General features: G+C 65.4%; 100 protein-coding genes. 64 read left to right on the plus strand and 36 right to left on the minus strand.

Annotated features, from left to right (window positions below; all coding sequences use genetic code 11):
- From pyk to LY622_RS20115, 8 genes are all read left to right on the plus strand, one after another.
- On the plus strand, positions 1-1428 hold a 1428-nt coding region (pyk, locus tag LY622_RS20080), incomplete at its 5' end, for a pyruvate kinase (protein ID WP_234292509.1).
- 127 nt (positions 1429-1555) lie between these two features.
- A complete protein-coding gene (locus LY622_RS20085) occupies positions 1556-3205 on the plus strand; it encodes a Glu/Leu/Phe/Val dehydrogenase dimerization domain-containing protein (protein ID WP_234292510.1) in 1650 nt (549 codons plus the stop codon).
- A 42-nt stretch (positions 3206-3247) separates the two neighbouring features.
- Positions 3248-6139, plus strand: a complete 2892-nt coding sequence (locus LY622_RS20090; RefSeq protein WP_234292511.1) for a hybrid sensor histidine kinase/response regulator — start codon at positions 3248-3250, stop codon at positions 6137-6139.
- A 179-nt stretch (positions 6140-6318) separates the two neighbouring features.
- On the plus strand, positions 6319-7053 hold the full coding sequence (locus LY622_RS20095; protein ID WP_234292512.1) for a GntR family transcriptional regulator: 735 nt from the start codon (positions 6319-6321) through the stop codon (positions 7051-7053).
- 151 nt (positions 7054-7204) lie between these two features.
- The gene (modA, locus tag LY622_RS20100; protein WP_234292513.1) at positions 7205-8014 is read left to right on the plus strand and encodes a molybdate ABC transporter substrate-binding protein; all 810 of its coding nucleotides are present in this window, start codon (positions 7205-7207) and stop codon (positions 8012-8014) included.
- Entirely contained in the window at positions 8014-8682 is a 669-nt protein-coding gene (gene modB / locus LY622_RS20105) for a molybdate ABC transporter permease subunit (RefSeq protein WP_234282219.1), read from the plus strand. The genes modA and modB overlap by 1 nt, the downstream gene beginning before the upstream one ends.
- Positions 8675-9814 (plus strand): ABC transporter ATP-binding protein, encoded by a 1140-nt coding sequence (locus tag LY622_RS20110; protein WP_234292514.1) that lies wholly within the window; start codon positions 8675-8677, stop codon positions 9812-9814. The genes modB and LY622_RS20110 overlap by 8 nt, the downstream gene beginning before the upstream one ends.
- Before the next feature lie 9 nt (positions 9815-9823).
- A complete protein-coding gene (locus LY622_RS20115) occupies positions 9824-10360 on the plus strand; it encodes a DUF192 domain-containing protein (protein ID WP_234292515.1) in 537 nt (178 codons plus the stop codon).
- On the opposite strand, the gene LY622_RS20120 is transcribed toward LY622_RS20115, so the two are convergent.
- Positions 10346-11203: a DMT family transporter gene (locus LY622_RS20120; protein WP_234292516.1), complete on the minus strand. Its 858-nt coding sequence runs from the start codon at positions 11201-11203 to the stop codon at positions 10346-10348. The two genes, LY622_RS20115 and LY622_RS20120, sit on opposite strands and share 15 nt — an antisense overlap.
- Before the next feature lie 199 nt (positions 11204-11402).
- Here LY622_RS20120 and LY622_RS20125 point away from each other — a divergent pair, with 199 nt between their 5' ends.
- From LY622_RS20125 to LY622_RS20135, 3 genes are read left to right on the plus strand one after another with little or no spacing between them, the layout of a single operon-like run.
- Complete coding sequence (locus LY622_RS20125) at positions 11403-12422, plus strand: DctP family TRAP transporter solute-binding subunit (RefSeq protein ID WP_234292517.1); 1020 nt, start codon at positions 11403-11405, stop codon at positions 12420-12422.
- Between the two features lie 54 nt (positions 12423-12476).
- The gene (locus tag LY622_RS20130; protein ID WP_234282214.1) at positions 12477-12956 is read left to right on the plus strand and encodes a TRAP transporter small permease; all 480 of its coding nucleotides are present in this window, start codon (positions 12477-12479) and stop codon (positions 12954-12956) included.
- On the plus strand, positions 12946-14250 hold the full coding sequence (locus LY622_RS20135; protein WP_234292518.1) for a TRAP transporter large permease: 1305 nt from the start codon (positions 12946-12948) through the stop codon (positions 14248-14250). Before LY622_RS20130 ends, LY622_RS20135 begins: the two co-directional genes overlap by 11 nt.
- A gap of 37 nt (positions 14251-14287) precedes the next feature.
- Here the strand turns inward: LY622_RS20135 and LY622_RS20140 are convergent, their stop codons facing one another.
- A complete protein-coding gene (locus LY622_RS20140) occupies positions 14288-14815 on the minus strand; it encodes a macro domain-containing protein (protein WP_234292519.1) in 528 nt (175 codons plus the stop codon).
- Between the two features lie 326 nt (positions 14816-15141).
- Here LY622_RS20140 and LY622_RS20145 point away from each other — a divergent pair, with 326 nt between their 5' ends.
- The 4 genes from LY622_RS20145 (at position 15142) to LY622_RS20160 (ending at position 21004) form a co-directional block, all read left to right on the plus strand.
- Positions 15142-16530 carry a KamA family radical SAM protein gene (locus tag LY622_RS20145; RefSeq protein ID WP_234292520.1) on the plus strand — a complete coding sequence of 463 codons (1389 nt, stop codon included), beginning with the start codon at positions 15142-15144 and terminating at the stop codon, positions 16528-16530.
- Between the two features lie 294 nt (positions 16531-16824).
- Entirely contained in the window at positions 16825-17805 is a 981-nt protein-coding gene (locus LY622_RS20150) for a TAXI family TRAP transporter solute-binding subunit (protein WP_234292521.1), read from the plus strand.
- Between the two features lie 159 nt (positions 17806-17964).
- On the plus strand, positions 17965-20562 hold the full coding sequence (locus LY622_RS20155; RefSeq protein ID WP_234292522.1) for a TRAP transporter permease: 2598 nt from the start codon (positions 17965-17967) through the stop codon (positions 20560-20562).
- Positions 20563-20575: 13 nt separating this feature from the next.
- A complete protein-coding gene (locus LY622_RS20160; protein WP_234292523.1) occupies positions 20576-21004 on the plus strand; it encodes a universal stress protein in 429 nt (142 codons plus the stop codon).
- A 97-nt stretch (positions 21005-21101) separates the two neighbouring features.
- Here the strand turns inward: LY622_RS20160 and soxZ are convergent, their stop codons facing one another.
- The 4 genes from soxZ to LY622_RS20180 form a co-directional block, all read right to left on the minus strand.
- Positions 21102-21929, minus strand: a complete 828-nt coding sequence (gene soxZ, locus LY622_RS20165; protein WP_234292524.1) for a thiosulfate oxidation carrier complex protein SoxZ — start codon at positions 21927-21929, stop codon at positions 21102-21104.
- Positions 21930-21948: 19 nt separating this feature from the next.
- Entirely contained in the window at positions 21949-22974 is a 1026-nt protein-coding gene (locus tag LY622_RS20170) for a YeeE/YedE family protein (protein ID WP_234292525.1), read from the minus strand.
- A gap of 103 nt (positions 22975-23077) precedes the next feature.
- Positions 23078-24406, minus strand: coding sequence for an NAD(P)/FAD-dependent oxidoreductase (locus tag LY622_RS20175; RefSeq protein WP_234292526.1), 1329 nt, complete (start codon positions 24404-24406; stop codon positions 23078-23080).
- 11 nt (positions 24407-24417) lie between these two features.
- Entirely contained in the window at positions 24418-24771 is a 354-nt protein-coding gene (locus LY622_RS20180) for a c-type cytochrome (protein WP_234292527.1), read from the minus strand.
- Between the two features lie 344 nt (positions 24772-25115).
- Between LY622_RS20180 and LY622_RS20185 the strand changes: the two genes are divergently transcribed.
- The 5 genes from LY622_RS20185 (at position 25116) to LY622_RS20205 (ending at position 31460) form a co-directional block, all read left to right on the plus strand.
- A complete protein-coding gene (locus LY622_RS20185) occupies positions 25116-25931 on the plus strand; it encodes a DUF2189 domain-containing protein (protein WP_234292528.1) in 816 nt (271 codons plus the stop codon).
- Between the two features lie 168 nt (positions 25932-26099).
- The gene (locus tag LY622_RS20190) at positions 26100-26621 is read left to right on the plus strand and encodes a putative pterin-binding protein (protein ID WP_234292529.1); all 522 of its coding nucleotides are present in this window, start codon (positions 26100-26102) and stop codon (positions 26619-26621) included.
- A 44-nt stretch (positions 26622-26665) separates the two neighbouring features.
- Entirely contained in the window at positions 26666-28855 is a 2190-nt protein-coding gene (locus LY622_RS20195) for an ATP-binding protein (RefSeq protein WP_234292530.1), read from the plus strand.
- Positions 28856-28933: 78 nt separating this feature from the next.
- The gene (gene nosP / locus LY622_RS20200) at positions 28934-30121 is read left to right on the plus strand and encodes a nitric oxide-sensing protein NosP (protein ID WP_234292531.1); all 1188 of its coding nucleotides are present in this window, start codon (positions 28934-28936) and stop codon (positions 30119-30121) included.
- Positions 30099-31460, plus strand: a complete 1362-nt coding sequence (locus tag LY622_RS20205) for a hybrid sensor histidine kinase/response regulator (RefSeq protein WP_234292532.1) — start codon at positions 30099-30101, stop codon at positions 31458-31460. The genes nosP (LY622_RS20200) and LY622_RS20205 overlap by 23 nt, the downstream gene beginning before the upstream one ends.
- A gap of 147 nt (positions 31461-31607) precedes the next feature.
- On the opposite strand, the gene LY622_RS20210 is transcribed toward LY622_RS20205, so the two are convergent.
- A complete protein-coding gene (locus LY622_RS20210; RefSeq protein ID WP_234292533.1) occupies positions 31608-32021 on the minus strand; it encodes a tetratricopeptide repeat protein in 414 nt (137 codons plus the stop codon).
- A 205-nt stretch (positions 32022-32226) separates the two neighbouring features.
- Here LY622_RS20210 and pqqA (LY622_RS20215) point away from each other — a divergent pair, with 205 nt between their 5' ends.
- From pqqA (LY622_RS20215) to LY622_RS20255, 9 genes are all read left to right on the plus strand, one after another.
- On the plus strand, positions 32227-32298 hold the full coding sequence (gene pqqA / locus LY622_RS20215) for a pyrroloquinoline quinone precursor peptide PqqA (RefSeq protein WP_010627037.1): 72 nt from the start codon (positions 32227-32229) through the stop codon (positions 32296-32298).
- A gap of 59 nt (positions 32299-32357) precedes the next feature.
- Positions 32358-33287 (plus strand): pyrroloquinoline quinone biosynthesis protein PqqB, encoded by a 930-nt coding sequence (gene pqqB, locus LY622_RS20220; protein WP_234292534.1) that lies wholly within the window; start codon positions 32358-32360, stop codon positions 33285-33287.
- A gap of 55 nt (positions 33288-33342) precedes the next feature.
- Entirely contained in the window at positions 33343-34110 is a 768-nt protein-coding gene (gene pqqC, locus LY622_RS20225; RefSeq protein WP_234292535.1) for a pyrroloquinoline-quinone synthase PqqC, read from the plus strand.
- A complete protein-coding gene (pqqD, locus tag LY622_RS20230) occupies positions 34107-34382 on the plus strand; it encodes a pyrroloquinoline quinone biosynthesis peptide chaperone PqqD (RefSeq protein WP_234292536.1) in 276 nt (91 codons plus the stop codon). Before pqqC ends, pqqD (LY622_RS20230) begins: the two co-directional genes overlap by 4 nt.
- Entirely contained in the window at positions 34375-35529 is a 1155-nt protein-coding gene (pqqE, locus tag LY622_RS20235) for a pyrroloquinoline quinone biosynthesis protein PqqE (protein ID WP_234292537.1), read from the plus strand. The genes pqqD (LY622_RS20230) and pqqE (LY622_RS20235) overlap by 8 nt, the downstream gene beginning before the upstream one ends.
- Positions 35530-35673: 144 nt before the next feature.
- Positions 35674-36837, plus strand: a complete 1164-nt coding sequence (gene ercA, locus LY622_RS20240; protein WP_234292538.1) for an alcohol dehydrogenase-like regulatory protein ErcA — start codon at positions 35674-35676, stop codon at positions 36835-36837.
- Positions 36838-36856: 19 nt separating this feature from the next.
- Complete coding sequence (locus tag LY622_RS20245) at positions 36857-38593, plus strand: PAS domain-containing hybrid sensor histidine kinase/response regulator (RefSeq protein ID WP_234292539.1); 1737 nt, start codon at positions 36857-36859, stop codon at positions 38591-38593.
- Positions 38594-38712: 119 nt separating this feature from the next.
- Entirely contained in the window at positions 38713-39897 is a 1185-nt protein-coding gene (nosP, locus tag LY622_RS20250) for a nitric oxide-sensing protein NosP (protein WP_234292540.1), read from the plus strand.
- Positions 39887-42475 (plus strand): hybrid sensor histidine kinase/response regulator, encoded by a 2589-nt coding sequence (locus tag LY622_RS20255; protein WP_234292541.1) that lies wholly within the window; start codon positions 39887-39889, stop codon positions 42473-42475. The genes nosP (LY622_RS20250) and LY622_RS20255 overlap by 11 nt, the downstream gene beginning before the upstream one ends.
- Here the strand turns inward: LY622_RS20255 and LY622_RS20260 are convergent.
- Positions 42457-43137 (minus strand): response regulator, encoded by a 681-nt coding sequence (locus LY622_RS20260; protein ID WP_234292542.1) that lies wholly within the window; start codon positions 43135-43137, stop codon positions 42457-42459. The two genes, LY622_RS20255 and LY622_RS20260, sit on opposite strands and share 19 nt — an antisense overlap.
- Positions 43138-43163: 26 nt before the next feature.
- Entirely contained in the window at positions 43164-43766 is a 603-nt protein-coding gene (locus tag LY622_RS20265; protein WP_234292543.1) for a rhodanese-like domain-containing protein, read from the minus strand.
- A 131-nt stretch (positions 43767-43897) separates the two neighbouring features.
- Here LY622_RS20265 and LY622_RS20270 point away from each other — a divergent pair, with 131 nt between their 5' ends.
- Genes LY622_RS20270 through LY622_RS20280 form a run of 3 tightly spaced genes read left to right on the plus strand, consistent with a single transcriptional unit; the run spans position 43898 to position 46315 of the window.
- On the plus strand, positions 43898-44884 hold the full coding sequence (locus tag LY622_RS20270) for an ABC transporter substrate-binding protein (protein WP_234292544.1): 987 nt from the start codon (positions 43898-43900) through the stop codon (positions 44882-44884).
- An 11-nt stretch (positions 44885-44895) separates the two neighbouring features.
- Positions 44896-45642 (plus strand): ABC transporter permease, encoded by a 747-nt coding sequence (locus tag LY622_RS20275; protein ID WP_234292545.1) that lies wholly within the window; start codon positions 44896-44898, stop codon positions 45640-45642.
- Positions 45635-46315, plus strand: coding sequence for an ABC transporter ATP-binding protein (locus LY622_RS20280; protein ID WP_234292546.1), 681 nt, complete (start codon positions 45635-45637; stop codon positions 46313-46315). The genes LY622_RS20275 and LY622_RS20280 overlap by 8 nt, the downstream gene beginning before the upstream one ends.
- Positions 46316-46318: 3 nt before the next feature.
- On the opposite strand, the gene LY622_RS20285 is transcribed toward LY622_RS20280, so the two are convergent.
- From LY622_RS20285 to LY622_RS20305, 5 genes are read right to left on the minus strand one after another with little or no spacing between them, the layout of a single operon-like run.
- Entirely contained in the window at positions 46319-47125 is an 807-nt protein-coding gene (locus LY622_RS20285) for an ABC transporter permease (RefSeq protein ID WP_234292547.1), read from the minus strand.
- A complete protein-coding gene (locus LY622_RS20290; RefSeq protein WP_234292765.1) occupies positions 47122-47844 on the minus strand; it encodes an ATP-binding cassette domain-containing protein in 723 nt (240 codons plus the stop codon). The genes LY622_RS20285 and LY622_RS20290 overlap by 4 nt, the downstream gene beginning before the upstream one ends.
- 2 nt (positions 47845-47846) lie before the next feature.
- Positions 47847-48830, minus strand: a complete 984-nt coding sequence (locus tag LY622_RS20295) for a PQQ-dependent catabolism-associated beta-propeller protein (protein ID WP_234292548.1) — start codon at positions 48828-48830, stop codon at positions 47847-47849.
- Positions 48831-48865: 35 nt separating this feature from the next.
- Positions 48866-50050 carry an ABC transporter substrate-binding protein gene (locus LY622_RS20300; RefSeq protein ID WP_234292549.1) on the minus strand — a complete coding sequence of 395 codons (1185 nt, stop codon included), beginning with the start codon at positions 50048-50050 and terminating at the stop codon, positions 48866-48868.
- A gap of 36 nt (positions 50051-50086) precedes the next feature.
- On the minus strand, positions 50087-50611 hold the full coding sequence (locus tag LY622_RS20305; RefSeq protein ID WP_234292550.1) for a cupredoxin domain-containing protein: 525 nt from the start codon (positions 50609-50611) through the stop codon (positions 50087-50089).
- Between the two features lie 316 nt (positions 50612-50927).
- Here LY622_RS20305 and pedF point away from each other — a divergent pair, with 316 nt between their 5' ends.
- The 13 genes from pedF to LY622_RS20365 all read left to right on the plus strand — a co-directional run bounded on the left by pedF (position 50928) and on the right by LY622_RS20365 (position 63290).
- Positions 50928-51398 (plus strand): cytochrome c-550 PedF, encoded by a 471-nt coding sequence (gene pedF / locus LY622_RS20310; RefSeq protein WP_234292551.1) that lies wholly within the window; start codon positions 50928-50930, stop codon positions 51396-51398.
- Between the two features lie 50 nt (positions 51399-51448).
- On the plus strand, positions 51449-52432 hold the full coding sequence (locus tag LY622_RS20315) for a substrate-binding periplasmic protein (RefSeq protein ID WP_234292552.1): 984 nt from the start codon (positions 51449-51451) through the stop codon (positions 52430-52432).
- A 5-nt stretch (positions 52433-52437) separates the two neighbouring features.
- Positions 52438-53253, plus strand: a complete 816-nt coding sequence (locus LY622_RS20320) for a quinoprotein dehydrogenase-associated SoxYZ-like carrier (protein WP_234292553.1) — start codon at positions 52438-52440, stop codon at positions 53251-53253.
- A 2-nt stretch (positions 53254-53255) separates the two neighbouring features.
- Positions 53256-54200 carry a quinoprotein relay system zinc metallohydrolase 1 gene (locus LY622_RS20325; protein WP_234292554.1) on the plus strand — a complete coding sequence of 315 codons (945 nt, stop codon included), beginning with the start codon at positions 53256-53258 and terminating at the stop codon, positions 54198-54200.
- A 243-nt stretch (positions 54201-54443) separates the two neighbouring features.
- On the plus strand, positions 54444-56225 hold the full coding sequence (locus tag LY622_RS20330) for a PQQ-dependent methanol/ethanol family dehydrogenase (protein ID WP_234292555.1): 1782 nt from the start codon (positions 54444-54446) through the stop codon (positions 56223-56225).
- A 256-nt stretch (positions 56226-56481) separates the two neighbouring features.
- Complete coding sequence (gene exaC, locus LY622_RS20335; protein ID WP_234292556.1) at positions 56482-58002, plus strand: acetaldehyde dehydrogenase ExaC; 1521 nt, start codon at positions 56482-56484, stop codon at positions 58000-58002.
- A 164-nt stretch (positions 58003-58166) separates the two neighbouring features.
- Positions 58167-58790, plus strand: coding sequence for a methyltransferase domain-containing protein (locus tag LY622_RS20340; protein WP_223135959.1), 624 nt, complete (start codon positions 58167-58169; stop codon positions 58788-58790).
- A gap of 251 nt (positions 58791-59041) precedes the next feature.
- Positions 59042-59116: a pyrroloquinoline quinone precursor peptide PqqA gene (gene pqqA, locus LY622_RS22700; RefSeq protein ID WP_114477445.1), complete on the plus strand. Its 75-nt coding sequence runs from the start codon at positions 59042-59044 to the stop codon at positions 59114-59116.
- 80 nt (positions 59117-59196) lie between these two features.
- Positions 59197-59490, plus strand: coding sequence for a pyrroloquinoline quinone biosynthesis peptide chaperone PqqD (gene pqqD / locus LY622_RS20345; protein WP_223135958.1), 294 nt, complete (start codon positions 59197-59199; stop codon positions 59488-59490).
- Positions 59459-60601 (plus strand): pyrroloquinoline quinone biosynthesis protein PqqE, encoded by a 1143-nt coding sequence (gene pqqE / locus LY622_RS20350; RefSeq protein ID WP_234292557.1) that lies wholly within the window; start codon positions 59459-59461, stop codon positions 60599-60601. The genes pqqD (LY622_RS20345) and pqqE (LY622_RS20350) overlap by 32 nt, the downstream gene beginning before the upstream one ends.
- Positions 60602-60703: 102 nt before the next feature.
- Complete coding sequence (locus tag LY622_RS20355) at positions 60704-61210, plus strand: urate hydroxylase PuuD (protein ID WP_234292558.1); 507 nt, start codon at positions 60704-60706, stop codon at positions 61208-61210.
- Positions 61188-62315 (plus strand): 3-phosphoserine/phosphohydroxythreonine transaminase, encoded by a 1128-nt coding sequence (serC, locus tag LY622_RS20360; RefSeq protein WP_234292559.1) that lies wholly within the window; start codon positions 61188-61190, stop codon positions 62313-62315. The genes LY622_RS20355 and serC overlap by 23 nt, the downstream gene beginning before the upstream one ends.
- Before the next feature lie 60 nt (positions 62316-62375).
- Positions 62376-63290, plus strand: coding sequence for a dihydroorotate dehydrogenase (locus tag LY622_RS20365; protein ID WP_234292560.1), 915 nt, complete (start codon positions 62376-62378; stop codon positions 63288-63290).
- A gap of 41 nt (positions 63291-63331) precedes the next feature.
- Here the strand turns inward: LY622_RS20365 and LY622_RS20370 are convergent, their stop codons facing one another.
- The 3 genes from LY622_RS20370 to LY622_RS20380 are packed head-to-tail and all read right to left on the minus strand — an operon-like array spanning position 63332 to position 65550.
- Positions 63332-64564 (minus strand): MerC family mercury resistance protein, encoded by a 1233-nt coding sequence (locus LY622_RS20370; RefSeq protein WP_234292561.1) that lies wholly within the window; start codon positions 64562-64564, stop codon positions 63332-63334.
- A gap of 18 nt (positions 64565-64582) precedes the next feature.
- Positions 64583-64846 carry an anti-sigma factor family protein gene (locus LY622_RS20375; protein WP_234292562.1) on the minus strand — a complete coding sequence of 88 codons (264 nt, stop codon included), beginning with the start codon at positions 64844-64846 and terminating at the stop codon, positions 64583-64585.
- A complete protein-coding gene (locus LY622_RS20380) occupies positions 64843-65550 on the minus strand; it encodes an RNA polymerase sigma factor (RefSeq protein WP_234292563.1) in 708 nt (235 codons plus the stop codon). The genes LY622_RS20375 and LY622_RS20380 overlap by 4 nt, the downstream gene beginning before the upstream one ends.
- 202 nt (positions 65551-65752) lie before the next feature.
- Between LY622_RS20380 and LY622_RS20385 the strand changes: the two genes are divergently transcribed.
- From LY622_RS20385 to LY622_RS20395, 3 genes are all read left to right on the plus strand, one after another.
- Positions 65753-66544, plus strand: a complete 792-nt coding sequence (locus LY622_RS20385) for a methyltransferase domain-containing protein (RefSeq protein ID WP_234292564.1) — start codon at positions 65753-65755, stop codon at positions 66542-66544.
- 38 nt (positions 66545-66582) lie between these two features.
- The gene (locus LY622_RS20390) at positions 66583-67023 is read left to right on the plus strand and encodes a cupin domain-containing protein (protein ID WP_234292565.1); all 441 of its coding nucleotides are present in this window, start codon (positions 66583-66585) and stop codon (positions 67021-67023) included.
- A 168-nt stretch (positions 67024-67191) separates the two neighbouring features.
- Positions 67192-67611 (plus strand): secondary thiamine-phosphate synthase enzyme YjbQ, encoded by a 420-nt coding sequence (locus tag LY622_RS20395; RefSeq protein ID WP_234292566.1) that lies wholly within the window; start codon positions 67192-67194, stop codon positions 67609-67611.
- Positions 67612-67622: 11 nt separating this feature from the next.
- On the opposite strand, the gene dauA is transcribed toward LY622_RS20395, so the two are convergent.
- Positions 67623-69368 carry a C4-dicarboxylic acid transporter DauA gene (gene dauA / locus LY622_RS20400; protein WP_234292567.1) on the minus strand — a complete coding sequence of 582 codons (1746 nt, stop codon included), beginning with the start codon at positions 69366-69368 and terminating at the stop codon, positions 67623-67625.
- 138 nt (positions 69369-69506) lie between these two features.
- On the minus strand, positions 69507-71555 hold the full coding sequence (betT, locus tag LY622_RS20405) for a choline BCCT transporter BetT (RefSeq protein ID WP_234292568.1): 2049 nt from the start codon (positions 71553-71555) through the stop codon (positions 69507-69509).
- A gap of 456 nt (positions 71556-72011) precedes the next feature.
- Here betT and LY622_RS20410 point away from each other — a divergent pair, with 456 nt between their 5' ends.
- The 3 genes from LY622_RS20410 to LY622_RS20420 all read left to right on the plus strand — a co-directional run bounded on the left by LY622_RS20410 (position 72012) and on the right by LY622_RS20420 (position 75306).
- Positions 72012-73259, plus strand: coding sequence for a TRAP transporter substrate-binding protein (locus tag LY622_RS20410; protein ID WP_234292569.1), 1248 nt, complete (start codon positions 72012-72014; stop codon positions 73257-73259).
- Between the two features lie 134 nt (positions 73260-73393).
- Positions 73394-73990, plus strand: coding sequence for a TRAP transporter small permease subunit (locus LY622_RS20415; protein WP_234292570.1), 597 nt, complete (start codon positions 73394-73396; stop codon positions 73988-73990).
- Positions 73987-75306, plus strand: a complete 1320-nt coding sequence (locus LY622_RS20420; protein WP_234280619.1) for a TRAP transporter large permease — start codon at positions 73987-73989, stop codon at positions 75304-75306. Before LY622_RS20415 ends, LY622_RS20420 begins: the two co-directional genes overlap by 4 nt.
- A gap of 69 nt (positions 75307-75375) precedes the next feature.
- Here LY622_RS20420 and LY622_RS20425 read toward each other — a convergent pair whose 3' ends face one another.
- From LY622_RS20425 to ehuR, 17 genes are all read right to left on the minus strand, one after another.
- A complete protein-coding gene (locus LY622_RS20425) occupies positions 75376-76026 on the minus strand; it encodes a hypothetical protein (RefSeq protein ID WP_234292571.1) in 651 nt (216 codons plus the stop codon).
- A 91-nt stretch (positions 76027-76117) separates the two neighbouring features.
- Positions 76118-76837, minus strand: a complete 720-nt coding sequence (locus LY622_RS20430) for a response regulator (protein WP_234292572.1) — start codon at positions 76835-76837, stop codon at positions 76118-76120.
- A gap of 12 nt (positions 76838-76849) precedes the next feature.
- Positions 76850-78277: an ATP-binding protein gene (locus tag LY622_RS20435; RefSeq protein ID WP_234292573.1), complete on the minus strand. Its 1428-nt coding sequence runs from the start codon at positions 78275-78277 to the stop codon at positions 76850-76852.
- The gene (locus LY622_RS20440) at positions 78274-81381 is read right to left on the minus strand and encodes an efflux RND transporter permease subunit (RefSeq protein WP_234292574.1); all 3108 of its coding nucleotides are present in this window, start codon (positions 81379-81381) and stop codon (positions 78274-78276) included. The genes LY622_RS20435 and LY622_RS20440 overlap by 4 nt, the downstream gene beginning before the upstream one ends.
- Positions 81378-82634 (minus strand): efflux RND transporter periplasmic adaptor subunit, encoded by a 1257-nt coding sequence (locus tag LY622_RS20445; RefSeq protein ID WP_234292575.1) that lies wholly within the window; start codon positions 82632-82634, stop codon positions 81378-81380. Before LY622_RS20445 ends, LY622_RS20440 begins: the two co-directional genes overlap by 4 nt.
- 107 nt (positions 82635-82741) lie before the next feature.
- Positions 82742-83776, minus strand: coding sequence for a LacI family DNA-binding transcriptional regulator (locus LY622_RS20450; protein WP_255762679.1), 1035 nt, complete (start codon positions 83774-83776; stop codon positions 82742-82744).
- 88 nt (positions 83777-83864) lie between these two features.
- Positions 83865-84971 (minus strand): ABC transporter ATP-binding protein, encoded by a 1107-nt coding sequence (locus LY622_RS20455; protein WP_234292577.1) that lies wholly within the window; start codon positions 84969-84971, stop codon positions 83865-83867.
- Between the two features lie 94 nt (positions 84972-85065).
- Positions 85066-86685 (minus strand): alpha-glucosidase family protein, encoded by a 1620-nt coding sequence (locus LY622_RS20460; protein ID WP_234292578.1) that lies wholly within the window; start codon positions 86683-86685, stop codon positions 85066-85068.
- A 28-nt stretch (positions 86686-86713) separates the two neighbouring features.
- A complete protein-coding gene (locus tag LY622_RS20465) occupies positions 86714-87556 on the minus strand; it encodes a carbohydrate ABC transporter permease (RefSeq protein ID WP_114477116.1) in 843 nt (280 codons plus the stop codon).
- Positions 87556-88533, minus strand: a complete 978-nt coding sequence (locus LY622_RS20470; RefSeq protein ID WP_234292579.1) for a carbohydrate ABC transporter permease — start codon at positions 88531-88533, stop codon at positions 87556-87558. Before LY622_RS20470 ends, LY622_RS20465 begins: the two co-directional genes overlap by 1 nt.
- A gap of 16 nt (positions 88534-88549) precedes the next feature.
- Positions 88550-89815 (minus strand): ABC transporter substrate-binding protein, encoded by a 1266-nt coding sequence (locus tag LY622_RS20475; RefSeq protein ID WP_234292580.1) that lies wholly within the window; start codon positions 89813-89815, stop codon positions 88550-88552.
- A gap of 173 nt (positions 89816-89988) precedes the next feature.
- Entirely contained in the window at positions 89989-90915 is a 927-nt protein-coding gene (locus LY622_RS20480) for a LysO family transporter (protein ID WP_234292581.1), read from the minus strand.
- 144 nt (positions 90916-91059) lie between these two features.
- Positions 91060-91782 carry a hypothetical protein gene (locus LY622_RS20485; RefSeq protein WP_234292582.1) on the minus strand — a complete coding sequence of 241 codons (723 nt, stop codon included), beginning with the start codon at positions 91780-91782 and terminating at the stop codon, positions 91060-91062.
- Between the two features lie 114 nt (positions 91783-91896).
- The gene (locus tag LY622_RS20490) at positions 91897-93240 is read right to left on the minus strand and encodes a nicotinate phosphoribosyltransferase (protein WP_234292583.1); all 1344 of its coding nucleotides are present in this window, start codon (positions 93238-93240) and stop codon (positions 91897-91899) included.
- Positions 93237-93803, minus strand: a complete 567-nt coding sequence (locus LY622_RS20495; RefSeq protein ID WP_234292584.1) for an isochorismatase family protein — start codon at positions 93801-93803, stop codon at positions 93237-93239. Before LY622_RS20495 ends, LY622_RS20490 begins: the two co-directional genes overlap by 4 nt.
- A 90-nt stretch (positions 93804-93893) precedes the next feature.
- Complete coding sequence (locus tag LY622_RS20500; RefSeq protein ID WP_234292585.1) at positions 93894-94829, minus strand: 2-hydroxyacid dehydrogenase; 936 nt, start codon at positions 94827-94829, stop codon at positions 93894-93896.
- Positions 94830-94855: 26 nt separating this feature from the next.
- Complete coding sequence (gene ehuR / locus LY622_RS20505) at positions 94856-96262, minus strand: MocR-like ectoine utilization transcription factor EhuR (RefSeq protein WP_234292586.1); 1407 nt, start codon at positions 96260-96262, stop codon at positions 94856-94858.
- Between the two features lie 195 nt (positions 96263-96457).
- On the opposite strand from ehuR, the gene doeA reads away from it, so the two are divergent.
- From doeA to LY622_RS20570, 13 genes are all read left to right on the plus strand, one after another.
- Positions 96458-97657 (plus strand): ectoine hydrolase DoeA, encoded by a 1200-nt coding sequence (gene doeA, locus LY622_RS20510; RefSeq protein WP_234292587.1) that lies wholly within the window; start codon positions 96458-96460, stop codon positions 97655-97657.
- 174 nt (positions 97658-97831) lie between these two features.
- Entirely contained in the window at positions 97832-98860 is a 1029-nt protein-coding gene (gene doeB / locus LY622_RS20515; protein ID WP_234292588.1) for a N(2)-acetyl-L-2,4-diaminobutanoate deacetylase DoeB, read from the plus strand.
- Entirely contained in the window at positions 98860-99333 is a 474-nt protein-coding gene (locus tag LY622_RS20520; protein WP_234292766.1) for an Lrp/AsnC family transcriptional regulator, read from the plus strand. The genes doeB and LY622_RS20520 overlap by 1 nt, the downstream gene beginning before the upstream one ends.
- Before the next feature lie 187 nt (positions 99334-99520).
- Positions 99521-100390: a carbon-nitrogen hydrolase family protein gene (locus LY622_RS20525; RefSeq protein ID WP_234292589.1), complete on the plus strand. Its 870-nt coding sequence runs from the start codon at positions 99521-99523 to the stop codon at positions 100388-100390.
- Between the two features lie 152 nt (positions 100391-100542).
- The gene (locus tag LY622_RS20530) at positions 100543-102015 is read left to right on the plus strand and encodes a biotin carboxylase (RefSeq protein WP_234292590.1); all 1473 of its coding nucleotides are present in this window, start codon (positions 100543-100545) and stop codon (positions 102013-102015) included.
- 44 nt (positions 102016-102059) lie between these two features.
- Complete coding sequence (locus LY622_RS20535; protein ID WP_234292591.1) at positions 102060-103058, plus strand: C45 family autoproteolytic acyltransferase/hydrolase; 999 nt, start codon at positions 102060-102062, stop codon at positions 103056-103058.
- A gap of 64 nt (positions 103059-103122) precedes the next feature.
- Positions 103123-105927, plus strand: a complete 2805-nt coding sequence (locus LY622_RS20540; protein ID WP_234292592.1) for an aminotransferase class I/II-fold pyridoxal phosphate-dependent enzyme — start codon at positions 103123-103125, stop codon at positions 105925-105927.
- 202 nt (positions 105928-106129) lie between these two features.
- Positions 106130-107623 (plus strand): NAD-dependent succinate-semialdehyde dehydrogenase, encoded by a 1494-nt coding sequence (locus LY622_RS20545; RefSeq protein WP_234292593.1) that lies wholly within the window; start codon positions 106130-106132, stop codon positions 107621-107623.
- Positions 107624-107895: 272 nt separating this feature from the next.
- On the plus strand, positions 107896-109320 hold the full coding sequence (locus LY622_RS20550) for an aspartate aminotransferase family protein (RefSeq protein ID WP_234292594.1): 1425 nt from the start codon (positions 107896-107898) through the stop codon (positions 109318-109320).
- Between the two features lie 124 nt (positions 109321-109444).
- The gene (gene eutB / locus LY622_RS20555) at positions 109445-110440 is read left to right on the plus strand and encodes a hydroxyectoine utilization dehydratase EutB (RefSeq protein WP_234292595.1); all 996 of its coding nucleotides are present in this window, start codon (positions 109445-109447) and stop codon (positions 110438-110440) included.
- A gap of 76 nt (positions 110441-110516) precedes the next feature.
- Positions 110517-111464, plus strand: coding sequence for a cyclodeaminase (locus LY622_RS20560; RefSeq protein WP_234292596.1), 948 nt, complete (start codon positions 110517-110519; stop codon positions 111462-111464).
- A 57-nt stretch (positions 111465-111521) separates the two neighbouring features.
- Positions 111522-112205 (plus strand): haloacid dehalogenase type II, encoded by a 684-nt coding sequence (locus LY622_RS20565; protein ID WP_223135926.1) that lies wholly within the window; start codon positions 111522-111524, stop codon positions 112203-112205.
- Positions 112206-112483: 278 nt separating this feature from the next.
- On the plus strand, positions 112484-115000 hold the full coding sequence (locus LY622_RS20570; protein WP_234292597.1) for a PqqD family peptide modification chaperone: 2517 nt from the start codon (positions 112484-112486) through the stop codon (positions 114998-115000).
- The last annotated feature ends 9 nt before the right edge of the window (positions 115001-115009 follow it).

Raw genomic sequence — 115009 nt, forward strand, 5'->3', positions numbered from 1 at the left:
CGCACCAAGATCGTCGCCACCCTGGGGCCGGCCAGCGACCGCGACGGCGTGCTGGAAGCGATGATCGAGGCCGGCGTCGACGTGGTGCGCCTCAACTTCTCCCACGGTTCGCCGGACGACCACCGCCGCCGCCTCGAGCGGGTGCGCGAGATCGCCGCCCGCCTGGGTAGGGCGGTGGCCGCCCTGGGCGACCTGCAGGGCCCCAAGATCCGCATCGCCCGCTTCAAGGATGGGCCGGTGACGCTGGAGGAGGGGCAGTCCTTCCTGCTCGACATGGCGCTGGACTCCGATGCCGGTGACGTGACCCGGGTTGGCTGCGACTACAAGACCCTGGCCGACGACGTCGCCCCCGGCGATCGGCTGCTGCTCGACGACGGTCGACTGGTGCTGCATGTGAACCGGGTGGCCGACCACCTGATCCACACCAGCGTGGTGGTGGGCGGCAAGCTCTCCAACAACAAGGGCATCAACAAGGAGGGCGGTGGCCTCTCGGCCCCGGCGCTCACCGACAAGGACCGCGCCGACCTCAAGACCGCCATCGACATCGGCGTCGACTACCTGGCGGTCTCGTTCCCGCGCAGCGCCGCCGACATGCAGGAAGCGCGGGAGCTGTTGGGCGAGGCGGGCAAGGAGATCGGCCTGGTGGCCAAGCTCGAGCGCGCCGAGGCGGTGGCCGACGCGGCGACGCTCGACGGGATCATCGAGGCCTCCGAGGCGGTGATGGTGGCCCGCGGCGACCTGGGGGTGGAGATCGGCGACGCCGAGCTGATCGGCATGCAGAAGCGCATCATCAAGCGCGCCCGCACCCTGAACCGGGCGGTGATCACGGCAACCCAGATGATGGAGTCGATGATCACCTCGCCGCTGCCCACCCGGGCCGAGGTGTTCGACGTGGCCAACGCGGTGCTCGACGGCACCGACGCGGTGATGCTCTCCGCCGAGACCGCCGCCGGGGACTTCCCGGTGGAGACCATCGCGGCGATCAACCGCGTCTGCCTCGGCGCCGAGCGCGAGAGGATCGCCCAGGAGTCGGGGCATCGTATCCACGAGGGCTTCTCGCGGATCGACGAGACCATCGCCCTGTCGGCGATGTACGCCGCCAACCACCTGCAGGGCGTGGCGGCCATCGCCTGCATGACCTCCACCGGCTACACGCCGCTGATCGCCTCGCGCATCCGCTCGGGCCTGCCCATCGTCGGCCTGGCCCACAGCCCGGTGGCCCAGCGGCGCATGGCGCTCTATCGCGGCGTGGTCTCGCTGCCCTTCGACACTAGCGAGATGACGCCCACCGAACTCAATGAGCGAGCGCTGGCGCTGCTGGTCGAGCAGGGCATTGCCACTGTCGGGGACCATGTGATCCTGACCCGGGGCGATCACATGAACGCCCATGGCGGCACCAACACCCTGAAGATACTCGATGTGACGTAGCGGAGAACGGCGCCGATCGCGCGGGCTTGGCCTACGCTTAGGCTAATGGGACCCGCCCGGGGTCGTCGGACACCGGACGGGTTCAGGATGCTCTGGTCGGATTCGGCTCACCGCGAGGGCTTCGATCATGTCCGCCACCCCCATACACCTGCTGCTGATCGAGGACAATGCGCTGCATCGCCGCCTGATCCAGCAGTTGCTCAAGGCCGACACTCAGCTGCGGTGCGACGTCGAGGCGGTGGAGCGTCTCGACACCGGCCTGATGCGCCTCGCCCAGGGCAACGTGGATCTCGTGCTGCTGGACCTGGTGCTGCCGGACAGCCAGGAGCTGGAGACCCTGTGGCGAGTCCGCCTGGTGGCGCCCCAGGTGCCGGTGGTGATCCTCACCAGCCTCGATGACGTCAAGCTGGCGGCCCGGGCGGTGGAGTCGGGGGCTTACGACTACCTGGTCAAGTCGCATCTCAAGGGCGCCTCCCTGGGGCGTGCGGTTCGCTACACCCTGGCCCGGGCCCGGGCCAGGGGCGGCGAATGGGACTCGCCGATGTTTCGCCTGGCCCAGCAGCAATTCCTCAAGGCTGCCCAGTACATGAACCTGGACGACAACGTGCGCCAGCGCCTGCTGTTCCCCCAGCGCGCCCAGATGGTCTCCTTTCCCTTCCTGCGCGACGATCACAGCCAGGTGGAGACGGTGTTCGGCTACCGGGTCCAGCACGTCCTCACCATGGGGCCGACCAAGGGCGGCATCCGCTATCACCAGGATGTGACCCTGGGCGAGGTGGCGGCCCTGGCCACCTGGATGACCTGGAAGTGCGCCCTGATGCGGCTGCCCTTCGGTGGCGCCAAGGGGGGTGTGCGGGTCGACCCCACCGCGCTCAGCAGTTCGGAGCTGCAGCGCCTGACACGACGCTATACCACCGAGATCATCGAGATGATCGGCCCCGACAAGGACATCCCCGCCCCGGACCTGGGCACCGACGAACAGGTCATGGCCTGGGTGATGGATACCTACAGTCAGCAGATGGGGCATGCGGTGCCGACGGTGGTCACCGGCAAGCCGGTGGTGCTGGGGGGCTCGCTGGGACGCAAGGAGGCCACCGGGCGCGGCCTGGTCTACCTGATCGAAGCCTCGGCGGCGCACCTGGGGCTCGAGCTCGCCGGGTCGACCGCAGTGGTTCAGGGCTTCGGCAATGTGGGCAGCCATGCGGCGCGCTTTCTCGCCGAACTGGGCGTCAAGATCATTGCGGTGGGAGATGTCTCCACCGCCCTCTATCGCCACGAGGGCCTGTCGGTGGAGGCACTGGAAGCCCATGTCGCCCAGCACCGGGTGCTGGGCGGTTTTCCGGATGCCGAGCCGATCGACAACAAGGAGTTGCTGGAGCTCGACTGCGACATCCTGGTGCTGGCGGCCCTGCAGAACCAGGTCACGGTGGAGAACGCCGCCGACATCAACAGCCGGCTGCTGGCCGAGGGCGCCAACGGCCCGACCATGCTCGAGGCCGACGATATCCTCCACGAGCGGGGCATCTTCGTGCTGCCCGACATCCTCGGCAACGCTGGGGGGGTGACGGTGTCCTATTTTGAGTGGGTGCAAGGCATGCAGAACCTGACCTGGACCCTGGACGAAATCAACGGTCGGCTCCGGGCGATCCTGCTCGATGCCTTCCAGCGTACCCTCGAACGCGCCCAGCGCGACAAGCTCGACATGCGCACGGCGGCGCTGATCGAGGGCGTCTCGCGAGTGACCGAAGCCAAGCTGTTGCGCGGGGTCTTTCCCTAGCCGCGCGGCAGTCGATCGGTCTGGAATGTGGGGGGACAGCGCATGACCACAGAGTCCGAACGGCCGCGAGAGATAGCACCCTGCTGCCTGCAGCGTCAGCAACTGATCGAGGCGCTCGAGTCGATCTCCGAGGGCTTCACCCTCTACGACGCCAATGGCATCCTGGTGGCCTGCAACTCCCGGTTCCGGGAGTACTCGGGGGTGCCTGAGATGGTCGTGCCGGGCATGCGCTTCGAGGACCTGATCCGCACGGTGGTGGAACGTGGCATCATACGTGTCGGTGAGCGCGATCCGGAGGAGTGGATCGCCTGGCGCCTCAAGCAGCGCTGCAATCCGGGACCGCCCTTCACGGTTTGCGCCGGGGAGCGCAAGCTGCGTATCAGCGAGCGGCGTACCGGTGACGGCGGCGTGGCGGCCATCTATACCGATATCACCGAGCTGGAGGCCCAGCGTGAGAACCTGGAGACCCAGGTGAGGCTTACCGAGGAGGCCCAGACTCGTGCCGAGGCGGCCCGCGACCAGCTCACCGAAGCCCTCGAATCCATCGCCGAGGGATTCGCCTTGTTCGATGCCGACGACCGGCTGGTGCTCTACAACTCCCGCTTCAAGGAGCATTTCGTCACGCCGGGCGATGTGGTCGAGCTGGGGTTGAACTTCGAAGACCTGCTGCGGGCCGTGGCCGAGCGTGGCTTTACGCCCCCGAGATATGCCACGAGCGAGGCCTGGGTCGCCGAGCGTCTCGCCGCGCATCGCAACCCCACCGCTCCCTATCAGTTCGTGCGCAGCGACGGGATGTGCGTCCAGATCAGCGAGCACCGTACCGGCGATGGTGGCTATGTCGCCGTCTATTCGGACATCACCGAGCTCGAGCAGCACCGTCATCGCCTGGAGGAACTGGTTGACGAGCGCACCGCCGAGCTCCAGGCCACTGCCGTGGAGCTGCGCCGCTCTCAGGACGAGCTGCGCCGCGCCCGGGATGCGGCGGAGCAGGCCAGCCTGGCCAAGAGCGAATTCCTGGCGAACATGAGCCACGAGATCCGCACGCCCATGAACGGCGTGATCGGCGTGGCCGAACTGCTTGAGCGTACCGAGCTCACCGAGCAGCAGGCGGAGTACGTGGCGATCATCCAGAAGTCGGCGGATACCCTGCTGGGACTGATCAACGATATCCTCGACTTCTCCAAGATAGAGGCAGGGCGGCTCGAGCTCGAGATCGTGGCCTTCCACCTGCGCGACACCCTGGGCGATACCCTGCAGACCCTGGCGCTGCGTGCCGACGAGAAGGGGCTGGAGCTGGCGGTGCATATCCCACCGGAGATTCCCGACTGGTTGCTAGGTGACCCGGTGCGCCTGCGCCAGGTGGTGGTCAATCTGGTCGGTAACGCCATCAAGTTCACCGACACCGGCGAGGTGGTGGTGGACCTGGCCCTCGAGGCACTCGACGAGGGCCGTGCGCGGATCGCCTTCGAGGTGCGCGATACCGGCGTGGGTATTCCGGAGACGCAGCGGCAGCGGGTCTTCGAGGCCTTCGGCCAGGCCGACAGCTCCACTACCCGCCGCGATGGTGGCACCGGCCTGGGGCTCTCCATCGCCGCCCAGCTGGTCGAGATGATGGGGGGGCGGATCCAGCTCGCCAGCGGCCCGAGCGGGCATGGCAGCAGCTTCTCGTTCAGCGTCGACTTCCGCTTGCCGGTGGAGCGGGATGAGGCCTCCCGGCAGCCGCTGGGGCTGCATGGCCAGCGCGTGCTGGTGGTGGACGACAACCGCACCAACCGCATGATTCTGGAGGAGATCCTGGCCAGTTGGGGGATGCGGCCCACCACGGTGGCCAAGGGTGAAAAGGCTCTCGAGGTCGTCGAGCGTGCCCTGGAGTCTCCCTTTCCGCTCGCCCTGCTCGACGTGATGATGCCGGGTATGGACGGCTACGAGCTCGCCGACAGGTTGCGCCAACGGCCCGAACTGACCGCCATGCGGATCCTGATGCTCTCCTCGGGCATGCGCGGCGGCGATGCCGCGCTGCGTCGTCGGTTGGGCATTGCACGCCTGCTGATGAAGCCGGTCAAGCAGTCGGAACTGCTGAATGCCGTCGCCGAGGCGCTGGGCGTCGCCATCGCGAACGGTCAGGCGGTGCCCGTTTCCCACGAGCTTCCCGGCGACTGGATCGCCCGGCGGGTGCTGCTGGTGGAGGATGGCCTCACTAACCAGCGGGTGGCCATCGATCTGCTAACTCAGCGCGGCCACGAGGTCGAGTTGGCCCGCAACGGTGCCGAAGCCCTGGACGCCGTCGAGCGGCAAGCGTTCGATGTGGTGCTGATGGACATTCACATGCCGGTGATGGATGGCCTCGCCGCCTCGCGGGCGATCCGCGAGCGAGAGCGCGAGAGCGGGGAGCATGTGCCGATCGTGGCCATGACCGCCAGTGCCACCAAGGAGGACCGCGAGCGTTGTCTCGCCGCGGGCATGGACGACTATGTCACCAAGCCGTTCCGGGCCGCCGAACTGTTCCGGGCCGTCGAGGCGCTGGCGTCCGGCGGGGCATCGCACGAGCCTCCGGCGCCGAGGGGAGGTGCGCCGAGTGGTGATATCGAGGCGCTCCCCTGCCTGGATCGAGAGGACGCGCTGTGGCGCCTCGAGGGCAACCGCGACCTGCTGGACGAGATGGTCGAGCTGTTCCTCGAGGAGTGCCCCAGGCTGATGTTGGAGATCGATGAGGCCATCGCCCGGGAAGACGCCGCGACCCTGCGCCGGGCGGCGCATACCCTCAAGGGATCGGCCCTGGTCGTCGGTGGTCAGGCGCTCGGGGCCGCGGCGCAACGCCTCGAGGCCTTGGCGAGATCGGGTGACCTTGAGGCTGCCGGAGAGGCCTTCGGTAACCTGAAGAGCCGCGCAAGCGAGCTACGGACGGCCCTCGATGGCCTTTCAGAAGAGGAATGATGAGCGAGATGCCGATAGCGCCGACGAGCTGGCGCTGTGACAAGGGCGGTCGAGACGGCCCCCGGTCGGCGCGGTGACGAGGCTCCTGTATTGTTGTATACAATAAATTGACAGGATGTAGCCAGCCTGAAGGAAACATGCGAAGGTATTCTCATGACGCAGACGGGAGAGGTCGTATCATGAGCAGTATCTGGCAGGAGGAGATCGCGGCGGAGACGCGAGCGGGTGGGCGTATCAGCGACCGCTTCATCGTCGACAAGGTGCGTAAGGCCGTGCTGACCCAGCGTTTGCCGCCGGGTACGCGCCTGCCGGAGGTGGCCCTGGGCGATATCTTCGGCGTGAGCCGCTCGGTGGTGCGCAAGGCCCTGACACGGCTGGCCGCCGACTACGTGGTCACCCAGCAGCCCAATCAGGTGGCACGGGTCAGGGCGCCCAGCATCGAGGAGACCCGGGAGACCTTTGCCGCCCGCCGGCTGGTGGAAGGCGAGGTGGCCGCGCTGCTGGCGGGTCGGCTCGATGACGAGCAGCTGGCGACCATCGCTTCCCTGGTCGAGCGCGAGGCCGAAGCCCACGCGTGCGGCGACGAACCGGCTCGTATCGAGCACTCCCTGGCCATTCACCATCTCCTGGCTGAGCGTTCCCCCAACCGGGTGCTGGGCGCCATGCTCACCGATCTCATCCTGCGCACTTCCATCGTCATCGCGCTCTACAAGCGTGCCGGCCTGGCCAGCTGCTTCCTGGCCGAGGACCACCCGGCACTGCTGGCACACTTGCGGACCGGCGACGGCGAGGCGGCCCGGCGCTGCATACACGATCATCTCCAGGCGCTCGAGAACCTGCTCGACCTCAGCACCCGGGAGACACGGATCGACCTCATGGCCATTCTCGGTCAGCGGGAGGGAGTCACCGAATAGGATTCCTCTGGGCTCGGCGTCGGCAGTGACCGGCGCTGGCCGAGGCTCGCGCCGGATCATGCCGGCGGCAAGATGACGACCGGCCGGCTTTACCGGCCATGCCTTCCTGACTGACAATGCCGACACTCCACGGGGCAATCGGTAGCTTGCGATGCACACACTCCTGCGCTGGGGGCTGGCCGCCTGGCTGGTCCTCTTCTTCTCTCCGGCCCAGGCCGGCGTGCCTACCGTTGCCGCTGCCTCGGATCTTCAATTTGCCCTTGCCGAAGCCGCCCGGCGCTTCGAGGCCGATACCGGCCAGCAGCTGCGGCTCAACTTCGGCTCTTCGGGTAACTTCCGCCGCCAGATCGCCCAGGGGGCGCCGTTCGAGCTCTACCTGTCGGCCGATGAGGCCTACGTGCATGCGCTGCATGCGGAAGGGCATACCGAGGATGCCGGCGTGGTCTACGCCATCGGGCGGCTGGCCTGGCTACAGCGGGCCGGGCGCAATGACCTGCCGAGCGGCGACGACCCGTTGGCCGCGGTGCGCGAGGCCCTGGCGATGCACGCCCAGGGCGAGGGGCGGCCGCGCATCGCCCTGGCCAACCCCGACCACGCCCCCTATGGCGTCGCGGCCAGGCAAGCGCTGGAGCATGCCGGACTGTGGGCGGACAGTGCTGCCCTGCGGATACTCGGCGAGAACGTGTCCCAGGCGGCCCAGTTTGCCCTCTCCGACGACGCCCGTGGCGGGCTGGTGGCCTGGTCCCTGGCATTGGCCCCCGAGCTCGGCGATCGCAGCGAGTTCGTGCTGATTCCCGAAGCCTGGCATGAGCCGCTGGTACAGCGCATGGCGCTGGTCGAGGGAGCCGGCGATACCGCCCGGGCCTTCTATCACTGGCTCCAGCAGGACGAGGGGCGTGCTATTCTCGCCGACTACGGCTTTCGTCTCCCCGAGGACGATGTCGATACCGAGGCGCCCTGATGGACTGGACGGCCCTCTCTGTCTCCCTGCGCCTGGCGCTGATGACCTGCCTGCTGTTGATCCCGGTGGGGCTGTGGCTGGGCCGCACCCTGGCCCGGGCGCGATTTCGCGGCAAGTCGCTGTGCGAAGCGCTGGTGGCGCTGCCGCTGGTCATGCCGCCCACGGTGCTGGGCTTTTACCTGATGATGAGCTTCGGCCGCGACGCCCCATTCGGCGCCTTCTGGCATCGCTTGACCGGGGAGGGGCTGAACTTCACCTTCACGGGAATCCTGCTGGCCTCACTGGTGGCCAGCCTGCCCTTTGCCGTGCAGCCGATCCAGCGCGCCTTCGAGGCGATACCCGCCAACCTGAGCGAGGCGGCCTGGTGCAGCGGGCTCTCCCCCTGGCAGACCTTCCTGCGCATCGAGCTCCCGCTGGTGTGGCCCGGCGTGATCTCTGCCCTGGCGCTGACCTTCGCCCATACCCTGGGTGAGTTCGGCGTGATTCTGATGGTGGGTGGCGCCATCGACGGCGAGACCCGCACCCTCTCCATCGCCATCTACGATCGGGTCCAGGCCTTCGACGAGACCGGCGCAGGCATCATGTCGGCCATGCTGCTGCTGGTGTCGTTCCTTACCATCGGCGTGGTCTACGGGCTGGCGGGGCGGCGGAGGTGGCGTCATGCCTGATTGGCCCGGCAGGTCCCCGGCCTCGCCAGGGGCGGGGCGGCTGACGGTATCACTGCACCAGGCCGGGCCGATTCCCCTGGCCGCCGAATTCGCCTGTGAGCGAGGAGAGCTGCTGGCGCTGGTGGGCCCTTCCGGCAGCGGCAAGACGACCCTGCTGCGTGCCATTGCCGGTCTTTACCGGCCGGCAGAAGGGCGCATCGACTGCGGTGACGAGACCTGGCTGGATACCTCCCCGGGCATTGTGCGCCGGCCCCAGGCGCGTCGGGTGGGCGTCGTCTTTCAGGACTATGCGCTGTTCCCCCACCTGAGTGCCCGGGACAACGTCAAGGTGGCGCTGGGCCATCTCGAGCCCGGCCGGCGCAGCGCCTGTGCCGACGAGTGGCTGGGCCGGATGCGCCTGGAAGGGCTCTCCAGTCGCTACCCGTCACAGCTCTCCGGTGGCCAGCGCCAGCGGGTGGCGCTGGCCCGGGCGTTGGCGCGCGAGCCCCGGGCGCTGTTGTTGGACGAACCCTTCTCGGCGGTGGACCAGGTGACACGGCGTCGCCTGCAGCGCGAGCTGGCCCTGCTGCGCGAGCAGATCCACATTCCGATCCTGCTGGTGACCCATGACCTGGACGAGGCGGTGGCACTGGCGGACCGGATCTGCGTGCTTCACGGTGGCCGTACGCTGCAGACCGATGTCCCCGAGAGACTGTTTCGCCACCCGGCCAGTGCCGAGGTGGCGCGACTGCTGGATCGCCATAATATTTTCGAGGGGCGGGTCGTGAAGGTCGAGGGCGAGCGTCGGCTGCAGTGGGGGCCATGGCTTCTGCAGGTGGCCCATGGTCTGGAGTCGCTGTCCCCCGAGCAGCGAGTCGCCTGGTACCTGCCCGACTCCGACGTGGTGCTTCACCGCCGCGACCGGCCCTCACGCGGGGAAAGGGAGAACCCGGTGACGGGGCGTATCGGCGAATTAGTGGTGCTGGGTGGCATGACGTCGCTGACGCTGGTCTTCGACCATGGCCCCGAGACCCTGCGCTTCGATATCGCCACCCATGCGGCCCGTCGCAATGGGCTGGCTCGTGGTGAGTGGGTGCAGGTTTCCCTGCTTGCGGGGGGAATTCACCTGCTGCCCCACACCCAAAGGGATTGAGGAGACGATATGACACCGCTTTATCGATTGGGGCTCTCTACACGCGCAAGCCTGGCGCTGCTTCTCCTTGTGGCCGTCGTCATGCTGGTCTGGCGCTGGCCTGCCGTGGCCGAGTCGACGACGGCTCTGGAGCGCCAGCCCCTGCGGATCGATGCCGGCGGCGAGGTCTTTCGGCTCGAGGTGGAGATGGCGCGAACAGCGGACGAGCGTCGCATCGGGCTGATGGATCGCGACTCGCTGGCGCCCGACGCGGGCATGCTGTTTCTTTATGACCGGATTCAGCCCCCACAGAGCGGGTTCTGGATGTATCGCACCCGTATTCCGCTAGATATCGCCTTCATCGACGCCCACGGCCGTATCGCCACGATCCACACCATGGAACCCTGTCCATCGGACACTCCCCGGGAGTGCCCGGCGACACTGGCCGGTGCACACTATCAGGCCGCGCTGGAGGTGAATGCCGGCTATTTCGCCGAGCGCGGCATCGAGGAGGGGGCCTGCGTGGTCTGGCCCGGTCGCAAGCAGGGATGCTCAGCAGCCGACTAAGGCGCGAAAGCGAATCACGATCAGCGCCACGCCGGCGATGACCATGGCGCCACCGAAGGCGATATGGGCATTGAGCTGCTCCCCCAGCAGCACGATGCCCAGCACCACCGCCCCCGCCGGCACCAGCAGGCTCAGCGGCGCCAGCCGGCTGACCGCGTGGCGGCGTAACAGGCCGTACCACAGGCCATAGGCGACGATCGACGACATCACGGCGGTATAGAAGACCGCTCCCCAGCCGAACAGGCCGGCCTGGCCGATGGCCTCCATCTGCCCCTTCTCGAGCCACCAGGAACCCAATCCCACCTGCGGAATGGCGAATAGCGCGACCCAGCCCGCCAGGGCCATGGGGGCGATATTGGGACCTTTCTTGATCAACAGCTGCGAGATCGCCCAGCCCAGGGCGCTGAGCAGCAGCAGCGCCATGGGCAGCGGCGAGGGCAGGCTGGGGCCGCCGGCGAGTATCATCACGCCGCCGAATGACAGCGCGAGCCCCACCATGCGCTTGGCGCTCAGGCGTTCGCCCAGGAAGATCACTGCCAGCAGGGTGGCGAAGGGCGTTCCCATCTGCACCAGCAGCGCCCCGGTACCCGCCTCGGCCTGGCCCAGCCCGATGAACAGCAGGGCGAAATGGAGCGTGCCGAAGGTCACCGACAGCAGCAGCAGGAAGGGGAGCTGATGCCTGGCGACCGGGTGGAAGGGCACCAGCAGGGCGGCGACCAGGATGAAGCGCAGGGTGGTCAGCAGCAGTGGCGGGAGCTCCGCGACCCCCAGCTTGATGACGATGATGTTCAGGGCCCAGATGGTGACGATCACCAGGCCCAGCAGCAGATCGCGAAGCGGCACGAGCGGGATTCCTTGGACGGTACGGCCTGGCGAGGGTAACAGCGACGTCGGCAGTCGTCGCGTTATGCCAATGACGGTCTATCATTCAACGCGGGACTTCGTAGAATATTGAAGCGTAACATGTCCCGGATTGTACCAACCCAGAACGACAATCGCGGCCGGTCTTCTCTGAACCGGCCCTTTGCTGCAAGGACACGTCATGACATCCGCTAGTCGACTCACTCGCTTCGCCGCGGCCCTGGCTGGCGCCGCCGTGCTGACCGCATCGCTTTCGGCCTCCGCGGTTCAGGCCCGCGAACTCTCCGTCTCCACCGTGCTGTCCGATGCCTTCCCCTGGGGCCAGGCGGCAGAAAAGTGGGCCGAGCTGGTGGAGGAGCGTACCGAGGGCCGCCTGACCCTGCGCGTCTATCCCAACTCCCAACTGGTGGCCGGCGACCAGACCCGCGAATTTTCCGCCATGCGTTCAGGGTTGATCGACATGGCCGTGGGCTCGACCATCAACTGGTCGCCGCAGGTCCCTGAACTCAATCTCTTCTCCCTGCCTTTCTTCATGCCTGACGAGGCGGCGGTGGATGCCGTGACCGGCGGCGAGGCCGGCAAGATGATCTTCGAGGCCATCGAATCCCGCGGTGTGGTGCCGCTCGCCTGGGGTGAGAACGGCTTCCGCCAGGTCTCCAACTCACGCGGCCCGATCAGCGAGCCGGGCGACCTCGACGGCCTGAAGATCCGCGTGGTGGGCTCGCCCCTGTTCCAGGATACCTTCAACGCGCTCGGTGCCGATCCTACCCAGATGAGCTGGACCGACGCTCAGCCGGCGTTGACCACGGGGGCCGTGGATGGTCAGGAGAACCCCCTTTCGGTGTTCGACGTGGCGCGGATCGACCAGGTGGGCCAGGAGTACCTGACGCTGTGGAACTACATGAACGATCCGCTGATCTTTGCCGTCAACCAGCGCATCTGGGATTCGCTGGACGAAGAGGACCGGGAGATCCTGCGTGAAACCGCCATCGAGGCCGGTGAGTGGGAGATCGCCATGACCCGTGAGGAGGAGAGCGAGCGTCTTGCCGCTATCCAGGAGCGCGGGGTTCAGGTGACCGAGCTGACCGAGGAGCAGCATCGTGCCTTCGTCAATGCCACCGCCAGCGTCCACGACAAGTGGATCTCGCGGATCGGCAAGGAGCTGGTCGAAGCGGCCCGTGCCGCCATCGAGGCGCGCTGATCCCGGCCAGGACCGGCCCCGTCACGGGGCCGGTCCGCTCTTCGCGAGGCTTGCATGAAATTCTCTCCCGATGCCCGGCCGGAACGCTGGCTGGGCTCCCTGGCGTTGGCGGTCATCTCGCTGATCAGCCTGGGTAACGTTATCACGCGCTACGTCACCGGCGGTTCCCTGGCCTTCACCGAGGAGTTCTCGGTATTTCTGCTGGTGGTGCTGACCTTTGCGGGGGCCTCGGTGGCACTGCGACGAAACGGCCATATTCGTATCGGCCTGCTGGAGCGGGCTTTGCCGGCAGGTCCGCGCAAGGCGCTGATCCTCTTCCAGTGGCTATGCGGTGCCCTCGTGCTGGGGCTGATCACCTGGTTCGGCGGCAAGTTGACCTGGGAGGAGTATCAGTGGCAGTCGCTGTCGCCGGGTCTCGGCCTGCCGCAGTGGTGGTATCTGGCCTGGCTGCCGCTGCTGTCGGCGGCCATGCTGGTGCGTCTGACGCAGCAGACCCTGGATCGCCTGAGCGGGAGGCTCGCGGATGAGCCCTGACCTGTGGATGATCCTGGCCTTCGCCGGACTGCTGATCGCCGGTGTGCCGGTGGCTTTCTCGCTGGCGCTGGCCGGGGCGGTGGGCATCGTTTCGGGCCTCTCGCCCGACATGCTGGCGACCCTGGGCACCAACACCTACAACAGCATCGCCAAGTATCCGCTGATCGCCATTCCGCTGTTCATCATGACCGGCCTGATCTTCGAGCGCGCCGGTGTGGCGCTGCGGTTGGTGCGCTTCGCCCAGGCGCTGATCGGGCCCCGCCACGGTGGCCTGGCGCTGGTGGCGGTGCTGGTCTGCATGATCATGGGGGGCATGAGTGGCTCCGGCCCGGCGGACGCCGCCGCCGTGGCCATGGTGATGCTGCCGAGCATGACCAAGGCGGGCTACCCCAGGCCCTTCTCGGCGACGCTGATCGCGGCGTCGGCCTCCACGGCGATCCTGATCCCGCCCTCGGTGGCACTGATCCTCTACTCCATCGTGGTGCCGGGGGTCGACCTGCGGGCGCTGTTTGCCGCCGGCCTGTTCCCCGGCATCCTGGCCGGGCTGGCGCTGCTGGTGCCGGCCCTGCTGGTATCGAAGCGCTATGGTTGGGAGGGGGGCGCGCCGGTGGAGGGCGCCGAGCCGCCGAAGGTCGGGGAGAGTTTCAAGCAGGCGCTGCCGGCGCTGTTTGCCCCGGTGCTGATTCTCGGCGGGCTGCGCTCGGGGTTGTTCACCCCCACCGAGGCCGCCGTGGTGGCCGTGGCCTACGGTGCCCTGGTGGGGCTGTTCCTGACCCGTGAGATCAGGCTGCGCGACCTCTGGACGCTGCTCGGCGAGGCTGCGGTGATCTCGGGTGTGGTGATGCTGATCATCGCCCTGGCCGGGATCTTCGCCTGGGCCGGCACCATGCTGGGCACCTTCCGTCACCTGGCGGAGTGGATCATCGGACTTTCCGACAGCGGCGTACTGCTGCTGATCCTGATCATGCTGGCGGTGCTGGTGGCCGGCATGCTGCTCGATGCCATCTCCATCTATCTCATCATGATGCCGATCCTCATCCCGGTGATGCAGCACTTTGGCTGGAATCCGGTGTGGTTCGGCATCCTGCTGGCCATGAATATCGCCATCGGACAATTCACGCCACCGGTGGCGGTCAACCTGATGGTGACCACCGAGATCGCCAAGATCCGCCTGGAGCAGACGGTGGGCTGGGCACTGCTGTTCGTGCTGGCCATGGCCAGCGCCCTGGCCCTGGTGGCGATCTTTCCTCAGATCGCCCTGTGGTTGCCCGGTGTGCTGGGCTACAACGTCTAGGTTGCATTCCGATCGTTGTGCACCGCGCAGTAGCTATCTAGGCCTCGTTGAACGAGGCCAGCGTACACTGATACAGCTCGGTGGTTGCCGCGTCGAACAGCACGAAGCGAACGCGTTCGATCTGGGGAAACTCGGGCAGATGCTGGATCACGGTGGATAGGGCGATGCGAGCGGCTTCGGTGGTCGGATAGCGGAAGGCACCGGTCGAAATCGATGGAAAGGCGATGGAATCCACCTCCTCCCACTGAGCGAGCCGCAGCGCATTGTAGTAACAGGCGGCAAGCAGCTCATCGGCGGGAGAGTCGACGCCATAGACAGGCCCCAGGCAGTGGATCACATATTGGTTGGGCAGTTCGAAGGCGTCGGTGATCACTGCCTGGCCCGGTGCAATGGGCGCCAGCGGCCGGCACGCCTTGTCCAGCTCTGGGCCGGCGGCACGATGCAGGGCCCCGGCGACACCCCCTCCGGGGCGCAGTTCGGCATTGGCGGCGTTCACCACGATGCCAATATCCTCTTGCAGAACGATATTGCCTTGCAGGCACTCCACGCGGGCTGACGAAGTCATGATCGATCTCCTTGGCCGTAGTCCTGTCAGTCTGGAAGCTATGGCCGGAGGGCTTCAAGCCGCTCGTGTACAAGCTTTCGTCACCATCGGCAGAAGGCTGGTGTGGGCGAGCAGGCGCTGTCGGCGAGTGAAATGTTGCACATGTCGCTTTGATCCGCGACGTTCGTTGCAAAACGATGCAAAAGCTTGCAACTTGGCTTCCAAGTCAGTACCAATGTCTCCCCGAGAAAGTCCATGCATGCGCGCCGTCATTCCCTCCGGCGGTTTGGCCTTGGGCGTCGATGTCTTGACGCTTCGGCCCGCGTTGCAAGAGCAGAGGAGATGGCATGAATCAGCGAGTGAATATCGATCTCGGAGATCCGCGTGCCGAGGCGTTCGAGGCCCGGCAGTTCAAGGTCTATACCCATCGTCAGTTGGACAAGATCGAGGCGATTCAGAGTCTGCCTGAAAACCTGCGTTTCGACATGCGGGTTGTCAGCCAGGTGCTGCCGTTTCGCGTCAACGAGTACGTCATCGACGAACTGATCGACTGGACCAATGTCCCCGAGGACCCGGTCTTTCAGCTCACCTTCCCCCAGCGCGGGATGCTCAAGCCGGAACACTTCGACGAGGTGGCCGAGCTGGTTCGTCGTGGTGCCGATGCGGCAGAGCTGAAGCCGGTCATCGAGCGTGTCCGTGGCGAGCTCAATCCGCACCCGGCGGGGCAGATGGACCTCAATCTGCCGCTGCTCGACGGTGAGCCGCTGCCTGGCATGCAGCACAAGTACCGCGAGACGGTGCTCTTCTTCCCCAGCCAGGGCCAGGTGTGTCACAGCTACTGCACCTTCTGCTTCCGCTGGGCGCAGTTCGTCGGCGACAAGGAGCTCAAGTTCGCCTCCAGCGAGGCCGGTTCCCTGCATCGCTACCTGGCCGAGCACACCGAGGTCACCGACCTGCTGATGACCGGCGGCGACCCCATGGTGATGAAGGCCAAGCACCTGCGCCAGTACCTGGAGGGGCTGATGGCACCGGAGCTGGACCACGTCCAGGACATCCGCATCGGCACCAAGAGCCTGACCTTCTGGCCCTATCGCTTCGTCACCGACCCGGACGCCGAGGATATCCTCGAGCTGTTCCGTGAATTGACCACCGCCGGCAAGCACGTCGCCTTCATGGCGCACTTCAACCACTGGAAGGAGATGGACACCCCCATCTGCCGCGAGGCGATACGCCGTATCCGCGCCACCGGTGCCGAGATTCGCACCCAGGCGCCGCTTCTGAAGCACATCAACGACGATGCCGACCAGTGGGCCAGGATGTGGACCACCCAGGTGCGCCTGGGGATGATCCCCTACTACATGTTCGTCGAGCGCGACACCGGCGCCCGCCACTACTTCGAGGTGCCGCTGGTGCGTGCCTGGGAGATCTACCGCGAGGCGATGAAGCAGGTGCCGGGCCTGGCGCGTACCGCCCGCGGGCCGTCGATGTCCGCCGATCCGGGCAAGGTGGAGATCCAGGGTGTCACCGAGATCAAGGGCGAGAAGGTCTTCGTGCTGCGCTTTATCCAGGGCCGCGACAGCGACTGGGTGCAGCGGCCGTTCTTCGCCAAGTACGACGAAGAGGCGACCTGGCTCAACCACCTGGAGCCTGCACTGGGCGAGCGCGAGTTCTTCTATGAGGCCGAGTTTGCGGCCATGAAGGACGAGAAGCAGGCGCTGATCATGAAGGCGTCGTAGCGCTTCGCAGGGTGGCTGGCAGCAGTATGGCCATGCCTTCGTCGGCCGCATCGGGCAGAGGTCGCGACAGGCGGTAGCGGGGAAGGGGCGGCTTTTTCGTCGGGCAGCGTAAAAAATTAACGCACACTAAACGTTAAGGGGAGCTAACATTAGAGGTGATGAAAAAGACCCCAACAAGCTGATGTTTTTTCGCTAAAGTAGGGGGTAGCGGTAGCAACCGCCAGTCAGCCATTCGGCTGTCACGGACCTTGCTTCAGCAACGTCAGCTTGCCAATAACATCAAGAGGTGTGTTCATGAAACGCCATGCATTTTCTGCGGCTGCTTTCTCCGGGGCTCTACTGGGTGCTGCCCTGGTCTCGTCGCCGGCCGTCGCTCAGGAACGCTTCATCACCATTGGTACCGGTGGCCAGACCGGGGTCTACTATGTGGTGGGACAGTCCGTCTGCCGCATGGTCAACCGCGGCAGCGACGAGCACAACATCCGCTGTAACGCGCCGACCACCGGTGGCTCAGTGGCCAACGTCAACGGCATGAAGGCCGGCGACCTGGACATGGGTGTCGTCCAGTCCGACGTTCAGTATCGCGCCTATCATGGTGAAGCCAACTTCGAATCCGACGGTGCCTGGGAAGACATGCGCGCGGTGTTCACCATGCACGGTGAGCCGTTGACCGTGGTGGCTCGCGCCGACTCCGGCATCGAGCACTTCAGCGACTTTCCCGGCAAGCGTGTCAATATCGGCAACCCCGGTTCAGGCCAGCGCAACACCATGAACGTGGTGATGGATGTCATGGGCTGGGATACCGATACCTTCTCGCTGGCGTCCCAGCTGGATGCCGCCGAGCAGGCCGCGGCGCTCTCGGACAACAACATCGACGCCATGGTCTATGTGGTGGGCCATCCAAACGGCTCCATCCAGGAAGCCACCACCACGATCGATGCGCGCATCATCCCGGTCACCGGTGACGAGATTGATAGCCTGATCGCGGACTACCCCTACTACACCCGCTCCGTGATTCCGGGCGGGCTCTATCGGGGCAACGATGAGGATGTCGAGACCTTCGGCGTGGCGGCGACCTTCGTCAGCTCTACTGCCGTGGACGAAGATATCATCTACGAGACCGTGAAGGCGGTATTCGAGAACTTCGATCGCTTCACCCGCCTGCACCCGGCGTTTGCCAACCTCAACGAGGAGGACATGATTTCCGACGGCCTGACTGCGCCACTGCATGACGGCGCGGCTCGCTACTACCGCGAGCGTGGCTGGATCGAGTAAACGATAGGCCGAGGGTAACCACCCTCCGGTGAAGGATGCGCGGACGCCACTGGGGTCCGCGCATCTGTTTCAAGGATTGCTTTATATAGGATTACCGCGCCGTGATGACGGTTCAGAGACTGGGAACTGCACGTCAATCGACAGTGGGCAGGGCGACTTATGACTGACGAAAACAAAACCTCCCGAGCGTCTGATGTCGACCTCGATGATATGGTTGCCTCGAGTGATTCCGGCGCGCGCAAGCCGACAGGGGTGCCGGGGAAGCTGCTGGTGAGCATTGCGGCCGCCTGGTCGCTGTTTCAGCTGTGGATTGCCTCGCCGTTGCCTTTCATGTTCCGCTTCGGCGTTTTCAACGCCACCGAGGCGCGATCCATACACCTGGCGTTCGCTCTCTTTCTGGCGTTCATGGCCTACCCGGCACTGAAGCGGTCGCCACGCGATCGCATACCGATCCAGGACTGGGTGCTGGCGGCCGTTGCCGCCTTTTGCGGCGCCTACATCTTTCTCTTCTATGCCGAGCTCTCCGAGCGGCCAGGGGCGCCTATTACCCGGGACGTGATCGTCGGTGTGGTGGGTATCCTGATGCTGCTGGAGGCGACACGCCGGGCGCTGGGACCACCGCTGATGATCGTGGCCTCCGTCTTTATTCTCTATTCGCTGTTCGGCCCCTATATGCCGGGCATCCTGGGCCATCGTGGCGTTACCTTCCAGAGCCTGGTCAATCATCAGTGGCTGACCACACAGGGGGTCTTCGGTATCGCCCTGGGGGTATCGACCAGTTTCGTCTTCCTGTTCGTGCTGTTCGGTGCCCTGCTCGACAAGGCCGGCGCCGGCAACTATTTCATCAAGGTGGCCTTCTCCCTGCTCGGTCACTACAAGGGCGGGCCGGCCAAGGCCGCGGTGGTGGCATCCGGCATGACCGGGTTGATCTCCGGTTCCTCGATTGCCAATGTGGTCACCACCGGTACCTTCACCATTCCCATGATGAAGCGAGTGGGCTTTTCCCCGGAGAAGGCTGGCGCCGTCGAGGTGTCATCCTCGGTCAACGGCCAGATCATGCCGCCGGTGATGGGGGCAGCGGCCTTCCTGATGGTCGAATATGTCGGCATCTCCTATGTCGAGGTCATCAAGCATGCCTTCCTTCCGGCGCTGATCTCCTATATCGCACTGGTCTATATCGTCCATCTCGAGGCGCTGAAGGCCGACATGAAGGGTCTGCCGTCAAGCAACCCGGCACGGCCCTTTCTCAACAAGCTGATTGGCTTCTTGACCGGTCTGCTCCTGCTGATGGCGCTGTCGTTCGCGGTCTACTACGGTCTCGGCTGGCTCAAGCCGGTGCTCGGTGACGCCACACCCTGGGTCGTCGGCGTGGGGCTGGCCCTCATCTATGTGGGTCTGCTCAAGGTCGGGGCGAAGTACCCGGAGCTGGAACTCGATGACCCGACGTCGGAGGTGGTCTCTCTGCCGCAAACTCGCCCCACGGTGATGGTAGGGTTGCACTATATCCTGCCGGTGATCGTGCTGGTGTGGTGCCTGATGGTCGAGCGCCTGTCGCCGGGGCTATCGGCCTTCTGGGCCACGGTATTCATGATCTTCATCATCGTCACCCAGCGTCCGATCATTGCCGCCTTCCGCCACCGCGGGAAGCTCGTCGAGGATATCAAGGAAGGCTTCATGGATCTGTGGGACGGCCTGGTGACCGGTGCCCGCAACATGATCGGCATCGGTATCGCCACCGCGGCGGCGGGGATCATCGTGGGTGCAGTGTCCCAGACCGGGGTCGGCCTGGTGCTGGCCGATGTGGTGGAGATCCTCTCCATGGGCAACCTGATGCTGATCCTGCTGCTTACCGCGGTACTCAGCCTTATCCTCGGCATGGGCCTGCCCACCACGGCCAACTATATTGTGGTGTCTGCGCTGTTGGCGCCGGTGATCGTGACACTGGGGCAGCAGAACGGCCTTATCGTGCCGCTGATCGCCGTGCACCTGTTTGTCTTTTATTTCGGGATCATGGCAGATGTGACGCCACCGGTGGGCCTGGCGTCGTTTGCGGCAGCGGCGGTCTCGGGTGGTGATCCGTTACGCACCGGTTTTCAGGCTTTCTATTACAGCCTGCGCACCGCGGCGCTGCCGTTCCTGTTCATCTTCAATACCGACCTGTTGTTGATCGATGTCGGCTGGCTGCAGGGGGTAGTGATATTCATCATCGCGACCATTGCGATGTTGATCTTTGCCGCGGGCACCCAAGGCTTCATGATCGCCCGCAATCGCTGGTACGAGAGCATCCTGATGCTGCTGGTGGCCTTCACGCTGTTCCGCCCCGGGTTCTGGATGGACATGATTCACGACCCCTATCAGTCTGTGCCGCCAGCACAATTTGTCCAGGCACTGGGTGAGGTCGATGATGGCAGCAACCTGAGGGTGCAAATTGCCGGTGAAGACGCCTTCGGCGACCCCTTGGTCACCTATATCCTGGTGCCGGTGCCTCGCGGTGAAACGGCTGAGGAGCGCATGCAGGAACTCGGCATGGAGCTCTGGATAGAGGGGGATCAGGCCATGGTCGACTTCGTCGAATTCGGCAGCCTGGCAGCGGATCTCGGCTTTGACTTCGATCAGGAGATCATCGAGGTATCAGCCCCGGTGGATCGCTGGGCGAAAGAGTGGATGTGGATTCCAGGCTTCCTGGTGTTTGGCCTGGTGGTGCTGCTGCAGTGGCGTCGGCGTAAGGTCCAGTCGCCCAGCACGGCTGCAGCTTGAGGAGGGGATGATCATGTACAGCAAGATACTGTTGTCGGTGGACCTTAACGAGGAGAGCTCCTGGGTCAAAGCCCTGCCAACGGCGGTCACCCTGTGTCGCACCTTCGGTGCATCGCTGCATGTGGTGACGGTACTGCCGGATTACCGCATGCCCCTGGTTGGCTCCTATTTTCCCGAGGACTTCGCCAAGAAGGCCCACGAGGCCATATCGGAGGCTCAGCATAGGTTCATTCAGGAGCACGTGCCGGACGACATCAAGGTGCAGTCGATAATCGCCGATGGCTCTCCCTGGGAGGCCATCGTCAAGACGGCGAAGAAGCTCGAGGTGGACCTGATCGTCATGGCGTCCCACAACAAGCGCAAGTTCGCCGATTATGTGTTGGGCCCCAATGCCGAGCACGTGGTTCATCACTCGAAGGTGTCGGTGATGATCGTCCGCTGAGAACGAAACCGGAAAGGAGCCACACAGAATGCCCCGGCCGAGCAATCGGCCGGGGCATTCTGGCTTCTGGAAGCGGGGCTCGGCTTGTCTCTGGCGGTCAACCGGCCTTGATAGACGCTTCGTGCGTGGCGGAGGCGCCGGTATCATCCTGCCATTCGAATAGCGCTTCCCCGTCCTCTTCGGGGCTCAGGTAGAACAGCAGGTAGGGGCTGGCGGATATCGACTGGTGGAGCTCGGCCTCGAAGGCGGTTGCGCCGTTCAGGCTGACGGTGAAGCGCTCGATGATATGTCGCGGCACGGCTTCACCGTCGGCACCTTCACGCAGGCCGGTCTCCATGGGGTGGTTGATCAGCGTGCGCACCGCTTCGGGCTGGCCCGCGGTGAAACGGGAGGGAACGCTCACCCGAGGGTTGGACAGCGGCTCGGGCTGGTCGCTGCCATTGCGCATCAGGCAGCCGCTGACGGTGATACGAACCTCCCGCGCCGTCGCGAAGCGCTCGCCCTGATGGCTGGTGGCGATGGCGATCACCTGCTGGGTTTCGTTGAGCCTGACCCGCGTGGATATCTCGGGCTTGCCGCTCAGGGGGGTGAGGTGGAAGGTCGCGATCTCGGGCGAGGGGTTGGCCGTCGCGAAGAGGTCGATGCGCGTGATGTAGTCATCGTCGGCGAGTTCACCGTCGAAACCGACCGTGAGCGCAACCGAGGCGCCATCTTCCGAGACATGGGGCAGGTCGAGTACCAGCCCCTGGGTGGCGGGCTCGGCATCGCCCAGCACGCTGCGAGCGGCGTCCAGGCGCTGCCAAGGACCCTCTGCCAGGGCGGGCGTGGCCAGGCCGGCCAGGCCGATAGCGGCCACGGCAGCGGCCATGCCGCGCAGGAGGCGGCGGCGGGCGGCATCGTGATGATCGGGGCGAGCAGCGTGCATGGAGTCCTCCGGTAATCGATCAATTCTTGGACAGTGCCAATGGGCCGACGATCCCCAGTCGGGCGCCGGCCACGATGCCTGCCAGGGCGGCAAAGGCGGTCAACGCCAGTGTCGACAGCCCGGACAGGCCCTGGCCGATGGAGCAGCCCAGCGCCATGACACCACCGATGCCCATCAAGGTGCCCCCCGCCATGCTGCGCAACATCTGCCCGGGCCCGTCGAAAGCCCGCAGGGTAAAGTCACGCCGCAGCAGAGCCATGGCGAGGGCGCCCATGATGACGCCACCCACGACGCTGACGCCGAAGCCGAGTCGGGTGCCGGTGGACAGCATCAGGTACTGCAGTGATTCACCGATGGGGGCGATGAAGGTCAGGCTCGCCAGGCGTACCGGCTCGAAGTCGTCATGACCGAGCACACCGGTGGCGTACCAGCCTGCCGGAACCAGGAGGCCGATGATGAGGCCCCCGAGCCAATCCCCGGGCGAGGCACGAAACGCTGCATTGGAGAACACCCAGGCCAGCAGGGCGCCGCCGAGTACCAGCGCCATGAGCCAGGCGGGGGCACCGATTGCCCCTGGCAGGTCATGGGTGGGCAGGGCCAGTGTGGTCATGCCTTCCAGCCAGATCCGCAGCGGCGCCAGTACGCCGGAAAGCGCCATGTAGGCGGCCAGGCCGAGGCATGTCAGGACGACGAAGCTGCGCAGGTTGCCGCTGCCCAGCAGTACCAGGGCGCGGGCCCCGCAGCCGTTGGCCAGGGCCATGCCATAGCCGAACAGGGCGCCGCCCAGGGGGATGGCAAGCCAGGAAGGGGCCGGGTTTGCGTAGAGGGAGTCTTCCAGTGACACCAGCCCGGCCATAGCCAATGCCTGGCTGCCCAGCAGCGCCACCGCCATGGCCAGGGCATAGCTGCGCAGCTTGCGGCTGTCGCCGAGGGTCCAGCGATTGGCCAGGCCACGCATCAGGCAGAAGCCGGTGGCCTGGCCGGTTGCGCCGAAAACCAGGCCGATCAGTACAGCCGACCAGACCACCAGCTCGGTATGGCTCATGCAGAGAGTGTCCTTGTCGCAATGCCGTGCATGTATTCGGCCACTCTCAGGCGACCCTGCTCAGGTGACCTCCGTTCAGGTGACCTTCGTTCATGTGACCCGCTCAGGTAACCCTGCCGCCTAGGGGAGTGCCCCAGGTATCCTGGCAGATGGCGTTGTACCAGCCCACGGCGTATTCGGCTTCCAGTGCGCGCGTGGCGTCTGGCGCATCGGCCGGGCTCAGGCCGCCGGCCCCCTCCACTTCGGCAATCACACCGTCCTGGACACGATAGACACCGGCCACCGAGATGCCGTACTCCGGCCCGACCAGGCTATAGCAGGTATTGGTCCAGTAGGCCTCAGGCGCCGGACGCGACTCCAGCGACGCGGCAATGGCGGCGGCCACGACCTTGGCCTGGGCGTTGGCACAGAAGCCCGACTTGGGCATCGGCGCCGCCACCGTGGCGTCGCCCACCACATAGATGTCATCGACCTGGCGTGACTCGAAGGTCTCGGGCTTCACCGGCACCCAGCCGGAGTCGTCGGTGACGCCGGCACGCTCGGCGATCCAGCCGGCCTTCTGGGGTGGAATGACGTTGAGCACGTCGGCGCGATGCACGGTGCCGAATTCGGTCTCGACTTCGAGCCTGTCGGCATCGACGCGGGTTACCCGGCCGTCGTTCGATAGTCCCACCCACTCGATGCGGTCGCCGTAGAGTCGCTCCCAGCCGGCGGTGAACAGCCCCTGCTTGGAGAAATTGTCCTTGGCGTCGAGGATCAGGACCTTCGACTTCGGCTTGTGCTGGGCCAGGTAGTTGGCCACCAGGCTGGCGCGCTCATAGGGGCCGGGCGGGCAACGGAAGGGGTTGTCCGGTGCCACCATGACGAAGGTGCCGCCATCGTCCATGGCCTCGAGCTGGCTGCGCAGCAGTTCGGTTTGGGCACCGGCCTTCCAGGCGTGGGGAGCCTTCTCGGCGGCCTCCTCGTCGTAGCCTTCCAGCGCATTCCAGCGCATGTCGACGCCGGGGGAGAGGACCAGGCGATCGTAGTCGAGTTCGCGGCCGGTGGAGAGGGTTACCTTGTGGGCCTCGGCATCCACGTCTTCGGCCATGGCATGGATCACGCGCACGCCGTAACGCTCTTCCAGTTCATCGTAGCCATGGGCGATGGCGTCCATCTCCCGCAGCCCGCCCAGGTGCAGGTTGCTGAACGGACAGGTATAGAAGGTCTCGTTCGGCTCTACCAGGATCACGTCGATGGCCGGGTTGGCCCGCTTGAGATACTTGGCGGCCGTGGCACCCCCGAAGCCGCCGCCGACCACGATGACGCGCCCGGCGTGCTGGCCGCCGATGGCGAAGGGTGCGCTGCCCACCAGCGGCAGCAGGGATGCGGCGCCGAGGCCCTTGATCAGCTGACGACGGGTCAGGCCGTTGCGGTTGTGACGATGGTTCATGTCGCGCCCCCTCATTCTTCCCGCTCGTTATCGTTTTCCAGATCGATGCCGGCAAAGTGCCGGGCGAGTGCCTCGAGCTCGGCATCCGTGAAGCCCTTGGCGATCCGGTCCATTATCGTGGTTTCACCGACTTCCTCGTGCTTGAAGTCGAGCAGACGCGAGGTCAGGACATCGGCGGGACGGCCGGCGATCGTCGGTACGCTGCCGGCCAGCCGGCCATCGGTGCCGTGGCAGTTGGCGCAGCCGCCTGCCATCACCTCGAGCTGGGCATCGGAAAAGGTCTCTTCGGCCTGGGCGGTCAGGGGGAGGCCTACCAACAGCAGGCTCACCAGTGGCAGGGACGCAATAGGGAAAACCCGTTTCATCGTCAGGCTCCTGGTCGGAGTTCTTGTCGGAAGTCGTGCCAAACGAACATATTACTGTGGGCTGGACGCCACCAGAAGGAACGCTTTGGCATTCCATTATGCCCCTATGAACGACAGAGTTAGGATCTTATGCCTTTTTGTGATTGCTGTAAAAGTCGGGAGCTTCTTCGACAAAATGGGGCTTTACGTTGATTGGTCCGAGGCGCACTCTTGTGCTAGGTCAACTACATTAATGCCGTAGCAGGACGACATGCTGTAGCAGGACAACAAGACGCCTCCCGGTCACCCAACCGGAACGGCGCGCTCTTTCGTCACATGACTTGGCGACCATACGGGGTATGCATATGAACGCAGCAACAAGATCCACGGGTCAGTCATCGGTGCCCACGGTGAAGATCATCATCAATCCAATCGGTATGGACAGGCCCAGGGCCTGGCTGGCCGCCGGTTTCGAGGATTTTCGCAAGGCCACGGCGGTTAGCCTCGCCTATGGCATGTTCTGGGTCGGGTTGAGTATCGCAGTGACCCTGGGTGCCGTCATGCTCGACCTGTGGCACTGGTTGCTGCCCATGGCCGCTGGCTTCATGTTCCTTGGCCCACTGGTGGCGGTGGGGTCCTACGGGGTCAGCCGGGCGATCGAGGCCAACCGCACCCCCCATCTCGGAGACGCCTTCAGCGCCTGGCGGCCCCACGCCGGCCAGCTGGCGATGATGGGCGTGATGATGATGATCTTCTTCCTGGCCTGGATTCGACTGGCCACCCTGCTCTTCGCACTGTTCTACGGTTTCGAGGCGCCTGGGCCCGCGGCGCTCTATGCATCGCTGTTGACTACGCCGCAAGGGCTGGGCTTGATCCTTGTCGGCTCGGGCGTGGGTGCCGTGTTGGCGTTCGGTGCCTTCACCATCAGCGTGGTCGCCATTCCAACCTTGATGGATCAGGATCTCACCTTCATGGAAGGCATCGAGGCGAGCGTGCGTTCCGTGTCGAGGAATTTTCGCCCCATGCTGCTGTGGGCCGCGATACTGACCGGCTGTGTGCTGGTGGGGGTGCTGACCTTCTACATCGGCCTGGCCCTGATCCTGCCGGTGCTGGGACACGCCAGCTGGCACGCCTATGAGGACCTGGTGCGTTGCGAACCGGTGGAGAGTGCCGACAGCTGATACTCTGCAAGGGCAGGAGGTGCCTCCTCCTCCTGCCCGAGCCGCGCTACCGAGCCATTTCCTGTCTTGTATTTTCCCTGCTTCGCAGCGGTTCCTTTCTTGCCTGACCTTTCAGCCTATTTCGCGTAACCTTGTCCGTCACTACCCCGGTGCTTTTGGACTGCCGTGATGTTGTTGACGAGACGATGTTGTTATCTGTTCGCCTTCTGCCTGCTGCCTTTATGGGCCTTGTCACCGCTGACGCTGGCCGCGTCCTTTCCGCCTCCGGAAGGGGAGGTCCTGCTGCGGCTGTCCGGGCAGATCGAGCACACCAATGTCGGTGACGAGTTGCATCTGGATCGGGCCATGCTGATGTCTCTGGCACCAACGGTCATCGAAACCGGTACCCCCTGGACCGAGGGCGTGAGCCGTTTCAAGGGGCCGCTGGCCCGCGCGGTGCTCGAAGCGGCCGGTGTCAACGTGGAGCATGTGCGCGTGAGGGCGCTGGACGACTTCGAGGCCAAGGTGCCGGTGTCGGACTTTCACGATTACGATGTGATCCTGGCCATCGAGCGCGATGGCGAGCCCATTGCCGTTCGCGACCTCGGTCCGGTTTTCGTCCTCTACCCCTTCGATGAGCACCCTGAGCTGCTCAACGAGACCATCCGCTTTCGCTCGGTCTGGCATGTGGGAACTATCCATGCTCCCTGAGCGGCCCATGCTCCCTGAGCGGTTTTGATACGGGAGGCGAGATAATGGTGCTGCGTCATCCGCTTCGGCTGAAGCTGGGCGCCATGGCCGCGCTGCTCTTTTTCACTGCCGCCCTGGTCGTTGTGGGGCTGGCTGCCTGGCGCCAGGAAGGTCTCTACCAGAACGTGGGGGCGGATAGCTCCTGGCACGCCTACAAGCTCGACCGCGATATCGTGCAGCTGCGCAGCGACCTGGCGCGGCGCAGCGGTAGCGGGCAGAGCCTGGATGCCCTGAGACTGCGCTTCGAACTGCTCTATAGTCGCTTCAACCAGCTGCGCCGGGTCGATGCCACCGAGCTGTTCGACTACAGTCCGGCGGCGCATCGATTGCTGCCCGAGATCATCGACAGGATGGATGATTTCGATGACGTGCTGCAGCAGCTCGATCGGCTGGACGATCCCGCACACCATGCGCTGGACGCCAGGCTGGAGGCCCTCAGTGCCAATACCGAACAGCTGGTCATCGCCATCAATGGATACCTCGCCGAGGCGGCGACCCGTGACCGGGAAGCCTTGCAGGCGCTCTATGTGCTGTTGCTGGCATTGATCCTGGCCATGAGCCTGGCCGGGCTGCTGGTGATCATCTTTCTGGTGCGGGAGGCCCGCGACAATGCGGCGGCGCGGCGCTCGCTGGAGACATTGAGCCGGGAGCTTCAGGACGCGGCTCGTCAGGCTGAATCGGCCAGCCGGGCCAAGTCGGAGTTTCTTGCCACCGTAAGCCACGAGATACGCACCCCGCTCAACGGGGTCATCGGCATGAGCGACCTGCTCATGGACCAGCCGCTGGACGCTCGCTCCCGGGAGTATGTGGGCACGCTTCATGCCAGTGCCGGGCGCCTGCTGGGACTGATCAACGATATCCTGGACTTTTCCAAGATCGAGTCCGGCAAGCTTGAACTGGAGCATCGACCGGTGCGACTGGCGGCCCTGATCGACGATGCCTGCCGCCTCTTTGCGCCGCGTGCCGAGGCCAAGGGTCTCAAGCTGGAGAGTCGCCTCTCGCCAATGCTGCCCGCCCGGTTCATGGGGGATCCTGCCCGGCTGAGGCAGGTGCTGCTCAACCTGCTGGCCAATGCCATCAAGTTCACCGAGCGGGGCGGGGTGGTCATCGAGGCGAAGGAGACGGATAGCGGTCGACTCTACCTGGCGGTATGCGATACCGGGCCCGGGGTTACCGCGGACCAGCAGCAGCGGCTCTTCGAGCCGTTTCGTCAGGCGGACGCCTCCACCGCACGGCGCTACGGGGGCACCGGCCTGGGCCTGGCCATCTGTCGGCGCCTCACCGATGCCATGGGAGGGGAGATCGGCGTTGATAGTCAGCCCGGCAAGGGCAGTCGGTTCTGGATCGAGCTGCCGTTCGAACCGGCCGACGATGAAGCGGAACGTGACGAGCCGCCAGCGCTCATGTCGGCCAGCTTCGATGGCAATGTGCTGCTGGTTGAGGACAACCCGGTCAATCAGCAGGTGGCGGTAGCGATGCTCGAACGCTTCGACTGTCATGTGCAGGTGGCCGGCAGCGGCCAGGAGGCCCTGGAGGCCATCGCTACGGAGACCTTCGACCTCATCTTCATGGACGTGCAGATGCCCGACATGGATGGTCTTGAGACCGTGCGTAGAGTGCGGGCGAAAGGGGGGTGGAGCCGACGGGTGCCCATCGTGGCGATGACCGCCGGCGGCCCCGGGGCCGAGCGGGCGCGCTGCCTGGATGCCGGGATGAACGACTATCTGACCAAGCCGCTCCTTCGCACAGAGCTCGCGGCCTGCCTGCGTCGCGCGCTGCCGGAGCTGGCGCCGGTAACGGCACAGGAGGGGGCCGTTGGTTCCGCCGCTGCCGAGCTTGACGAGCAGGCCTTGGCCGATCTGCTGGACTCGCTCGGTGAGACGATGGTGGCGACGCTGGTCGCGGTACATCGCGACCAGCTGCAGTCGCAGAGCCTTGTCATGCAGGACGCTGCGGACCGGGGGGACATGCCAGCGCTGGAAGCCGTCGCCCACAGCATCAAGGGTGAATCGGCAAGCCTTGGTGCCCGCAAGCTCGCTGCCGTTGCTCAGCGCATTGAAGCGCTGGCCCATCATGAGCGTCAGGAGGACGTGGGCGAGCAGCTGAAGCTCCTCCACGCCCTGATTCCCGTGACCCTCGATGAGTTGGAAAGGTGGCTGGCGGAGCAGACGGCGCCGGGCGATATGGCCCGGTAAGCGGCTCCAGACGACGACCTGCGTTGTGGCATGCCCCCGGGGCAGCCTAAACTGCAGGAAACCCCTGCCGAGGTCGCCATGGACCTACTTGACGCCGACGTCACCGAGACAGTGCACCACTGTGGCGTTCCGCCAGTGATCACCGCCTACAGTACCCTACGCGAGCCCGGCGAGGCGGCGCGTGAGCTGGCCCGGCAGCTGCGCCATGCCGAGCTCGGGTTCGTGCTGTTCTTCTGCAGCGCGGAGTATTCGCTCGAGAGGCTGGGGCCCGCGATGAACGCGGCTTTCGAGGGCACACCCATTTCCGGCTGTACCACGGCAGGCGAGATCACACCTTCGGGTTACTGTCGCGGCTGTATCGTGGCCATCGGCTTCGATCGCCGCGTCTTCGCCGTCGCGCACACCCTGATCGACGACCTGGAGGGGTTCGGTCTGCTTCAGGCTCAGCGCCTGACCGGGGAGCTGCTCGAGGCGTGTCGGCACGCCTCGCCAACGCTGGAGGGTGGGCAGCACTTCGTGCTCACCCTGCTCGACGGTCTCTCCAGCAGTGAGGAGCAGGTGCTGGCCACGCTGGATACGGCCCTGGGCAGCATCCCCAGCTTCGGTGGCTCGGCCGGTGACGACAACCGCCTGGCCCATACCCATGTCTACAGCGATGGCCGTTTTCACAGCGAGGCGGCGGTAGTGGTGCTGATCCAGACTCGCTTGCCCTTCGAAGTCTTCACTACCCACCACCTGCGTCCGCGCCAGGAGAAGCTGGTGGTGACACGGGCGGATTGCCAACGACGTCGGGTACTGGAGCTCAACGCGGCCCCTGCGGCCGAGGAGTATGCTCGCCTGGTGGGGCTGCCGGTCACGGCGCTGGAGCCGGCGATCTTTGCCAGCCATCCCCTGGCGGTACGCATCGGTGAACAGCACTACGTGCGCTCCATCCAGGGTGCCAACGACGATGGCAGCCTCAGTTTCTACTGCGCGGTGGAGAACGGCATCGTGCTTACCGCCATGCAGCCTGCCCCGCTGCTCGATGACCTGCAGCTTACGCTTCAGGGCCTGCGTGAACGGCTGGGCGAGCCGGTACTGATCCTGGGCTGCGACTGTTTCCTCAGGCGACTCGAACTGGAAGCCCTGGGCCAGGTCGACGAGGCTTCGCGGCTACTGGGGGTGGCGGGTGTCGTCGGCTTCAACACCTATGGGGAGCAGCACCATGGCATGCACATCAACCAGACGCTGACCGGGGTCGCCATTGGATCTGTTCCAACCGCCTGAACTGCCCGACGAGTGGCATGAACGGGAGCGCGTGCTGCAGGAAGAGAATGCCCGGCTCAGGCGCATCTGCGCCTCACTGATCGAACGGGTCGAGTCCGGTGGGGTCGCCAGCGGCGCACCCTACGCCTCCTTCGAGCACTCGGTGCTGCTGGCCGAGCAGGTGCGGGAGCGCACCGACGCGCTGCAGCAGGCACTGACCGAGCTGCACCGGGCCAAGGCCGAGGCCGAGGCTGCCAATCTCTCCAAGACCAAGTTTCTGGCTGCCGTCAGCCACGACCTGTTGCAGCCGCTCAACGCCGCGCGGCTTTTCGCCAGCGCCCTGGACGAGCATGCACTGCCCGATGACTCGCGCCGGCTGGTCGGTAATATCGGTCGCTCGCTCAAGGGAGTCGAGGCCCTGCTTGGCACTCTGGTGGATATTTCCCGTCTCGATGCCGGCGTGCTGACGCCCGATATCGCCCCCTTTCCCGTTACTCAGCTACTCGATGTCCTGGCCGAGGAGTATCGACAGATGGCAGCCGCCCGTGGACTGGAGCTGCGCTACGTGCCCTGTGACGCCGTGGTCGAATCGGATTTGGCACTGCTGGCGCGGGTCGTGCGCAATTTCCTGGCCAACGCGATTCGCTATACCCCACAGGGGCGCATCCTGCTGGGCTGCCGGCATCGTGCCGATGGCCTGGAGATCGTGGTGGGCGACACGGGGCTCGGTATCGCCGAGGCCCAGCGCGAGGCAATCTTCCTGGAGTTTCGCCGCCTCGGGGTCGAGTCGAGCGACCAGGACCGAGGCCTGGGGCTGGGGCTCGCCATCGTCGATCGCATCAGCGGCATGCTGGGTCACCCGCTGCGACTCGTCTCACAGCCCGGGAAGGGCTCGCTGTTCTCGGTTCGCGTGCCCTATGGGCCACCACAGGAGCTGGCGACACGGGCATCATTGCCGATAGTGGGCGGACAGGCGCCGGATAGCCTCTCGGGAGCCATGGTCTGGGTGATCGATAATGACCCTGCCATCTGCGAGGGAATGGCGGCCCTGCTGGGGGGCTGGGGTTGTCGGGTGGTCACGGCAGCGTCGTTGGCACAGCTCGAAGCCCTTGTCGGCGATGACAGTGCCGATGTGCTGCTGGTGGACTATCACCTCGAAGAGGATGAGCCAGACGGCCTGGCCGTGGCGGCCAGGCTGCGCCGGCGTCATCCTGGGTTGCCGGTGGTGCTGATTACCGCCAACCATGATGCGGCACTGAAGGCTCGAGCCCGGCGACTGGGCCATGAGTGTCTGCTCAAGCCGCTGAAGCCGCTACGACTGAAGATGATCCTGATGCAGTACCTGGCTGGCCAGGCCTGATCAGCCGTATCAAGCTTTGGGCTCGATCCGATAGAACCCACCATCGCTTTCGCCGGTGAGCACGTAGAGCAGGCCGCCGGCTGCGAAGCTGGCGGCAAGGGTGAGGGAGAGGTGAGCTCAAGACGGCGGCATTCGAGATGGACTGGCTCAGTCCAGGGATGACGGCGACTCGGCCATGCTCCGGTAGTACCGGCTCAGGGCATGATCGGCTGCAAGGCCGTGGGCACCCTCGCCGTACAGCGCTGCAAGGCGATGCGCCGCGCGGCGGCTGCCGCCTTCACTGGCCTGGCGGTAGTAAGCGAGTGCCCGTTCCAGGTCGGGGTGCGTGCCACGGCCATCTTCCAGCATCACTGCCAGCTGAAACGCCGCGTCGGCATTTCCTTCCATCGCCAGGCGCTGCCAGATCTCGAAAGCCTGTTCATAGCGTCCCATCTTGAACTGCCCATATGCCAGATAGCTGTCGACCATGCGTCCCTGGGTCGGCGCAGCGGTCGGTTCGTCGGCCCAGGAGAGTGAGCCATGGACCAAGGTGGCTAGCAGCAGCAGACGGTAAGGTTTCATCAGAGTTCCCGGCACGAAGAGGATCTTTCGAGGCTAGCCGGCAACCCCCGGGCGCGCTAGCGCTCTCCCTCCCGTTTGCTCCCAATGAAGGGAGGCTTCTCCTTCCAAAGTACCGCCCATGAGCAGGGCGGCGGGTGCTTTACTGGACTTGTGCCGCTGCTGCGGCACGTCTGCACAAACCGACAATACCAACAGGAGAGATGCCATGTGGACCAAGCCTAGCTTTCGCGACCTTCGCCTCGGCTTCGAAGTCACCCTCTATATCGCCAACCGCTGATCACTCGTCACGCCAACGGGGCCTGCAATGGCCCCGTTCGGGCAAGAAGGAGAAGCGCCATGCAGGTGCTGATACTCGGTTCGGCTGCCGGGGGCGGGTTTCCGCAGTGGAACTGCAACTGCCCCAACTGCCGTGGGGTGCGCCTGGGAGGGAGCGGCTTGAGCCCCAGGACGCAATCCTCCATCGCCATCAGCATGGACGGTGAGCACTGGCTGCTGTGCAATGCCTCGCCCGACATTCGTGCCCAGCTCAGCGCCCATCCAGCACTCTTTCCCAGGCGTGGCCTGCGCGGCAGTGGCATTGCCGAAGTCTTGCTGGTGGATGCCCAGATCGATCATGTCAGCGGGCTGCTGTCGCTGCGCGAAGGCTGTCCGCTTGACGTCTGGTGCACCGCGAGTGTCCACGACGACCTGTCCACCGGCTTCCCGCTGTTTCCCATGCTGGAACACTGGAACGGAGGCCTGTCCTGGCGAGAGATCGCCCTGTCCGGCGAGCGCGACTGCTGCACCTTTGAGGTGCCAAGCTGCCCGGGACTTGCGATCACCGCGCTGTCGCTGCACTCCAATGCCCCTCCTTACTCTCCCCGGCGCGGTGCGCCGGCCACCGGTGACAACCTGGGGCTGCTGTTTCACGACACCCTGACGGGCGGCTCGCTCTTCTATGGGCCTGGCCTGGGGGCGCCGAGCCGCGAGGCGAGGGCGCTGATGGCCCGGGCCGACTGCGTGCTGGTGGATGGCACGCTATGGCACGACGACGAGATGTCGCGCCTCGGGATCGCCGATACCACCGGCCGCGAGATGGGGCACCTGCCCCTGGCCGGGGAGGGCGGCATGATCGAAGAGCTCGACGCCTTGCCGTCAGGCACGCGGCGCATCCTGATCCATATCAACAATACCAACCCCGTCCTGGACGAGGGGTCCGCCGAGCGCGCCGAGCTGGACCGGCACGGCATCGAGGTGGCCCATGACGGCATGCGCCTGTCACTGTAAATGCCAGGGAAACCGACGCCCTACAGCTAACAACAAACAACTAACAGGACCAGACATGAACGCCGCTCTCTCTTCGCCAGTCTCTCTCATGACCCCCGAGGCTTTTCGTCAGGCCCTGCTGGCCAAGGGGGATTACTATCATATTCACCATCCCTATCAGGTCGACATGGCAGAAGGGCGCGCCACGCCGGAGCAGATCCGCGGCTGGGTGGCCAATCGCTTCTATTATCAGGTGATGATTCCACAGAAGGACGCGGCGCTGCTGGCCAACTGCCCGGACGCCGCCACGCGGCGACGCTGGATCCAGCGGCTGCTGGACCACGACGGCCGCGACGATGATGCAGGTGGCATCGAGGCGTGGCTGACCCTGGGCGAGGCGGTCGGCCTGCCCCGGGAGGAGCTGATGTCCCAGCAGCATGTCCTCCCCGGTGTGCGCTTCGCCGTGGACGCCTACGTCAACTTCGTGCGCCGGGCCAGCTGGCAGGAGGCGGCGATCTCCTCGCTGACCGAGCTGTTCGCTCCCCTGGCGCACCAGAGCCGCCTGGACACCTGGCCGGGTCACTACCCCTGGATCGACGCGGCCGGCTACGGATACTTCCGCAAGCGCCTCAAGGAGGCGCGCCGAGATGTCGAGCATGGGCTGGAAGTGGCGCTGACGGTATGCACCACCGTGGAAGCCCAGCAGCGCGCGCTGGAGATCCTGCAGTTTAAGCTCGACGTGTTGTGGAGCATGCTGGATGCCATGACCCTGGCCTACCAGCTGGGGCGTCCGCCCTATCACAGTGTGACCGACCGAGCGGTTTTTCACCGGGGACTGGCATGAACGCCCTGGCGGTGCCCTCGCTCCGACCCGGCTGGCGGCTGCAGTGGGAGGAGGCCCAGGGGTGCCATGTGCTGCTCTACCCCGAGGGGATGGTGCAGCTCAACGACAGTGCCGGTGCGATCCTGTCGCTGGTCGATGGTGAGCGTGATGTCGCCGCGCTGATCGACGAGCTCACCCGGCGTTATCCCGATGCGTCGAGCGATGAGCTTGCCCAGGATGTCATCGAGTTCTTCGTCGACGCCTTGCAACAGGGCTGGATTCATCATGACTGACGTCGTTCGCTCCCGGACCGGCGGGGCAAGCGGCATCGGCCCGCCCCTGTGGCTGCTGGCCGAGCTGACCTATCGCTGCCCCCTGCAGTGCCCCTACTGCTCCAACCCCCTCGACTTCGCGCGCTACCGTGACGAGCTCGATACCGACGCCTGGATCGACGTGATGCGCCAGGCACGGGCCATGGGTGCCGTACAGCTCGGTTTCTCGGGGGGTGAACCGCTGGTGCGCCGCGACCTGGAAGCGCTGGTCGACGAAGCCCGGCGGCTCGGCTTCTACACCAACCTGATCACCTCCGGCGTGGGACTGACGACTGCGCGCATCGATGCGCTGCGGGACGCGGGGCTGGACCATATCCAGATCAGCCTGCAAGCGGCGGATGCCGAGGTTGCCGCCGCCGTGGCGGGTTCGGCCAAGGCCTATGCCGGCAAGCTGGCCATGGCCCGCGCGGTCAAGTCGGCCGGCTATCCCATGGTGCTCAACGTGGTGCTGCATCGCCACAACATCGATGACATCGACCGGGTGATTGCCCTGTGCGACGAACTGGGTGCCGATGCCGTGGAGCTGGCCAGCTGCCAGTACTACGGCTGGGCCAGGCTCAATCGTGCCGGCCTGCTGCCGAGCCGTGCCCAGGTCGAGCGTGCCGAGGCGGTGACCCGGGAGTGGCGTGAGCGCCTGGCTGCGCGAGGGCGCAACATGCGCTTGCTGTTCGTGGTGCCGGACTACCATGCCGAGCGTCCCAAGGCGTGCATGGGCGGTTGGGGCGCCATCTTCATGACGGTGGCTCCGGATGGCACCGTGCTGCCGTGTCACAGTGCCCGTGAGCTGCCCATGCCCTTTCCCAGCGTGCGCGACGCATCGCTGAAGGAGATCTGGTACGCCAGCGACGCCTTCAACCGCTTTCGCGGCGACGCCTGGATGCCCGAGCCCTGTCGTGGCTGCAGCGAGCGCCACCAGGATCACGGCGGCTGCCGCTGCCAGGCCTATCTGTTGACGGGCGATGCGGCGGCCACCGATCCGGTATGCAGCAAGTCGCCGCGACATGAGCTGATCGTACAGGCCTTGGACGAGTCGAGCGCCGATCACCGAGAGGTAGAGGGGCTTATATCGCGTCATGCCCGCAATTCGCGCATCCTTTGTCGCGGTTAGGCCATACGCGACCAAGGGCGAAGGGCGCCGGAACGGGATGCCCCATAACATGGGCCAGAAAATCCCGTGGTGACACGATAACAAGACGCCGCTGACCCTGGCCGGGCCCCGGTGCCGGGCAGCGTCGAGCGGGAGGTTCCCAGCATGGCTTCCAGTATCACCGACCTGCGCAAGTTCGTGGCCCCCGAGATCATCTTCGGCGACGGTGCACGCCGCGCCGTGGCCAACTACGTGGGTACCTTCGGCGCCGAGCGGGTGCTGCTGGTATCGGACCCTGGCGTCGTCCTGGCCGGCTGGGTCGAAGAGGTGGAGGCGGACCTGGCGGCCCAGGGCATCGCCTGCCAGCGCTTCGTCTCGGTCTCGCCCAACCCGCGGGTCGAGGAGGTGATGGCGGGGGCCGCGGCGTATCGCGAGATGGGCGCCCAGGCCATCGTGGCCATCGGTGGCGGCAGCCCCATGGACTGCGCCAAGGGTATCGGCATCGTCGTTGCCCATAACGGCCACATCCTGGACTTCGAGGGCGTCGACACCCTGCGTGTGCCGATCCCGCCGCTGATCTTCGTGCCCACCACCGCGGGCACCTCGGCGGACATCTCCCAGTTCGCGATCATCTCCGACCAGCAGCGGCGCATGAAATTCTCCATCGTCAGCAAGTCGGTGGTGCCGGACGTCTCGCTGATCGACCCCCAGGTCACCCTCACCATGAGCCCATTCCTGACGGCCTGCACCGGTGTCGATGCACTGGTGCATGCCATCGAGGCCTTCGTCTCTACCGGCAGTGGTCCGCTCACCGATGCCCACGCCCTGGAGGCGATGCGCCTGATCAATGGTCATCTCGTCGCGCTGGTGGCCGACCCGCAGAACCTCGAGCTGCGTGCCCAGGTGATGCTCGGCAGCATGCAGGCGGGGCTGGCGTTCTCCAACGCCATCCTCGGGGCGGTGCACGCCATGTCGCATAGCCTGGGTGGCTTCCTGGACCTGCCCCATGGGCTGTGCAACTCGCTGCTGCTCGAGCACGTGGTGGCCTACAACTTCGAGTCGGCCCCGGAGCGCTTTACCCGCATTGCCGAGACGCTGGGCATCGATTGCCGTGGGTTGACGAGTCGCCAGGTGCGGGCCCGGCTGATCGATCACCTGGTTGCGCTCAAGCGTGCCGTCGGCCTGACGGGAAGTCTCGGCCGGCTTGGCGTCAGCACCAGCGACGTGCCCTTCCTGACCCGCCATGCTCTCGAGGATCCCTGCATCCTGACCAATCCGCGCCGCTCCGGTTCGAGGGACGTGCAGGTGGTCTTCGAGGAGGCCCTGTGATGCTGCGGTCGTATGCCCGATGAAGAAGGTGAACGACCCCGACGGCTACTCGGTCAGCCAGCTGCTGGGGCTTGGCCAGCAGTCGGCGCGCAAGAGCTACTACCCCGAGCTGACGGCGCGCATGGCCGAGCTCGAGGCCGAGCGCAACCGCTACAAGTGGCTGTTCGAGAATGCCCTGCACGGCATTTTCCAGGCCTCCCTGGGCGGGCGCCTCCTGGCAGCCAATCCGGCCCTGGCTGCAATGCTGGGCGATGGCGACGTGGCGGCGACGCTGAACCGCTGCGCATCGCTGGAGGCGCTCTTTGCCGAGCCCGAGGAGGCGGAGCGGGTGGCGTCGCGGCTGCACCGGCAGGGCCACCTGCAGGGGCACACCACCTGGCTTGCCGGAAGCGACGGCCGGCGGGTGCCGGTCGCCCTGACCCTGCTGAGCAAGCCGGATCGGGGCGATGAGATCCTGGTCGAGGGCTTCGTTGCCGATATCACCGAGCGTGAGCGGGCCCGCCAGGAGCTGCTGGCGCTCAACGCACGCCTCGAGGCCCGGGTGCAGGAGCGCACCCAACTGCTGGAGCAGCTCAACGCCGATCTGGCCGGCGAGGTGGCCGAGCGGCGCCTGATGGAGGAGCAGCTGCGCGCGGCGCGGGACCTGGCCCAGGAAGCCAACCGCAGCAAGGATCGCTACCTGGCGGCGGCCAGCCACGACCTGCTGCAGCCGCTCAATGCGGCGCGCCTGCTGGTATCCACGCTGCGCGAGCGGGAGCTCGATGGCGATAGCGGCCGCCTGGTCGACAGCATTCATCTCTCCCTGGAAGGCGCCGAGGAGCTGCTCACCGACCTGCTCGACATTGCGCGGCTCGACCAGGAGCGTATTCAACCGCAGCTGGAATGCTTCCCCATCTCGCGCATGCTCGATGGCCTGGTGGCCGAGTATGCCCCGCGTGCCCAGCGCAAGGCGCTGCGCTTTCGCTGCGTGGAAAGCTCGGTCTGCGTCAACAGTGACTTCCGCCTGCTGGGCAGGGTGCTGCGTAACCTGCTCTCCAATGCCTGCCGCTACACCGAGTCCGGCAGTGTGCTGCTCGGCGTGCGTCATGTGGGGGATGTCGTCTCCCTCGAAGTGCACGACACCGGCCCCGGCATTCCCGCCGACCAGCTTCGGGCGATCTTCGAGGAGTATCACCAGCTCAACGCCGAGCAAGCGCGCAATCGGCAGGGGGTGGGCCTGGGCCTGGCCATCGTCGAGCGGATCTGCCAGCGGCTGGACGCGACGGTGAGTGTGGATTCGACGCCGGGCCACGGCTCGCGCTTTGCCGTGCGGGTGCCGATCTGTCGGCCATCTTCCTCGCAGGAGGCCGCGCCGTTGGCCTCTCTGCAGCTGAGCCCCCTGCAGGGCCGGCGCATGCTGGTGGTCGACAATGACAGCCGAATATTGATGGGCATGCAGGCGCTGCTCGAGCAGTGGGGCATGACCTGTCGCGTTGCCCACGACCTGGAAGAGGCACTGGCTCAGCCGCATGAGCCGCCAGACGTGCTGCTGGTCGACCTGCACCTGGACGGCGGCGAAACGGGCGACCTCCTGGTGGAGAAGCTCCGCCGGCACTGGCAGCAGCCTGCGCTGCCGGCGGTGGTGATCACGGCGGATCGCTCCGAGGCCTGGCGGCGAACCCTGGCCGAGGCAGGCATTCCCCTGCTGCACAAGCCGGTGCGGCCGGGCAAGCTGCGGGCCGTTCTCAGCCAGCTGCTCGGCGATGAGCGGCATTGAGAGCAGTCTACGACTTTGGTCCTGGCACCGCGGCCTCGCTTCGACACTGAAGTGCTATGTTGCTGCTTTGCATCAAGATATAGACTGAAAGCCGGACCCTGGATCGAGAGAGACCAGCCATGCCAATGCCATTAGCGGTCTCGGAAGTGGAAGCCCCGCAGGATGCGTCGCTGCGCGTGGCCCAGTCCTCCCTCCGCGATCCGGAGCGGGCGGCACAGTACCTCGCCAGCCAGCTGCTTCACCCCGACCTGGAGGGGGTGCTGTTCTTCTGCTCCGCGGAGTATGACCTGCCTGCCCTGGCCACTGCCCTGGAAGCCCACCTGGGGGGCGTTACGCTGTGTGGCTGTACCACGGCGGGGGAGCTGGGCGTCGATGGCTATTCTCGGGGTTCCATCGTGGCACTGGGTTTCGACCGCCGTGCCTTTACCCTCGACTACCGCCTGATCCATGAGCTGGATCGCTTCACGCTGATCGATGCCCAGCGTATTACCGATCAACTGTTCGATCACTGCCTGCGCCATGGCGTGGCTCCGCTGAAGGGGCACACCTTCGCCATGACCCTGCTCGACGGCCTCTCGGCCTGCGAGGAACAGGTGCTGCTGACCCTGACCTCGGTGCTGGCGGGTATTCCTCACTTCGGCGGCAGCGCCGGGGACGACAATCGCCTGACCGGAACGCATGTCTATGGCGAAGGCGCCTTTCACGCCCAGGCGGCGGTCGTGCTGATGATCAATACCGCGCTGGATTTCGAGGTGCTCTCGACCCACCACCTGCGGCCCCGCGGCGAGAAGCTGGTAGTGACGGCCGCCGACAGCGAGGGGCGCAGGGTGCTGGAGCTCAACGCCGAGCCTGCGGCGCAGGAGTATGCGCGACTGGTGGGCTGTCCCGTCGAGGCGCTGGGCCCCGAGGTGTTCGCCCGGCATCCGTTGGCCGTCAGGCTCCATGACAAGACCTATGTGCGCGCCATCCAGGGCGTCAATCGCGACCTCAGCCTGAGCTTCTACTGTGCGGTGGAGACCGGCATCGTCATGACCGCCATGCAGGGTACGGACCTGCTGGAGGATCTCGCCTGCGAGATCGAGGCCATCGTCGAGCGGCTGGGGCCGGCTGAATGCATTCTCGCCTGCGACTGCTTCCTGCGCCGCCTGGAGCTCGAGCAGTCGGGGCTGCAGCCGGCCGCCGGGGAGCTCTATCGGCGCCAGCGTATCCTCGGCTTCAACACCTACGGCGAGCACTGCAACGGCCTGCACCTGAACCAGACCTTCAGCGGCGTCTTCATCGGTCGGTCCCGCCGTGATCTCTGAACGCGAACGTGAGCTGGAGCGTCAGGTTGCCAAGCTCGAGCGCATCAACGCGGCCCTGATCGAGCGGGTCGAGTCGAGCAACCTGCCGCGCATCGCGCCCTATGCCGCCTTCGAGCATGCCGCCCTGCTCGCCGAGCAGGTCCGCGAGCGCACCCGCGCCCTCAACCAGACCCTGGATGAGCTGCGTGCCAGCAATCGACTGCTGGGCGAGGCACGCAAGCGCGCCGAGCAGGCCAACCAGTATCTGGTCGACGCCATTGAAAGCATTACCGACGCCTTCGTGCTGTTCGGTGCCGACCAGCGTATCCAGCACTTCAACAGCCGCTTCGCCGAGTTCTGGCGTCCGGCCGGTATCGAAATCAGGGCCGGCATGTCGCTGGAGGAGCTGCGGCGGCTGGCGCTCACCTCCGGGCTGGTCGTCAAGGAGCAGCTGAAACAGCGCGAGGGACGCACCGTCTACCAGCTGCACGACGGCCGCTGGGTGCAGGTCAACCAGCGGCCGATCTGCGGTGGGGGGCGCGTGTTCCTCTATGTGGACATCACCGAACTCAAGCGCCATGAGCACGCCCAGCGCGAGCATGCCCTGGCCCAGAAGTCGCGCCTCTTGCAGGCCACCCTCGACAGTCTCTCCCAGGGCGTGGCGGTGATTACCCGTGGCGGCCAGCTGGAGATGCACAACCAGCGCTTCTCGCAGCTCACCGGCCTCGATGGGCTGACGCTGCCGGTAGCGCTGGGGTCTCTGGAAGCCACCAGTGAGCTGCTCGACCCGGCGGATATGCAGGCGATACTGCCGGCCTGCGAGCGCCGGCTCAGCGATGGACGCGTGGTCGAGGTACGCGGCCATCCCATGCCTGGCGGCGGCCAGGTGCTCACCTATACCGACATCACCGAGCGCATTCGGCAGGCCGAGGCGCTGGCCGAGCGGGAACGCTGGATTCGCACCATCACCGATCAGGTGCCGGCAATGATCGCCTACCTGAATCGTGAGCTGTGTTACGTCTTCACCAACCGCGTCTACGAGGAGTGGTACGGCTGGCCCCACGACCTGCCATTGGGCTCCTCTCTGGGTGACCTGCATTCGGCGGAGCACTGTGCGCGGCTGATGCCGTATCTCCAGCGCGTACTGGCCGGAGAGCGTATCAGTTTCGAACTGCCCGAGCAGAACGTCGCCGGCGAACAGCGGGTGTTGCTTCGCGCCTACGTGCCGCACCGCGACAGCGATGGCAGCGTCATCGGCTTTTTCGTGCTCGTCCGCGACATCACCGAGCAGCGCCGTACCGCCGAGGCCTTGCACCATGCCTACCAGAACCTCGAGCAGCGTGTGCGCGAACGCACCGCGGAGCTGACCCGCGTCAATGCGCAGCTGCGCGGGGAAATCGAGGAGCGCCTGGCAGCCGAGTGCCAGCTGCGCGAGGCCAAGACCGAGGCCGAGGCGGCCAATCTCTCCAAGACCAAGTTCCTAGCGGCGGTCAGCCATGACCTGCTGCAACCGCTCAATGCGGCGCGGCTGTTCGTGGGGGCGCTGGTGGAGCAGGAGATGTCGGCGACCAACCTGGAGCTGATCCAGCAGGTGGGTCACTCGCTCAAGGATGTGGAGACACTGCTCGGCACGCTGGTGGACATCTCCAAGCTGGATGCCGGGGTGATCACTCCCGAGGTGGCTCCCTTCGCCATCCGCGATCTGCTCGACGGCCTGGCTCGCGAGTATCGCCAGGTGGCGGCCAGCGAAGGCCTGGCGTTCCATTACGTCCCGTCATCGGCGATCGTCAGAAGTGATATCTCGCTGATGGCCCGGGTGATACGCAACCTCTTGAGCAACGCCGTACGCTACACGCCAGGCGGCCATTTGCTGCTGGGCTGTCGGCGTCGCCGGGAGGGGCTGGAGATCCAGGTACTGGATACCGGTTGCGGCATTCCCGACGAGGAGCGTGAGCTGATCTTTCAGGAGTTTCGGCGACTGCAGACCGCTTCGGCTCGGGATCGTGGCCTGGGGCTCGGTCTTTCCATCGTCGACAAGATCTCGCGCATGCTGCACCAGCCGGTACGCGTGAGCTCGCAGATCGGCCGCGGCACCCTGTTCGGCGTGCTGCTGCCCTATGCGCAGCAGCTCCCGGCCGGCCAGCCCCGGCCGGTGGTCGTCAGCGGGGTGGGGCGGGAGCTGGCCGGGAGATGCCTGTGGGTGGTGGACAACGATCCGGCCATCTGCCTGGCGATGCGCCACCTGCTGGAGCGTTGGGGTTGCAAGGTCATCGTGGCCGAAAGCGAAACTCGCCTGTCACAGCTTGCCTGCCTGGCGGAAGAGGGCGCCGATGCGCTGATCGTGGACTATCACCTGGACCATGAATGCAACGGCCTCGATCTGGCGGAGCGTATCAACGCCATGCGCAAGCGCCCACTTCCGGTCCTGGTGATCACTGCCGACCATAGTCGTGAGCTGCGCCAGCAGGTGCGTGAGCTGGGCTTTCAACTACTCAACAAGCCGGTCAAGCCGTTGCGGCTGCGCACCACGCTGCAGCAGTTGGTGGCCGATGCTCCGCTCGAAGCCACCGCGGGGGAGCTTCAGGGCTTGCGCAGGTAGCGGCTGAAGTCGATGTCGCTGGCCGAGAGAATGGCCTGCACGCGGTTGCTGACCCCGAGCTTGCGCAGGATGGCCGAGACGTGGGCTTTCACCGTGGTTTCGGCGATGTTGAGATGGTAGGCGATCATCTTGTTCGACTCCCCACGGGTCATGTGCTCCAGCACCTGCAGCTGCTTGCGGGTCAGCGTTTCGAGCTGCTCCGGGGTGATGCTGCGCTCGTTCGGCTCCTGTGGGCGGGTGTTGCTGGCACGCATGATATCGGAGGGGAGATAGATGTTGCCTTCGAGTATCTGCGCGATGGCCTTGATTAATTGCTCCTTGGGGGATGACTTGGTGAGGAAGCCCACGGCACCGCAGGAGACCGCCTGCAGCATGACGTTCTTGTCCTCCTCGGCGGAAATGATCGCCACCGGAATGGTGGGCGATTCGTTGCGCAGTTGAATCAGCCCGGTCAGGCCGCTCATGCCGGGCATGTTGAGATCGAGCAGGATCAGGTCGAGATCCTCCTCGTCGGCGGTCAAGGCCAGGGTCGCCTCCAGATTCTCGGTCTCCAGCAGCTCGCTGCCGGGGAAGCCAGCGCCGACCACCCGCGCGATTGCCTCACGAAACAGCGGATGGTCGTCGGCGATCAGGATGCGATAGGCAGGAGTAGGCTCATCCATCTTGTTGTTATCCTCGTGGCAATGCTTCAGGGAGACTCGGCGTTAGCAAAGGGTGGTGGGCGGGGCGTGGCGATCTCCAGGAGGTGGCCGGCGGCTTCCCAGCTGTCGATGCCGTCACGATACCAGTAAAGTCGTTGAAATCCCGCTTCGGCAAGGCGCTTGACGGCGTTCCAGGATAGCCAGCAGTCGGAACGACACACCACCACGATCGGATGGCTCATGTCATTGCCGCTGGCGACGGTGACCTCGTCGAGCAGGTAGCCCACCCAGTCGTGGCGGCTGTAGTACCACTCGTCTCCCAGGTGGCCAAGGCCAGTGTTGGGCAGCCACAGCGCCCCCGGCAGGGAGTGGTGTGGCTCGGTTGGCAGGAAACGGCCGTGGTGGAAGGTGAGGTTGATTACATCCACCGGCAGTGCTGGCGGCGTGGCGTTCAACAGGGCCACGACCTCACCCGTGTCCACCGTGGCAGCGCCGGGTGCCGTCTCGGGGGTGGGGCTGCGGTAGCGGTCGATGCGATAGCCTTGCTCGGAGAAGAGCAAGGGATCATCCATCGCCGCCGAGGCGAGGGGGAGTGTCGAGCAGAGCGCTGGCAAGAGCAGCGTGGCCAGATGCCGCTTCGCGACCACCATGGGCATGATCCTGTGGGCTGATGCTCCTATGGGACCGTCTTTTATACTGCATCGGAATTGCACCTTTGTCGCGAGGTGACAGGCACGAAAGTACTATTCTGCCGCGGCGGGTAGCCCCCTAGGCTGACCACATGACATTACGCACACCGCTTACATCCCTTGCGCTGGTACGCACCCTGATCGTCGTACTGCTGCTGGGAGGTGCCGAATCCCTGCATGCCGAGCTGCCGACGCTGCGGCTCAGCGTGCTGCAGTTCGGCACCGCCCACTGGGAGCTCGATCACCTCAAGCGGCATGGCTTCGACCGAGAGGCGGGATTCGACCTGCAGGTACGCCTGGTGGCCAACCTGCCAGCCTCGCGAATCGCCGTCTCCAGCGGCGATGTGGACGGGGCCGTGGTCGACCTGACCTGGGCCCAGGCCCGCCATGAGGCCGGTCAGTCCTTTCGCTATCTACCCTACTCTTCCCAGCTGGGCGATGTGCTGGCGGCACCGGGGCAGGCCATCCGCGACATCGAGGATCTGCGCGACAAGCGCATCGGCGTGGCCGGCGGCCCCGACAGCAAGAGCTGGGTGCTGTTGACACGTGCGGCACAGGCCCGGGGCATCACGCTGGAGCGCGAGGCCCGGGTGCAGTTCGGCGCGCCGCCGCTGCTGAGCCAGTCGCTCAAGCGCGGCCAGCTCGATGTGCTGGTGACCTTCTGGCATTTCGCCGCCGAGCTGACGGCCGCGGGCGACGCCGAAGTGGCGCTGCCCATGGCATCGGTGCTGGCGAGCCTGGATATCCCCACGAGGCTGCCGATCCTTGGCTATGTCTTTCATGAGGCTTGGGCGCTCGAACAGGAGGCGTTGGTGGCGCAGTTTGCCCGCGCCGTAGCGCATACCAAGCGGGAACTGCGCGACGAGCCGGAGCACTGGGCGGCCCTGCGTCCGCTCATGCGTGTCAGCGACGATGAGCACTTCGAAGCGCTGCGCCAGGGTTACGTGCAGGGCATTCCCGAGCCGCTGGACGCGCCGCGTATCCAGGCGCTGCAGCGGCTGCTGGAACTGGCCGGCGTGACGCCGGGCGAGACGATGCCCGCGTCGCTGTTCGTCCAGGCGCCGAGTGACGAACGGTGAAGGCGTCGCCGTTGGCCTACTGGGTCGTCCTGCCACTGCTGGTGGTGTTCTGGTGGCTGATGGCCTGGCAGCTCGACACCTCGCTACTGCCTTCGCCGCTGGCCGTACTGCATACCCTGCAGCATGAGGCGGCCAGCGGTGAACTGCAGCGTCACCTGGCGATAACCCTGCAGCGGGTGGCGATCAGCTTCACCCTGGCCATGGCGTTGGGTGCCCTGGTGGGTATCGCCATGGGACGATTGCCGCTGGTCAATGCGCTGCTCGACCCGCTGCTGGTGCTGCTGCTCAACCTGCCGGCGCTGGTGCTGATCATCCTGCTCTACGTCTGGTTCGGCCTGGTGGAGGCCGCCGCGATACTCGCGGTTGTCATCAACAAGATACCCAACGTGGCCGTCACGCTGCGTGAGGGCGCGCGCAGCCTGGATCCGCGACTGGAACAGATGGCCCGGGTCTACGCGTTCTCGCCCGGCCAGCGGCTACTGCACGTCTGGGTGCCTCAGCTGTTTCCCTACCTGATGGCGGCCACCCGGGGCGGCCTGGCGCTGATCTGGAAGATCGTCCTGGTGGTCGAGCTGCTGGGGCGCTCCGACGGGGTCGGTTTCCAGCTGCACCTGGCCTTTCAGGTCTTCGACGTGGCCGGCCTGCTGGCCTACAGTTTGGCCTTCATTGCCATCGTGCAACTGATCGAGCTCGTCATCCTGCAACCGCTGGAGCGGCGTGCCTCGCGCTGGCGCCGTTCGGGAGCCCAGCATGCTTGATTTCGCCACGCCTCCCGACCATCCCGTCCTGTCGCCCATGACGCTGTGCATTCGCCACGGCGACCGCATCTGCCTGCTGGGCCCTTCCGGCACCGGCAAGACCACGCTGCTCAATCGTCTGGCCGGCCTGGAGACTGGCCAGCCGCGCCCTGCGCTGCGCATCGGCTACCTGTTCCAGGAGCACCGACTGCTGCCCTGGCGCACGCTGCACGACAACCTGCGGCTGGTCGGTGTACGCAGTGACCAGGTGAGTTCGCTGCTGGCGCAGGTCGGACTCGACGGCTATGGCGAACACTTTCCCGACCAGCTCTCGCTGGGCATGGCCCGGCGTGCCGCTCTGGCGCGCTGCCTGGCGGTGCGCCCCGAGCTTCTCCTGCTGGACGAGCCATTCGCCTCCCTCGATCCACACCGGGCGGCCGAGCTTCAGGCGCTGATACGCGAGCTGCTCGACCGGACGCCGCGGATGGCCATGATCTGTGTCACCCACGAAGTGCGCGATGCCGCGGCCCTGGCCAACCGCGTCTGGTACCTGACCGGGCGCCCCGCCCGCCTCGAGCATGACGAGGCGGTGGACGATCACCCCGATGCAGTTGCCGGTCTGGCCAGGCGCTTGGAGGCGCTGGGCAGAGGGGCCGCCGCCGACGCTGCGCTGGCCGGCGGAGCCCCGGTCTAGAGTCTAGCTGAGGTGTGCGCCCAGTAGCCGCGTACGCTGGGGCCGAAAGCCGCCGATGGCCAGCGCCGAAAGGGCCAGGGTCACGCCCAGGGTGATGGCCACCGCTTCACCGTTCCACTGCCCGTAGAGGGCAAAACGCACCAGCTCCACCGCATGGGTGAAGGGGTTGAGCCGGCACAGTTGGTAGATCCAGGGGCTCGCCTCCTGCATGCGCCATAGCGGATAGAGCGCCGAGGAGAGGAAGAACATGGGAAAGATCACGAAGTTCATCACCCCGGCGAAGTTCTCCAGCTGCTTGACCCAGGTGGCGATCAGCAGGCCCAGGGCACCCAGCATCAGCGCGGCCAGCAGCAGCGCCGGCAGCACCGCCAGGTAGCCTTCCAGGGGTGGGCGCACGCCGACGCCCCAGCGGGCGATCAGCAGGAAGACATAGACCTGGATGACCGAGACGCTGCCCATGGCCAGCAGCTTGGTCAAGAGCAGGAAGGGGCGAGGCAGCGGGCTGGTGAGCAAGACGCGCATGGAGCCGAGCTCACGGTCGTAGACCATGGAGAGCGCGCCCTGCATCGAGTTGAACAGGATGATCATGCCGCACAGGCCGGGCACGATATAGGTCTCGTAGGTGATGTAGGTCACATAGGGGGGAATGATCGATACGCCCAGCACCATGCGAAAGCCCGCGGCGAACACCACCAGCCACAGCAAGGGGCGCACCAGGGCGCTGGCAAACCGGGTGCGTTGCTGCCAGAAGCGCAGCCACTCCCGCTTCTGCACCCCGACGAAGCAGTACCAGTAGTCGCGCGGCGTCATGCGAGTGCCTCCCGGGTCAAGGCGTTGAAGGTGTCGGTGAGGCTGATGCCGCCGTGTCGTCGGCAAAGCGCATCGCCCGGCTCGTCGGCCAGCAGGCGCCCGCGGTGCAGCACCAGCACCTGGTCCTCCGGCGCGATCTCTTCGATGAGGTGGGTCGCCCAGAGCACGGTGACCTGGCGATCCCGGCATAGCTGGCGAACGTGGGCACCGAGGGCCGCTCGGCTGTCGAGATCGAGCCCGGCGGTGGGCTCGTCGAGCAGCAGCAGGGCAGGGCTGTGCAGCATGGCACGGGCGATCTCCACCCGCCTGCGGTGGCCGCCGTTGAGCCGGCGTACCGGCATGCGGGCATGTTCGGTCAGCTGCTGGCGCTCCAGCTCCTCGCCGCAGCGTCGCCGACCCTCACGCGGCGACATGCCGTGCAAGGCCGCATGGTAGAGCAGGTTCTGGCTCACGCTGAGGTCAAGGTCCAGGGCGTTCTGCTGAAAGACGGCTCCGATATGGCGCATCACGGCGGCGGGCTGATGCCTGAGCGACCGCTCGCCGAGGCGCAGGTCGCCCTGCTGCAGGGCGAGAAGGCGGGTCATCAGGCCGAACAGGGTCGACTTGCCGGCCCCGTTGGGCCCGAGCAGGGCGTGGAAACGGCCGGAGGCCAGCGTGAAGCTGACCTCCTGCAGGACGGGCTGGCGCCGATAGCGATAGCCGATGCCCCGGGCTTCCATGATCACGACTCGGTACCCGAGGTGATGCGCACGCCCCAGGGGAAGCGGCCCACGCTGATGGTCTTGACCACCTCGAGCTTGTCGACGTCGATCACCGAGACATCGCCGCTGACGCCGTTGGTGGTCAGCAGGGTCTTCTCGTCGGGGCTCAGCGCGACCTGCCATACCCGGGCGCCCACCAGCAGGTAGTCGAGCACCTCGAAGGTCTGGGCATCCACCACCGCGATGTGATTGGCCGGTCCAAGGGCGACGAAGGCATAGCGACCGTCGGAGGTGAGCTGTATGCCGACAGGCTGGACGCGGTCCTGGTTCACGCCGGGGATGCGGAAGTCGATGGTGTGGATCTCTTCGAGGCTCTCGACATCGATGATATGCACGGTACCGCCGATCTCCGCCGAGGCCCACAGCAGGGCATCGTCGTGGGTGAACTCCACGTGGCGCGGGCGGGCGCCGATGACGATGTTCTTCTCGATCTCGAAGGTCTCGGTGTTGATCCAGTGCAGCATGTTGGAGGTCTCGCTGGTGTTCACCGCCCAGCGGCCGTCGTAGCTGACGCCCATGCCTTCGGGCTCGATGCCCACTTCGATCTGTGCCAGCACGCGTTTGGTATCCACGTCCAGCACGGTGACCAGGGCGTCATCCTCGTTGGCAATATAGAGATGCCGGCCGTTGGGATGCAGGGCGAACTGCTCGGGATCCTCGCCGGAGGGCAGGGTGTCGATGACCTGTCGGGTTCCCAGGTCGAGGATCTCCACAGCATCGTCGTCGCTGGCGCAGATGTAGAGCAGGTCTTCGTCGGGCGACAGCAGAATGCCCCGCGGGCGCTGGCCGACGGCGATAGTGTCGATCACCTCGAGGGAGGCCATGTCGATGATCGAGATGGTGTTGTCGCGCTCGTTGGAGACATAGGCCAGGCTTTGGGCCCATAGCGGTGTGGAGAGGCCCAGGGTCAGGCAGAGGGTGGCTAGGCGGGTGGCGATTTTCATGATCGGTTCCTTCGGTGCAGGTCAGGGAGCGGGTCTCAGTCGCGCAGGTGGCAGCGGCTTTCCGGGCGGTCGTAGCCCAGGGTGTCGAGCTCGGTGTGCTGATGCAGAAAGCCTTCGAAGGGCGCCATGCCCACCAGGCTGTTGGGGTGGGCGAGGGGCACCGGCTGGCGCAGCTGACCGTTCCAGTCGCGGAAGCTGAGCGGACGACCCTTGAAGGCGGCCAGTTCGAAGTCGTCGCCGAGCAGGTAGTCGCGCAGGGTGGGCATGTCGGCGCTTTCGGTACGTGTCATTGCCTCGCCCACGGCGCGTATCGCCGCCCAGGCGGCATAGTCGGTGCCGGTCATGTGGCGTTCGGCCTGCTTGTGGAAGCGGTTCTGCAGCTGCGCCGCTCCCCAGGCTTCCACGGCGGGGTGCCAGGCATCCGCCGCCATGCCCTGGGTGCCGGCCACGGGACGTGGCAGCCAGGTATTGAAGGGCACGAAATCGCCGAAGTCGTTGCGCTCGTCGGCGACTACCACCACGTCATAGTCGGGCCCCTGGGTGAACAGTGGCAGCTCGGCGGACGCGTTGCGGCGCATGTCGGCCTCGAAGGTCCACTCCTTGTCGGCGACCACCCGCAAGGCGAATTTCTCGGCGGATCGGCGGAAGGCATCGGCCCAGGCCTGGTCGTCTTCGGTCTGGCCGCTGATCAGGAACACCGAGCGCCAGCGCCGCCAGCTGAGCCATTGGGCCAGGGCGTCGGTCAACATGGCGTGGCTGGGGGCGGTGTGCAGCAAGTAGGGTGAGCAGTCGTCGAGGCGAAGCGACACATCCCGGGCCGCCGCGTTGAACAGCAGGGCCTGGTCGCCGTTGATCTCGACGGCCTTGCGCAGGGTCTGCGCCGGCACGTTCAGCACTATCAGGCCGATATCGTCCTCGAGCATGGCCGAGAGCGCTTCCAGCAAGGCGTCCTCGCTGGCGGCAATGATGCTCTCGAGTTCATGGCTCTGGCCGAGGAAGCGGCCAGTGCTCATGTTGTCGCTGATCCCCAGGCGGGCACCCTGCAGGCCCGAATCCTCGGGCTCGGGGGTCAGCTGGGCCAGTGCCGGGCCGCGATCGGGCTGCCACTGCAGGTAGCCATATCGCAGGCTCATCTCGTCGGCATTGGCCAAGGGGGCCAGCAGCCAGCCACCCAGTGCCAGTCCGTAGACAAGGCGTCGCATTTGCTGGGAAGTGTCCATGACATCTCCTGGTCGAGAAGGGTCGAAAACGGGGCATCACTGCACGACGAAGGTGCCGGTCACGCCCCGCTCCTCCAGTCCCGCGCAGGCCCATTCGTAGGTGCCGGGGCGGATGGGCACGAAGAACAGCTCGGCCTCGCCTTCACGCTCGAACTCCAGCTCGGTCAGGGTGGGTGCCTTGATCTCCACGTTGCCCACCTCGATCTTGCGCAACCAGGCATTCTTGAAGAAGCCGGGGGCCACCCAGGCGCACTCCTGCATGCCCGTGGCTTCGACCACCAGCCGGTAGGACTGGCCGGTTTCCAGTTGATGCTCACGCACCGACACTCCGAGCATGCTCTCGCCGGTGCCGATCACCAGGCGCTCCAGGCGCTCGGGCCGGTTGGCCAGGTCGCCGGCCGCCAGGGCCGCGCCGGTGGTGAAGCTCAGGGCCAGGGCCAACAGCCCCATGGCGGCAGGGCGGCGTGCGGTGGGACGCTTGCGGGCAGGAACAGTACGGCAAGGGGAAGTACGGCAAGGGGAAGTACGGCAAGGGGAAGTACGGCAAGAGGTGGCGGACATGTTGTTGTTCTCCTTCGGGTTGCAGGACAGCCGACCGTGTGGCCATGCCGTCAAGTTCAGCACTTCGCGTCGTGCCGTCCCATGACACCATGGGGCCCTTGTTCTCCTTCCAAGGGCGTAAGACGGGAGCAGGGGGAGAAGAGAGGACTAGTACCAAGGGAGGAGGGCGAGAGGCCGGAAAGTGGCGCTGCGCACGCGGCGCTGCGCTACCTAGACTCCACTCACACCGCTGCAGACCAGCGACCTGCGGCCTTGCTCGACTGCCGAATCTCACGACTACGACGTCTCACAACAACTCACAACGACAGGTGCCCTCATGCGAACCATGACTTCACTGACTCATGCTCTAGCCCACGCCCTGGTCACTCCCGTGCGCAAGGCCGTCGCCATCTGCGGCGCCTGCCTGCTGCTGGGCGCTTCAGGCACTGCCCTGGGGCATGGCGATGTCACGCCGCAGGAAGTCGATACCAAGGGGTTGCCCGATCTGGGCGAGGCGCCGCTGATGGAGAACCCCTTCCGTCCCGGCAATCAACACGACGACTACCATGAGCTGGCCATACAGGTGGGCGAGAGTGGTTATGGCGGCAACTGTGCCGTCTGTCACGGCATCCAGGCCATGTCGGGGGGGCTGACGCCGGACCTGCGCAAGCTCGAGGAGTGGGATGACGAGTTCTACCTGGAGCGTGTCATCAAGGGCACCGAGCGGGGCATGCCCTCGTTCAAGGCGAATCTCGACCAGACCGCCATCTGGGCCATCAAGACTTACATCGAGTCGGTGACCCCGTGAGTCGGGGGTAACCACTCAGCGGTCGCCATGCCTTCGGGAGAAAGCGCGCCATGTGGAAACGAACCTTGATCTTGCTGTTGCTCATGCTGTTCCAGGCACCGGCCTGGGGGGAGGGGTTGGCACCGCAGGTGCTGCGCGTTGCCGTGGCGGAGGTGGTGGAGAGCAATCCCAGCGCCGAGCTGTTCCGGCGCCCGGCGCTGCGCAACCTCGATGAAGTGATGGCCTCCGGGTATATCAACATCGGGCTGTACGAGGATTTCCCCCCCTACTCCTATATTGACGATACGGGAGGGCCACGCGGTATCGACGTCGAGATCGGACGCGCCATCGCCGATGGGCTGGGCCTGGAATTCCGCCCCTTCTGGATCAAGCCCGGCAGCAGCCTGGGGCGAGATCTCGGCAACAATGTCTCCCGCGGACACTACCTGCGTCCGACCCAGGTGGCCGATGTCATGCTGCGGGTCCCCTACGACAAAAACTTCTCCTACCTGCGCGACTCCACCGGTGAGTACATCAACAAGAGCGTGGTGATGTTCGGCCCCTACCAGCGCGAAGAGTGGGGCATCGCCTACGATGCCGGTCAACTCGATGGAGAGGCGACGCTGGGCAGCTTCCGCCACCAGCGCATCGGCGCGGAGTACGACACCCTGCCGGCCACCTACCTGACCGCCGTGATGGGTGGGCAACTGCGCGACAACGTTCGCCACTATCGCAACGTGGGCGACGCCTTTGCCGCCATGGCCCGCGGCGAAGTGGCAGGGGTCATGGCTATCCGCGGGGAGCTCGAACATTACCTGGCACACCATCCGGCACACGACTTCCGGCTTGCCGAGCCACTGCTGCCCGGCATCTCTCGTCAGCAATGGGATATCGGCATGGCCGTTCGCCACAACCATCGCCAGTTGGGCTACGCGGTCGAGGCGATAGTGGATCGCGCGGTGCGTGATGGCAGCCTCGATGACATCTTCCAGGCCCATGCCCTCGAGTATCGTATGCCCGATTTCTACGCCGAGGTTCTCGGCCCGGCGGAGTGACCGTGATGAGCCAACAAGCGATGCTCTGGCTGGCACGCTGCGGATGGCTTGCGCTGACGGTTGGCTGCCTGGTGGCTTCAACCGTGACAGCAGCGGCATCCATCCCGGACGACCCTTTTCGCTCGCCCATGTGGCACTACAACCTCAATCGCTATCTTGGCGAAGAGGCGGTAGTCCAGCACAGCGACCAGGTGGTGCTCAAGGTGCCCCACTTCGCCGAGGACGCCACCCAGGTGCCCCTGACGGTGGATCTCCCCGGCTTCGGCTCGCCCGTCAAGCAGGTCATCACCTGGGTCGATCTCAACCCGGTACCGCATCTCTTCACCTTCCGGCCCGAAGCCACCGAGGTGCGGGGCATTGCCCTGAATTTCCGTATCCAGCAGGCTTCCACGGTGCGTGCGGCGGTGCAGGATGAGCAGGGCGTGTGGCACATCGGCAGTGCCCATGTGGATGCGGCCGGCGGTGGTTGCACCGCGCCCAGCGCCACGGCCAGCAATCCCGACTGGGCGGCCAGCCTCGGCCAGATGCGCGGTGCGCTATTCAGCCCGGTCAGTGGGCCGGCCAGCACTCGCCTGAAGCTGCAGGTCATGCATCCCATGGACACTGGGATGGTGGGCAACATTCCGCGATTCAACATCGAGGATGTGGAACTGCGAGATGCCGCGAATCAGGCGCGACTCGCCACCATGTCGCTGTCCGAATCGGCCTCGGAGAACCCGCTGTTCGTCTTTGACCTGGAGCACGAGGGGAAGGAGGCCGGGCTCACGCTATGGATGCGTGACAACGGCGGAAACGTCTTCGAAAGTCACCTGGGTAGCTGATCATGCGATACGCCATGCTGCTGTTGGGTAGCTTGATTCTTGGTGGAGGCAGTGTTTCGGCCGAGAGCTTTCGGTACGTCCTTGAACCGGTGGAAATCACCCCGGATGTCTGGGTCATCGAAGGCGTGACGGAGGATTTTTCCCGTGATAACGGGGGCAATATCGTCAACACCGCCTTTATCCTGACCGCAGAGGGTGTGGTGGTCTTCGATACCGGCCCTTCGCGGCGCTACGGCGAGCAGATGCGGGAGGCCATCGCCTCGATCACCGACCTTCCCGTTACCCATGTCTTTCTCTCCCATCATCATCCCGACCATGTGTTCGGCAACCAGGCCTTCGACCCGCAAAGGCTTCACGCGCTGGACGATACCATCGCACTGCTCAAGGCCCAGGGTGACGACTTCGCCGAAAACCTCTACAGGGCACTCGGTGACTGGATGCGGGGCACCGAGGTCGTGCTGCCCACCCGGCGCGTCACGCCCGGTCGGATGACCATTGGCGGTCGCGATATCGAGCTGATCGCCATGAGCGGCCATTCCGGGGCCGACCTGGTGCTGCTGGATCATGCCTCCGGTGTGCTGCTGGCCGCCGACATGGTGTTCTTTCAGCGCGCGCCGACCACGCCGCACACGCCTGGCATCGACGTCTGGCGTGAGGAATTGCGCGAACTGGAAGCGCTCGACTTTCGCTATCTGGTGCCCGGCCACGGTCCGGTGGTGGAGGACACGGCGCCCTTCGATCAGATGCACGATTATCTTGCCTGGCTGGATACAAGCCTCAGGGAGGCGGCCGGCCAGGGCCTGACCGCCAGCGAGGTCATGGCCATGGCCATTCCTGAGCGGTTCGATGAGATAGCGGTCGCGCGCCATGAGCTGATTCGCAGCGTGACCCACCTGTATGGCCGCTACGAGCGTGAAGCGTTGTCGCCGCTGGCCGGGGGAGGGTAAGCGCAATTCTGCCTGACGTTTCTTACCGTGCATGGCTCTTGCCACCTTGATCAGTTGCAGCGATCGGGTGGCTTTTTTTATGGATGAATCCCCGGGTCGTACGACCAAGAGAGGAGGGAATGTCGTCCCTGTTGGCCATGGCTGAGAACGCCGAGATCCACCAGATTGAAAGGCGCAGCGCCAAGACGCGCGCTGGCGTTCGAACAACAATTCCATTGAATTACTGTCCCTCCGGAGACCGTCATGACTCAATCCACCCCCCTCGGCAATCTGGCCAGGCCCCTTGCCCTGACCGCCATTGCACTGGCTGTTTCAGCCCAGGCCCAGGCCGTCAGCTTCGAGGACATGCTCAACGATCACCTGGCCACGGATCAGGTGGTGACCAACGGCATGGGCCTTCACGGGCAGCGCTTCAGCCCGCTGACGACCCTCAATACCGATAATGTGCACCAGCTGCGGCCGGTATGGGCCTTCTCCTTCGGCGGTGAGAAACAGCGTGGCCAGGAGTCCCAGCCGCTGGTGAAAGACGGTGTAATGTACGTGACCGGCTCCTACTCTCGCATGTGGGCGGTGGATGCCTACACCGGTGAGCAGATCTGGCAGTACGAGGCGCGCCTGCCCGACGGCATCATGCCCTGCTGCGACGTCATCAACCGCGGCGCGGCCATCTACGGCGACAAGGTCTATTTCGGCACCCTGGACGCGCGGCTGGTGGCACTCGACCGCGAGACCGGTCGCGTTCAGTGGATCAAGCGGGTGGCCGACTACGAGGCGGGGCATGCCATCACCGCCGCGCCGATCATCATCGATGGCAAGCTGATCACCGGTGTGGCCGGGGGCGAGTTTGGCGTGGTGGGAACCGTCTTCGCCTTCGATGCCGAGACGGGCGATGAGCTTTGGACCCGTCCCGTGGTCGAGGGGCACATGGGGTATGTCTTTGAAAATGGCGAAGCCGTCGAGAACGGCATCACCGGGGGCGAAGCGGGGCTGAGCTGGCCCGGCGACATGTGGCAGCAGGGCGGCGGTGCGCCCTGGCTGGGTGGATTCTACGATGCGGACACCCACTCCCTGCTGATCGGCACCGGCAACCCGGCGCCCTGGAACTCCCACCTGCGTCCCGGCGACAACCTCTATACGTCCTCTCGCCTGGCGATCGACCCCGACGACGGCACCATCAAGTGGCATTTCCAGGCCACGCCCAATGACGGCTGGGACTATGACGGCGTCAACGAGGTGATCTCCTTCGACTATGAGGAGAACGGCAGCCTGGTCAAGGCTGCCGCCACGGCGGATCGCAACGGCTTCTTCTACGTGCTCGATCGCGAGAACGGCGAGTTCATTCGCGGCTTCCCCTTCGCCGACAAGATCACCTGGGCCGATGGACTGGACGAAAATGGCCGGCCCATCTTCAATCCCGCCGGACGCCCGGGCAATCCGGCCGATAGCGAGGGCGAACGCGGCGAGTCGGTGGGCGCCTATCCGGCCTTCCTGGGCGCCAAGAACTGGAATCCCATGGCCTACAGCCAGGATACCGGCCTGTTCTACATCCCCTCCAACGAGTGGATGATGGACATCTGGAACGAGCCGGTTTCCTACCGCAAGGGTGCGGCGTTCCTGGGCGCCGGCTTCACGATTCGCCCCACCAACGACGACTACATCGGCGTGCTGCGTGCCGTCGACCCGCGCACCGGAGAGGAGGTATGGCGGCACGAGAACCGCGCGCCGCTCTGGGGTGGGGTGATGGCCACCGCTGGCAACCTGGTCTTCACCGGCACGCCGGAGGGGTATCTGAAGGCCTTCGACGCCACCACCGGCGAGGAACTGTGGGGCTTCAATACCGGCTCCGGGGTAGTGGCCACGCCGATAACCTGGGAGATGGACGGTGAGCAGTACGTCTCGGTGGCTTCCGGCTGGGGCGGGGCGGTGCCGCTGTGGGGAGGCGAGGTCGCCGAGGTGATCAAGGACTTCAACCAGGGCGGCATGCTGTGGACCTTCAAGCTGCCGAGTGAATACGCGCAGCAGTGATTCGTCAGGAGCCGGGCCCCGGGCGGTCCCGGCTCCTACTACTAACGACCCCGTCTCGGCCCCCCCAAGGAAGCATGGGCCACAGCAGCGGGTTAACTACACTCGAAGCAAGGCCGGCCAACCTCAATGGCACACAGCGAGAGGGCATGTCGGACGAGAAAAATAAAGGACTCGTCAAGGCACCCACCGGGTGAGTCAGCGCTATCTTTCAAATGGCCACACCAATCAACAAGAATGCACTCCAGGAGCTAGAACCATGATCTACGCCAACCCCGGTCAGTCCGGTTCCGTCATCACCTTCGAATCTCGCTACGGCAATTTCATCGGCGGTGAGTTCGTGCCCCCGGTGAAGGGCCAGTACTTCGACAACATCAGCCCGGTCAACGGCGAAGTGTTCTGTCAGATTCCGCGCTCCACCGCCGAAGACATCGAGAAGGCACTGGATGCCGCCCATGCCGCCGCGCCGGCCTGGGGCAAGACCTCCGCCGCCGAGCGCAGCAACATCCTGCTCAAGATCGCCGATCGCATCGAGCAGAACCTGGAAATGCTGGCCGTCGCCGAGACCTGGGATAACGGCAAGGCGGTGCGCGAGACCCTCAACGCCGACCTCCCGCTGGCCGTCGACCACTTCCGTTACTTCGCCGGCTGCATCCGCGCCCAGGAGGGCACCGCGGCCGACATCGACGCCAATACCGTCTCCTATCACTTCCACGAGCCGCTGGGCGTGGTGGGCCAGATCATCCCGTGGAACTTCCCGCTGCTGATGGCCGTGTGGAAGCTGGCGCCTGCGCTGGCGGCCGGCAACTGCGTGGTGCTCAAGCCCGCCGAGCAGACCCCGGCATCGATCCTCAAGCTGATGGAGCTGGTCGGCGACCTGCTGCCGGCGGGTGTGGTCAACGTGGTCAACGGTTACGGCGCCGAGGCCGGCCAGGCACTCGCCACCAGCAAGCGCATCGCCAAGATCGCCTTCACCGGCTCCACCCCGGTGGGTGCTCATATCCTCAAGTGCGCCGCCGAGAACATCATTCCCTCCACCGTGGAGCTGGGTGGCAAGTCGCCGAACATCTACTTCGCCGACATCATGGACGCCGAGCCCGAGTTCATCGACAAGGCGGTGGAAGGCCTGGTGCTGGCCTTCTTCAACCAGGGCGAAGTGTGCACCTGCCCGTCGCGTGCGCTGATCCAGGAGGACATCTACGACGCCTTCATGGCCAAGGTGATCGAGCGTACCGTGGCGATCAAGCGCGGCAACCCGCTGGATACCGACGTGCAGGTCGGCGCCCAGGCCTCCCAGGAGCAGTTCGACAAGATCATGTCCTACATGGACATCGCCCGCGAGGAAGGCGCCGAGTTCCTCACCGGCGGCGACAAGGCGAGCTTCGATCCGGCCTATGACAAGGGCTACTACATCCAGCCGACCCTGCTCAAGGGCAATAACCAGATGCGCGTCTTCCAGGAGGAGATCTTCGGTCCGGTGGTGGCGGTGACCACCTTCAAGGACGAGGCCGAGGCGCTGGCCATCGCCAACGACACCGAGTTCGGCCTTGGCGCCGGGGTGTGGAGTCGCGACATCAACGTCGCCTTCCGCATGGGCCGTGGCATCCAGGCCGGCCGCGTCTGGACCAACTGCTACCACCAGTACCCGGCACACGCCGCCTTCGGCGGCTACAAGAAGTCCGGCGTCGGCCGCGAGACTCACAAGGTGGCGCTCGAGCACTACCAGCAGACCAAGAACCTGCTGGTCAGCTACGACATCAATCCGCTCGGCTTTTTCTGAGCCTCCATGCCGCCCGGCCCAGCCGGGCGGAAAACCGAAGGTTGCTCTCTCGTCGCCCGTAGCGGCGATTTCAGGCGCGGCTATTGCCGCGCTTTTTTTTACCTTCACTACAACGATACGGCGCTATGCTTCATGCTTCTCGCTTCGAAGGAAGGAGCGTCGACATGGACCTCGAGGATCTGGACCTGCATCAGCAACGCTTGCAGCACGTCGCCGGCCAATTGCGTGCCAGCGGTGCGCGCCGGGTCCTGGATCTGGGGTGTGGCACCGGCACGCTGCTTCTGTACCTGCTGCACGAACCCCAGTTCGAGACGCTGGTGGGGCTGGAGCAATCTGGCGAGCTGCTGGCTCAGGCGCAGCTGCGACTGGGTGACTGGCCCGAGGCGGAGCAGGGGCGGCTGAGGCTGGTATGCGGCTCCTACGCCGAACCCCAGGCGTCACTGGTCGGCTTCGATGCCGCCGCGATGGTGGAAACCATCGAGCACGTGCCGCCGGAGACCCTGTCTCAGGTGGAGCGATGCGTTTTCGGGGTGCTGCGGCCTGGACTGCTGGTGCTGACCACACCCAACCACGACTACAATCCGCTGTTCGGGCTGGCTCGTGGCGAGTTTCGCGATCCCGACCACCGTTTCGAATGGACGCGTGACCGCTTTCGTGACTGGGCATGGGGTGTCGCACATCGCAATGGTTACCGGGTGCGGCTTTCCGGGATCGGCGAGTGGCATTCGGACCTGGGTCAGCCGACCCAGCTGGCACGCTTCGAGCGAAATGATTGTCAGACAGTTTGAAACCTGAAGCGGGGAAACCTGGGGGAGACCGCCATGTGGCGTGGAGCCGCCTGGCTATCTTGTCGGTTTTGATCCCGGTCAATCCAGCGTAAGCATCGTCCTGTTGATTATATCAATAGCTGAAAAACTACGACCAAGGGGGTGTGTCTTTGCTTCCAAGGTCCTATTCATGCATTTCTTTTACATCTATAGCCTCAGAGAGGCAACGTCACTGTTGCAACAATAAATATTAACGTGATCGGGAGGTTTTTATGCAATGGGTTGATCCGGCTTTCTGTGACCTTCGACTGGGCTTTGAAGTCACGGCCTATGTCTATGTGCGGTAAGTAAGTTGCCGGGAATGACTCATATGTTCATTCCCGGCTTACGCCCTTGAATTGTTGAAAACAATAATGAGGAGTGGGGCATGACAACGAATCATCAGGTTCACTTGAGTGACGCCTATGTCCTCAGTCCTACTTTTCTCTTTCGTTGGGAAGAGTCCCAGAGCGCCCATGTGCTCCTCTACCCTGAGGGGATCGTCAAGCTGAATGATACGGGTGGTGAAATCCTGAAGCTATGTGATGGCGAGTCTACCGTTGACGAGCTCATCGACAAGCTCACCGAGCGCTACGCCGCCAATCGTGTTGCCATCGCCGAAAGTGTCATCAAGTTCCTGGAGGTGTCCCGTGTCAAAGGCTGGATCCGCGTTACGTCTTGATGGGGATGGCAAGCCCATCTGGGTGCTGCTCGAGCTCACCTACCAATGCCCGCTAAAGTGCGTCTTCTGCAGCAATCCGGTGGACTTCGATCGCTATCGCGAAAACGAACTGAGCACCGAGGAGTGGAAGGGGGTAATACGCGACGCCCGCAAGATGGGAGCCATGCAGATCGGCTTTTCCGGTGGTGAGCCCACGCTGCGCAAGGATCTCGAGGAGCTGGTCGCTGAAGCCAATGACCTGGGGTATTACACCAACCTGATCACGTCCGGAATCGGGCTTACCTCAAAGCGGCTGGCGGCACTCAAGGAGGCGGGTCTAAAGCATATCCAACTGGGCTTCCAATCCAGTGACCGTGATACGGCGAATATGCTGGCGGGGGTGGAGAGTTTCGACAGGAAGCTTGCAATCGCCAAGGAGATCAAGGCCCACGGTTTTCCCATGGTGCTGAATGTTCCCATCAGCCGGCACAATATTGCCCAGGTGCCGGAGATCATCGATCTGGCTAGTGAACTGGGTATGGAGTACCTGGAACTGGCCAACGTGCAGTACTACAACTGGGCGTTACTGAATCGAGACCAGTTGCTGCCCACCCGTGAAGAGCTGGAGTGGGCGGAAGCGGAAGTGAACAAGGCCCGTCAGCGCCTGGGTGATGCCATGACCATCTTCTTCGTGATTCCCGACTATTACGAAGGGCGTCCCAAGGCGTGCATGAACGGCTGGGGTTCCATCCACTTGACCATCGCCCCGGATGGCTCGGCTCTGCCCTGTTCCCAGGCCCGCACCATCGACACCCTGGCGTTCCCCAACATCAGGGAGCACAGCCTGGAATGGCTGTGGCGGGAGTCCCCGACCTTCCAGAAATTTCGCGGCGATGGGTGGATGAAGGAACCCTGCCGCAGCTGCGACGAACGGGAGAAGGATTTCGGCGGCTGCCGCTGCCAGGCCCTGCTGTTGACGGGGGACGCCGCCAATGCCGACCCTGCCTGCAGCAAATCCCCGCATCACCATATTATCCAGCAGGCCATCGGGGAGTCGGCGATCCCGGACGGGAAGGCTGGCTCGTTGATCGCTCGCCAGGGCGGCTATCGGCTGGGGAGGGAGGCGACATGAAACTGCCACACGATTCACTCGGTGGCACCCTGGCCGCCGGCATGTCGTTGACTGCGGTGCTGTACCTGATCGTCCGGACACTGGTCTAGGAGACCAATCGCCATGACCCTTGCACTGCTCGACTTCGTGTTCCGCTGGGCGCATCTCCTCTTCGCGATCATCTGGATCGGCCACAACTACGCCAATGTCGTGAAGCATCCCACCTTCACCCCGTTCAACGGCGAGGCGAGCGAAGCGGAGCGCTCAGCCGCGCTGGAGGCTCGGATGCAGCGCGAGCATGGCACCTTTCGCTACGCCTCCATCGTGGTCTGGGTCTCCGGCATGGGGATGCTGTGGTATCGGGGCTGGCTGCCTGATGCCCTGCTGCTCGAAGGACCCCATGCGGTGATCGGCGTGGGTGCCTGGATCGGCACCCTGATGCTGCTCAACCTGTGGCTGGTGCTCTGGCCCCACCAGAAGAAGGTGCTGGGCTTCGTGCCGGCCCCATTAGAGGAACGGGTGCGCTGCTCGCGTATCACCTTCCTCTCGTCTCGCACCAATACGATCCTGTCGATCCCACTGCTCTTCTTCATGACGGCCAGCGGACATGCGCTGTATCTCTTCATCTGAGCCCGGCTACGACGTCTCTTCTCCTGACGCCGTCTACAACTTCGCCGCGGGCCCCGGCATGATGCCGCGCGAGGTTCTGCAGCAGGCCCGGGAGGAGCTGCTGGACGGGCAGAGAAGCGGGATGTCGGTCATGGAGATGCCCTTCACCGGTGAGGCATTCCAGGCTATCCAACAGCAGGCACGGCAGGACCTGCGCGAGCTGCTCGGTGTGCCCGCCGACTATCGCATCCTGTTCCTGCAGGGCGGTGCCTCGGCGCAGTTCGCACTGCTGCCCATGAACCTGCTGCCCGCGGGGGCCAAGGCGGACTACCTCGACACCGGACACTGGTCGCGAAAGGCGATCGCCGAGGGTGGCCGCTACGTGCGCATCAACGTCGCGGCCAGCGGGGAGGCGCACGACTATCGCCGGATTCCCGCCCAGGCCACCTGGCGACTGGACCCCGAGGCGGGTTACTGCCATATCACCAGTAACGAGACGGCCGATGGCCTGGCCTATCACTGGCTGCCGAATACCGGCATGGTGCCACTAGTCGCCGACATGACGTCCGATTTTCTCTCCCGTCCCCTGGCCGTTGAACGCTTCGGGGTCATCTATGCCGGGGCACAGAAGAACATCGGCCCCGCCGGGCTGACCATCGTCATTATCCGTGACGACCTGCTGCGACGGGCGCGGCCGGAGACGCCCTCCGTCTTCAATTATCGGCTTCAGGCGGAAAGCAACGGGCGCGTCAATACCCCGCTGACCCATGCGATCTACATTGCCGGCCTGGTGTTCCGCTGGCTGAAGCGCCAGGGCGGATTGGGGGTCATGGCCGAGCGCAATCGGCGCAAGAGCGCCAGGCTCTACGACGCCATCGATGGCAGCGGCTTCTACGTCTGTCATCCACGCTCAATGGACCGGTCGCCCATGAATGTCTGCTTTCATCTGGCCGATGATGCACTGACGGGAAAATTCCTGCAGTCAGCCAGCGCGCAGGGGCTGCTGAACCTTCAGGGCCACCCGGCCACCGGCGGAGTCCGGGCCAGCCTCTACAATGCCATGCCCGAAGCGGGCGTCGACGCCCTGATCGCCTTCATGCAGGCGTTCGCCTTGCGGCACGCCTGATCCAGGTGCCGGGCCGCTGGCCGGCCCTGGATGCTTTTCTTCACGCCAGGGTTTGCTCCCATGTCCCGCTACCTCATGACCGCCTTGATGCATCACCAGCCGCCTCTTGGCCGCAAGCTCGCCTTCGTCCGGGCCAGGCTGAGTGCCCGTCTCCTGGCGGGGCTGTCGCGGCTGCCCGCCACAGCCCCGGTGCGGGTCATGGGGCTGACGTTTCCGAACCCGCTCGGTATTGCCGCCGGATTCGATAGGCGGGGAGAGCTGGGGCGGCAGGCAGGCGCCCTGGGGTTCGGCGCCATCGAAATCGGCACGCTCACCCCGCGGAACGCGGCCGCCTATGTGGCCAGCAGGCCGGTGCGCGCTACCACCGGCACCCTCCTGGGTATCAACATCGGGATGAGCCCCGAGACGGAGCCATCCCAGGCCCAGCATGACTATCTCGTCGGTCTGCGGGCGGTATGGGGCCAGGCCGACTATGTCGCCATCAACCTGAGCAGCCCCCAGGCGACCGAACTGCTGCATCCGAGCCGTCGGGAGACACTGGAGGCGCTCCTGGTGGCCCTGAAACGCGAGCAGCGGGCCTTGACCGTGGTGTCCGGCCGCTACGTGCCGCTGGCGGTGAAGATCAAGCTGCCGCTCGAGAGCGTGGAGCTGCCCGAAGCCGTGACCCGGCTGGCGGCACTGCGCTTCGATGCCCTGATCGCTGCCCTCGATGTCGGCCCGCCGGCCACGCCGCAACGCTATGCCGACTGGCAGGTGTCGCAACGCCAGCGACAGGCCTGCGATCGGATCGAGCGGCTCGCGGCCATGCTGGCGGGACGGCTGCCGATCATTGCGGTAGGGGGAATCGGCTCGGCGCAGCACGTCGCCGGACGCCTGCGAGCCGGCGCCGCTCTGGTGCAGTTGCATAATGCCCTGGTCTACGAGGGCCCCCGGGTCGCCCTGGCCATTCATAAGGCGTCGTTGCCGGCCGGCTGAAGGCTGGCCTGCCCTTGGCCAGTCGATCCAGTTGGCTCGGTTTATCCCGCAGCGGGCCGCTCGAGCCCCAGCACCCTGGCCTCTTCCCGCCGTCGTCGGTGCAGGTCCCAGAGTGCCGCGCCGCCCAGCACCACGAAGCCGAGCAGTTCCACCCATGCTCGGTAGTCGATGAACAGGGCGTAGAGAACGGCCGCACTGCCCGCTGCCGCCAGCAGTATCGGGCCGATGGCGCGGTGGTACCGGTAGCCGCCGGCCAGCGCCACCAGGGTGAGCAGCACGAAGCCGGCGATGGTGCCGGCCCAGGCGCCCTCATGCAGTGCCAGGCCGATGCCGAGCAGTGGCAGCAGGCCGACCAGCGCCATGGTGCCATAGCAGCTCAGCAGGGCGAGTCCCAGTGCCGACAGGCCCAGCAGGCCGCGCCGGCGAAGTCGCAGCAGCCAGCGCCGCGGATCGAGTCGTCTCGACCATTGGCGGGGCAGGGAGGGCGCCCGCTCGCCGCGGCGCATGCCGAGTTCGATGGAGTGGGCGCCGAAGCTCTCCGCAACCTCCCGGGTCTGGGCGCTGGGGCTCAGGGCGAAATAGTCATGGCTGCCTACCGTCGCCACCTCCTCGAACCCGGCGTCTTCGAACAGCGCGATCAGGTCCTCCCTTATCGTGGCGCCCACCACGCATTCGACCCATAGCCGCGGATCGTCGTGACAGTCCACCGAGACCGGACGATGAATGACCACGTCGGCAAGCTGCAGGCGACCGTTTGAACGCAGGACGCGAAACATCTCGGCGACGGCGCGCCGCTTGTCCGGCACCAGGTTGAGGGCGCCGTTGCTGGTGATGGCGTCGATGCTGGCATCGGGCAGCGGCAGCTGTTCCGCCGAGGCCTGCACCACATCGAGATTGCCGGCGTCGCAGCGTTGGGCGGACTGCTTGAGCTTGCGTGTCATGGCGGCGGTGAGGTCAAGGGCGATCACCCGACCGGCGGGGCCGACGATGCGACTGGCAATCAGCGAGTCGTTGCCGGCACCGGCGCCGATGTCGAGCACCGTGTCGCCGGGTCGGATGGCGTCGGCCCGAAAGGGGTAGCCGACCCCGGCGAAGGAGCCCAGCAACGCTGGTGGCAGCTCGGCCGTGTACTCCGCCGGATAGCCGAGCTGTTCGCTGGCCTTGCCGCCGACAGGAAAGTGAAAGGGCGAGGCGGGCGCCTCGGCCACGGCGGTGTACATGTCCTGGACCGCCGAGACGATCTGCTGTCGTGAATACCCCAGTAGGGCCACCATGAGGGACCTCCTTCGGGCTCAGTGGGACCTGTCCGGCTCGTCATCGTCGAACCTGTCCAGCAGGCTGCCGATGCGGCGATATAGCCGAGGCGGTGCCTTGACCGTGCCGGATGCCGCCACCCTGGCCCGTAGTCGTTTTTCGAATTCGGCCCGCGTGAAGCAGTCGCGACAGCGGGACAGGTGCCGCTCGATATCGGCCGTCTGCTGGTGGTCCAGCTCCCGGTCGAGATAGTCGAAGAGCCGCTCGATGACCTCCTCGCAGCTCAAGTCTCTCGGGCTCATGGCTTCTGCCCTCCCTTGTCGGTATGGCCGGCTGCCATGCCGACTTCCTTGGCCTGTTGCCAGAGCCGTTTCTGCAGCAGCGAGCGTGCCCGGTTCAGCCGTGAGCGGACGGTACCCAGCGGGATACCGAGCAGGCCGGACACCTCTTCATACGTATAACCCTGCACCTCAACCAGCACGATCGCGACCCGGTACGGGTCGGGAAGCGCATCCAGCGCCTCCTGCAGTTCCTCCTGCAGCAGGCTGTTGAAGAACTGATCCTCCAGGCTGCCCCACCAGAGCAGGAAGGGCTGGTGCAGCTGCTGGAACAGGGTGAAGCCGTCGGCATCGAGGTCGTCCGGCGCAGCGGTGTCACTATCGGCTGCGGCCCGGGGGCGACTCTGCCGTCGGCGCCACTCGCTGATGAAGGTGTTGGTCAGGATATGGAACAGCCAGGCGTCGAAGCGCTCGGGGTCGCGCAGCTTGTCGAGCCGTGTCCAGGCCCTGACCACCGCTTCGGCGACGATATCCTCGGCATCGTCGGGGTTGCGGGTCAGGCGCAGCGCCGTTCCGTAGAGCCGATCCATCAAGGGCTCCAGGCGCTGTTCGAACCACTGCCGCCGATGGGTGGCGTCGCGGAATGTCATGACATCCCCCGGTTCGACCCGCCGAAGCGGAGCAAGCCATGCCGTCGAGCTGCGGGTGAGCTGGCTGGTGCGGGTCATTGGGCACCTCTTGAGCATGGAACGTCCCAGGGCAGCGGGCAAATCGCGTTTGTGGCAAGGACGCGGCACGGGCCGCAAAGGTTCCCGTTTCAGCTGTTTCCACAGCGGCGGTCATGCCCGGGAACAATGACGGGCGTCGGTGCGTCCTTGGGGCACACGGCGACTCGACGTCGTGTCGTATCAGCCAAAGAGGAGAGCGACCATGGCTATCAGCGCACAAGCGACACCCGCCGCGGTGAATCGAAGCGAGTTGGAGGAGCGGGTCAAGGCGATGTACCACGAGGTGGCAGAGACACCGGATCATGACTTTCATTTCGAGATGGGCCGTGCACTGGCCGAACGACTGGGCTATGACCCGGCGGCGCTCGACCGGATTCCGGCCGCGGCCATCGACTCCTTCGCCGGTGTCGGCCACTTCTTCGATCTGGTGGCGCTGCGTCCCGGCGAGACGGTGCTGGACCTCGGCAGCGGCTCCGGCATGGACAGCCTGATCGCCGCCCTGGCGGTAGGCGCCGAGGGCCGTGTCGAGGGGCTCGATATGACCGAGGCCCAGCGGGAGAAGGCAACCCGCCTGGCCCGGAAAGCGGGCTTCGCCAACGTCGAATTCCACGCCGGCTATATCGAATCGCCGCCCTTCCCCGATGGCAGTATCGATGCGGTCATCAGCAATGGCGTGATCAACCTGTCGGCGGACAAGCCAAGGGTCTTCGCCGAGGCGGCGCGGGTGCTGAAGTCCGGCGGACGCCTGGCGCTGGCCGATATCGTCACCGAAAAACCGCTTCCCGAGAGCGTCTCCTGCAACGCCACCCTGTGGGCCGCCTGCATCGGCGGTGCCCTGCAGCAGGATGCCTATCGTGCGGCCATCGAATCGGCCGGCCTGGTCATCGAGGCCTGGCGCGAGCACCCCGAGTACCGCTTCCTGACCGAGTCGGCCCAGGGGGCTAGCAGTACCTATGGGGTCAAGAGCATCTCGCTGCTGGCCGTCAAGGCCTGAGTGAAGCCGCATCACACAACGCAGAGGAGTGAAGCACCATGAACCCCATCATCAAGAAGTCAGCACTGACCCTGGGCCTGGTCGCGGCCCTGCCCTTCGCCGCGGCGCTCGCCCAGGACGATGCCCTGCCGGAAGGCTTCCAGACCGAGCCGGTGTTGAAGACGACCACTACCCGCGACGGCGATGCCATCGTCTGGCCCGAGGGGACGCCGGAGATCGTCTCCGTGATCGGCATCATCGAGCCCGGCGGGCGGACGCCGCTGCATCAGCATCCGGTGCCCGTCTTCGTCTATGTGCTCGAGGGCGAGGTCGAGCTGCGCACCGAGGGCGGCGATCCCCATACCTACGGCACAGGAGAGGCCTATATCGAAGCGCTCAACCGGGATCATCAGCTCTTCAATGTGACGGACAGCGATGCCAAGATCCTGGTGGTGTTCGCCGCGGCGGAAGGCCAGCCCACGACAGTGGCAAGCGAGTAAGCCGTGTGCTCGGTTGTTGCGGGGCCGAGGCTGCTGGATGCCCCGCGCAACCGAACCACCCGATGGATCGCAGGGGCGCTGCACGCCGGGGATGGAGTGCGGCGCTCTTGCGATAGCGGGACAAGGCGCTAGCATGGCGGAAAGATTCATCCTTTTGAGGAGTCCGCCATGTGGATGCAGCAGGAGCTGCGATTGGCGCCGCGTTCGCGGGGCTTTCACCTGATCACCGGGGAGGTAGTCGAGGGTGTGTCCGGGCTGGCCGAGGTGTCGATCGGGCTGCTGCACCTGCAGCTGCTGCACACCTCGGCGTCACTGACCCTCAACGAGAACGCCGACCCGGACGTGCGCCACGACCTGGATGCCTTCCTGCGCGAGCGCATCCCCGGGGATCTTCCCTACTTCCGCCACACCCTGGAGGGTCCGGACGACATGCCCGCCCATGTCTGCGCCAGCCTGCTGGGTACCCAGCTCACCCTGGCGGTGCGCGACGGTCGCCTGGCGCTGGGGACCTGGCAGGGCATCTGGCTCGGCGAGCATCGCGACCACGGCGGGGCGCGGCGGCTCATCGCCACCCTGCAGGGGGAGTAAGGGCACGGCGCTCAGCGCTCGCGCTCCGACAGCCAGTGCCGCGCCAGACGCTGGGCGTGGTCCAGGTGGTTCACGGCGGAGAGTCGACCGGCCTCGCGATAGAGGCCGGCGCGGCGCAGCTTCATGACCATGCGCGCCGGCATGCCGATGAAGATCAGCCCCACGTCGCGGCTGCGCAGCTCCTCGACCAGCGATTGCAGGGCGACGATGGCGGTGGTATCGAGGCTCGGGACGTCGCGCATGTCGAGCATCACCACGCGCACCTCCGGGTCGACGATGCGCAGCGAGGAGATGGCCTTCTCGGCGGCGCCGAAGAATAACGGCCCGTTGACGTCATAGAGCGCCACCTGGCGTGGCAGGCTGCGGGCCAGCTCGCTATCGCCCGAGTCGAGTCGGCGGGCGTGGGTAATCTCGGCCATGCGGCGAATGAACAGCGCGGCGGCCAGGCCGATCCCCACCGCCACCGCCAGCACCATGTCGAACACCACCGTGAGCAGGAAGCAGATCACCAGTATCGCCACATCGCTGCCCGGCGCGCTTTTCAGGGTGTGAACGAAATGGCGTGCCTCGCTCATGTTCCAGGCGATGATGAACAGCAGGGCGGCGAGTGCCGCCATGGGGACGAGCCCCAGCACACCGGCGAGCGCCACCACCGCCAGCAGCACCACCACGGAATGGACCACGGCGGCCACCGGCGAGAAGGCGCCGCTGCGAATGTTGGTGGCGGTTCGCGCCAGGGCCGCCGTGGCGGTGATGCCGCCGAAGAAGGGCACCACGATGTTGCCGAGGCCCTGGCCCACCAGCTCGGCATTGGGATCGTGGCGGGTGCGGGTCAGGCCGTCGGCCACCACGGCACAGAGCAGTGACTCGATGGCGGCCAGCATGGCGATGGCCAGTGCCGGGCCGAGCAACTCCCGGATCAGGCTGAAGTTCACCACGAGTGGCGTACCGTCCGGGCCTGGCAGCCGCCAGGGGAGCACCAGATCCGGCACAAAGGGCGGAATGCCGCTGCCGGTCCGGCCCTGGAATTCCCAGCTGAAGCGCGAGGCGATGGTATCGATCTCGATGCCCAGCGGTATCACCGCCTGCGCGGCCAGGGTGCCCACGACCAGGCCGACCAGGGGGGCCGGCACCGGCACCTTGAGCCGTGGCCAGAGGATCAGGGTGGCCAGGGTGAGCAGCCCCACGCCGATTTCGGCCGGGGCCAGGGTCGGCAATGCGTGCAGGACGAGCGCCAGGTTGTGCAGCGTACTGTCGCCCAGCGGGACCTGGTCGAGCCCCAGGAAGTCGGGAAGCTGCAGCAGGGCGATCACCACGGCGATACCGGCGGTGAAGCCCAGCACCACCGGATAGGGCACGAATTGGATCAGGCTGCCCAGCCGTGCGAGTCCCAGTGCCACCAGGATCAGCCCCGCCATCAGGGTGGCGATCAGTAGCCCTCCGACGCCATGACTGGCGACGATGGGAAACAGGATCACCACGAAGGCCGCAGTGGGGCCGGAAATATTGAAGCGTGAACCGCCGGTCAGCGCGATGATGGCACCGGCAACGATGGCGGTATAGAGCCCGTGCTGGGGCGGTACGCCGGTGGCGATGGCCAGCGCCATGGAGAGCGGAACCGCAACGATCCCGATGGTCAGCCCGGCCATCAGGTCACGACGCAGCTCGGCGAGCCCATAGCCCTCGCGCCAGGCGGCAAGCAGGGCGCTGCCGGGCATGGGCAGCTGGTAGCGAGGCTTGAGCGAGTGGCGAGACATGGCGGTTCCTGAGTGGATAACGGCGTATATTACGCTAAGCCGCAGTGAGGAAGTGGCGCAAGACGGCCAAGGTAGGGGAGGACAGACGCAAGACGGCGGCGCCCTGGGGCGCCGCCGTCGGTTCAAGCCACCGGGTTTCTAGGCCTGGCTGGCCGCTGCGGGTGGTTCACCCACCGCACCCGGCATGGCCTGTACATAACCGCCCTGGCCGGCGAGTGCCAGGAAGTGCAGGTGGCTCTCGTATTCCGACAGCACATCGGCGATGACCTGGCCACGGGTAAAGCCGTTGAGATCCTTCTCCAGGCCGCCTTCTGCCAGGTAGACGTCAAGGCGCACGTAATAGTCGTCGTCCGCCGGCAGGAAGCTCGGCGTGCGCATGCGATGCGGACACACCTGATAGACGAAGCTGGCGGCCTCGCCCAGGTCCACCTGCAGCGTCAGGCACGGCAGGGCTTCGCCCTCGAGATGCTCCTCGGTCACGTTGGCGGTCTGGCCGCGGCTCTCCAGCTCCTGGGCGAACTGGGTCAGTGCCGGGCGAATGGCGTGCTCGATGGTGACGGCGGCACCGGCACGGTTGGAGGTGTCGAGCGCTCTGTCCAGGCGCTCGCGCCAGTCGCCGCCAGGCGCTGTCCCGGTCACCTGTCGACGCGCATCGGCCTTGCTGCCCTCGAGCTTCAGCGCCTTGTACATCCCCACCATGATGGCGAAGATCACCAGCGAGAAGGGAAGGGCGGTGATCACCACCGCACTTTGCAGCGCCGCCAGGCCACCCGCCATCAGCAGAGCCACCGTCACCAGGCCGATCATCATCGACCAGAAGATGCGCAGCTTGATCGGCGCGTCGTGGTTCACGTCGGACAGGATCGAGGTGAAGTTGGCCAGTACCAGGGCCCCGGAGTCCGCCGAGGTAATGAAGAAGACGATGCCAAGCACGGTGACTACGGCGGCGGTCAGGCCGATATAGGGGTAGTGCTCGAGCAGGGTATACATGGTGGTCTGCGGTGTGTTCAGGGCCTGCTCGCCGAGCTCGACGATTCCCTGGTTGGCCACCAGTTCGATACCGCTGTTACCGAACACCGACATCCACACCATCATGAAGGCCAGCGGAATGCCCAGCGCCCCGGCGACGAACTGGCGGATGGTGCGTCCGCGCGAGATGCGGGCCAGGAAGAGGCCGACGAAAGGCGTCCAGGCGATCCACCAGCCCCAGAAGAAGATCGTCCACCACATCTTCCACTCGTTGGCCTCGTCGCCGGCAAAGGCGTAGGTATCGAAGCTCTTGGCGATGAAGGTGGAGAAGTAGTCACCGGCGTTGTTCACTGCCATGTCGAGCAACTGCAGGGTGTGGCCCTGGAACAGCACGAACAGCAGCAGCGCCAGCGCCAGCAGCATGTTGAATTCCGACAGCCGGCGGATGCCCTTCTCCACGCCGCTGACCACCGAGATGGTGGCGAGGACCACCACCAGGGCGATCAGGATGACCTGCACCGAGAGGCTTTCGGGTACGTTGAACATGTAGGCCAGCCCGTAGTTGAGCTGCATCACGCCGATGCCCAGGCTGGTGGCGATACCGAACACGGTAGAGATCACCGCGGTGATGTCCACGGCGTTGCCGATGGGGCCATGGATGCGCTTGCCGAGCAGCGGGTAGAGCGCGCTGCGTATGGCCAGCGGCAAGCGATGGCGATAGCTGAAATAGGCCAGTGCCATGCCCATCAGCACATAGAGCCCCCAGCCGGACAGCCCCCAGTGCATGAAGGTCTGGACCACGGCGGCGCGCATCGCCTCCTGGCTTTCCGGCGTCATGTCCGGTGGCGCCAGGTAGTGTGCCACCGGCTCGGCGACGCTGAAGAACAAGAGGTCGATGCCGATGCCGGCGGCGAACAGCATGGCCGCCCATGACAGCGTCGAGAACTCCGGCCGCGAATGGTCGGGGCCGAGGCGGATGCTGCCGAAGCGCGACATGCCGATGGCGACCACGAAGACGAGATAGGCCACGACCGCCAGCATGTAGTACCAGCCGAAGGTCTGGCTGACCCAGGCCAGGCCGGCATCGAAGAAGGCGCCGGCTTCCTCGGTGAAGGTCATGGTCAAGACGAGGAAGACCAGGATGCCGGCGACGGAGCCGTGGAAGACCACGGGATTCAGTCGATCGCGTCGTTCGGGAAGCGGATTATCAAGCGCCATGTGGAGCCTACTCCTGTCGGTTGGATAGTCCCCCGCCGGTTTACGACACCGAGGCGCGCTGTGGATTGTTCTCCACAATCGAAAGCACGCCTGGCTGGTGTCCAGGCAAGGCCAGTCGAATCAGCCCCAGGAGACGACTCCTTCCGTATCGCTGTAGCGGGCTGCCCCGATGGCTGAATGACGGGAAGCGTTTTTATTGAATGAACGTTCAAATAAAATACGCACATCTTGGCCAAGCTTCAACCCTGCGTTTACTGAGAGCCGGTAAACGTTAACGGAAGCCTGGAGTTCTGCTTGCAGAACGCCTTGAGACAGCTATACCTGTTGTAACCGACTGCAAGCAGGAAGCCAGGCACGCTGCGCCAGCCACGACAAGGATGCGTTCGGGACGACTGACCTGCCGGGTTGGCCGGCGGGAATGCAAGTATCAGAACAATGATAATTCCGGAGTATGCAATGGCTCATGAAAAGCAACCGGCCGACCAGCCGGACGTTAACCGCACTGCAACGGCTTCTACCTCGACAGTTTCAAGCACACCCGATTCCAGTACGCCATCCGCCACAAGCACCGATCGACAATCCCGCCGCCGCTTTCTCACCGGCTCGGCTGCTGCCGTGGGGGCCGGTGCCGTTGCCGCAGTAGGCTTTCCCAGTATCGCCGTGGCCCAGACCACGACCCTGCGTTTCCAGAGTACCTGGCCCAATCAGGATATCTTCCACGAGTTTGCCGCCGATTATGTGCGCATCGTCAATGAGATGTCCGGTGGTCGTCTGCGATTGAACCTGCTGCCTGCTGGGGCGGTGGTCGGGGCGCTGCAGATGCAGGATGCGGTGATCTCCGGTGCTCTGGACGGCGGCCATGGGGTCTCGGCCTACTGGTACGGCAAGCACAAGGCATTCTCGCTGTTCGGTACGCCGCCGCCGTTTGGCTGGGACGCGCATCAGTTCCTGGCGTGGTTCTGGAACGGCGATGGCATGGCGCTCTACAACGAGCTGCTCGAGAACATGGAGCTGCCGCTGGTTGGCTATCTCACGGGACCCATGCCGACCCAGGCCCTGGGCTGGTTCAAGGAGCCGATCCGTAGCGTAGAGGACCTGCAAGGACTCAAGTACCGCACCGTGGGGCTGGCGGCCGACCTGATGCGCGAATTCGGCGCAGCCGTCACCATCATGGGGGGTGGGGATATCGTCCCGGCCATGGACCGCGGCCTGCTCGACGGTGCCGAGTTCAACAATCCCTCTTCCGACCGCCTGCTGGGCTTTCCCGATGTCAGCAAGACCTGGATGCTGCGCAGCTATCACCAGGATTGTGAATCCTTCGAGATCATTCTCAACAAGGCGAAGCACGATAGCCTGCCCGAGGAGTTCCAGGCCATCCTGCAATATGCCGCCAAGGCTGCCTCGTCGGAGATGTACTGGAAGGCCATGGACCGCTACCCGAAGGACCTGCAGGCCATGCGCGAGCAGCAGGGCGTACAGACCTACATCACTCCCGATTCGGTCCTCGAGGCCCAGCTTACGGCCTGGGATACCGTCATCGAGAGCGAGTCGAACAACAGCGAGTTCTTCAAGCGGGTGGTCGACAGTCAGCGCGAGTACTGCGAACGGGTCGTCGGTTGGCACCTGGAGGGCAACACCCCCAAGGAACCGGCCTATCGCCATTTCTACGGCAAGGAGCCTACCGACACTTCCACCATCCTGTAACGTATTTCGGTCCTCGACCCGCTCCCGGCGGGTCGGGGCCGATGCCTGTCAGCTTGCCGATGCCAGGATGGCGTCGGAAGTCATGCTGCGGGGAGCCGATGGGTACGCGGTGACTCCCCTGGCGAGAGGTCTCCATGCGCTTCATCTTTTTTATTGATCACCTGAGCACCTGGGCGGGGAAACTCTTCGCCTGGGCGATCCTGATACTCACCTTTGTGGTGAGCTACGAAGTCTTCATGCGCTATGTCATGGGAGCGCCCACGGCCTGGGCCTACGACACCAGCTACATGCTCTATGGCACGCTGTTCATGATGAGCGGCGCCTATGCCCTGGCACACAGTGCCCACGTGCGGGCCGACGTGGTATCGCGCTATTTTCCGCCGCGGGTTCAAGCCGGGCTGGATCTTGGCCTGTACATGATTTTCTTCTATCCGGGCATTCTGGCGCTGGTGTGGTATGGCTGGGACTTCTTCGCGCTCTCCTATCGCCAGAACGAGCACAGTTCCTTTACCCCGGGCGGGCCGCCCATCTACCCCTTCAAGTTCGTCATTCCCGCGGCGGCATTCCTGCTGATGGTGCAGGGCGTTGCCGAAGTCAGCCGGTGCGTGCTGTGCCTGAAGCATGGCGAATGGCCGAGGCGACTCGGTGACGTGGAGGAGATCGCGATCCCGGTCAACAAGCAGGAAGAGATCAAGGCCGCCCAGTCCGATTCCGGGGAGACGCGTCAATGACCGAGCCACAGGTAGGTATCATGATGCTGGGCATGCTGGTCGCGCTGATCATGCTCGGTTTCCCCATCGCCTTCACCCTGATCGCCATGGGCGTGGCCTTCGGCTATTTCGCCATCGGCGACATCATCTTCTCGCTGCTGGTCCAGCGCGCCTATGGGGTCATGGCCAACGACGTCCTGATTGCCGTACCGCTCTTCCTGTTCATGGGCTATCTGGTGGAGCGAGCGAACATACTCGACCGGCTGTTCTCAAGCCTGCAACTGGCCGCCCGGGGCATGCCCGCCTCGCTGGCGGTGGCGAGCCTGATCACCTGCGCCCTGTTCGCTACCGCCACCGGCATCGTTGGTGCGGTGGTCACCCTGATGGGGCTGCTGGCCCTGCCGGCGATGCTCAATGCCGGCTACGACAAGCGCATGTCCAGCGGCGTGATCTGTGCCGGCGGTTGCCTCGGTATCCTGATCCCACCGAGCATCATGCTGATCCTCTATGGTGCCATGGCCGGGGTCTCGGTCGTCCGGTTGTATGCGGCCGCGCTGCTGCCGGGGCTGTTGCTGGCGGGGCTCTACATCGCCTATGTGATGGGGCGGGCGTTGATCAATCCCAAGGTGGCGCCGAAGCTCTCACGGGAGGAGCTCGATGTGCCGCTGGGCCAGGTCTACTGGGGGCTTCTGACCTCGTTCGTACCGCTGTTCGTACTGATCATGTCGGTGCTGGGGGCGATCCTGTTCGGCCTGGCCACACCGCATGAGGCTGCGGGAATCGGGGCGCTGGGTGCCATCCTGCTGGCGGCGGCCTATCGTCAGTTGACATTCGCACGGCTCAGGGAGGCGGTCTTTCTCACTGCGAGAACCAGTGCCATGGTCTGCTGGCTGTTCGTCGGTTCGTGGATCTTCTCGTCGGTGTTTTCGCTGCTCGACGGTCACTCGCTGATCGAACATTGGATCAGCGGCATGTCGTTGACCCCGCTGCAGTTCCTGATCCTGGCCCAGGTGATGATCTTCATTCTCGGCTGGCCCCTGGAGTGGACCGAGATCATCATCATCTTCGTGCCGATCTTCCTGCCCCTGCTGGCCATGTTCGGCATCGATCCGCTGTTCTTCGGCGTGCTCGTGGCGCTCAATATCCAGACCTCCTTCCTGACGCCCCCCATGGCCATGTCGGCCTTCTATCTCAAGGGCATCGCGCCAAAGAGCGTGCAGTTGAACGATATCTTCCTGGGTATCGCTCCCTTCCTGCTGCTGGTGATCGTGGCGATGGTGATTCTCTACAACTTCCCGGGTATCGCCATGTGGCTGCCGGGCGTGCTCTACAACTAGCGGACGAGCGCCCATGAAAAGGCCCGACACGGAGGTCGGGCCAGGGGCAACGGTGCGTCGAGCCAAGCGTCAGTCGGCGTGCTTCTCGCCACGCGGCTTGCCATGGCCCTTGTGGCCTCGCGGCTGCATCATGGCCTTCATGGCTTCGATCTGCTCTTCGCTCAGCAGCTCGCCGAGGGCTTCCTGATGCTCGTCGCGCAGCGCCTGCCAGGCTTCTCGGCGCTCCTCGCGGGAATCGAAGGTTTGGCCGCGCAGTTCCCGCATGTCGGCATAGAGGGATTGGCGAAGCTCGGTGAGTTCCTCGCGCTCCTCGTCGGAGAGCTCCCAGCTGTCGACCAGGGCGCTCAGGCGTTGCGGCATGTCCTGATGGCCATATCCGTGGCGTTCGCCACGCTGTTCCTGGCGCATCTCGCGCTTGGCCTCGCGTAGTGCCTCTCGCTCCTCCTCGTCGAGGATCTGATCCATGCGTTCGCGATGCTGCTGGTGCAGCTCGCGCAGGGCCTGGTGGTGCTCCTCATGTGCCTCTTCCAGGGCGGCGCGGGTCTCCTCGTCGAGTCCGGCGCGCTCGAACAGCGCCTGGCGTCGCTCCTCGAAGCGCTCCTGGCGCTGTTCGCTCCAATCCTTGTCGCCCTGGCCGGCAGTCGCCGCCAGCGACAGCGGAGCGATGGCGACGGCGAGCAGGGCAGGCATCAACAGCGTGCGGGACATTGAACGTTTCATATCAAGCAACTCCTCGGTGCTGGGGTGATGGTGCCAGTATCCGGAAGCGGCGTGCAGCGGGCGTGCATGGAGTGTGCAAACACTGTGGCGCCTACTCCTCGGGTTGATACTTGTAGCCTACCCCGTAGACCGAGCGAATGATCTCGCGTTCGGGCCAAGTGTCGGAAATCTTCTTGCGCAGCTTCTTGACGTGGCTGTCGACGGTACGCTCGGAGACGATGCGATGGTCGCGGTACATGCGGTCCATCAGCTGGTCGCGGGAGAAGATCCGCCCCGGCGACTGCATCATCACCTTCAGCAGCTGGTACTCGACGGCGGTCAGGCCCAGGTCCTGGCCATCGGCCAGGGCACGCCAGCCGTCGTCGTCCAGCACCAGGTTGCTGCCGTCGCTGGCCGCAGGGTCACTGGCGGCCCGGCTGCGGCGCAGTACGGCTTTGACCCGGGCGACGACTTCCCGTGGGCTGAACGGCTTGCAGATGTAGTCGTCGGCACCCAGCTCCAGGCCCAGCAGGCGGTCCACTTCTTCGACCCTGGCCGTGAGCATGATGATGGCGAGCTTCGGCCAGCGCTGGCGAATCTCACGGCACAGGGTCAGGCCGTCGGTACCCGGCAGCATCAGGTCGAGCAGCACCAGCGACGGGGCGCCCTCGCCAGCCATGCTCTCCTGCAGCCAGGGCAGTACCGCGTCGCCATGGTCGATAGGGTGCGTGGCGAAGCCGCTACCCTCGAGGTAGTCGGCCACCAGGCGGGCGATCTTGGGCTCGTCTTCGACAATCAGCAGGGTGTCTCGCGGGACATCGGCGTCGTGCATGGGGTCCTTTCCTTATCGGCTGGGTATGTCGTCTTCCAGGGCGGGAAACTCGATGGTCCAGCATAACCCACCCAGCGAGGCGGCAGTGGCACGCATGGTGCCGCCATGACTCTTCACCAGCGCGCTGGCGATGGAGAGCCCCAGCCCGCTGCCGCCACTGGCCCGGTTGCGTGAGCCCTCCACCCGATAGAGCCGCTCGGTGAGACGGCCGAGGGCCTCGTCCGGCACCCCCGGTAGGCTGTCCTCCCAGGTGATCCGGACGCGATCGCCTTCGTGGCTCAGGCTCACCTCCAGCCGGCCGGGCGGCGCGGTATAGGCGCGGCTGTTGTCGAGCAGGTTGCTCCAGAGCTGGCGCAGTCGGCGGGCATCGCCACGAACCCAGGCCGGTTTCTGGATGTCTGTGGCGAGTTCCAGGCCGCTGTCATCGAGCCAGCCGTTGGCCTCGTCGAGCCATGCGGCGAGGCTTTCGGCCAGGTCCAGGGGGGCGAGCTGCACCTCCAGGGCACCGGCATCGCTCTGCGACAGCAGCCGCAGGTCGGCGACCAGGCGCTCCAGCTGGCCGACCTCCTGGGCGAGCGAATAGAGGTTGTCCTCATTGAAGGGCCGAATGCCATCCTGCATCGCCTCGATCTCGCCGCGCAGTATCGACAGGGGCGTACGCAGCTCATGGGCGATGTCCGAGACCCAGCGGGCCCGGGCCTCACGGCTGGCTTCCAGGGTGGCCGCCAGCACATTGAAATCGTGGGCCAGGCGCGAGAGATCGTCACGCCCCTGCTCCTGCAGGCGGGTGCTGTAGTCGCCCTCGGTGAGACGCCGGGTGGCCAGGGCCATGCTGCGGGTGCGGCGACCCAGCCACCAGGCGAGCCCGCCGGCCAGCAGCAGCGAGGCCACGCCCAGCGCGGCGATGATGATGCCCAGGTTGCGCTGCTGGCGGGATAGGAAGATGCGATCCATGCGGGCCATCAGCTGCTGGGGAGGGCGGTAGCCCAGGGTGCCGACCTGCTCGCCCTCGTGCTCGATGGGCAGCCAGTGCAGCTCCGAGGCGGTTTCGCTGTCGTCCGGGGCAAGGCCGATCACCGGCAGGCCATCGGCATCATGCAGCACGAAGTCCCGGGCATCGCCCAGGCGGCGTTCGATGCCGTGGGCAGGGGGGCCTTCGCCGGGCCACAGCTGCTGGCGAACCAGGCCCTGCCAGGCCGGCGGAGAGTCGCGCAGCCACTGCCATCCGCCACGTCTTGCCCACTCCTGGCCGAGCCCTTCCGCCAGGGTTTCGGCACGGCTGGCCTGGGTGGTTTCCAGGTAATCGATGAAGCCGCGATCCAGGCTGCGCGACACCGCCAGGAAGACCAGCCCGGCAATGCCCACGTTGACCACCAGGATGATCACGAACAGCTTGATCCCCAGGCGTGAAATGGCAGGGCGGGGAAGACGAAGGCTCATCGGGTGGGCTCCAATGACTCGGTGGCGAGGTGGCGACCATGGATACGTTCGCGCAGGCGTTCCAGCATCAGGTAGAGGCAGGGTACCAGTACCATCAGGATCACGGTGGCGAAGAGCATGCCGAAGCCGAGCGAAATGGCCATGGGGATCATGAAGCGAGCCTGACGCGATGTCTCGAAGATCATCGGGGCAAGCCCGAGGAAGGTGGTCATGGTCGTCATCATGATGGGTCTCAGGCGACGTGTCGCGGCGGCGACGATGGCTTCACGCGCACCCAGGCCTTCCCGGCGGCGCCGGTTGGCATAGTCGATCAGGACGAGGGCATCGTTGATGACCACGCCGGAGAGCGCCAGCATGCCCATCAGGCTGATCACCGATAGTCCGTACCCCATGATCATGTGGCCGGCCACGGCCCCGATCACACCGAAGGGGATCGCGGCCAACACTAGCAGCGGCTGCAGATAGCTACGGAAGGGTATTGCCAGCAGGGCGTAGAGGGCGATCAGCGTCAGCCAGGTGGCCTGGGAGAGCACCGAGACGTTGTCGGCGGTCTCCTGCTGGCGGCCACCAGGAGCGACCTCGAGTCCCGGCCAGCCGACCTGGAGGGCGGGAAAGACGTCGGTCTGCAGCGTGCCCAGCACCTGATTGACCTGGGTTTCGCTGGCCACCTCGGCGGTAACGTTGATGATACGCCGGCCGTCGATACGCTGAAGCGTTGTGGCAGCACGGCCCAGGTGGATATCGGCCACACGATGGAGTGGCGCCGTCACGCCATCCGGGGTGCGGATCGGTAGCTGGTAGAGGTCGCTAAGGCTGCTCCTGTCGTCGCGGGGAAGCCTGACGACCACGCTGATCTCGTGACGGCCGACGAATTGCTCGATGGCGGTGACGCCCTGCAGCGGGCCGCGTAGCTGCCCGGCAAGATCTGCGCCGGTCAGCCCCATGGCCTGTCCTTCCGACGACAGGCGGATCTCCAGCTGGGGCTTGCCGTCGGCCAGGCCGCTGTCGATATCGGTGAGGCCATCGAGCTCGGCGAGTTCATCGGCCAGTCGGGTTGCGGCGGCTTCCAGTGCCCCGCTATCGGGATGGGAGAGGCGCAGGGTCAGGTCGGCTCCCTGGCCGGGGCCACCGAAGTCGGACTCGAAGCGCACCGCCTGGACCCCGGTGAAATCGCCGGCCTCTTCCCGCCAGGCCCGTGCCACCCGGGAGGGGGGCCAGTCGTCGAGGCTGTCACGCGCCAGGGTGAGGCGTACGTTCAGGCGATCGCCATCGATCTGGGCGCGGGTGGCGGAAAAGCGCGGACCACCTTCCTGTTGGCTCAATACCAGGGCACTCTCCAGCAGCTGGTCGCGTACTCGGCGATCCTCGCTGATGGGGCTGCCGACGGGCAGGGTTACCGTGGCCTGAACCCGGTCTGACTCGGCCCTCGGCATCAGCGAAAAGCCTAGTCGGCCGCTCATGGCCCAGGCGATGGCGACGACCAGCAGGGCAATGGCGAGGCAGACGGTCAGCAGCCGCTGATCCAGGGCGCGCTGCAGGAAAGGGGTGAATTGGTGCTGGGTGAAATGGGACAGCCCGCCCTGCAAGGTCCGGCGCAGACGGTCCAGCGGCTTGAGCCAGGCCGAGCCTTCGCGGCCACCGGCGCGGTGGGCCAGGTGCCCGGGCAGAATGAACAGCGCTTCCAGCCAGGAGACCAGGAATACCGTGATCACCACCACCGGAACCACGGCGAAGATCATGCCCAGAAAGCCCGGCAGGAACAGCAGCGGCAGGAAGGCGACGATATTGGAGAGGATGGCGAAACTGATCGGCACGGCCATCTCCCTGGCGCCGCGCACCGCGGCTTCGCGCAGGGAGTGACCCTGCTCGCGATAGCTGTGGATGTTCTCGCCGACCATGATGGCATCGTCGACCACGATACCCAGTGCAATGATGAAGGCGAACATCGACATCATGTTGATCGAGACGCCCAGCCAGGGCAGGAAGAGCATGGCCCCGAGGAAGGCCGTGGGGATGCCCAGGGTGACCCAGAACGCCAGGCGTGCCTCCAGGAACAGCGCCATCAGTACCAGCACCAGCGCCAGCCCCAGCCAGGCGTTCTTCAGCAGCAGAGAGAGGCGGTCGCGGTAGACCTCGGAAGTGTCCCGCGACACGCTCAGGCTGACCCCTTCGGGCAGCCCGGCGCGCAGCCGCTCGAGCTGTGCGGTGACGGCATCGGAGACGCCGATCGGCGTCTGGTTACCGATCTGGTACACCTCCAGGCTGATACCCGGGTCGCCGTTGAACAGTACCTCGCTGTCGGTTTCGGCGAAGCCGTCCACGACCTGTGCGATATCGCCAAGCCGCAGCCGTGCACCGTCAGGCGAGCCGATGATCGGCAGGTCGGCAAAACCGGTGATATCGTCGCGACGCCCCTGGTAGCGGACCAGCCACTCCCCCTCGCCGGTGGCCAGCCGACCACCGGCAAGATCCATGGCTTCGTCGCCGATCCGGCTTGCCAGTTGACGGTGTTCGATGCCGTGTCGCCGCATGGCCTCTTCATCGAGGAGCACCTGGATTTCGCGGTCGCGATTACCCGAGAGCTCGACCCGTGAAATGCCGGGAGCCGCCTGCAGTTCGGCACGGATCTCCTCGGCAACCTCATGCAGCAGCCGTTCATCCACCCAGCCATGCAGCTGCAGGCTCATGACGCTGCGTGAGCGACCTGCCAGGCTGAAGCGTGCCGGGTCGGCCGCGGCAGGCAGCGTGGTGATCGCATTGATGGCCTGTTGTATTTCCTGGTAGACCCGCATCACCTCGACGCCTTCGACCAGGGTGGCCGAAACCCGTCCGGCCCCCTCATTAGCGGTGGCGGTCAGCTCGTCGATACCATCCACGTCGGCCAGTGCCGCCTCCATGGGCAGCAGCAGGCTGCGCTCCACCTCTCCGGGGGTGGCACCGGGATAGCCGATGGCGACATGAATGATCTCCAGCTCGAAATCGGGGAAGACCTCCTTCTTGATCGTGGTCGATGCGGCCAGGCCCCCGACGATCAGCAGCAGCATCAGCAGGTTGGGGGCGACGCCGTGATGCACCATCCAGGCGATGGGGCCGCGGCGCATCATGAGGTGGGCTCCCTGACGGCGCCTGCGGGGCGTTCGCTGTCGGCGATCCGAGCGCGAAGGCGCATGCCCTCCCGGGGCTGGCCGAGCTGGGAGATGACGATGCGCTGGTCCTCCTCCAGACCCTGTTCGATCAGTACTCGCTCGTCGCCCCGGTGCAAGACCGCGACCTGGCGGCGGCGAAGGCGGTCCTCATCGTCCAGTACCCAGATCTCGTCGCCGGGGCGCAGTGCCGCTACCGGCAGCACGAAGAGCCCCTCACGGGGGCGGGTGGCGAAGTCGAGCCGCGCCATGTCGCCGAGGCGCAGGGCGGGGGAGCCCTGCTCGAGGCCGAGAGGATCGTCCACCGCCACCAGCAGCTGGGCCTGAAGGCCGTTCTCCTCCAGCGTCGGCAGCACGGCGATCAGTTCGCCCAGCCGTTCGTGGCCGGCGGGCCAGCTGCGGCTGCTGATGGTGACCTGGCTGCCGGGGGTGTCGTCCGTTGCGGCGTCCAGCCAGCCCAGTGCCTCGCCGGGTAGTGAGACCCGGACCCAGAAGCGCGTGACATCGACCAGATGCAGCAGCTCGGTGCCGTTGGATACCTCGCTGCCGGCGCCCAGCAGCCGAGACTGCACCATGCCGCGCCAGGGCGCGGTGAGAGTGGTGCGCTGCAGGTCGAGGCGGGCCCGGTCCCGGGCCGTCGTGGCGCGTTCGACTTCCGCTTCGGCCACGCGCAGCTGAGGCTCACGCAGCACCAGGGCTCGCCTGTCGGCGGGCAGGTTGCGACCGAAACTTTGATACTCCGACTGGGCGCGCTGCTGTTCGCCCCGCTCCATGGCCAGTTGGGCCTGAGCCTGGGCCAATCCCGCTTCGGCGTCGCGCAGCGCCAGACGCAAGTCGGTGTCGTCCATGCGGGCCAGGGGGGCGCCGGCCTCCACCACCATGCCGGGCAGGGTGTTCGGGGCGAACTCGAGCAACTGGCCGGCGATCCGGCTGGAGAGATGCGCCTCGCGCTCGGCCTGCACGCGACCGAAGCCATGCAGTGAGGGTGCCGCGGCGCGCTGGTGAGCGGTGACGACGTCCACCAGCGGGGGCGGTGCCTCGGCGGGGGCACGGCGCTCCACCCGCGGCGGCTGGCTGATCAGCCACCAGGCCAGGAACAGGCCGCCCGCCAGTACCAGCAGGGCCAGCAGGGGACCAAGAGTGAGGCGCCCCCGTTGTCGAGCATGGAAACCGGGGCGATGCGGCGCGCAGGGAGCGGCGGCGTGACGAGGCATAGGGTGGCTCACGACGGGGGGACGGCCCCGTCATCATCCACCCGTGCGATGCAGCCAATAGTCAGGAATCGTGCAAGCAATATGCAAGCAGAGGGCAGGTGCCGTGATCAGGGGCAGGTGTCACCGACCAGCAGTTCGGTATGCAGCATCTTGGCATGGGGTTCATCGAGTCCCAGGATCATGCGGGCCGCCAGGCGTCCCTTGGTATGGCTCTCCTGGCACACGGTGGTGAGCCTTGGCGCCCGGTACTGCCCCTCGGCGATACCGTCGAAGCCAGTCAGCCGTAGATCCTCGGGAACGCGAATGCCACGCTGCTCGGCCAGGGTCAGGGCGGTCAGGGCGAGACGGTCCGACATGCAGAGCAGCAGGTCCGGCCGCTCCTCGTCCGGCAGGTCGAGAATCGACTCGATCACCGGGGCGCAGACGTCGAAGGTATTCTCTTCCACGTTCCATTTCGGCACCCGTTCGGTCTCGAAGCCATGCTCGGCCAGGGCGCGGTCAAAGCCCATCAGTCGTGCACGGGTAATGGTGCGATCGGCCGGCAGCAGGGCATGGTCGGGCGTGATGTAGCCGTTGCAGGGCTCGGCGGTCAGGCGCAGGTTGACGATCGCGGGTCGCCTGGGCCTCCTTGCCTTCAGGGCATACTGGGCGATGGCGTAGCAGGCCGGTTCGTTGTCGATATGTACCGATGGATAGCCCGTCACATTGAAATCCACTGCCACCAGCGAAGCCTGAACGGGAAGCGAGTCGAGCAGCTCCGAGGTGGGTATCAGGCCATAGACGATAAAGCCGTCCGCCATGCTTGCCGAGCCCGGAATCGGGCTCTGGGCCTGGCGCGCGGAGAGCAGCAGCAGGGTATGGCCCTGGGCGTCGAGGACTTCGGCAACCCCCGAGAGGAACTCGCTGGATACGGCGTCGTTGAGACTGTAGGTGAGGCTCTCGGCGAGCAGCACTGCAATGATGCGCGAGCGGCCGGTGCGCAGGCTGCGGGCCTTGGCGTCGGGCCCGCGATAGCCGAGCCGCTTGGCTTCGTCGAGGATGCGCTCCCGCAGCGCCGGCGAGAGCTGGTCCGGCCGATTGAAGGCATTGGAGATGGTGGCGGTGGAAACGCCCATCTCCCGTGCCAGGTCCTTCAGGGTCATGCGGCGCGACGGTTTTGACACTTTTTCTTTTCCTGCTAATGAGTGCATGCCAAGCATACCGTCCCGGTCGTGGCCGCGACAGTCCCGCTCATGCCACGGCGCTTACGGCCTTGACCGGGAGTGCTCGGCCTTCGCCGTCGAACAGGTGGACATGCGCCGGGTCCGGGGCCAGCGCGACCCGCTGCCCGACCGACCAGTGGGTGGGCGCCTCGCTGCGCTGGATCAGCAGGGTGTCGCCCTCCTTGGGGTCGAGGTAGACATAGACCTCGTTGCCCAGGTACTCGACGTTGACGATCTCGAAGCTGTTGGCGCCCTGGGCCTCGGTCAGGCGCAGGTGCTCGGGGCGTACGCCGATCGTCAGGCCGGCGCCCTTGGCCTGGCCGACAGCATCCTGGGGCAGGTCGAGTTGGGCCATGCCGCTGGCGCTGACACGACAGCCCGATTCGTCGGCATCGAGCAGCTTTGCCGGCATGAAATTCATGGTCGGCGAGCCGATGAAACCGGCCACGAATCGGGTCGCCGGGCGCTGGTAGAGCTCATGGGGGCTGCCTACCTGTTCGATGCGGCCACCATTGAGTACCACGATCTTGTCGGCCAGGGTCATGGCTTCCACCTGATCATGGGTGACGTAGATCATGGTGGACTCGAGACGCTGGTGCAGGCGGGCGATCTCATTGCGCATCTGGACCCGCAGCGAAGCGTCCAGGTTCGAGAGTGGCTCGTCGAACAGCAGGATTCGGGGTTCGCGCGCCATGGCCCGCCCCATCGCGACGCGCTGGCGCTGGCCGCCGGAGAGCGCCTTGGGCTTGCGCTCCAGCAGCTCCTCCAGCTGCAGGATGCGGGCGGTGGCCATGACCCGTTCATGAACGGTTTCCTGGGATGCCTTGGCCAGCTTGAGCCCGAAGGCCATGTTCTCGTAGACCGTCATATGCGGATAGAGGGCATAGGACTGGAACACCATGCCGACACCGCGCTCCCGGGGCGGCAGATCGTTGACCACGGTGTTGCCGATGGAGAGCTCGCCGTCGCTGATCGATTCCAGCCCGGCGATCAGCCGCAGCAGGGTGGACTTGCCGCAGCCGGAGGGGCCGACGAAGACCACGAATTCGCCGTCACCGATGGCCAGGTCCACATCCTTGATGATATGGGTGCTGCCGAAGACCTTGTTGACCTTGTCGAGTTTGACGCTTGCCATGGAATATCTCCTTGCCGGCCCGCTGATGGGTTGCCTCGTCGCGGGCCGGCAGTGTTGTTATGAGCACTGTTATGAGCGTTGTTATGAGCGTGTCTCAGACGGCGAAATAGGCGGCCTGATAGGGCGGCAGGCACAGTATCTCGCCGTCGCGCTCATGGGTGAAGCCATGCCCTTCCAGAGACCTGCCCACCGCAAGCGGCAGGCGAGCCTCATGGGCCTGGCCGGTGAGGTTGAAGACGCAGAGGATGCGCTCGTTGCCCTTCTCGCGGATGAAGCCCAGCAGCGCTTCTCCCACATCGACCAGTGCCAGATCGCCATCGAACAGCGCCGGGTGGGCGGTGCGCAGGGCGAGCAGGCGGCGGGTGGCGCTGAGTACCGACGCCGCGTCGTCCTGCTGCTCGGCGACGGCGAGCGGCAGCTGGCGAGCCTCCACCGGTAGCCAGGGCGTAACGCCCCCGGCGGTAAAGCCGCCTTCCTTGGCGTTCTCCCAGGGCATGGGGGTGCGACAGCCGTCGCGGCCCTTGAACTCCGGCCACAGCACCTTGCCGTAGGGGTCCTGGATGCGTTCGAAGGGCACCTCGGCCTCGGGCAGGCCCAGCTCCTCGCCCTGGTAGAGGCAGACGCTGCCGCGCAGCGAGAAGAGCATGGCGAGGGCCACCTTGGGGTAGGCGATGGGGTCCTCGCCGGCGCCCCAGCGGGTGGCGCTTCTCACCACGTCGTGATTGGACAGCGCCCAGCAGGGCCAGGCGTCACCGGCCAGGCGCTGGAAGCGTTCCAGCACCTCGCGGATATAGGCCGCCGAGTGGGGGGCGTTGAGCAGGTCGAAGGTATAGGCCATGTGCAGCTTGTCACCCTCGGCGGTGTACTCGGCCATGCGCTCGAGGGGGTTGTCGTCGCCGATCTCGCCCACCGTGGTGGTGCCGGGGAACGCGTCCATCAGCGCGCGCAGCTCCCTGAGGAAGCCGAGGTTCTCCGGGCGGCTCAGGTCATAGACGTGGCGCTGCCAGGTGTAGGGGTTGGCATCCGGCGCGCCGAGGGTCTTGGCGGCGCCTGCCGGCACCGGCGGATTGTCGCGCAGTTCGGCGTCGTGGAAATAGAAATTGACGGTGTCCAGGCGGAAGCCGTCGACGCCAAGTTCCAGCCAGAAGCGCATATTGTCCAGCTGCGCCTGACGCACTTCCGGGTGGTGAAAGTTGAGGTCCGGCTGGCTCGACAGGAAGTTGTGCAGGTAGTACTGGCGCCGGCGCGGGTCGAAGGTCCAGGCCGGCCCGCCGAAGATCGACAGCCAGTTGTTGGGCGGGGTGCCGTCCGGCTTGGGGTCGGCCCAGACGTACCAGTCCGCCTTCGGGTTGGTGCGGTCGGCGCGGCTCTCCTGGAACCAGGGGTGCGCCTCGGCGGTGTGGCTGATCACCTGGTCGATCATCACCTTGAGGCCAAGCGTATGGGCCCGGGCCAGCAGCGCCTTGAAGTCATCCAGGGTGCCGAACATCGGGTCCACGTCGCGGTAGTCGCTGACGTCGTAGCCGAAGTCGAGCATCGGCGAGGTGAAGAAGGGCGACAGCCAGATCCCGTCCACGCCCAGCGAGGCCACGTAGTCGAGTTTCTCGGTGACGCCGGCCAGGTCACCGATGCCATCGCCATTGGCATCCATGAAGCTGCGCGGGTAGATCTGGTAGATGACGCCGCCGCGCCACCAGAGGGTGTTGTCCTGCATCTTGGATTCCTTGAATAACATCAGGTGATTACCCTTTGACCGCGCCAGCGGTGAGGCCCGACACGATGCGCCGCTGGAAGATGATCACCAGCACCACCAGCGGCACGGTGACCACCACCGAGGCCGCCATGATCGGCCCCCAGGGCAGCTCGTAGGCGCTGCCGCCGGAGAGCAGGGCGATGGCGACCGGCACGGTGCGCTGGCTGTCGGTGAGGGTGAAGGTCAGGGCGAAGAGGAACTCGTTCCACGCAGCGATGAAGGCGAGCAGGCCTGTCGTCGCCATGGCCGGCCACATCAGCGGCAGGAACACCTTGGTGATGATGACCCAGGGGGTGGCGCCATCCATGATGGCGGCCTCCTCGAGTTCCATGGGCAGCTGGCGCATGAAGGTGGTCAGCACCCAGACGGTGAAGGGCAGGGTGAAGATGGTATAGCTGAGTATCAGCCCGCCGGGATTGTTGTAGAGATTGAGCGCACGGATGACCTCGAACAGGCCGGAGAGCACCGCGACCTGCGGAAACATCGAGACGCCCAGGATCACCAGCAGCACGGTACTGCGTCCGCGAAAGCGCACCCGGCCCAGCGCGTAGGAGGCCGTGATGCCGAGCAGCAGGGCGATGAACACCACGCTGGTGGCAACCAGGATCGAGTTGAAGATGGCCTGCAGGAAGCTGCGCTGGCTGAAGACCTGTATGTAGTTGGTGAAATCCAGGCGAGAGGGCCATAGCTCGACCCGGAAAAGCTCGCTGGAGGGGGTGAAGGAGGTCTTCACCGCATAGTAGAACGGGAAGACCGCGATCACGACGATCAGGGCTACCAGGACCCAGAAACCGATGCGGGTGGCGTGTTTGGAGAGCTGGCGCGAGGTCATCAGTCGCCTCCCAGTTTCAGTTGATTGCGACCGAGGTAGAGGTAGGCGATGGTCGCAAGGGCGATGATCAGGAACAGCAGGGTGGAGGCGGCGCTGCCGTAGCCCACGTCCTGGAACTCGACCAGCTGCTGGCGTGCGTAGATCGACATGGACATGGTGCTGGTGGAGTTGGAGGTCAGCACGTAGATGACGTCGAACACGCGCAGGGCGTCGAGCAGGCGGAAGATCACCGCCACCATCAGCGCCGGGGTGATCAGCGGCAGGGTGACCCTGAAGAAGACCCTTACCGGATGGATGCCGTCGACCTCGGCGGCCTCATAGCAGTCCTTGGGCAGCATCTGCAGGGCGGCCAGCACCAGCAGGGCGACGAAAGGGGTGGTCTTCCACACGTCGACCATGATCACCGCCCACATGGAGTAGCTGGCGTCGGCCGTCCAGGCGATCGGCTCGCCGATGATCCCGATCACCATCAGCAGGTGGTTGATGATCCCGAACTGGTCGTTGAGCATCCAGGCCCACATCTGCGCCGAGACGATGGTGGGGATCGCCCAGGGGATCAGCACCGCGGCACGCACCAGCGTGCGCCCCTTGAACTCGGCGTTGAGCACCAGCGCCACGATGATGCCGAACACCACCTCCAGCGAGACCGAGACTACCGAGAAGTAGACGGTGTTCCAGACGGCGCGCCACCAGATGGGGTCGGCCAGCACGCCGTACCAGCGACCATCTTCATAGATCAGATAGTTCTCCAGTCCAATGAACAGGGTATCGCTCAGGTCGGACAGGGAGGCATCGGTAAAACTGAAGTAGAAGGTGCGCAGCAGCGGCCAGCCCGCAACCAGGACAAGGACGACCAGCATCGGGGCCAGAAAGATCCAGGCGGCACGCACCCTCTGGCGACGCACCTTGGTGCTGCGCTTGTGCCTTGGCAGGGGGCGCGCCGCGATCGGCGCGCTTTCGGTTACGGGAGTCGACATTTCGGGCTCCAGGAGGTTACCAGTTGCGACGCTTGACGCGGGAGAGTTCACGATCGAGATCGCTGACTGCCTGCTCACCGGTCTTGTTGCCGGACAGCACGTCATGGGCGGCACTGAAGAAAGCATTGCTGACGCGGCCGTAGGCATCTCCGGTGGGAGCGGAGGGACGCGCCACGGCATTGACGAAGGTCTCGTAGAGATCGCCGAAGAAGGGCACCGCCTCGAGGACCTCCTCATCCTGGTAGAGCGACTCCAGGGTGGGGTTGTAGGCGCCGGCAATGGCACGACGCTTCTGCTCCTCTTCGCCGGCGAGGAAGGCCACCAGGTCGACGGCGAGCTCGGGATTCTCGCTGTAGCGGGAGACCGCCAGATTCCAGCCGCCGAGGCCGGCGGCACTCTGACCGTCGCCGCTGTAAGGCAGCTGGGTCACACCGACCTTGCCGCGTACCTCGCTGTCCTCGCTCTGGGCCAGGGCCCAGGCGTAGGGCCAGTTGCGCATGAACACGGCGTTGCCACCCTGGAACACGCCGCGGGCTTCTTCCTCGGTGTAGTTGAGGACGCCGTTGGGGGAGATATCACCGATCCAGGTCGCCGCGTGATCGAGAGCGGCAGCGGCCTGGGGGTTGTCGATGGTGATCTCGCCTTCACTGTCGACGATGGTGCCGCCGCCGTGGCTTGCCACCCACTCCAGGGCGTTGACGGTCAGGCCTTCGTAGGCGCGGCCCTGGAAGACGAAGCCCTGCATCCGCTCGCTACCCTCGGCGCGCTCGGCATTGCGGATTTCCCGGGCGGTCTCGGTGAGTTGCTCCCAGGTTTTGGGCACCTCATGGCCGTGCTTCTCGAGCAGGTCTTCACGGTAGTAGAGCACACCGGCATCGGTGAACCAGGGCATGGCGACCAGGCGGCCGTCTATGGTGTTGTTCTCGATGATGGTCTCGAAATGACCCTCACCGGCCTCGTCGCCGAGTACTTCGCGCAGGTCCAGCAGATGGTTGGCGAGCAGGCCAGGCCAGACCACGTCGATCTGCATGATGTCGATGTCGGTGGAGTTGGCGGAGAGAATCTGCTGGTAGAGGGAGAGGCGCTCGGTGGAGGAGTTCGGCGTCGAGACCACATCGACGCTGTGGCCGGTCTTTTCCTCCCAGGCCCTGACACCCTCCTGGCAGAGGGTCAGCTCGGCGCCGACGGCGCCACAGGAGATGGTCAGGTCTGCGGCCTGGGCGTGGCTGATACCGGCGGCTCCAGCCATGATGAGCGTGGGAAACAGTGTCTTCTTGAGCATGGCAGTTTTCCTTGTCGGCTTGTTCTTATGGGGCTGGCTGTCTGATGACTTAAACGATTAAGTTCGTCGGCGCTCAGTTAGCCGCTTATTGGCACGGAGATCAACCTAGACTTTTGGCTAAGTGTAGCGGAGGCGCGCATTCTGCCGCTGTGACAGCGTCGTCGCCTCGCGGCTTAGAGCGACAGGAAGAAGAGGATCAAGGGCGGCGACAGTAGCGAAAGAATGAATCCGCTGACCACGGCGATCGGTACGCAGGCCACCCCGCCGTGCTGCTGGATGACCGGCAGGGTGAAGTCCATGGAGGTCGCACCACCGTAGCCGATGGCCAGTGGCGCGTGGCGGTGGATCAGCAGCGGGATGAGGATGAAGGCCAGCAGTTCACGGGCCAGGTCGTTGAAGAAGGCCACGCCGCCGAGCAGAGGGCCGAGCTGATCACCGATCAGGATGCCCGAGAGCGAATACCAGCCGAAGCCGGACGCCAGCGCCAGTCCTTCGTTCCAGTTCAGGCCGAGGAGCGGGGCGGCGATCAGGCCGCCAACCAGGGAGCTGGCGGCCAGGGTCGTGGCAATGGCCAGGCCGTGACGGTTGAGCAGGATCTGGCGCAGCGGCATGCCCGAATTGCGCAGCTGACAGCCGATCAAGGCGAGCAGGGCATAGAGCGCCCATTCGGCCAGCTGTTCGGCGGTGGTGAAGATGGCCTGGCCGCCCAGCCAGCTCAGGGCGAGCCCGATCAGCACCCCGAAGACCACCACCGCGACCAGCGCCAGGGAGCCGATCAGGGCGGCTATCTTGGTGGTCGGTGCGTCGGCGACGACCGGCGAGGCGCCGAAGCGCAGCCCGAGCCGGCGAGACAGCCACCAGAGGGCCGCCAGGTTGACGGCAGTAATGACGCTGAACAGCAGCAGTGCCTGGCCGCCCATGCGCGACAGCTCGCGCATCAGGTCGTCGAGGCCGGCCAGGCTGACCCCCATCAGCAGCAGAATGAGATAGACCGAGGCGTTGACGCCGCGGTTGATCAGGTTCATCAGGCCGGCATGGCGAACCGGCACCAGGTAGCCCAGCAGCAGCGGCAGAAGGACGATCAACAGCCCGCTCAACATCGAGACCTCTTCCCTTGTCGTGGCCGCCGGGCGGCACAAAGCGCCACACTCTAGCAGCCTTTTGCGGCGAGCGCTGCCGTCGACTCGACCGGCCTAGGTCGAGCCGACGGGGCATCCACTGGGGAGTCGCGATCTTGCAGCGGGTCAGGGGGCCTGGGTGTCGAGGGAGGTGAGCCGCAGCCGGCTCTTGCGCTTGCCGTCGCGGCGATAGTCCACGGCCAGCAACAAGCCGGGAAGCTCGGGGTGGAAGTGGAAGGTCATCGTCCGGTCAGGCGTTTCCGGGTCCATCACCTCGACCTTGACCGCCTCGAACTCGCCGGCTGGGAGGCTCAGCGTCTCTCGGTCGTGCACCCGGTAGTCGAGGGACTCCTCACGGCCACGATGATCCTGATAGACCAGGCGACAGCCGGCCTCCTCCTGGCAGCTGCCATTCAGGGCGCTCAGGGAGAGGTCGAACAGGGCAGCCTGACGATCGGGCAGCTTGCTGAGCTCGTCGGTGCCAAGCCGGTAGTCGCCGCCAATGCCAAACAACGAATAGCCGCTGGCGTAGTTCACCGAGCGAACGCCATCCGGGGTCAGGAAGAAGCGGCTGCGTTCATTGCCGCGAGCCACGGCGATGGAGGCATTCATTCGGCTCTGCCAGTGATGGTTGTCCCGGATCAGGCGGTGCTCGATGGAGGCGTTGGGCCAGCCGCTCACCTCCAGCCGGTATCGCGCGTCGAAGGGCTGGGGAGTGACCCGGCGTTCGGTATCGCTGACCGACGCGGGCTTGGCAGCCGTCGGGGCCGCCATGGCCTGGGCGGTGCCCAGCGACAGCAGTAGCAGCGGCAAGGCCAGCATGGTGAGAGGGCGCAACGGTCGGTTCATGGGACTCAACATGGGGTGGTGAGGAAAAGAGTGACGAAGTGACAAGGAGTCTGAGCACGGGAAGGCGCCCCGGGTTCCCCGATGCACGCTTGTTGCATGTTCTCCGGGGCGCTATCACCCTTGCTGCAGGCGCTTCAATTCCTCGCTGAGCCCCACCGGGTAGTCGCTCTCGCCCGGCGCGAGCCGGGTCAGCGCCTCGGGCATCTCCGCGAGACAGGATCGAACCCGTTCACGGGCATCGGCGGCCATGGCCATGACCGACTCGTCCAGCTTGCCGCCCTGCACCAGGGGCACCAGCATCGGTTCGCCATCGACGCTCCGTTCATCGCGGCTGGCGATGATGTCGCCGGCATAGCGGCCCTGGGCATCCCGTCGCCGGTAGAGCTGCTTGCGCCCGGGCAGGTTGACCTTGCCCGTCGAGTGCTTGACCCGGGGTATGCCCGCATACTCCACCAGCTTGTAGGAGAGGTCGATGACCGGCGCGTCGGCCGAGACCCCCATCTGCGTGCCCACGCCGAAGGCGTCGATGGGCGCATCATCCTCGACAAGCTCCTGGATCCTGTATTCATCGAGGCCACTGCTGGCGATAATCCGGATAGCTTCCAGGCCGGCTGCGTCGAGCAGGGCGCGGGAGCGGTGAGCGAGTTCGCCCAGGTCGCCGGAGTCGAGTCGAACCGCACTGACGCGCAGGTCGGGCTCCTCCGCCATCAGCTCGATGACCATGCGGACACCCTCCAGGGTATCGTGGGTATCCACCAGCAGGGTGGTGTCCGGATAGTGGCGCGCGAAGGCACGGAAGGCCGCGCGCTCGCTGTCATGGGCCAGGATGTAGCTGTGCGCCATGGTGCCGTTGATTTCCAGGTCGTGGCGCAGTCCGCCCAGCACGTTGCTGGTGGCGGCGAGGCCCGCGGTACGGTAGGCGCGCACCCCGCGTACCGCCGCGTCGACACCGTGCATGCGTCGCATGCCGAAGTCGACCACCGGCCGGCCCTGGGCGGCCATGACGAGGCGTACGGCCTTGGAGGCCAGCACCGTTTCCAGCTGCACCAGGTTCATGATCAGGCTCTCGAGCAGCTGTGCCTCGGCAATCGGTGCATCCACTTCCAGGAAGGGCTCGTTCGGGAACACCGGCGTCCCTTCCGGCAGGGTCCAGATATCGCCGGTGAAGCGCCAGCCGGCCAGCCAGTCGAGGAAGGCATCGTCGAACTTCCCGGTGCCGGCCAGCTGGCTCAGGGCCGATGAGGAAAAGCGAAGCCGACTGGCCAGTGCGGCGGCATGCTGCTGGCCGCAAGCGAGCATGAAGCGCCGGGTGGGCGGCAGCTTGCGAAAGTAGAGGCTGAAGGTGGCCCGCTCCTGCATCGACTCCTTCCAGTAGGCCTGGAGCATGGTCAACTGGTAGAGGTCGGTGAGCAAGGCCAGGTCGCCGTCATCCACCTGTACGGAGATGGGCTGACTCATTGGCGAACCTCGATGCCTTCGGCTTCCAGCTCACGGATGCAGCGGCCCCGGGCCTCGGGGTCGACGGGCGCCGTCAGCCCGGCCAGCAGCACGACTTCGAAGCCTTCCTGGCGTGCTTCCTTGGCGGTGGCCAGTACGCAGACGTCCATGGCCAGGCCGCACACCACCACGCGACGGATGCCTCGGTCGCGCAGGTAGCCGCCCAGGCCAGTGCCGTCGAAGGCGGAGTAGGCATCGGCATCGAAGGCCGTGGCCTTGCTGACACGGATGGTGTCGTCGGTGAAGTCGAGGTCCGAGTGGAAGGCGGCGCCGGGGGTATCCTGTACGCAGTGCACCGGCCAGGTGCCGCCGCGATGCTCGAAGCTGGCATGGTCGACGGGATGCCAGTCGCGCGAGGCGACCACCGGCGCACCGGCGGCACGGGCGGCCGCGATCTCGGTATTGATACCGGGCACCAGTGCCTTGCCGCCTGTCACCGGTAGGGCACCCCCCTCGCAGAAGTCATTCTGCATGTCCACGACCAGCAGGGCGTCTTGCTTGCGGTAGTCCAGTTGCGTAGTCATCGTGCACCTCCAGGGAGGGCGATGGGTATGTCCTTCAGACTATCTCCTATCTCGCTGTACTTGTAGGGGTGAGGTCGCGGTCGCGGGGATTCAATAGCCGGCGCTGGGGTTCACGGTCTCGAGCGTTTCGCCCGCCTCGAAGGCCTCGATCAGTTCGGCGACCTGCCCCACGGCTTCCTTCAGCGGTGTGGGGCCGGCCATGTGCGGCGTTACCCATACCCTCGGGTGCGACCAGAGCGGGTTTTCCCGGGGCAGCGGCTCCTCGGGAAAGGCGTCGAGCAAGGCACCGCGAAGCCGGCCCTCGGTTTCACCTTCCCCCAGCGCCTCCAGCAGTGCCACTTCATCGATCAGGGTGCCGCGCCCGGGATTGATCAGGCTGGCGCCTTCCGGCAGGGCGGCCAGTGTCTCGGCATCGATGATGTGGCGGGTCTCCGGGGTTCCGGGTAGCAGCAATACCAGCGTGCGTACCCGGCCGAGCAGGTCGAACAGGCCGTCGTCACCATGGTGGCAGGCGATGCCGTCGAGCCGCTTGGGAGAGCGGCTCCAGCCGTGGACCGGAAAGCCGTCGGCGGCGACCATCCTGGCCACCTTGGCGCCGATGGCACCGAGGCCCAGTACGCCCACCGGCCAGTCGCCCTTGTCGTCTACGGCATGCTCTCGCCATTCACGGTGGGCCTGCTGGCGCCGGTAGCGGTCGAAGTCGCGCTGGAAATGCAGTACGCCGTAACGCACGTAGTCACCGATCAGCTCGGCCATGCCGGCATCGCGCAGCTTGACGATGGGCACGCCCTCGGGCAGGCCGGGGTTGTTGAGCAGGGCGTCGACACCGGCACCCAGGTTGATGATTCCCTTCAGGTTGGCGTGCTCCCGCAGCAGCGACTCGGGCGGCTTCCAGGCGGCCAGGTAGTCGATATCCCGGCGTTGGTGGGCGGGTGCTTCGCTGGTGACGATCTCGGCGGCAGGCAGGTGTTCGGCCAGGGCGTCGCGCCAGCTGGCCGCCTCGTCGATATGGATCAATACACGCATGGGGTCTCCTTCCGGTTTCGTGAAGGTCAGTAGATGATCTGCATCATGGGCGGGGGGGCTTCGTCGAGCAATATGGCCAGTCGTTGCAGTCCCTCCTCCAGGCGCTTCAGGCTCTGCTCGGCGCCCAGGCTCACTCGGATGCGTCGCGGGGGCGGCGTCTGCTCCACCATGAACGGCACGGCGGTGGTGATGGCCAGGCCCTCCTGCTCGGCCTGTTGCTGCAACTCCTCCGCTCGCCAGGCATCGGGTAGCGTTACCCAGACATGCAGGCTGGTGGGGCGGGAGGCGCGGGAGTGATGGCCGAGCAGGCGTGCGGCGAGCTTCTGGCGCTCGCCCAGCAGCTCCCGCTGTTCGGCGGCCATGGCCTCGATGCTGCCGTCGGCGATCCAGCGGTCGGCGAGTTCGAAGATCAGCGGCGTGGCCATCCAGGTGGTGGCCCGCATCCGCGGCAGCACGTGGTGGAGTTGGCCGCGGGGCACGGTCAAGTAGCCGGCGCGCAGTCCTGGCACGGTGACCTTGGTCATGCTGGTGACATGGAAACCGAGCTGGGGGATCCGGGCGGTGAGGGAGGCCAAGCTCGGAGCTTCGAGCAGGGCATGCACATCATCCTCGATCAGCCACACCCGATGGCGCGCCAGAACCTCGGCCACAGCGTCACGGCGGGCCTCGCTCATGGTCGCGCCGGTCGGATTCAACTGGGTCGGGGTCAGATAAACGGCCCTCGGCTTGAAACGATGACACGCCGATTCCAGCGCCTCAGGAATAACGCCTTCGCTGTCGATGGCCACGCCGCGCAGCTGAAAGCCCAGGGTGCGCGACAGGGCGATCAGGCCATGGTCGGTGAGGGCCTCGGTGAGGACCAAGTCGCCGTGTTGCACCACGCTTGCGATGGCCAGCATCAGGCCATGAGCCGCGCCGTTGCAGAGAATCCTGTCGTCCATCTCGCCGGGCACACCGAGTCGGGACTGCAGCCAGGCGCTGGCCCGCTCCCGCTGGTGGGGAAGTCCGGCGATGGGGCGACAGGCGGTAATCACGTCGGGGTTGGCATGGTCCGCCAGTTCGATCAGCGCCTGGCGAAAGCGCAGGTGGTGTCCGGGCGGGCAGACCGGGTGGGCGATGGAGAGGTCGATCAGGAGGCTTTCGCTGCGCGGCTCGTGGCCGCGCAGGTAGGCCGACTCCCGGGCGTCGTCCAGGGCGTTGACCCAGGTGCCGCTGCCGACTCGCGCCTGAACCAGGCCCATCTTCTCGGCCTGGGCGTAGGCCCGTGAAACGGTCTGAACGCTGACGGCGAGGCTTTCGGCCAGCTGTCGATGAGGTGGCAGGCGGGTGCCCGGGGTGAGCTCCCCCAGGCGAATTGCCTCCGACAGGGCGCGGGCAATGGCTAGGTACTTGGGACCGGTGTCGGTCAAGTAGGGAGTCAGATCAATTGTCATGATGCAATAAAGCCTTTGACCGCCAGCAGAGGTGTGGTGCTAGTATCAGCTTAGCGACATTGACTGGATATTGTCATGATTTCCTGATGCAAAATCATGACAATAATATTCCACCGAGCGGTGTCCGATAACCCCTGGTCCGGCCCTCTCTGCATGGAGACGGCCGGTTATTGGTGATGCTATGGCGAACGCTTCATGAATCAGGTCTCCCTGCCCTTCACTCGTCAGGAATATGCCAGCCGACTGTGGAAGGTCCGCGCCGAGATGGCGAGCCGAGGCATCGACGTGCTCATCATCAGCGATCCCTCCAACATGGCCTGGCTGACCGGCTATGATGGCTGGTCCTTCTATGTGCATCAGTGCGTCCTGGTGGCGCTGGAAGGAGAGCCGGTCTGGTATGGCCGTCGCATGGACGCCAACGGGGCGTTGCGGACCTGCTGGATGGACCCGGACAATATCACCTACTACCCCGATTACTACGTGCAGAACCCGGACATGCACCCCATGGACTACCTGGCCCAGTCGATCATGCCCGATCGCGGCTGGCACCAGGGGGTGGTGGGCATGGAAATGGATAACTACTACTTTTCCGCCAAGGCCTACCAGTGCCTGCTGCGCGAACTGCCCCATGCCCGCTTCCTGGATGCCAATGCGCTGGTCAACTGGTGCCGGGCGATCAAGTCGCCCCAGGAAGTCGCCTACATGCGCGTCGCCGGCAAGATCGTCGAGGGCATGCATACGCGTATCCTCGAAGTGATCGAGCCCGGCCTGCCCAAGAGCAAGCTGGTTTCCGAGATCTACCGGGTCGGTATCGAGGGTTGGGTGGATGATAACGGCAAGGTCTTTGGCGGCGACTATCCCGCCATCGTGCCCATGCTGCCCACCGGCAAGGATGCGGCGGCGCCTCACCTGACCTGGGACGACACGCCGTTCCGCGAGGGCGAGGGCACGTTCTTCGAGGTTGCCGGTGTGTTCAAGCGTTACCATGCGCCGCTGTCGCGCACCGTGTTCCTGGGGCGGCCGCCCCAGGAGTTCATCCGTGCCGAGTCGGCGCTGCTGGAGGGCATCGAGCGCGGCCTGGCCGTGGCCAAGCCCGGCAATCGTACCGCCGATATCGCCATGGCGCTGGGGGCGGCCATGGACAAGTACGGCTTCGACCGGGGCGGGGCGCGCTGCGGCTATCCCATCGGTATCAGCTACCCGCCCGACTGGGGTGAGCGCACCATGAGCCTGCGCCCCTCCGACGAGACCATCCTGCAGCCGGGCATGACCTTCCACTTCATGCCTGGCCTGTGGCAGGACGAGTGGGGCCTGGAGATCACCGAGAGCATTCTGATCACCGAGACAGGCTGCGAAGCGTTGGCGAACTTCCCCCGCCAGCTGTTTGTGCGCTGAGTGCCAGCGACAACCGGCCACAGCGAGGGGCGCCGGGGTAGGCCGGAAGGGAGGTCCGAGGCCAGGGATGGCCGAGGTAGCGCCCATGGATGGGTTCACAGCGCCTCCCTGAAGGCCTATCGCCGGAATAGCCCCGAGCGACTGCCCGCTATGATAGAACAAGGAGTTTCCGACATGACCAAGCCTCCCGGCCAACTGCGCCCAAGCCCGATCAGTGCCACCGTCGACTTCGATGCCGACGGCGTCCAGCATGGCTTCCTCAAGCTGCCCATCTCCGTGGACGAGTCCGCCTGGGGTGCGGTGATGATCCCGGTGACCGTGGTCAGGAACGGTGAGGGTCCCACGGCCCTGCTGACAGGCGGCAACCACGGCGATGAGTACGAGGGCATTACCTCGCTGCTCAAGCTGTCGAACACCCTGCGCGCCGAGGACGTCAACGGCCGGGTCATCATCGTACCCTGCATGAACACCCCGGCGGTGATGGCCGGCAAGCGCACCTCGGGGCTGGACGGCGGCAACCTCAATCGCAGCTTTCCCGGCGACCCCAACGGCAGCGTGACCGCGAAGATCGCCGACTACTTCACCCGGGTGATGGTGCCGATGTGCGACGTGGTGCTCGATCTCCACTCCGGTGGGCGCACCCTGGACATCATTCCCTTCGGCGCTTCCCATGTGCTGGAGAATCCCGAGCAGCAGCGTCAGGCCCTCGAGGGAGCCAAGGCCCTGGGCGCACCCTACGCCATGATGATGTTCGAGCTCGATGCCGCCTCGCTGTTCGACACCGTGGTAGAGGAGCAGGGCAAGATATTCGTGGCCACCGAGCTGGGCGGCGGTGGCACCTCGACGCCGGAAAGCCTGGCCATCACCGAGCGCGGAATTCGCAACTTCCTGATCCACTTCGGTCTCATGCGGGGCGAGGTGGAGCTGCCAGTCGAGCCGCAGATCTATCTCGATATGCCGGATGCCAGCTGCTATGTGCAGAGCGAGCACTCGGGGCTGCTCGAGCTGACCCTGATGCTGGGCGACGTGGTCCGGAAGGGCGATGTGATCGCCCGGGTCTACGACCTGACCCGCAGCGGCACGCCACCGGTAGAGTATCGCGCCGGCCGCAGCGGCGTGCTCGCGGCCCGACGCTTTCCTGCCCAGGTCAACATGGGCGATACCATTGCCGTGATTGCCGAAGTCGTGGAGTCGCTGGGGTGATGAAGCTCGATCGCTATGACCTGAAGATCCTCGAGATCCTCTCCCGGGACGGGCGCATTACCAAGTCCAGGCTGGCCGAGGCGATCAACCTCTCGGTCAGTCCCTGCTGGGAGCGTGTGCGTCGCCTGGAGAAGGCCGGCATCATCGAAGGCTACAGTGCGCGCATCAACCCCGAGGCCCTGGTGCGACGCACGCCGGTCTGGGTTCAGATCGAGCTGAAGCAACACAACGCGGCTAGCTTCGCCCGCTTCGAGGCACTGGTCCACGCCACACCGGAGGTGACCGAATGCGTGGCGGTGGGAGGCGGGGTGGACTACCTGATGAAGGTGGAAGCCGACTCCGTCGATGCCTATCAGCGCCTGATCGATGCCTGGCTGACCTCCGAGACCGGCATCGAGCGCTACTTCACCTATATCGTCACCAAGAGCGTCAAGCAGAAGAGCGCCCACACGCTTCCCGATGGCCTGGACTGAATCATCAACTGGGCTACGACGACACTTGAGAAAGCATCGTTGATTACATGTTGATGGATTTGGCTTAAGCTTGAGGCGAGCCTTTGCTCACCTGTGCCGGGCGATCCCGCTGACGCTTCCTTGATGACGTTGACCGCACAAGACAGCGCCCCGGATGTACCGAGATCGCCTACGGAGACGAGCGACGATGTCCTATTTCACCATTGCCGGTGTGCAGATGCATGCGCTGCACCACGGCGACAATACCGAAGCGATGCGACACCGTGTCGACGTGTTGATGAGCCGCTTCCCCCAGGTCCAGATGGTGCTGTTCAGCGAGCTGATGCCCCTGGGGGCGTCACCGCACCATGCCCAGGCGATGCCCAGCGCCGCCGAGGCGATGTTCTGCCAGCTGGCCGAGCAGCACCGCATCTGGTTGATTCCCGGCTCCATGTTCGAACGGGTCGGCGAGAGCGTCTACAACACCCTGTCGGTGATCGATCCACATGGCCATGTCGTGGCCCGCTATCGCAAGCAGTTCCCCTTCCTCCCCTACGAGGCGGGCGTGGAGAGCGGCAGCGAGTTCGTGACCTTCGATGTGCCCAACGTGGGCCGCTTCGGGGTGTCGATCTGTTACGACATGTGGTTCCCCGAGACCACCCGCACCCTGGCGGCCATGGGGGCGGAGGTGATCCTTCATCCCACCATGACCGATACCATCGACCGCGATATCGAACTCTCCATCGCGCGGACCAATGCGGCGGTCAACCAGTGCTATTTCTTCGATATCAACGGCGCCGGCGCCATCGGTAACGGGCGCTCCATCGTGGTCGGCCCCTCCGGCGACGTCATCCACCAGGCGGGCACCGGCGAGGAGATTATGCCCATAGAGGTAGACATGAACCGGGTGCGCCGCGAGCGCGAAACCGGCCTGCGCGGTCTCGGCCAGCCGTTGAAGAGCTTCCGCGACCGTCGCGTCGACTTCTCGGTGTACCGTAGCGAGAACGGTTCCAGTGCGTTTCTGGATACCCTGGGACCGTTGGCCAAGCCCCTGCGAGCCGACGTCGAGGAGTACTGACGGCACCAAGAGCCACGGGAGAGTGCATGCTGGAGACCCTGATTCGTGCCCTGCGCCGTTTGTTCGGCCAGGCTCCGGCGGCGGGCTTTACCCCGCCGCCGTCCACCGGACCCACCCCGACGGCGGGTTCCTCCACTGATGGAGCGACAAAAATGCGCAAAATAACAACCATTGCCGACGTTCGCCGCCATTTTCTCAGCAACAAGGAGCCGATTTACTTCATCTCCGCCACCAACTTCAATCTGCTCGGCATCGGCGATTGGGTGGGCAATTTTCGCCATATCAACTACATCGACTGCTTCGACGGCCAGCAGCGCAACGTCTTCGTGCCCAAGGAGAAGTTCCCCCGGGACTTCGAGAGCATCGAGGACATCAACAACTACCTGCTCGAGCACAAGGAGGTCATCGACTTCATCCAGTCGAGGGCCGATGGCGAGAACGCCGGTGTGGCGGCTTTCCTGATGTTCGACGAGCATACCGAGGAAGTCTGCCGGCAGCTGGGGCTTAGGGTCGCCTTCCCTCCCGCCGCACTCCGGCAGCGCATGGACAACAAGATCGAGACGGTGCGGATCGGCAACAAGGCCGGCGTGCCCAGCGTGCCCAACGTGCTGGCCAAGGTCGGCAGCTACCAGGAGCTGCTCGAGGTGAGCCGCGAGCTGGGCCACGACCTGGTGGTCCAGACCGCCTTTGGCGATTCCGGCCACACCACCTTCTTCATCGCCAGCGAAGAGGACTACTACAAGCATGCCGAGGAGATCGAGGCCGAGCCCGAGGTCAAGATCATGAAGCGCATCAACTGCCGCGGCTCGGCGATCGAGGCCTGTGCCACCCGCTGCGGAACCGTGGTAGGCCCGCTGATGACCGAGCTGGTCGGCTTCAAGACGCTGACGCCCTACAAGGGGGGGTGGTGCGGCAACGAGATGTTCGCCGGCGCCTTCACCCAGGAGATCCGCGACAAGGCCCGTGAGTACACCTTCCTGTTCGGCGAGGCCCTGCGCGAGGAGGGCTACCGCGGCTACTTCGAGCTCGATTTCCTGATCGACATGGACAACGGCGAGGTCTATCTGGGCGAACTCAACCCGCGGGTCACCGGGGCAAGCTCGTTGACCAACGTGGCCGCCTTCGCCCACTCCGATATTCCGCTGTTCCTCTTCCACCTGCTGGAGTTCTCGGATCTCGATTTCGAGCTGGACATCGAGGAGATCAACCACCGCTGGTCGCATCCCGACAGCGTCGACAGCTGGAGCCAACTGGTGATCAAGCACACCGACGAGAGCGTCGACCTGCTCACCCAGGCCCCGCGTACCGGCGTGTGGAAGATGGCCGAGGACGGCAGCATCGGCTACGACCACTACAGCTATCACCCCCACGCCGCCGAGAACGATCAGGAAGGTTTCTTCCTGCGCATCAGCGGCGCCGGCGACTTCCGCTACGAGGGGGCGGATCTCGGTATCCTGATCACCCGCGGCCGGTTGATGGACGACGACTTCCAGCTCACCGAGCGTGCCCGTGCCTGGATCGACGGCATTCGCGGCCAGTATGCCGGCCAGTCGCTGCAGGACCCGGTGGTGGAGGAGGTGGCCGTCAGCCATGCCGTCGGTGGCGGCAACTTCAAGATTCTCTGAGCGGAGTGAAGCGGCGCCACCCTGCGGTGGCGCGGATGCCTGATATGGAGAAGACGCTGATTTTCCGCACCGTCCGCGAGGAGAGCCCGGGCGCCAAGTGGCAGTCGCTGTTCGACTACCACTGGCCGGCCTATGAGCAGTGGTATCTGGCCGAGGGCGAGCGTGAGCGTCCGGCCTATCTGGCCTGCTACAACGCCCTGCGACAGCATATGCCGGAGCTGCTGGATACCTACCGGGCCCTCTGCGCCCTGGCCGGCGGCGGCGACCTGGCCGCGCGACTGTTGAGCCTCTATCGGCCGCCTCCCTATATCACCGGCTGCTCCCAGGCGGTGCTGGCGCGCAGCGACACCACCGTGCTGGCGCGCAACTACGACTACCCGCCAGAGCTCTGCGAAGGGACCATCCTCTACACCAACTGGAACGGGCGCGGCGTCATTGCCATGTCCGACTGCCTCTGGGGGGTACTCGATGGCATCAACGACAGCGGCCTTTCGGTATCGCTGGCCTTCGGCGGTCGCAAGGTGGTGGGGGAGGGCTTCGGCGCGCCGATCATCCTGCGCTACATCCTGGAGTTCTGCGAGACGGTGCCCGAGGCCGCCGCCGTGCTGGCCCGGGTGCCGACGCATATGGCCTACAACATCACCGTGGCCGATGCCGCCGGTCGCTATGTCACGGCGATGATCGCCCCGGACCAGCGCGCCAGCATTCGCCGCGTACCGGTGGCCACCAACCACCAGAAGAAGATCGAGTGGTATGCCCATGCCCTGGCCTCCGAGACCCTGATCCGCGAGCGCCAGCTGTCGATCCTGGTGGACGATGAAAGCACCACCGAGGAGCGCCTGGTCTCGGCCTTCTTCTCGCCACCGCTGTTTCGCCACGACTACCGGCGCGGGCTGGGGACCGTCTACACCGCGGTCTACCGGCCCCGGGACGGGCACGCCCAGTACCACTGGCCGGGAATGTGGCTGAAACTCTCCTTCGATCACTTTCCGGAGCAACAGCTGACCGTGCGCTACGGCGCACGCGGCCTCAATGCAGGCTGAGTCTCGCCGGGTACCTGCCCAGGCGGTCGACAACAATCAATAACGAACGGGATGGGGTGTCGTCATGCAAGAGACCAGTCAATCCGAATCGTCCTATACGGTGCCTGAAACGGCCTATACGGCGCTGGGTTTCTACCACAAGATCTCACAGCTGCGAGCCGATACCTGGAATGCCCTCAAGCGGGACCTGGGCATCCTGGTCAAGCTCAACGATGAGAGCCGGGCGAAGAACCTGATCAAGGCCATCGACGTCAAGCTCACCCGGCTGGAGATCATCGAGGACTACCACGCCTTCCCCTCCAAGGAGGACTTTCGTCATCTCTGGTCGCTCTTCGACCGCGAGGAGTACGTGCTGCTGGAGAAGGTGGTCAAGCGCCTGGTTCGTGCGCTGATCAGCGAATCCTACCGCCGTCGCCATGTCGATCTCAGCGACAGCGACGCCAATGCCGAAGACCTGGAAACCCTGGATGCCCTGGCCCAGCTGCGGCGTGGCCATCCGGCCTCCAACAGTGCCGCCCAGCCCTACTTCGAGCTGCTGATCGTCGACAACCTCTCCCCACAGGAGGAGGAGGTGGTGCGCGAGGCCTTCCGCAACATGCGTCGCCCCGAGGACAAGTTCGTCTACGACGTGGTCACCGTGCGCAGCTTCGAGGATGCGCTGATCGCGGTGCTGGTCAACCCCAATATCCAGGCCTGCCTGATCCGCTACGAGTTCCCCTACAAGTCGAAGTACAACCTGAGCGCGCTGCGCAACTACCTGGAGGGGCTGTCGGAGAAGGAGCTGGAGAACCAGACCGAGGCCGAGCGCAGTATCCTGCTCAGCTCGATGATTCACGAACTGCGCCCGGAGATAGACCAGTTCCTGGTCACCAGTGGCGACGTCGAGGCCACGGCCAGTCGCGATATCCGCTACTTCAACCGGATCTTCTATCGCGAGACCGACTACATCGAGCAGCACCACACCATCCTGCGGGCCATCGACAGTCGCTACCGCACGCCGTTCTTCGATGCCCTGCGCGAATACAGCAAGAAGCCCACCGGGGTCTTCCACGCCATGCCCATCTCCCGGGGGAAGTCGGTGACCCGCTCCCATTGGGCCGGTCAGATGATCGACTTCTACGGCATCAATATCTTCCTCGCCGAGACGTCGGCCACCTCTGGCGGGCTCGATTCGCTGCTGCAGCCCTACGGGCCGATCAAGAAGGCCCAGGAGTACGCGGCCCGGGCCTTCGGTGCCAGGCAGAGCTTCTTCGTCACCAACGGCACCTCCACGGCCAACAAGATCGTGGTCCAGGCCCTGGTCAAGCCGCGGGACATCGTGCTGGTCGACCGGGACTGCCACAAGTCGCACCACTACGGCATGGTGCTGGCCGGTGCCCACGTCAGCTATCTCGACTCCTATCCGCTGCACGACTACTCCATGTACGGCGCGGTGCCGCTGCACGATATCAAGAAGACCCTGCTGGGCTACAAGCGCTCGGGCCAGCTGCACAAGGTGAAGATGCTGCTGCTGACCAACTGCACCTTCGACGGCGTGGTCTACAACGTGCGCCGGGTGATGGAGGAGTGCCTGGCGATCAAGCCGGACCTGGTGTTCCTGTGGGACGAGGCGTGGTTCGCCTTCGCCTCCTTCAACCCCACCTACCGGCCGCGCACCGCCATGCATGCGGCACGCACCTTGCGAGAGCGCTACCGCAGCGACAAGTACCGGGAGGAGTACGATGCGTGGAAGGCCGAGTTCGACGAACTCGATCCGGACGATGACGCCACCTGGCTGGAGCGTCGGCTGATGCCCGACCCGGATGAGGTACGTATCCGTGCCTATGCCACCCACTCCACCCACAAGACCCTGACCTCGCTGCGCCAGGGCTCGATGATCCACGTCTTCGACCAGGACTATCGGCAGAAGGTCGAGGCCCCGTTCCACGAGGCCTACATGACCCATACCTCCACCTCGCCCAACTACCAGATCGTGGCGTCGCTGGATGTAGGGAGGATGCAGGCGGAGATGGAGGGCTTCGAGCTGGTCCACGCCCAGGTCGAGGCAGCGCTGTCGCTGCGCGAGCAGCTTTACAGCCACCCGCTGCTGCAGAAGTACTTCCGCGTATTGAAGAACAAGGACATGGTGCCGGCGGAGTACCGCGAGTCCGGCGTCGAGTCCTACTACGACCCGGTGACGGGCTGGAACAAGATGGAGGAGGCCTGGGCCCGGGACGAATTCGTCGTCGACCCCAGCCGCATCACCATCGCCATCGGCGCGACCGGGGTCGATGGCGATACCTTCAAGAACGAATTCCTGATGAACAAGTACGGTATCCAGATCAACAAGACCTCGCGCAACACCGTGCTGTTCATGACCAACATCGGCACCACCCGTGGCTCCATCGCCTATCTGCTGGATGTGCTGATCAAGCTGGCCAAGGAGTTCGACAATCTCTGGGAGGACAGCAGCCGGCCGGAGCGCAAGATCATCGAGAACCGCGTCCACTCCCTGACCCAGGAGCTGCCGCCGCTGCCCGACTTCAGCCGCTTTCACGATGCCTTTCGCCCCGATGCCGAGAGCGCCACGCCGGAAGGAGACATCCGCCGGGCCTATTTCCTCAGCTACGACGAGGAGAACACCGAGTACCTGCGCTTCGACAACGGCGAGCTGCAGGGCCAGATGCGAGCGGGGCGCGACGTGGTCTCGGCGAGCTTCGTGATTCCCTACCCCCCGGGTTTCCCGGTACTGGTGCCGGGGCAGGTGGTCAGCGAGGGGATTCTTCACTTCCTGCAGGCGCTGGATGTCACCGAGATCCACGGCTATCGGCCGGAGCTGGGCCTGCTGGTGTTTACCGAGGAAGCATTGAACGAGCCTCCCGACAGCTGAGGCTCCTGGGCGGGGTGCAGAAAAAACGACACTTCCGCCCGTCACGACAAAAAAAACCGTATCGGGAGCCTCGATGATCGGAAAGTCCTGATCCCGCTTAGCCCTTACCCTGTAGACATCGGGCAGCCATTGGCTGCCCGCCATATTTTGTCATCACCGGCCATTCGTCAGGCAGGACCAGCCGGTGTCAGGGGAGGTGCCCATGAAACTGTCCAAGACGCTGTCCGCTCGAATCGAAGATCCACGCCTGTTCCGCCAGTATGCCTATGTGAATGGCAAGTGGACCCACGGCGAGGGGGGCCGCGAGGAGGCCGTGTTCGACCCGGCCACGGGCGAGGCGATCGGCCATATCCCCTGGCTGGAAGCCCATCAGATTCGTGAAGCCGTGGACGCCGCCGAGGCTGCCTTCGTGCACTGGCGGGCGCTGCGTGCCGACGAGCGCTGCGAGCGTCTCCTGGCCTGGTACGACCTGATTCAGGCCAACCGCGAAGACCTGGCCACCATCATGACACTGGAGCAGGGCAAGCCGCTGCCCGACGCCCGCGGCGAAGTCGAGTACGGTGCCAGCTTCGTGCGCTGGTTCGCCGAGGAGGGCAAGCGTACCTTCGGTGAGACCATTCCCAGCCACATCCCCAACGCGGCGCTGGGAACCCTCAAGGAGCCCGTTGGCATCGCGGCGCTGATCACGCCCTGGAACTTCCCGCTGGCGATGATCACCCGCAAGGCCGCCGCCGCCATGGCGGCGGGCTGCCCGGTGATCGTCAAGCCGGCCGGCGAGACCCCTTTCTCGGCGCTGGCGCTGGCCGAACTGGCCGAGCGTGCCGGTATCCCGGCGGGCATCTTCAACGTCGTGCTCGGCGATGCTCCCGAGGTGTCGAAGATTCTGTGTGCCGAGGAGCGCGTCAAGGCGCTCTCTTTCACCGGCTCCACCCGGGTGGGGCGGCTGCTGATCGAGCAGAGCGCCGGCACCGTCAAGCGGCTCTCCATGGAGCTCGGCGGCAACGCGCCCTTTATCGTCGCGCCGGACATGGACCCCAAGGAAGCGGCCTTCGCCGCCGTGGCGGCCAAGTTCCAGACCGCCGGCCAGGACTGCCTGGCGGCCAACCGTATCCTGGTGCATGAGTCGATCCACGACGAGTTCGTCGAGCACTTCGTCGAGCGCATGGCGGCGCTGACCGTGGGCAACGGCCTGGAGAGCGAGATCGACCTGGGGCCGCTGATCCATCGCCAGGCGGTGGACAAGGCCGCCGCCATCGTCGACGATGCCATCTCCCGGGGCGCCAGGCTGGTGGCCGGCGACCAGAACCAGGCGCCGGGGCCCAACTTCTTCATGCCCGTGCTGCTCACCGGGGTGACTCGGGATATGCAGGTATGGCGCGAGGAAAACTTCGCACCGGTGGCCGGCGTTACCGCGTACAGTGACGACGATCAGGTGATCGAAATGGCCAACGACACCGAATATGGCCTGGCGGCCTACGTCTACACCCATGACATTCGACGCATCTGGAAGATGTTGCGGGCGCTGGAGTTCGGCATGGTCAGCGTCAACTCGGTGAAGATGACCGGCCCGCCCGTACCCTTCGGCGGCGTCAAGCAGTCCGGCCTCGGCCGCGAGGGCGGCATTACCGGTATCGACGAGTACCTGGAGACCAAGTATTACTGCCTCGGCGGCCTGGGGTCGGTCTCCGGAAGCTAGCAAATAACACTCAGCCGGGATGCGACATCGAGCGATATCTACCCGAGGGCGCTGAGGCAAGCGTAGCGGCGCGCGGCGATCGACAGGGATGTCGATCGAGAATCGGCAAGAGGGACCTTGTTCCGATTCGACGCGCAAGCTGCAAGCGAAGCCTCAGGGTTTCGTCCGAGGGCATCGCGAGCTGTCGCATGGCGGCGATGTACACCCAGAAATGAGTCCTGTGAACATTCTCCCCGGCGGAGCCGGGGAGCCCTGAGAAAAGAGAGAACCGCATGAGCCAGCAGCACAAGGATCTGATCGATCGTGACCGCAAGGTGACCTTCCACGCCTCCACTCACCTGCGCGACTTCGCCCACGGCGACGCCCCGGGCCGGGTGATCACCGGCGGCAAGGGCATTCACATCGTCGACAAGGACGGCCGCGAGTTCATCGACGGCTTTGCCGGGCTCTACTGCGTCAACATCGGCTACGGTCGCACCGAGGTGGCCGAGGCGATCTACCAGCAGGCGCTGGAGCTCTCCTACTATCACACCTACGTGGGCCACTCCAACGAGCCTCAGATTGCGCTCTCCGAGAAGATCCTCGCGCTGGCTGGCCCCGGCATGTCCAAGGTCTACTACGGCATGTCGGGCAGCGATGCCAACGAGACCCAGCTGAAGATCGTGCGCTACTACAATAACGTGCGTGGCCTGCCGCAGAAGAAGAAGGTCATCTCGCGCATGCGCGGCTACCACGGCTCCGGCATCGCCTCAGGCTCGCTGACCGGGCTCAAGGCGTTCCACGACCACTTCGATCTGCCCATCGACACCATTCGTCATACCGAGGCGCCGTTCTACTACCAGCGCGCAGCGGAGCTGGAAGGGATGTCCGAGCAAGAATTCTCGAAGCACTGCGCGCGCAAGCTCGAGGAGATGATCCTGGCCGAAGGGCCCGACACCGTGGCTGCCTTCATCGGCGAGCCGGTGCTGGGTACCGGCGGTATCGTGCCGCCGCCGGAAGGTTACTGGACGGAGATCCAGGCAGTGCTGGCCAAGTACGACATCCTGCTGATCGCCGACGAAGTGGTCTGCGGCTTCGGGCGGATCGGCGCCGACTTCGGCAGCCACTACTACGGCATCAAGCCCGACCTCATCACCGTGGCCAAGGGCCTGACCAGCGCCTACCAGCCGCTCTCCGGCGTGATCGTCGGCGACCGCGTGTGGAGCGTACTCGAGCAGGGCACCGGCGAGTATGGCCCCATCGGCCACGGTTGGACCTATTCCGGCCACGCCCTGGGCTGTGCCGCGGGCCTTGCCAACCTGGCGATCATCGAACGCGAAGGACTCACTGCCAATGCCGCCGAGACCGGCGCCTACCTGCAGCAGCAGATGCAGGCCGCCTTCGGTGACCATCCGGTGGTGGGCAACGTGCGTGGCGTGGGCATGCTGGCCGCGCTGGAGTTCTCCGTCGACCCGGCCCGGCGTCAGCACTTCGATGCCGCGCACAAGGTCGGCCCGCGTATCGCCGCCGCGGCCCTCGACGAGAACCTGATCGCCCGCGCCATGCCCCAGGGCGATATCCTGGGCTTCGCGCCGCCGCTGACCACCACCCGCGCCGAAGTCGACGAGATCGTCGCCCGCGCCCGGCGTGCCGTGGACAAGGTCACCGACCAGCTGGTCCGCGAGGGCGTGGTCAAGGCCACCATGTCCGTCGGGTGATACCGGCACCTGCCGTGGGTCTCCGCGGCAGGGATCGCTACAGGTTCTATACTCCCAGTCAGTATGTCAGCCGGGCCCTTGTGGCCCGGTTCGGCTTTTGGCCCGACACGATCCAGGGGTGACCATGCTGCCACGCCATGGGGTGACGCCAGCCCTGATCTACGAGGCGCGCCGGCGCATTGCCGGCCAGGTGGTGCGCTCGCCGCTGATCCACTCGATGGCGCTCTCCGCGCGCTTCGATGCCGACATCTACCTGAAGCTGGAAACCTGCCAGCCGAGCGGCGCCTTCAAGCTGCGCGGCGCCACCAACATGATTGCGGCGCTGATCGAGCGCCACGGCCGCGATGCCCTGGCCGCGGGTGTGACCACGGCCTCCACCGGCAATCATGGCCGGGCGGTGGCCCTTGCCGCGGCGCGGCTCGGTGTGCCGGCGACGATCTGCCTGTCGCACCTGGTGCCGGCCAACAAGGTGGCCGCCATCGAGACGCTGGGCGCCGAGGTTGTCCGGGTGGGCGAGAGCCAGGACGAGGCCTTCGGCGAGGTCGAGCGCCTGGTGCGCGAGCGTGGCATGACCCTGATCCCGCCCTTCGACGACCCGTTGATAGCAGCCGGGCAGGGCACCATCGGCCTGGAACTGATGGAGGATGCACCGGATCTCGACCGGGTGATCGTCGGGCTCTCCGGTGGCGGCCTGCTGGGCGGCATTGGTGCTGCGGTAAAGGCCATACGCCCCGGGACCCGGATCACCGGCGTCAGCCTGGCTCGCGGGGCGGCCATGTGGGAAAGCCTGCAGGCGGGTCGCCCCGTCGAGGTGGAAGAGGTCGAGAGCCTGGGCGACTCCCTGGGCGGCGGCATCGGTCACGACAATCGCTGCACCCTGGCCCTGGTGGGCGAAGTCATGGATGACCACTACCAGGTCTCGGAGCCGGCCATCGCCCATGCCATGGTCGATATCCTGGAACACGAGAAGCTGCTGGTGGAAGGGGCCGCCGCGGTCGGCCTGGCGGCCATGGCGGAGCATCGGATCGATGTGCAAGGACAGCGGGTGGCGCTGATCCTCTCCGGTAACGGCGTATCGCTTGAAACCTTTGACCGAGCACGGAAAATAGCCAATCGATAGAGTAGGAGCCTGTCGGACTTAACGCTGAGGTCAAATCCGACAGGCTCCTGGAACCAGGCGCAAACAGGAGGATGTCATGCAGCTCTATCGGTGCGACGCTATCGCAGCGGTCGTCGGCATCGACCACGCGGCCATGTCAGCGATCGAGGCGGGCTTCGCCGCCCTGGGGCGGGGCGAGGCGGTGCAGCCACCGATCCTTTCCATGTCCATGGAGGAGTTCAACAGCGAGGTCGACGTCAAGACGGCCCATATCAAGGGCTGGGAGCGTTTCGCGATCAAGGTCAGTACCGGCTCCTTCGACAATCCCAGGCGCGGCCTGCCGAGCCTCAATGGCCTGATGATGGTCTTCTCGGCCGAGACCGGGCTGGTGGAGGCCGTGTTCTTCGACGAAGGCTACCTGACCATGGTGCGCACCGCCCTGGCCGGGGCCATTGCCGCCAAGCATCTCTCCCGCGAGGACAGTCGTCGCGTGGCAGTGATCGGTGCCGGCGAGCAGGCGCATCGTCAGGTCGAGGCGCTGCGCCTGGTGCGCGACATCGATATTGTCGATATCTGGGCTCGGCGCAGCGAAAGCGCCGAGGCCTATGCCAATCACATGCGTGAGCAAGGGTTGGAAGTGCATATGCACGACAGCGTTCACGCCGCCTGCGATCAGGCCGATATCATCGTCACCGCCACCCCGTCGCGGGAGCCGCTGCTGCACGCCCGGGATTTGCCCGAGGGCGTGCATGTCACCGCCATGGGCTCGGACAGCCCCGACAAGCGTGAACTCGATGAGTCGGTGCTGACCCGTGCCGACGCCTTCGTCTGTGATACCCACGCACAGAGCGAGAACAACGGCGAGCTCAAGGCGTTTGCCGGTCGTGAGGTCCCGTTCAAGGTTCACGAGCTGGGCAGGGTGGTCGCCGAGTGCCAGCGGCTGCGTCTGTCGGACGCCACCATCACGGTGTGCGACCTGACCGGCACCGGGGTACAGGACACCGCCATCGCCGGTTTTGCCCTCTCGCGCCTGGCCGGAGATTGAATCGCCGCTCGCCAGCCCCCATGCTGAGGGGATCATGGCAACCGAAGGGCACAGCAGATGACACAGGTACTGGCGTTCGACGTCTATGGCACCTTGATCGATACCCATGGCGTGGTCACCGAACTGGAAGCGAGACTGGGCGCCTCTGACATGGCGGAGCAGGCCGCGGAGTTCTCCCGCCGCTGGCGTGACAAGCAGCTGGAGTACAGCTTTCGCCGCGGCCTGATGGGGGCCTATGTACCCTTTTCACAGTGCACGCTCGAGGCGCTCGAATTCACCGACCGGGCACTGCAGACCCGCCTCTCCGATGTCGACAAGGACCACCTGATGGCGGTCTACGGCCAGCTCCCCGCCTTCCCCGAAGTGCCCGAGGCGCTGACACGGCTGGTCGAGAGCGGCGTGCGCTGCGTGGCCTTTTCCAATGGCACGGGGGCGGACGTCTCCGGCCTGCTCGACAAGGCCGAGATACTCGATCGTTTCGAAGCCGTGATCAGCGTCGACGAGATCAAGCGCTTCAAGCCCGACCCGGCGGTCTACGCTCACCTGCGCAATCGCCTCGAAGTCGACCCAGGCGATACCTGGCTGATCTCCAGTAACCCCTTCGATGTGATCGGTGCACGCCACGCCGGGCTGCATGCCGCCTGGGTGCGCCGCAGCCTTGACGCCCCCTTCGACCCCTGGGCCATCGAGCCCGACCTGACCGTGCCCGATCTCGATTCGCTGTGCGAACGGCTGGGCTGACGCGACGGCGGCTCCCTCAGCACTCTTTCAATACTCCCCCGGCACGCTTCCGCCACCCGCTCCATCACGCTTCGACCACCATCGCCCAGAACACCGCCCGGGGCTCCCCCAGGCAGGAACCCTCCTCCAGCGCCATCGGCAAAAGGAATTTGCCGATGGCGCGTAAGGTTCGGTCCCCGATGTCGACAGAACCCCTACGCGAACAGCAGCCAGGCCAGAGGTCGTGGCTCACATAACAATGGATTCACTATCCGATGATGGTTCAGGAGGTTGCCGGGATGACGGATCAAACGACTCCTTCACGTCGCTACTGGTTGGGTGGCAAGCGCGCCGCCGAGCAGGATCGGTTCTTTCGTGACGCGCTCGATCCGCTGGGGTGGAAAGTCGGCGATGACGAACAGTGGGATGCCGGCTGGTACACCGGGATGCCGGATCCCGCCCAGTTCAAGAAGGTATCCCCCGAGCGCAAGCTCAATCACTACCCCGGCAACAATGCGCTCACGGTCAAGAGTCGCCTCCACGATACGCTCCTGGCGGTGAGGGATCGTGTCGCCCAATCCTTCGGTACGGCGGCCACATCGCGGCTGGCCTTCTTTCCCCGGGTCTACTCCATGCCGGAGGACTATCATGACCTCCAGCAGACGGCATTGTCCCATCCCGAGAAACGCTGGATTCTAAAGCCCAAGAATGCCTCCAAGGGCAAGGGCATTCGTGTGCTGCGTGATGCGGCGGATACGCCACTGGAGGCCAATTGGATGGTCCAGGAGTATCTTGCCAATCCGCACACCATTCGTGGCCACAAGTATGTCCTGCGCCTCTACGTGCTGGTGGCCTCCATCCAGCCGCTGCGGCTATATCTCTACCACCAGGGTTTTGCCAAGCTGGCATCGGAGCCCTACGACCCCAACGACATGGACAACCCGTTCAGTCAACTGACCAATCCCGACATCAATGCGCTCAATACCTCGGCGGAGATTCCCGTCGAGTTCATCGATCTGCACCGCTATCGGCAGTGGCTGCGCGAGCAGGGCCATGACGATGAGCGTCTTTTTGCCCAGATCCACGACCTGGTGACACTGACCGTGATCGGCGCCACGGATGCCATTCGCCGGCGCACGGCGCAGGTCGGTGCCGACCCGCAGGGGTGCTATGAGCTGCTGGGGCTCGACTGCATGGTGGATGATGCCCTGAAGCCCTGGATACTCGAATGCAACCTCAGCCCTTCGCTGGGTATCTGTGCCGAGCCAGAGAATGGCGGCCTCGTCGAGGCAGAGGTCAAGGGGGGGCTGGTGAAGGACATGGTCTCGCTGGTGGGGATCGACAACCCGGCCGTGGCGGCCAGGTCGGCGGAGGTGGCGCGTAGGGGAGTGGCGGCCGAACTCGCCCGCGACGCACAGGACGAGGAGGCTCGCGCCGGCGGTTTTCTGCGCCTCTTCCCCAGTGCCGAGCCGGAACGCTACCTGCCTTTCTTCACCCTGCCGAGCCTCGCCGACATGCACCTGGCCGATGGTCTCGCGGGGCAGCCTCTCCTACGGCCGGTGCTGACGGCCTGGCAGGTGTCGGAGGTGCTCGATGAGGATCAGCTTGCCCTCTATGCCACGCACACCGGACGCTACTACCGCCTGAACGATAGCGCAGCCCTCATCTGGCTGCTGGCGACCGAGGGATTCGACCCGGACGCCATTGTCGATCAGCTGTCACGGGCCGGCGAGGCTTCAGGAACCGACGCCGAGCCGCGGCCCGATCGACAGGAACTGCGCCGTCATGTCTGGGACTGTCTGTCGGAGTGGTGCCGCGAAGGGTTGCTCAGGCAGCGTGGCGCACAGGACGATGGGGCGCTGGTCCCTGTCGAAGTGGCCAGCGACGCGAGCGTGGCCCCGTCCTGCCAGCCCATGCGCCTGGCTTGTGGCGGCAGGCAGTGGATTCTCCACACCGACAGTGCGCCGGCACTGTCGCGCCTCTCTGCGCTACTCTACAGGCAGCTCACGCCGCTTCAGGAGGGTGACGATACCGCCCGGTCTCCCCGGCTGGAAGTGCTGCGAGACGCTCCCGGCTACACCCTGGCGGCCGAAGGACGGGTTCTGGCCTCACGATTGACCCTGGCCGAATTGGGGCCCCAGGTGCTCGCCTATCTTGCTCGCCAGGCCCCTTCGAGCGAACAGCTTGTCATCGATGCCGGCCTGCTGACCACGCCTCAAGGCGCTGCCGTGATCTGTCTCTTTCCTCCCGACACCGGCGACGCCCAAGCCATGCTACGACAGTTTGCCAGGACGTTCAGGGTGACGAGGGGACTGCGGCTGGATGCCCTCACCCTTTCCCATGGCGAGCCACTGGGGCTGCCCATCGCACTGGACGGCCGGAATGGCTGTCTGGATGACAGTGAACCAGAGGGCTCGATGCCTGAGAGTGTCCAGGTGCGTGGGGTGATCCTCATGCGTCATCACCCCGAGGCTCTCGATGGCGCTGACGGCGAGCTGATGGCTCCCGACGCCGATGACAGTGAGCTATCGATCCTCGATGCCCTGGGTGCCCTGTTGCCATCCTCCTTCACTGTCGGCGGTAAGCCCTTGTCAGGTGCCACCGTCACGGCGTTGTCCGAATGGTTGTCCCGGTGCGAGCGGCTCACTCTCCATGTGGCTAGTGACAGCCAGGCAGACCGGCGGACGACAGAGGCGCAAGGAGAGCCAGCGGACGTGTCGCTGAGCGAATCCCTGGAAAGGCGAGTAAGCGAGCTGCTTGGGCAACGTACAGCCTCTGCAAGAGGAAAGGCTGAGCAGGCAGAACTGCCGGGATGAGAGCGGCTG

This window comes from Halomonas alkalisoli (assembly GCF_021412585.1).
Lineage (GTDB): Bacteria > Pseudomonadota > Gammaproteobacteria > Pseudomonadales > Halomonadaceae > Halomonas > Halomonas alkalisoli.

Coding starts and splice junctions, on each gene's coding strand:
- LY622_RS20085 (WP_234292510.1), top strand. CDS start 1,556: ATGTCCGCCACCCCCATACACCTGCTGCTGATCGAGGACAATGCGCTG.
- LY622_RS20090 (WP_234292511.1), top strand. CDS start 3,248: ATGACCACAGAGTCCGAACGGCCGCGAGAGATAGCACCCTGCTGCCTG.
- LY622_RS20095 (WP_234292512.1), top strand. CDS start 6,319: ATGAGCAGTATCTGGCAGGAGGAGATCGCGGCGGAGACGCGAGCGGGT.
- modA (WP_234292513.1), top strand. CDS start 7,205: ATGCACACACTCCTGCGCTGGGGGCTGGCCGCCTGGCTGGTCCTCTTC.
- modB (WP_234282219.1), top strand. CDS start 8,014: ATGGACTGGACGGCCCTCTCTGTCTCCCTGCGCCTGGCGCTGATGACC.
- LY622_RS20110 (WP_234292514.1), top strand. CDS start 8,675: ATGCCTGATTGGCCCGGCAGGTCCCCGGCCTCGCCAGGGGCGGGGCGG.
- LY622_RS20115 (WP_234292515.1), top strand. CDS start 9,824: ATGACACCGCTTTATCGATTGGGGCTCTCTACACGCGCAAGCCTGGCG.
- LY622_RS20125 (WP_234292517.1), top strand. CDS start 11,403: ATGACATCCGCTAGTCGACTCACTCGCTTCGCCGCGGCCCTGGCTGGC.
- LY622_RS20130 (WP_234282214.1), top strand. CDS start 12,477: ATGAAATTCTCTCCCGATGCCCGGCCGGAACGCTGGCTGGGCTCCCTG.
- LY622_RS20135 (WP_234292518.1), top strand. CDS start 12,946: ATGAGCCCTGACCTGTGGATGATCCTGGCCTTCGCCGGACTGCTGATC.
- LY622_RS20140 (WP_234292519.1), bottom strand. CDS start 14,815: ATGACTTCGTCAGCCCGCGTGGAGTGCCTGCAAGGCAATATCGTTCTG.
- LY622_RS20145 (WP_234292520.1), top strand. CDS start 15,142: ATGAATCAGCGAGTGAATATCGATCTCGGAGATCCGCGTGCCGAGGCG.
- LY622_RS20150 (WP_234292521.1), top strand. CDS start 16,825: ATGAAACGCCATGCATTTTCTGCGGCTGCTTTCTCCGGGGCTCTACTG.
- LY622_RS20155 (WP_234292522.1), top strand. CDS start 17,965: ATGACTGACGAAAACAAAACCTCCCGAGCGTCTGATGTCGACCTCGAT.
- LY622_RS20160 (WP_234292523.1), top strand. CDS start 20,576: ATGTACAGCAAGATACTGTTGTCGGTGGACCTTAACGAGGAGAGCTCC.
- soxZ (WP_234292524.1), bottom strand. CDS start 21,929: ATGCACGCTGCTCGCCCCGATCATCACGATGCCGCCCGCCGCCGCCTC.
- LY622_RS20170 (WP_234292525.1), bottom strand. CDS start 22,974: ATGAGCCATACCGAGCTGGTGGTCTGGTCGGCTGTACTGATCGGCCTG.
- LY622_RS20175 (WP_234292526.1), bottom strand. CDS start 24,406: ATGAACCATCGTCACAACCGCAACGGCCTGACCCGTCGTCAGCTGATC.
- LY622_RS20180 (WP_234292527.1), bottom strand. CDS start 24,771: ATGAAACGGGTTTTCCCTATTGCGTCCCTGCCACTGGTGAGCCTGCTG.
- LY622_RS20185 (WP_234292528.1), top strand. CDS start 25,116: ATGAACGCAGCAACAAGATCCACGGGTCAGTCATCGGTGCCCACGGTG.
- LY622_RS20190 (WP_234292529.1), top strand. CDS start 26,100: ATGTTGTTGACGAGACGATGTTGTTATCTGTTCGCCTTCTGCCTGCTG.
- LY622_RS20195 (WP_234292530.1), top strand. CDS start 26,666: ATGGTGCTGCGTCATCCGCTTCGGCTGAAGCTGGGCGCCATGGCCGCG.
- nosP (WP_234292531.1), top strand. CDS start 28,934: ATGGACCTACTTGACGCCGACGTCACCGAGACAGTGCACCACTGTGGC.
- LY622_RS20210 (WP_234292533.1), bottom strand. CDS start 32,021: ATGAAACCTTACCGTCTGCTGCTGCTAGCCACCTTGGTCCATGGCTCA.
- pqqB (WP_234292534.1), top strand. CDS start 32,358: ATGCAGGTGCTGATACTCGGTTCGGCTGCCGGGGGCGGGTTTCCGCAG.
- pqqC (WP_234292535.1), top strand. CDS start 33,343: ATGAACGCCGCTCTCTCTTCGCCAGTCTCTCTCATGACCCCCGAGGCT.
- pqqD (WP_234292536.1), top strand. CDS start 34,107: ATGAACGCCCTGGCGGTGCCCTCGCTCCGACCCGGCTGGCGGCTGCAG.
- pqqE (WP_234292537.1), top strand. CDS start 34,375: ATGACTGACGTCGTTCGCTCCCGGACCGGCGGGGCAAGCGGCATCGGC.
- ercA (WP_234292538.1), top strand. CDS start 35,674: ATGGCTTCCAGTATCACCGACCTGCGCAAGTTCGTGGCCCCCGAGATC.
- LY622_RS20245 (WP_234292539.1), top strand. CDS start 36,857: ATGAAGAAGGTGAACGACCCCGACGGCTACTCGGTCAGCCAGCTGCTG.
- nosP (WP_234292540.1), top strand. CDS start 38,713: ATGCCAATGCCATTAGCGGTCTCGGAAGTGGAAGCCCCGCAGGATGCG.
- LY622_RS20260 (WP_234292542.1), bottom strand. CDS start 43,137: ATGGATGAGCCTACTCCTGCCTATCGCATCCTGATCGCCGACGACCAT.
- LY622_RS20265 (WP_234292543.1), bottom strand. CDS start 43,766: ATGGTGGTCGCGAAGCGGCATCTGGCCACGCTGCTCTTGCCAGCGCTC.
- LY622_RS20270 (WP_234292544.1), top strand. CDS start 43,898: ATGACATTACGCACACCGCTTACATCCCTTGCGCTGGTACGCACCCTG.
- LY622_RS20280 (WP_234292546.1), top strand. CDS start 45,635: ATGCTTGATTTCGCCACGCCTCCCGACCATCCCGTCCTGTCGCCCATG.
- LY622_RS20285 (WP_234292547.1), bottom strand. CDS start 47,125: ATGACGCCGCGCGACTACTGGTACTGCTTCGTCGGGGTGCAGAAGCGG.
- LY622_RS20290 (WP_234292765.1), bottom strand. CDS start 47,844: ATGGAAGCCCGGGGCATCGGCTATCGCTATCGGCGCCAGCCCGTCCTG.
- LY622_RS20295 (WP_234292548.1), bottom strand. CDS start 48,830: ATGAAAATCGCCACCCGCCTAGCCACCCTCTGCCTGACCCTGGGCCTC.
- LY622_RS20300 (WP_234292549.1), bottom strand. CDS start 50,050: ATGGACACTTCCCAGCAAATGCGACGCCTTGTCTACGGACTGGCACTG.
- LY622_RS20305 (WP_234292550.1), bottom strand. CDS start 50,611: ATGTCCGCCACCTCTTGCCGTACTTCCCCTTGCCGTACTTCCCCTTGC.
- pedF (WP_234292551.1), top strand. CDS start 50,928: ATGCGAACCATGACTTCACTGACTCATGCTCTAGCCCACGCCCTGGTC.
- LY622_RS20315 (WP_234292552.1), top strand. CDS start 51,449: ATGTGGAAACGAACCTTGATCTTGCTGTTGCTCATGCTGTTCCAGGCA.
- LY622_RS20320 (WP_234292553.1), top strand. CDS start 52,438: ATGAGCCAACAAGCGATGCTCTGGCTGGCACGCTGCGGATGGCTTGCG.
- LY622_RS20325 (WP_234292554.1), top strand. CDS start 53,256: ATGCGATACGCCATGCTGCTGTTGGGTAGCTTGATTCTTGGTGGAGGC.
- LY622_RS20330 (WP_234292555.1), top strand. CDS start 54,444: ATGACTCAATCCACCCCCCTCGGCAATCTGGCCAGGCCCCTTGCCCTG.
- exaC (WP_234292556.1), top strand. CDS start 56,482: ATGATCTACGCCAACCCCGGTCAGTCCGGTTCCGTCATCACCTTCGAA.
- LY622_RS20340 (WP_223135959.1), top strand. CDS start 58,167: ATGGACCTCGAGGATCTGGACCTGCATCAGCAACGCTTGCAGCACGTC.
- pqqD (WP_223135958.1), top strand. CDS start 59,197: ATGACAACGAATCATCAGGTTCACTTGAGTGACGCCTATGTCCTCAGT.
- LY622_RS20355 (WP_234292558.1), top strand. CDS start 60,704: ATGACCCTTGCACTGCTCGACTTCGTGTTCCGCTGGGCGCATCTCCTC.
- serC (WP_234292559.1), top strand. CDS start 61,188: ATGCGCTGTATCTCTTCATCTGAGCCCGGCTACGACGTCTCTTCTCCT.
- LY622_RS20365 (WP_234292560.1), top strand. CDS start 62,376: ATGTCCCGCTACCTCATGACCGCCTTGATGCATCACCAGCCGCCTCTT.
- LY622_RS20370 (WP_234292561.1), bottom strand. CDS start 64,564: ATGGTGGCCCTACTGGGGTATTCACGACAGCAGATCGTCTCGGCGGTC.
- LY622_RS20375 (WP_234292562.1), bottom strand. CDS start 64,846: ATGAGCCCGAGAGACTTGAGCTGCGAGGAGGTCATCGAGCGGCTCTTC.
- LY622_RS20380 (WP_234292563.1), bottom strand. CDS start 65,550: ATGACCCGCACCAGCCAGCTCACCCGCAGCTCGACGGCATGGCTTGCT.
- LY622_RS20385 (WP_234292564.1), top strand. CDS start 65,753: ATGGCTATCAGCGCACAAGCGACACCCGCCGCGGTGAATCGAAGCGAG.
- LY622_RS20390 (WP_234292565.1), top strand. CDS start 66,583: ATGAACCCCATCATCAAGAAGTCAGCACTGACCCTGGGCCTGGTCGCG.
- LY622_RS20395 (WP_234292566.1), top strand. CDS start 67,192: ATGTGGATGCAGCAGGAGCTGCGATTGGCGCCGCGTTCGCGGGGCTTT.
- dauA (WP_234292567.1), bottom strand. CDS start 69,368: ATGTCTCGCCACTCGCTCAAGCCTCGCTACCAGCTGCCCATGCCCGGC.
- betT (WP_234292568.1), bottom strand. CDS start 71,555: ATGGCGCTTGATAATCCGCTTCCCGAACGACGCGATCGACTGAATCCC.
- LY622_RS20410 (WP_234292569.1), top strand. CDS start 72,012: ATGGCTCATGAAAAGCAACCGGCCGACCAGCCGGACGTTAACCGCACT.
- LY622_RS20415 (WP_234292570.1), top strand. CDS start 73,394: ATGCGCTTCATCTTTTTTATTGATCACCTGAGCACCTGGGCGGGGAAA.
- LY622_RS20420 (WP_234280619.1), top strand. CDS start 73,987: ATGACCGAGCCACAGGTAGGTATCATGATGCTGGGCATGCTGGTCGCG.
- LY622_RS20425 (WP_234292571.1), bottom strand. CDS start 76,026: ATGAAACGTTCAATGTCCCGCACGCTGTTGATGCCTGCCCTGCTCGCC.
- LY622_RS20430 (WP_234292572.1), bottom strand. CDS start 76,837: ATGCACGACGCCGATGTCCCGCGAGACACCCTGCTGATTGTCGAAGAC.
- LY622_RS20435 (WP_234292573.1), bottom strand. CDS start 78,277: ATGAGCCTTCGTCTTCCCCGCCCTGCCATTTCACGCCTGGGGATCAAG.
- LY622_RS20440 (WP_234292574.1), bottom strand. CDS start 81,381: ATGATGCGCCGCGGCCCCATCGCCTGGATGGTGCATCACGGCGTCGCC.
- LY622_RS20445 (WP_234292575.1), bottom strand. CDS start 82,634: ATGCCTCGTCACGCCGCCGCTCCCTGCGCGCCGCATCGCCCCGGTTTC.
- LY622_RS20450 (WP_255762679.1), bottom strand. CDS start 83,776: ATGACCCTGAAGGACCTGGCACGGGAGATGGGCGTTTCCACCGCCACC.
- LY622_RS20455 (WP_234292577.1), bottom strand. CDS start 84,971: ATGGCAAGCGTCAAACTCGACAAGGTCAACAAGGTCTTCGGCAGCACC.
- LY622_RS20460 (WP_234292578.1), bottom strand. CDS start 86,685: ATGCAGGACAACACCCTCTGGTGGCGCGGCGGCGTCATCTACCAGATC.
- LY622_RS20465 (WP_114477116.1), bottom strand. CDS start 87,556: ATGACCTCGCGCCAGCTCTCCAAACACGCCACCCGCATCGGTTTCTGG.
- LY622_RS20470 (WP_234292579.1), bottom strand. CDS start 88,533: ATGTCGACTCCCGTAACCGAAAGCGCGCCGATCGCGGCGCGCCCCCTG.
- LY622_RS20475 (WP_234292580.1), bottom strand. CDS start 89,815: ATGCTCAAGAAGACACTGTTTCCCACGCTCATCATGGCTGGAGCCGCC.
- LY622_RS20480 (WP_234292581.1), bottom strand. CDS start 90,915: ATGTTGAGCGGGCTGTTGATCGTCCTTCTGCCGCTGCTGCTGGGCTAC.
- LY622_RS20485 (WP_234292582.1), bottom strand. CDS start 91,782: ATGAACCGACCGTTGCGCCCTCTCACCATGCTGGCCTTGCCGCTGCTA.
- LY622_RS20490 (WP_234292583.1), bottom strand. CDS start 93,240: ATGAGTCAGCCCATCTCCGTACAGGTGGATGACGGCGACCTGGCCTTG.
- LY622_RS20495 (WP_234292584.1), bottom strand. CDS start 93,803: ATGACTACGCAACTGGACTACCGCAAGCAAGACGCCCTGCTGGTCGTG.
- LY622_RS20500 (WP_234292585.1), bottom strand. CDS start 94,829: ATGCGTGTATTGATCCATATCGACGAGGCGGCCAGCTGGCGCGACGCC.
- ehuR (WP_234292586.1), bottom strand. CDS start 96,262: ATGACAATTGATCTGACTCCCTACTTGACCGACACCGGTCCCAAGTAC.
- doeA (WP_234292587.1), top strand. CDS start 96,458: ATGAATCAGGTCTCCCTGCCCTTCACTCGTCAGGAATATGCCAGCCGA.
- doeB (WP_234292588.1), top strand. CDS start 97,832: ATGACCAAGCCTCCCGGCCAACTGCGCCCAAGCCCGATCAGTGCCACC.
- LY622_RS20520 (WP_234292766.1), top strand. CDS start 98,860: ATGAAGCTCGATCGCTATGACCTGAAGATCCTCGAGATCCTCTCCCGG.
- LY622_RS20525 (WP_234292589.1), top strand. CDS start 99,521: ATGTCCTATTTCACCATTGCCGGTGTGCAGATGCATGCGCTGCACCAC.
- LY622_RS20530 (WP_234292590.1), top strand. CDS start 100,543: ATGCGCAAAATAACAACCATTGCCGACGTTCGCCGCCATTTTCTCAGC.
- LY622_RS20535 (WP_234292591.1), top strand. CDS start 102,060: ATGGAGAAGACGCTGATTTTCCGCACCGTCCGCGAGGAGAGCCCGGGC.
- LY622_RS20540 (WP_234292592.1), top strand. CDS start 103,123: ATGCAAGAGACCAGTCAATCCGAATCGTCCTATACGGTGCCTGAAACG.
- LY622_RS20545 (WP_234292593.1), top strand. CDS start 106,130: ATGAAACTGTCCAAGACGCTGTCCGCTCGAATCGAAGATCCACGCCTG.
- LY622_RS20550 (WP_234292594.1), top strand. CDS start 107,896: ATGAGCCAGCAGCACAAGGATCTGATCGATCGTGACCGCAAGGTGACC.
- eutB (WP_234292595.1), top strand. CDS start 109,445: ATGCTGCCACGCCATGGGGTGACGCCAGCCCTGATCTACGAGGCGCGC.
- LY622_RS20560 (WP_234292596.1), top strand. CDS start 110,517: ATGCAGCTCTATCGGTGCGACGCTATCGCAGCGGTCGTCGGCATCGAC.
- LY622_RS20565 (WP_223135926.1), top strand. CDS start 111,522: ATGACACAGGTACTGGCGTTCGACGTCTATGGCACCTTGATCGATACC.
- LY622_RS20570 (WP_234292597.1), top strand. CDS start 112,484: ATGACGGATCAAACGACTCCTTCACGTCGCTACTGGTTGGGTGGCAAG.